Below are 104,075 nucleotides of genomic sequence, written 5' to 3'. Positions count from 1 at the left end.
GGGTGTCGCCGAAGTAGTACTCGACCTGGGCGCTGACGGAGTGGGTCTGCGAGTCGTCCCTGACGTAGTAGACCTTCACCACGTGCGTGGACGGGTCGGTCGCCTCGCCGGCGGCGAGCTCGTAGGAGGTCTCGCCGTCGGTGGAGTCCCACTTGTAGCCGGAGAACTTGTCCGTCTGGTTGGGCTCGACCGTCGCGGTGACGGCGTCGTTGATCCAGCCGGTCTCGGTCACGGCCTCGTCGGTGGCGTCGGCCTCGGCCTTGGCCTTGGCCTCGGCGAGGGTGTCGCCGAAGTAGTACTCGACCTGGGCGCTGACGGAGTGGGTCTGCGAGTCGTCCCTGGTCGTGGTCACCTCGACGTCATGGCTCTCGGTGACGCCGTTGATTGCGGCATAGGTGTACGTCCCGTCTGCATTCAGTTCGAAATCGACGGCCTCACCGTTGTCCGTGACACCAGTGATCGTATAGCCCTGAGCCGGAGTGAACGTCATGGCCTCGGACGTTCCTCCGTAGGCAATGTCCGCCTGGCTCTCATTAGTAACGGTGCCTCGATCGATGGAGCCGGTTACGTTGAACTGCTTGTGGAAGAAAATCGTAAGGACAAGCGAACCGTCGCCCGCGACAAGGCCTGTCAGGACGGTGCCCGGGTAATCGTCTCCAGCATATATATAGTTGTCGATCGTCTTATATTCCTGCGCGACGGTCGCAGGCGCTCCAGTTCGGCCGTGATCTTTGACGACGTCGATTACCGTGCCCGTGTCCGCATCAATACGCTTGATCGTGTACTCGGTATCGTCCTTGGGCCTCCACTGGGCAAAGAGCGTGGTGTCCTGATTTATCACGAAGGACTCTCCGGGAGCGTACGCCGTTCCATCTCCGCCAGCGCTCGTGTTCCATCCGGTAAACGTATAGCCCCTTCGCTGGGGAGTCGGCGTTGCCGCAGCCGTCGCAGTTGAGCCCTGCGTGTACTGTTTGCCATCCGGCATAGTGCCCTGTGCCCACTCTCCCGTTGGGCAGTTGGGGTCATAGGCAAGATTGACGAGTGCCTTGTTGAGCATCACTCCGTCGACGTGCCACGTGCTCTCACGCTTTACGACATACCAGAGGACATACTGGGTCTCTGGGTCATAGGTGATGCCGCTGTGACTGCACATCGTTACGATCTGGTCGTCGGACGGAAGCGCATTGAGAAGATCGGCGATTCCGATTGAGCTGTCGGTCGCAAAGTGCGAAAAATTGAAATTGTTCTTCAGCGTAACGCCCTCTGTGTACTCAGTCATCGGATGGCCACTGGGTTCCGTGGGAATAACGCCATCAAGACGGACGAAGAACGTCGTGTCCACGGCCTTCTCTGCAGCCCAGGTACCATAAAGCGTCTTGTTGCCCAAAACCGTATACGTGCTGCCGACCGGATAAACGGGAGCCGAGTAGTTGCTGGCCCCCGACCCCTGAGCGGTCTGGCTGGTGGACCAACCTATGAATTTATATCCAGGCCTTGTGACACCGGGGTCCGGCAGAACAATCGTCTCGCCGTCAAGTGCGGAGATGCTGGCAGGGTTCGCCCCGGCAACTCCGTTCAGCCTGAAGGAAACGGTGCTTTCCCTTACCCACGTGGCATACAGCTTGGTGTTGCCGTCGATGGTAATAGTCTGGCCGGGAGCATACGCGACGCCCGTCCCATCTGCCTTAGTGTTCCAGGACAAGAAGTAGTAATTGTAGGTCGACGTTGTAGTGGTGTGCGCCACAGGGGTGACATCGGGGATGGTCACGACACCGTTCTTGTCCGACTTGACGTTCCCGGGCATCTCGGCGCGGACATTATCGTTGTTCTTTACGAAGCTCAGGGTTCCGGCGGCCTTCGTCTCGCCAGGCCCCTTGGCGGCGTTGACATTAGCATCGGCGTCGGCATCGTCGGAGCCAAGCAGTGCGTCAATCAGATCGCCGATCAGCCCCATGGCGCCAAGCTTTGCGCTCTTGCTTTCAGCAACCAGTTCCTTCTGGGCCTCGGCGCCATTCGGCTCAACGGGATCAGTCACCGCAGTCGCCGTGTTCTCTGCCTGAACCTCAACTTGAGACTCCGGCTCTCCCGCCTTCCGCTGAGTGGAGATGGTGATGCGGGCACCATCCACCGCCGATGCGGCGGGGACAGTGTAGTTACCATTCGCGTCAGCGGGAAGAGCCGAAACCGTCCCGTTCACGCAAAGGGAGACCTGGGTTATCTCGTAGTCATGGTCGGCAGTGACGTGAAACGCAAAGTCCTTGCCCGCAGGGACCGTGATGCTCGAGGCGGGGGAGGCGATGGTCTGCCCAAAGCAGGTGATGCTCGAATTGCCAAGATCGATGGCTATTCTCGCGTCTGCAGCCTGCGCGGGAGCGCCCTCCTGCTCCTGGGCGGCGGGCTCCGCGGCAGGCGCCGCGGGCTGCGCAGTGGGAGCAGGCTCACCCTGCGCCGCCGAAGCCTCTTGCTTCTCCTGCGTTGAAGATTGTTCCTGCGCAATGGGCGCAGCGCCTACCTGCGGGGTCGCCTGGGCGGGCGTGGACTCTTCTGTAGAGGACTGCCCGACGGGTTGCGAGGACACCTCCTCACCCGCCGCTTCGTCACGCGCCTCTGCGATGGCAGTCGCAGGCACGCAAGTCGTTACCATCGCAAACGACAGAAATATTGACAGTACTCTATTGGCCATGCTGCCACGGCAAAGCACCTGTGGTTTCCTGTACTTTCTCATGATCAATCCTCCCCGCCAGAATCATTTAGATCGATGGTTCCAACGTCACGCCGGCGCAAAGGCCAATTACCCCGCCGCGTGTCAACATCCAACAGAACGTCCGGTCACGGCAAAAGCCTTCGCATAGTGCTCTCTATGACGAGAGAGTTACGAAATTCCTGACTCGTCAAAGTGTCGCATTATAACGAAGGTTTTCGAGAGTTCCTATGTAGATTTTACCAACCGGCAGCCTTTTCCATACACCACAAGCCAACTATTTCCACCAATGGAGCGCAGGTAGGGCGGTATTTTTTTGTAATGGAAAGCCATAACAAGAGATACTATTCAAATACTGATTATTTCTTCCTACTGGCATTTAGTATCCGTTTACAAATCTCAGTTTCCGTAAGAGAGTATGAAGCTTTATCGGAAAGATAAAAAATATTTGATTATTGAACTGCCAAATAGTCGCTACCTTACGACAATACGTTTAGTTTTTGATTAGGTAGTAGCAACGCATCATATACATGCCATAAAAACAATAGCTTGTATCAAAAAGAAAAGACCAGCCGCACAAGCGACTGGCCTTGACTAATCATGGTCGGGTTGACTGGATTTGAACCAGCGACCTCTCGGTCCCGAACCGAGCGCTCTACCAAGCTGAGCCACAACCCGTTAGCGTAGATACTTTAGCAGAACTCCTTGTGCAAACCAACGAGATCAAGAAAAGACAAATCTTTCCTCTTACAGCAGCCCCCTTCGCACTGCCACCAAACAAGCACCCCCGCCGCCCAAAAGCCATCGGCTCGCAGCACGCTAATCGTTCGCGTTCGGTACGTAGCTGGCGACCAACTCGAGGTCCCCCTCATAATCCAGACGTCCGCAAGCGTAGGGCGCGAGAAAGTGATCGCCCTTGCGAAGCTCATAGCGCCTGGGCTCCGGGGACGCGCGCTTCTCGGCCGAAGATGTGGGCGAAACCGTGACGGAGCCACCCTCCCCCTCCACGACCGAGAAGCACATGAAGGGGTGAGACTGCTCAAGAGAGACGGGGGCGTCGGGAGCCACGCGAACGCGGTCCACACTGAAGTACCGGCAGTCCATGAGACGCGTCACGCCGCCTTGCTCAGGCGCCGTCACAGCCCCATCGGCAAGCAGCGGCGCACCGTAGTCGATGACGTCGAGCGCCTGGGCCATGTGCAGCTCTCGCAGACTACCGTCAGCCTGGGGGCGGTCGAAGTCATATACGCGATAGGTGACGTCAGACGACTGCTGTACCTCGAGGATCAGCGCGCCCTTGACCGCGTGCACCGTGCCGGGTGTGATGCTGAAGAAATCGCCCTTGTGGATGGGGATCTCGTTGAGTAGCTCGTCCCAGCAACCAGCCTCAACCATCTTGGCGAACTCGGCGCGGTCGTGGGCCTTCTGCCCAATCATGATGCGCGCGTCCTCGTCCGCATCCAGGATGTACCAGCATTCGCTCTTTCCCAGGCTACCGTTCTCGTGCTCAGCCGCATAGGCATCGTCAGGATGGACCTGCACCGAAAGGTACTCGCTGGTATCCAGGATCTTGATCAGCAGCGGGAAGCGATCACCGGCGATGTGGCCAAAGAGTTGAGGCTCCTCGGCCCAAAGCCCCGCAAGGCCGCGCCCGTCGTAGGTGCCGCCGCGCACGGGGGACGGCCCGTTGGGATGCGCGCTTATGGCCCAGCACTCACCTATTTTACCCTCAGGAATCTCGTAGCCAAACTCCGTCTGGAGCTTGCGACCTCCCCAGATCTTGGAGAGGAAGAACGGCGAGAAGAACAAGAGCTCGTTGGTGGAAGGGGGCATTGGACATCCTAACTGCCGAGGCCTGCGGTTGCGCTAAATGCAACCCACACTTTGCGCCCTCACAGCCGAATTGGCAAGGCATTTTAACCCAATCCGAATCGGATTCCGCAGCCTCGGACCCTTACCCGCAGTCACCCGCCGGGCCATCCGTCTCGCCTTCCGCCCAGCAGTCTGGAAGACGCTCGCTTAGAGCATCTTGGTCGCAGCTGACCACCAGCCGCGAAGCCTCGCCGCACCCGCCAGGCGCCCGGCATCCTCGTGAGACCTGCAGATGGCAAACACGCAGCTACCCGAGCCACTTACCTGGGCGCCGAGCACGCCGCCGTCTGCCGCGAGCCACGCCGCGATGACGTCGTCGTCCGGCACGAGCCGCCTCGCAACCGGATCGAGATTGTTGTACAGGTGCTCCGCGACAGCTTGGACGTCGCCCGCGCGAAGGGCGGCAAGCATGGCGTCAGGCGCAACTGGAGCGGTGGGCTCCAGATCAAATGCTCCGTATGCCACCGCAGTCGAGACGCCATCCGAAGGGCGGACGAGCACGACGGGCACATCGTCCAGGCGGCCAAAACTCTCTTTAAGTACGTCGCCAGCACCATCGAGGTACGAGGGCACAGGATTCAAGAAGAAGGGGACGTCCGCCCCGATGGAACGCGCGACTTGAACCGCAAGCTCTTCTCGGCGGCTTTCGCCACAAAGCTCGAGGATGGCCATGATTGTCGACGCTGCATCAGACGAAGATCCGCCAAGGCCGCTCTGCGGAATCACGCCTTTGGTGACACGAACGCAATAGTGGTGCTCGTCTCCCAAAGCCTCCTTGGCGCGGACCGCCGCAAGCCAGGCCGTGTTGCGCGCATAGTCGATTCCCACGTCTTCGCTCATGTCGAGAGCGACACCCCGCTGTGCGGCGGACTGCGGCGCGGGCGCGCATAGCCGCTCGACCGTAACGGCGTCGCCCAGATCGAGGGCGCACATGACCGAATCGGCGCGATGGTAGCCACGCTCGTCACGCCCGGGATGTATACCTAGGTGGAGGTTGACTTTGACGGGAGCCTTTTTGGTGACGCTCTGCTGCATGGGAACCCCTGGTGCTGAAGGAAAGACAAACGGCGCAAGGCGCCCAAAAGAAAGCCGGGTCGCGAGGCGGCCCGGCGGCGTTGCTACTCCTGCTCCTCGGCAGTCCCGAAGTCGAGGATGCGCTCCCCGGTGTCGGGGTCGTAAATCTCAACCGTGCTGGTGAGGACGTCGACGTACTGGTAGCTCTGGCGAGCCTTGCGACCGCGACGCTCCTCAACCTCGACGACGAAGAGGGTGGGATAGGCACCAACTAGAACGCCCGTACGCTCAACGATGCGGGAGCGACCCATGTTTGCGCGGACCCTGATGCGGTTTCCCTGCAGAGAGCTAAGCTCATCACGAATCTGGTCTACCCTGTTGACGGGCGGAACCTCAACTTCCATCTGTACCTCCGGGTTGCAGCGGACGGCGCATGGTTCCGTCCGCCAAAGTGCCATGCAACGTTCCAGTATATGGGACAAACATGATTTCCACGGAAAACACGGTAATAAGGTGGTAGAGATGGGTCAGTTTTCACCCAATAAATCACGCATCGGACACGTCATGTCGAACCTGGAGTCGATGGGCCTAACCCAGGCCCTCGTGTGCGACCCCATGTCCATCTGGTACCTCACGGGCTACTACAACCAGCCCCTTGAGCGCTTTTTCGCACTGCACCTTTCGGCTGACGGCAAGGGCGGCGCGACCTCCACGCTCTTCTGCAACAAGCTGTTCCCCGATGCCACAGGCGCGGCCAACGCTATCGTGACCTTTGACGACACCGAGAATCCCATCCCTCTGATCGCCGCCGTCACGAAGTCGGACAAGCCCCTGGGAGTCGACCGCAAGCTGGTTGCGCACTGGCTGCTGCCCATGATGGACGCCCAAATCGCAAGCGACTTCCGCCTGGCGTCGAACGCCGTAGACGACGCCCGCGCGATTAAGGACGACGCCGAGAAGGACCTCATGCGCGAGGCCAGCCGCATCAACGACGAGGCGATGTCCTGGCTCGCGGCCCAGGTCCACGAGGGCGTCACGGAGCGCAAAATTGCCTCCGGCCTGTTGGCCGAGTACCGCCGCCTGGGTGCCGGGGACCACAGCTTCTCGCCCATCGTGAGCTTCGGCGCAAACGCCGCCGACCCACACCACGAGCCCGACGGAACCACCCTCGGCAAGGGCGACATGGTCCTGTTCGACGTGGGATGCAAGCGCCAGGGCTACTGCTCCGACATGACGCGCACCTTCTTCACGGCAGAGCCCACCGATCGCCAGTTGGAGGTCTACAACACCGTCCGCCGCGCCAACGAGGCGGCCGAAGCCATCATCAAGCCCGGCGTCACCTTTGCGGAGATCGACCTGACCGCGCGCCACGTTATAGAGGACGCAGGCTTCGGACCCTACTTTACGCATCGCCTGGGCCACCAGATCGGCCTCGAGGACCACGAGCCCGGCGACGTTTCGTGCACGCACGACGAGCCGGTCAAGGCAGGCATGATCTTCTCGATCGAGCCCGGTATCTACCTGCCCGGCGAGATTGGCGTGCGCATCGAGGACCTCGTCATCGTGACCGAAGACGGCTGCGAGGTCCTGAACCACTACAGTCACGAGCCGCAGGTGCTCAAGGCATAAACAGCCGCACGCGCACCGGCTGCGCGCAAGGCAAATGCAAGGGCCCGGAGAGAAGCGCTTCTCTCCGGGCCCTTTTTTCATTCTTGTCCGACAGCTTTTTGGCCGCCTTTAGCCAACGTCCGGCCTGTCGCCTACTCCTGCGGGCACCTGGAAAGGGCCGCCTCGTCGGCAATGACGACGCAGTTGGTGTGCAGCTGCAGGATAGACGCGGGACAGTCGGGGTCAACCGGACCGTAGCACATGCGATAGACGGCGTCGGCCTTAGCCTCGCCGCTTGCGATGACCAGAATCATGCGCGCGTACATGATCGTCTGCACGCCCATGGTGTACGCCTGGCGGGGGACGTCCTCCTCACGCTCAAACAGGCGGGAGTTTGCCTTGATGGTGCTCTCGGTGAGGTTCACGCAGTGGGTGCCCTTCGAGAAGCAGCTGTCAGGCTCGTTGAAGCCGATGTGACCGTTGTTGCCGATACCCAGCAGCTGCAGGTCAGGGTAGCCGGCCTCCCTCACCATGCGGTCGTACTCGGAGCAAGCGGCCTCGGCGTCGGGGTTGGAGCCGTCGGGCACATGCGTGCGAGCCAGGTCAATGTTGACCTTGTCGAAGAGGTTCTGGCGCATGAAGTAGTGATAGCTCTGCGGATCGTCGTTGGTGAGACCACGATACTCGTCCAAATTGTAGGTACTGACGTTGCTGAAGTCCACGTCGCCCTTGTCGCACCACTCGACGAGCTGGCTGTAGGCGCCCAGCGGCGTCGTGCCGGTCGCCAGACCCAGCACGCAGTCGGGCTTCATAATTACCTGTGCAGAGATGACGTTGGCCGCCTTGCGGCTCATATCCTTATAGTCAGTGGTACGAACGATGCGCATGCTTCCTACCTTCCCCTAGACGTGCGTCTACAGCAAAAAAATGCCAAGGGCGTCCGCGTGCCCGACGCCCGATTGCCCCACAAAACGCAGGCCGTGCATCCCTTCTCAAGGGATTGCGCAAGGCCCGCGCCCGCATCGCACGAGCGACGAACCTAAAGCTTTGCCTTCAGGTCCTCAAGCGCGTGGAAGCGGTGAGAAATCGCGTTCTTCTCCTCCGGCTCAAGCTCTGCCATGGTCTTACCCGGCGTGTCTTGTGGAAGGAAGAGCGGGTCGTAACCAAACCCGTTGTCGCCGCGGCCCACGAAGCCGATCATGCCCTCACAGTCGCCGTCGCCGCGCAGAATGCCCTCGCCGTCCTCGTCGGACTCGACCAGCACCACGCTCGAGTGGAAGCGCGCGGTGCGCTTGGCCTCGGGAACGTCCGTCAGCTCGCGAAGAAGCTTCTGGTTGTTGGCTGCGTCGTCGCCATGGCCGCCGGCAAAGCGTGCCGAAAAGATCCCTGGCGCGCCGTCGAGGGCGTCGACGCACAGGCCGGAATCGTCCGCAATCGCAAAGCGCAGGCCCGTCTCGACCAAAGCCGCACGGGCCTTGATGAGGGCATTCTCGTAGAACGACTTGCCGTCCTCGATGGGATCGGGGAACGACCCGAGCTCGCCAAGGGCGACAAAGCGCGTGCCCGGCATGCCGGGAGACAGAATCGCCTCGATTTCGGTCACCTTGTGCGCATTGCCCGTCGCAACAACAACAGTATGGCGAGGATCAAGCGTGTTGATATCTACCTTTTGCATTGGAACTCCTATCGTTGGGACTCGCTGCCCCGAAAGCGCCGCGTGTGGCGCATGGCGTTTCGCGACAGGCTAGCTGCGAAAGCCCGTCACCTGGTTCTGAAGGTCGACAAGCTTCGCAATGGCATCCTGCCCCATGTCGAGCAGCTGGTTGAGCTGACCGCGGTCAATCGTCGAGCGCTCGCCCGTGCCCTGGACCTCAACGATGCCGCCGGCGTCGGTGCCCACGAGGTTAAGGTCGACCTGAGCATGGCTGTCCTCGGGATAGTCAAGGTCAAGCAGAAGCTCGCCATGAACCAGCCCCATGGATATTGCCGCAACCTGCCCCGTTAGGGGGAGCCGGTTGATCAGACCCTTCTCGACCATGGACATGAGGGCATTGTGAAGCGCCACCCATGCACCTGTGATGGACGCCGTCCTGGTACCGCCGTCGGCCTGGATGACGTCGCAGTCGCAAGTGATGGTGTACTCGCCCAGGCGATTCATGTCGACCACGGCACGCAGGCTGCGACCGACCAGACGCTCGATCTCCATCGAGCGACCTTTGCGCTTGCCGTACTCACGCTTGGAGCGACGGTTGGTGGAGGCGGGAAGCATCGCGTATTCGGCCGTGACCCAGCCGGCACGCGAGCCCTTGCGCCAAGCAGGGACGCCCTCCTCGACGGTGGCGGTGCAGAGCACGCGCGTGTTTCCAAACTCGGCCATGCAGGACCCGTCAGCGTTCATCATCACGTCACGCGTGAGCTTGACGGGACGCATCTGATCTGCGGCTCGCCCAAAGCTACGTTCTGACTGGCTGGATTCTGCGGACATGAAACCTCCTGTCCCACGGCACTCTCTATTCAATAGGGACAGACTATCACGGACCCCCTGACACACGCAGGTCAAAGCGCGCACCACGCACCGCGCGAACACAATGCAGGACAGAAACAACACGCTCGAAAAGAGTCCAGAACAAGGTTGCAAAAACCGGAAAAGCAGGGCCCGAGCAAAGAGAAGGTCACGGGGACGTTCCCCGTGACCTTCTTGAGATCAATGGTGGGCGATGAGGGATTCGAACCCCCGATCTTGTGCTTGTAAGGCACCTGCGCTAGCCGCTGCGCCAATCGCCCATTGCGGAGTGATTCTATCACAGCACCTGCGTGGACACGCAACCTGCCCCGCTGGTTTTATACTAGGCACCATGAATATGACACTAGAACAGATTGCCCGGCTGCTCGAGGAGGAGGGCCTGCTCGCGCAGGACGCTCCGAGCCTAGCCGCCGCAGGCACCACCGCCATCACGGGCGTCGACTGCGACTCTCGCTTTGCTGCGCCCAACCACCTCTTCGTCTGCAAGGGGGCCGCGTTCAAGCCGGCCTACCTGACAGGCGCGCTCGCCGCAGGCTGTGTCGCGTACCTATGCGACGAGTCGCACGGCGCCGAGCTTGCCGCGACGGCCCCCGACGCGCCCGCGCTGGTCGTGCGCGACGACGGGCTTCGCCGCGCGATGGCAGTCACCAGCGCCGAGGCATGGGGGCATCCCGACAGGCAGCTTGACGTCATCGGCATCACGGGCACCAAGGGCAAGTCGACCGTCGCCTACATGATGCGCGCCATTCTGGACGCAGGCGAGCCCAAGTCCCACTGCGCAATCATGGGTTCCATCGACACGTTCGACGGCGTCGAGGACGCGGAGAGCGTCAACACCACGCCCGAGCCGCCCGATCTGTGGCGCCACATCGACAACGCCGCGCGCTCCGGCCTGGGCCACATGGTCATGGAGGTCTCGAGCCAGGCACTCAAGTACGACCGCGTGGTCGGCCTGACGTTGGACGTCTCGTGCTTCCTCAACATCGGGCGCGACCACATTTCGCCGCGCGAGCACCCCAGCTTCGAGGACTACTTCGAGAGCAAGCTGCGCATCTTCGACCAGGCATCCTCTGCCGTCGTCAACCTCGAGTCCGAACAGGCAGGCGTCGTCCTGGAGCACGCCCGTCGCACCGGCAGGGTCATGACCTTCTCGTCCGCTTCTGACGCAGCCGAGAAGGGCGCAGACGTCTGGTGCGAAGAGGTCACCTCCCACGGCGGCATTCAGGCCTTCACGGCACACACCCCGTCGTGGGAGGGCGAGGTCACGCTCTCGATGGCCGGCCTCTTCAATGTTGACAACGCCCTGGCGGCCATTGCGATGTGCGAGCTTCTGGACGTCCCCCAGCTGCAGGTGCGTCAGGGCCTGGCACACGTTCGCGTGCCCGGGCGCATGGAGCTCCTCCCCACGGCCGACCCCAAGGTCACCGGTATCGTCGACTACGCGCACAACAAGCTCTCGTACCAGAAGTTCTTCCACTCCGTCGCCCACGAGTTCGCGGATCGCAAGATCATCGCCGTGCTGGGCGCGCCAGGTGGCAAGGCGTACGAGCGCAGGCAGGAGCTTCCTCAGGAGGCCGCCAAATGGGCCGACCATCTGATCTTTACCGAGGAGGACCCCGCGCACGACTCCGTTGCAGAGATCTGCCGTCAGATGGCCGAAGCCACTCCGGCAGGCTGCGCGCACGAGTCTATCGTCGAGCGCCCCCTGGCCATCCGCCGCGCAGTTCAGCTTGGCTTCGCCGCACCCAATGGCGCCGTCATCTGCCTGCTAGCCAAGGGCGACGAGACCGTGCAGCACGTCGGAGACCGCTTCGTGCCCATGGAGACCGACGGCTCCGTGTTCGAGCGCGAGGTGGCGGCCGCCCTTCTGGCGGGCGCCGACGGAAACGCCCCAGACGACGCTCGTTCCAGCAGATAGTTCGCTTGTCCAAGCACCCGGTCGCCTCGTGGTGCCGGGTGCTCTCACAAAGAAAGGCACCGCATGCCCTCGCTCTCGCTTCCGACCTTCCCCTCCGACGCCTCGACCCTCCCCGGCGACCTCGCCGACCGACTCTCGCGCATCAAGTACGTGATCACCGACACCGACAACACCATGGTCAGCCACGGCCAGGCGCTCGCCTCGGCCGACGGCACGCCCTCCATCGAGCTGGCCCAGACCCTAGTGGACATGAGGCGTGCGGGCATGAGCGTCGTCCCCTGCACCGGACGCAACCGCGCCATGATCCGCGAGGACGTTCGCATGCTCGGCCTCCCGGGCTGGATAGGCGAGATGGGTGGCATCCTCTGTCTGCACGAGGGCACGGAGGCAGACTGGCGCTACTTCACCGCGGACATGCCATACGACCCCAGCTGCGGCCTGACCCCGCACGACGTGATCTACAAGACGGGCGTGATCGACCGCATGCTCAGGCGCTGGTACGACTGCCTCGAGGCATATAACGACAACAACATTGGCTACCAGTACCGCGAGGTCACCTTCGCGCTACGCGGAGCCGTCATCGAGGACGAGGCGCAGGCGATGCTGGACGAGACGGGCCTGCCCCTGTACCTGGCGGACAACGGCTTCGTGAGTCGCATCACCGGAAACACCATCCTCCCGCACTTCCCCGACGGCAAGGTGCGTGACGTCCACACCTACCACGTGACGCCACGCGGCCTCGACAAGGGATCTGCCACCAAGCGCTACATCGAGCTGATGGGCTGGGACCCCAGGGAGGTCATCGCCTGCGGAGACTCGCCCGCGGACTGCGACATGGCCCCGCACGTCGGAACGTTCCTGCTCATGCGCAACGGCATCAACAACCCGAAGACCCAGGCCGCCCTGGCCGATGCGGGCAACGCCTTCGTCTCGGCGGCAAACAGCACCGACGGCTTCTGCATGGCCATGCGCACGCTGCTGGCGCTCAAATCCTAGCAATCCCGCCGCCGCGAGGGGCGCCACGCGGCGGCGGCTCAATACCTGACGCGAAACGAGTCCTCGGCAACCACGGGGATGTCATTCTCGTCCACGAGCGTCGCCTTGATCCACGTGTCGGCGCTCGCCGAGGCCGCCGCAACCTCCTTTTTGAATTCATCAACCTGCCCGGGCAAGCCCTGGACCTCGACGAGTACGTCACCGTCGTCGAGGTTCTCGACCCAACCGGCGACCTCGACGCGCCGCGCGATCTGCTGGGCGGTAAAGCGAAAGCCAACCGCCTGGACCTCTCCCGCATAACGCAGACGGCGGCGCACCGCACCCTCGGAAACCGGGCGAGAAGTTCTCTGCCTCTTCCATGGCCAGGTAAAGCCCATCGCGTCTTCCCCCTCATGACGGCGAGCCACGTAACGAGAAAGGGTGCGGCCACGACGTGACCGCACCCTCATGATACGTGCCTGCGAGTCAGAAGCACCCGAGGCTTGTCTGGTACTTCCGGCAACGGGTGACGTGCCTACTCCTCGACGTAGGGCTTCTTCCAGAAGGAAAGAATCAGCGCGCCGACGACAGAGCCGATGAGACCCGCGAGCAGCCACATGGCAGGGTTGCCGATGACCGCAACGACCCAGGCGCCACCGTGGGGCGCGGGACTGGTGCAGCCAAAGAAGGCCGAGAGAGCACCCGCGACGGCAGAGCCGATGATGCAGGAGGGAAGCACGTGGCCGGGGTCAGCCGCGGCAAACGGAATGGCGCCCTCGGAGATGAAGGAGAGGCCCATGATGTAGTTCACCAGGCCCGCGGAGCGGTCGGCCTTGGACCACTTGTTCTTGAAGAACGTGGTGGAGAGGGCAATGACCAGGGGCGGAACCATGCCGCCAATCATAACGGACGCCATGACGACCTGACCGGACGCGGTGCCAGCGGCAAGGGCGCCGGTGCCGAAGACGTAGGCAGCCTTGTTGAAGGGGCCGCCCATGTCGATGGACATCATGCCGCCGACGACAGCACCGAGCAGGACGATGTTCGTGGTGCCCATGCCGTTAAGCCAGTTGTTGAGGGCCGTGTTGATGGACCCGAAGATCGGGTTGAGGACGAACATGGCAGCACCAATGGCAAGGGTGCCCAGCAGCGGGTAGATGAGCATCGGCTTGATGCCCTCAAGGGAGTCAGGCAGCTTCTCGCAGGCCTTCTCGAGCCAGAGGACCATGTAGCCCGCGGCGAAGCCAGCAAACAGCGCTGCAATAAAGCCGCCGGAGACGCAGGCCGCTGCAGCCGCATCGGGGTCGCTCATCATGAGGTTGACGTAAGCCAGGCTGTAGCCCGCCTTGGCGAACAGGCCGCCGACGAAGCCAGGCGCGAGGCCGGGACGGTCAGCAATGGACATGGCGATGAAGCCCGCGAGGACCGGGAGCATCAGGCCGAAGGCCTCGCCACCAATGGTCTTAAAGAACGCGGCGGCGGGAATGGAGGAGCCATATGCCGCGGTACCCAGACCAGGCTGGTCGACCAGGAAGGCGATTGCGGTCAGGATTCCACCGCCGATAACGAACGGAAGCATGTGACTGACGCCGTTCATCAGGTGCTTGTAGATGATGCTCCAGCCAGACTCCCCCTTAGTCTCGGCAGCAGCCGCGGGGGCGGAACCCTCCTGGACCGGGGCCTCGTTGTTGAGAATGGTATCGATAAGCCTCTCGGGCTCCTTGATGCCAGCGGAGACGTTAGTGGAGAGAACCTGCTTGCCCGCGAAGCGAGAGCGCTCGACGTTCTTGTCGGCCGCGATGATGACGCCCTTGGCGGCAGCAATCTCCTCGGCGGTCAGGACGTTCTTGGCGCCGGCAGAGCCCTGGGTCTCGACCTTGATGGTGACGCCCATCTCCGTGGCCTTCTTCTCGAGGTTCTCGGCGGCCATGTAGGTGTGGGCGATGCCCGTGGGGCACGCGGTGATGGCGACGATGTCGGGAAGGGCGCACTTACTCTCGGCGGAGTCGGAGGCCTCGGTCGCGGCCTCAGCACGCTCCTCCGCGGCCTTCTCGGCCTGGGCATCATCGATAACCTTGAGGAACTCCTCGGGGGTCTTGGCCGCACGCAGGGCGTCGGCGAAGTCCTGGTGCATCAGGAGCCTGGAGAGCTGCGCCAGAATAGCGAGGTGGGTGTTGGCCTCTCCCTCAGGTGCGGCGATCATGAAGGCCAGGTCGCTCGCGCCGCCATCCGGTGCGCCCCAGTCGACGCCGTCGGCGATGGTCATGGCCGCAAGTCCCGGCTGCTTGACCGCGCTGGTCTTGGCGTGTGGGATGGCGATTCCGTCGCCAACGGCCGTGCTGAACTCGGCTTCGCGTGCCATGATCGCCTCTTTGTAGGCGGTCTCGTCCGCGATGTTGCCAGATGCCACCTGGAGGGCGACAAGCTGGTCGATGGCGTCGTCACGACTCGAGGCGGTGACCCCGATCCTGACGCCCTCGGGCTTCAGCAAATCCGTAATCTTCACGTGTGCTCCCTTCGCGTATACACGTTCCATAATGCAGCCCGCTCCCCTACAGGGATGCGAGCAGATTCTCTACCTCGGGACGGGTGGCCAGGTCAGGCGAGAAGGCGCTCGCCGAGCCCGTGCAGACACCCATCTTGAATGCGGTAGCGTAGTTGCCGTCGCTCTCCAGGTACCCCGCGATGAAGCCGGCAACCATGGAGTCGCCCGCGCCGACGGAGTTGACAACGGTTCCCTTGGGAGCCTCGCTCATGACGACCTCGCCGGTCTCCGAGACGAAGACCGCACCCTCGCCGGCCATCGAGACGAGCACGTTGCGCGCGCCCTTCTCCTGCAGCTTCTTGGCGTAGGGGACGACCTCCTCGCGCTTGTTGAGCTCCACGCCGAATATGGCGCCCAGCTCATGGTTGTTGGGCTTGATGACAAACGGGTGATACTGCAGGACGTTGACAAGCAGGTCGCGCTCGGCATCCACGGCAATGTCGACGCCGCGGCCCTCGAGCCTGCCCATGATGCGCTGGTACATGTCACCCGGAAGCATCGAGGGGACACTGCCCGCGATGACCAGGATGTCGCCCTTTCCGAGCTTGTCGAGCTTCTGGTAGAGGGCGTCGATGTCGTCCGGGGTGATCTTGGGACCCATGCCGTTGATCTCGGTCTCGTCCTCGGCCTTGAGCTTCATGTTGATGCGGCTCATTCCCTCGGCGACCGTGACGAAGTCGCAGTCGACGCCATAACCGACAGTGCGCTCGACGATCTCGCGGCCCGTGAAGTCGGCGACGAAGCCCAGAGCGGTCGACTTGTGACCCAGGTTGTTGAGAACGATCGAGACGTTGATGCCCTTGCCACCAGGAAGGACGTTCTCGTAGTTGACGCGGTTGACCGCGCCCAGCTTCAGCGAGTCGAGCCTCACGATGTAATCGAGAGACGGGTTAAACGTGACCGTATAGATCATGGCTATCCTTTCACCTCGACGAAGTTGTCATACTGCCGGTATTCGGGATCACACGGCATTGCATCCGTGATGATTGTCGCGTCCTCAAAGGCGCCGAAGCCCACAGGCGAGACGCGATCGAACTTGCTCGAGTCACACAGGACGTACGCGTGCTGCGTCTGACGCAGGGCCGCCTCCTTGACGGTGGCCTCCTCAAGCTCGGGAGTGGTAAACCCCGCCTCGGGAGTGACCCCATTCGCCCCGAAGAAGCCAACCGTAAAGTGCATGCGGCTGATTGCCTCGACCGTGGCTGCGCCCACGACGACCTCCGTTAGCGGCTTCAGGGTTCCGCCAAGGAGAATAACGTGGCATCCGCGGCCGAGGAGCCTCTGCGCAACGGGAAGCGAATCGGTCACGAAGGTTGCACTGGTCTGGCCCATCATCTCGGCCATGGTGATGGTCGTGGTGCCACCGTCGATGTAGACGAAGTCGTCGGGCTCGACCAGCCCCACGGCAACGCGCGCGATGGCCTCCTTCGCAGAAGCGTTCAGGCGCGACCTGCTTGCCGACGCCTCGTCGTGAAGCTGCGAGTTGGCGCGAATCTTAGTTGCGCCGCCATGGACGCGAGCAACCAGACGCCGGCGGCTCAAGACCGAGAGGTCACGTCGGATGGTGGACTCCGAGGCATCGAAGGCGCTCATGAGCTCCATGGTAGAGACCGAGCCCTTGCGCTGGACATACTCGGCGATCTGCGCCTGTCTCTCCTCAGCAAGCATGCTCGTCCTCCTCGGGTGACCGATCCCCTACCGGAAAAATGATAAATCCGTCACTTTCGTTCATTATCGATCATTTCCAATCACAGTATACCTAACGGGCGAGTGGTATGCATCGAGCATTACGCGGCGTTTTGGCCAAGAAGTACACACCGTCTAAGTCAATGAATTGACACTTCCGAATTTCCGTTACCGTTACGTGACTGGTTTTGAACGGTTCTTCGGCCCCAGTCACGCGCCCCTGCCCCCCAGACGCACGAAGGGAGCCCGTCGGCCTGGCCGGCGGGCTCCCTTCCCTATTGTTCGCATTTATGTGGCGACGCCCTTAGAAGTTGACGGGAGTGTCGTTGTAGACGCACTCGAGCAGCTTCTCCATCTCCTCCTGCGTGGGCTGGCGCGGGTTGGAGCCGGTGCAGGCGTCGAGCAGCGCGTTGGCCGCGACGTCGTGCTTCTTCGCCTCAAACTCCTCGTAGTCGATGACGGAGGCGTCGGCCTTCACGCCGCCGGCACCATAGTTCTTGATGCCCTGCGGAATATCGATCTGGTCGTTGATGTCGCGAATCTTCTGGACCAGCGCCTCGACGAGCCCGTCCTCGGTAGTGCCCTCAAGATGCAGGATCTCCTTGGCAATGTAGGCATAGCGGCTCTTGGCGCGGGCATCCTTGGCGTTGAACTGGATGACCTTGCCCAGGTACATGGCGTTTGCGCAGCCGTGGATGATGTGGTCGCCGGTAAACGCGGCGCCAGTCTTGTGGGCCATGGAGTGGACGATGCCCAGCAGACCCGAGGAGAACGCGATGCCGGCGATGCACTGTGCGTCATGCATGTGCTTGCGGGCCTCGTGGTCGCCCGTGTAGGACTTGGGCAGCCACTCGACGATCTCGCGGATGGCGTGGAGCGCGTTAGCGTCGGTGTACATGGAGGCCGCAGTGGAGACGTAGGCCTCGATAGCGTGGGTAAGTGCGTCCATGCCGGTGTGCGCGCAGAGCTTTGCGGGCATGGTGTACGTCAGCTCGGGGTCGACGATGGCGACGTCCGGGGTGATCTCGAAATCTGCGATGGGGAACTTGATGCCCTTGGAGTAGTCGGTGATGATCGAGAATGCGGTGACCTCGGTCGCGGTGCCCGAGGTAGAGGAAATCGCGCAGAAGTGCGCCTTGGTGCGGAGCTTCGGCAGGCCAAAGACCTTACACATGTCCTCAAACGTGGTCTCGGGGTACTCGTACTTGATCCACATGGCCTTGGCGGCGTCGATGGGAGAGCCGCCACCGATGGCGACGATCCAGTCGGGCTGGAACTCCTGCATGACGGCGGCACCGCTCATGACCGTCTCGACGGAGGGGTCGGACTCGACGCCCTCGATCAGCTTGACCTCCATGCCAGCGGACTCGAGGTCAGCCTGAACATCCTGGAGGAAGCCACCGCGCTTCATGGAGCCGCCGCCACAGACGATGACAGCCTTCGAGCCCTGGAAGTTCTTGACCTCATGACGAGCGCCCTCGCCGAAGTACAGGTCACGCGGATTGGTAAAACGTCCCATAACACTCTCCTTTTTGTGGGGCCGCCAGCATTGGACGGCCAATGCACGAAGAGAAGGACTTTCGTCCTTCAGACCTACCAAATCGAGCCAGTCAGGGTCCTTCCTCACCCAACCAAGGCACAGCATACCCGTGCCAACTTTTGACTTTCTTCTAAATCCGCATACCTTTTTATCAGGCCATTTACTGATTCGAAACAGTGTTTGCATTGACGTTTTCTAATGTCCACAAGAGTATGTACATTTGCTTTGTGTCGACCGCCACCGCCCCAAATCCCCAAGGCGGCGCATGGCCTATATTTGGGTATGTATATGCCACGCCCTGCACGCCGGGGCCGCAACCGCCTACCACCAGGAGCCTGCGTGTCGTTCGATCCAAACAAAGAAGACTACCAGCGGCTAGGCCTCCGCTTTGCCGCATCGCTCGACGGGCAGGACCCCCAGAACGTTGCGCGGAGCTTTGCGAGCTTTGGGCGAACCTTCGCCCGCGACCGCGACAGCCTGCCCCAAACGGACCAGGACCGAGCCTTTCACCTTGTTGCCGTCGCCGCGACGACCATCGACTACGAGCTGCCCTTCGCCGACGACGTACGCGCGAAGCAGCTCATCCGGAAGGGTCACCAGCTCTTGGACGAGGCCCTTCAGCTGGACCCCACAAACGTAGACGCGCAGCGCATGAAGGCCGCGGCGGACATCCCCTCGTTCGAGGGATACTACGACTTCCTGCTCGACGGGGTCGACTCCGCGCGCGAAAAGTCGTTCAAGGCCGCAGGCCAGGCCGCCGAGGCCGAGCCCCACGGAGAACGCGCGAGGCTCGCCCGAGAGCTCGCCCTTCGCCCCTACCTACGCTGGCTTTCGACCCTGGCAAGCAAGGCCATCATCTGCGGTCACAACCGCCAGGCGCTCGCCACCTGTCAGAAGGTCTTCGAGCTCGACCCTCAGGACCAGGCCGACGCGCGCTTCACCGCCGCCATCGCTTACGCCAAGCTCGAGGACGAACAGGGGCTCGAGGGGCTTCGCCGCTTCGGGCGGAAGCAGACCGGGCTTCGCTCGCATGACGGCGACGACGCCTGGCTGCAGATTGCCCGCATCTCCATCGCTTACAAGAGACACGACCTGAGCACCGCAGAGTCGCAGCTGCGCGCGCTCCTGGGCAGCTACCCCTTTGCAGCCGAGGCGATCGTTTCTCAGCGAGAGCTCCCCGACGGCGTGTTTGCCCGGCTGGCCGTACCCGCCTTCAGCGAAGACGAGCTCATTCTTGCCATCTCGGAGTGCACCGTCCTAATACAGGAGGGCCGCGACAGGGCCGGCCGCGGCGCGCTGGGCTCCTGGCTCATCCAGGCCGCCCACCGCATCGACCCCGCCGGAGCCAGCCGTGGCCTCGAGCAGGATTCCGCCGACAACCCCAAGGGAGGCCTGAGCCGATGAACGCACGAGACGAGTTCGTACTCAGGCTTGCGACAAAGCGCGGCGCCAAGCTGAGACTTTCGGACAGCGGCTACGCAGAGTTGCTCCTGGCCGTGCAAGAGGACCCCACGAAGTTCATGGAGGACGCCTCGGACGAGGCCTTCCTCTGCATTGCGCAAGCACTTCGCCGCTACAACGAATCCCGGAGCAAGGACGAGTTCCTCGACGACGCCGACTTCATGCGCGAGCGCAAGCGCCGTCTCGAGCGCATGCGCCAGGATTGCGCGCAGGCCCTCGAGCTTGATCCCGGCTGCACGGACGCCCTCCTCCTGGAGGCAATAGCCCAGGACAGCGACCTCGACGCACTTCTCGACCGCCTCTTGGAGGTTGAGCGTGAGGCGAGCGAGAAGGACGGGCCCCTTCAGGCTGCGGGGTCGGGCGACGCCTGGGATGACGTCATGGTCCGCCCGCGCCTACGCGTTCAGGCGACCATCTCGCGCACCTGCCTCGACACGGGACGCTTTCGCATGGCGGACGCCGTCGGCCAGTCGCTCATCGCTCTTTCCCACAGCGACCACCTGGGCGCCCGGCACACCTGCGCGCTGGCGCTCGCCCGACTAGAGGATGAGGAGGCCTTCGACGCGCTTGACGCGAAGTTCTCGAGACGAGGGGACTGCTGGCTCCAGCTCTCACGCGTGATCCTTCTGTTTAAACTCGGGCGCATGGCAGCCGCCCGTCGCGCGCTGCGCGGCTTCAGGGGCCTGTGCGAGGGCGGCATCTACGCGCTCCTGAGACCCGTTATGGTCGACACTTACATGCCTGACCGGCCACAGTGCGATCCCTACAGCTTTGAGGAGGCTACGGTCGCCATCCACGAGGCCGACCCCATCATCGTTGACGTTCCCGACCTTCCGCAATGGGTCGAGAATCAGCCTGACATGCGCGAGGCGGCGATGTCGTTTGCGCAGAGGATGGGTTTTGACTGGTAGCAAGGGTCCCGTCTGGTATACTGCAGCGTGCGTCCCCATCGTCTAGTGGTTAGGACATCGCCCTTTCAAGGCGGCGACACGGGTTCGAATCCCGTTGGGGGCACCACGTTACTTCAGCTCTCTATCTCCAGAGAGCTTTTTTGTTAGGACAACGTCCCAGGGAGTCGAACCGCAAGGTCGCAAGGCGCCAGTGGCGCCTTGCGGGGTGAGCGCGAAGCGCGAACCCTCAGAGCCTTGCCCGAAGGGCAACGCGGGACTCCCGCTGGGGGCACCACGTGAGATTAGCCCTCCTATCTCTAGGAGGGTTTATTGTTAGGTCAACGCCGCAGGGAGTCGAACCCGTGAGCGCGTGCGTTGGCACGATATATCTGCCGAGTGCGCAATGCATTTTTTACAGTGATGGCATAAGTAACTGTCGGTATATAGATTCAAGAAGCAATGGGCTTAGCTGCCCACAGGGAGAAGGAGCACGTCAATGGAAAAGGTAGAGCGTTTGCTGGCGGAGCTGAAGGAGCATGCCTAAGCACAGGAACTCTTGAAGGAGCGCGACACGATCGAGACCATGTCGGACTTTGCCGAGGTAATCCTGTCCTCCGCGCAGAGGCTGGGGGTCGAAACGGATGTTGATGCCCCCGAGCTTGCTGGGTACCTGGAATCCATGGAGGCCTTCCAGAGAGACTCTACGGAGCAGGCGGCCGATGCGTTACTCGAGCTCGAAGATAGTGATCTGGAGAATGTTGCAGGCGGCAAAGGCCATTCGTGCGGTCAGTCTATGGGTGAGGCATTCGACCATGCGTTTGAATGCTGGAGCAACGACAAGTGCGCCACGTTCCTCTGGAACTAATCGGAGATGAAGTACATCCTAAACCGACAGATACATCTCGTTCTTCATGTCGTAGATGATGCGCTCGCTGATCCACGAGTTGATGTAGTTCTCCAGCACGCCCACCAGCTGGCTCGCGAGCATGGCGCCAAGGGCGGTAAACAGCAGCCTGACCAGCAGAGTCAGGTCATCGCCTACCAAGGCCTGGTCGACGATGCGTCCCGTGATGATGGGGGGGGCAGCAGGCCCACAACGCTCGAAACAAGGATGGCCACGAAGACGGCAATGAACTGAAGCCAGTAGGGCGCAAGATAGCTGAGGATTCTCTTGAGCAGCTGTGGCGTCACCTTGGGCGCATTGGCCTTCTCTTCCTCGGTCAGAAACTGCTGTCGTCTATATCCACCCGGTGCTGGCATGGCTACTCCTCAGGTGGTGGGTTTTGCCCATAGTACCAGCGGATTGTTACCACTTTGCAGCGCGTGTTCGTCCCCGACGGGCGAGCCGGCGTTAGATTTCGCGAATCTCGCGGATGCGCCATTCGCGCGGCGTGAGGCCCGTGGCGTGCTTGAAGGCCGTCTGCAGGTGGCTCTGTGATGAGAAGCCGGTCTGGTAGGCAATCTGTGCAATGTCGTAGTCAGTGGTGTCAAGCAGGCGTCGCGCACGCTCGACGCGCACGCGCCTCACGTAGGCCGCAAAGGTCTCGCCCGTCTCGTTCTTAAAGCGTGTGCAAAGCGTCTTGCGGCTCACGCCCAGGGCGTTTGCCACCGAGTCTCCGTCGAGGCGCTGCGAGAGGTGGCTGCGTACGTAGTTCATTGCCTGATGCGAAAGCGGGTGCGTACGCGCTTTGCCCTCTTTGCGAACAGCCTTGGTCAGCTCCAACATCATGGGAAGCACCAAGTAATGGGCCACTTCCTCGTTGCTCGTCTCGTTGGCGAGGTTCATATAGTGCTGTGTGATGGCAAACGAGCGGATGGCGGGCAATCCGCCCTTGCGGGCGGCCTCAATACAGGTGCTGGAAAGGAAGGCCACGGCAGAGCGTCCCTGTAACAGCGGATCGTCTGAGGTCTTGGGCTCCATAAGCGGCATGTCGGTGCGGATGAAGCGCAGCAGACCATCGGTGTCGCCCAAGGCTATATAAGAAGCAAAGCCTTCGTACTGCTCGGCGATCTCGCGAGCAGACACGTCGGTGCTCACTGCTATGAACTGCATGTTCTTTGAGTAGGTCACGATCTCGGACATCTCGTCCTCGACGCTGGCCTTGTTGACAAAACTGACGGCGTCAATGATTTCCTGCTCGGTAAGAAGGGTGGGCATGACCAGCTCAAGATCTACGGCACTCATGAACCCTCCAATTGTGTGTGCACTACCACAAATCTAAAAAAAGGCGTAACACAGCTTGTATCTCAAACGATTTGCCATCTTCATACTTTACACACACAGTTACAGTTTGGCGCGACAAATTCAGAGGGTCGTACGAAAGCCCTCGGTTGTCATGCAAAACAGAAAGGCCGCGCTCTTTGGTCATAAAACTGAAAGGCCAAAAGGCGGTCGCGGAGAAGAGGGGAAAATCACCACATGCGTTACCTGCTTCTGGTCAGTCACGGCACAATGGCACCCGGCGTGCATAGCGTCATCCGCATGCTCCTGGGCGATCGTGAGAACGTGCTCAGCTGCTCGATGGAGGATGGCGTGTCGGCTGACACGTTTGTCGAGAAGCTTCGTGAGGTCATCGCTCCCATTACCGCTGACGACTCTGTCGTAGTCCTCGGCGACATCGTGGGCGGCTCGCCTCTCACCAATACCCTGAACACCCTCACCGAGGCTGGGCTGCTCGCCAAGACGATCGCGTTCGGCGGCCTTTCCCTGCCCATGGCTATCAGCGCCCTCATGGCCATCGAGGACGACCTCGATGACTCTGCCCTTGTTGAGAACGTCGTTTCCGAGGCAAGGGAGGGGGCTCGTCAGGTCGAGCTCGCCTTCGAGGACGAAGACGAAGACGACCTGTAAGGAACGACCCGCTTAGAAGGAAAGAAGGGAAGGCAACTATGATTTCGTTCGTCCGTATTGATGACCGTATGATTCACGGCCAGACCGTCACCCGCTGGAGCATTGAGTATCCCTGCGACGGCATCATCGCAGTCAATGACGTTGCGGCAAGCAACCCGGTCCTGAAGGCTGCCTACAAGGGTGCCGCTCCCGACAAGAAGATCTTTGTCTGGACCATGGACCACTTTAAGGAGAGCGCCGAGAAGGTGCTGGCCAGCAAGACCAAGTACTTCCTCATCACCAAGAACCCGCTTGACATGAAGGAGATCCTTGTTGACTTCGGCTTCAAGCCGTCCGACGTCAAGCGCGTCATCGTCGGCCCCTGCAACGACCGCCCCGGCACCGTCAAGCTCGGCAACAACCAGTCGATCACCGCTGAAGAGGCTCAGGCCTTTGAGGACATGACCAAGGCTGGCTACACCGTCGAGTTCGCACTGGTCAAGGAGACCTCGATTGGCGAGTGGCCCAAGTTCCGCGACCAGTTTGACGTTAAGTAGTTCCCTAGGCACCAACACCCATGGGCCCAGCTGGCAGGCGTACCCATGGGTGAGGCAAAAATGCCCATAAGGGCAATCTGTAAGTAGTGTAAACGGTTAGGAGGAGTTCATGGGAATCTCCATGTTCCAGGCCATCTTGCTTGGCCTGTTCGCCTGCTTGGCATCACTGCCGGGCATGGGCGGCACCACGGTCGGTAACTACACGCTCGGACGCCCGCTGGTGGGCGGCCTGATTGTCGGCCTCATCATGGGCGACATTCAGACCGGCATCATCGTCGGCGCAGCCATCCAGCTCGTCTACATCGCACTGGTCACCCCCGGTGGCACCGTCTCCGCAGACGTTCGTGCCGTCACCTACATCGGCATCCCTCTGGCCATCCTGGCCATCCATGCCCAGGGCCTGGATCCCAGCTCTGAGGCCGCCTCTGGTCTTGCCGCTTCCCTCGGCGCCGCCGTTGGTACCCTTGGTACCGTTCTGTTCTATGGCACCGCTACCCTCAACCTCGTGTGGCAGGGCATCGGCTGGAAGGCCATGGACGGTGGCAACTGGAAAACCATCAAGAAGACCATCCCCATGGTCGACTTTGTGTTCCCGTGGATCAGCCACATCGCATTCTCCTTCATCCCCACCGTGGTCATCTGCCTCGCCGGTGAGTCGATGGTCGGCCTGATGAAGGACTACCTGCCCATGGACGGCGTCGCCATGAAGACCCTCTTCACGGTCGGCTCGCTGCTTCCCGCCGTCGGTATCGCAATTCTGTGCAAGCAGGTCATCCAGAAGCCGCTCGACTGGGTCACCTTTGCCTTTGGCTTCATTCTGGCCGCAGTCATGGGCTGCAACCTCATCTGCTCGGCTGTCATCGCCGTCTTCTTCGCTCTGATCAACTTCAAGGTCGAACAGATCAAGCTTGCCCGTCCCGCCGTCGCTGCCGCTGGCGCAGCCTTCGACGATGAGGAAGAGGAGGACATCTAATCATGGCTGACCTCAAGAAAGTTTCCGCTGGCGCGCGCAAGAGCGCGTTCCTCCGCTGGATTTATGGCAACCTCACCTGCTTCTCGCAGGAGCACATGCAGACCTTTGGTTACCTTGCCGCCATGCTGCCCGTCGTGGACGAGCTGTATGACAACGACGAGGACAAGGTCAAGTACCTCAGCACCTATCGCACGTTCTTCAACACCGAGCCTCAGATCGGCACCATGGTTGTCGGCCTGACCGTCGGTCTTGAAGAGGCCCGCGCCAACGGTGAGCCCCTTGACGACGACACCATCAACGGCATCCGCGCCGGTCTGATGGGCCCGCTCGCCGGCCTCGGCGACTCCATCATCGTCGGCACCTTCATCCCCATCCTGCTCGGCATCGCCCTTGGTCTCTCCACTGGCGGCAGCGTGCTTGGCCCGCTGTTCTACATCATCGTGTGGAACCTCGCCATGTACTTTGGCATGAAGTTCGCCTTCGATCAGGGCTATGAGCTCGGTGGCTCCGCCGTTGAGGCTCTCGTCGGTCCGCAGTCCGCAGCTCTCCGTGACTCCATCGTCATGGTCGGCACCATGGTCATCGGCGCCGTTGCCGCAACCTGGATCAACATCACCACTGCCCTGAGCTTCCAGTTCTCCGCCGACAGCGGCCTGGTCCTTCAGGACACCCTCGACTCGATCTTCCCCAAGTTCCTCAACATCTTCTTCGTATGGCTGTGCTGGTACCTCATGACCAAGCGCAAGATGTCCCCGACCGTCGTCATGGGCCTGCTTGTGGTCGTCGCTCTCGTGGGCGTTCTGCTCGGCTTCTTCGACCCGGGTCTGTCCTACTAGTCATCAACGGAACGGAGTGGGCAAGATGGGACTTCGTGTGGCGTTTCGCGGAAAGGATGGAGAGCCCTCCCTCTATCGCCGCGCCTGGAAAGAGACCGACAACCCGCTGGTTGCCGAAGCTCGCGCCCAGACCCTCGCGATCCAGAAGCTTCAGCTTTGGTTGCGTCTTGCCTACTCCGCTCTAGCCCTGGCTGTGCTCTTGGGCTATTGGGGCTTTCAAGAAGGTGGAGGGCTCGTAGCAGGGATTGCGGGTGTCGTTATAGGTGTCCTCGCGCTCGTGTGCGTATTGGTGCTCAGAGCGGGCATTAACAACGGGCGTAAGAACGTCAACGCCATGCTCGAATCGCTGCAACCAAATAAGGAGCCGCACGCTTCTGTCTCAGGTGAATAGAAACGTGACTACCTCCCTTCCTTTTTCCTTTGCCCCGCATGGACCCTCCTCCATGCGGGGCGCCCTTGTAACGGCCTGAGCTGCGTGCGATTTGCCGCAGCGCACTGAGAGGAGCTGACGTGACCGATCAGCCGCAAGTGGGAATCGTCTTTACCGACGTGGACGGTACCCTTGTCGACAACGAGCATCATCCCATGGCCGCAAGTGCCCCCACCATCAGCGTCGTTGCGAAGCTGATGCCGTTCTGCCTGGTGTCGGCCCGCTCTCCCGAGGGGCTCTACCCCATTCAGGAGCAGCTGGGCTTTACGGGGCCGCTTGCCTGTTTCTCGGGTGCGTATGTGCTCGACCACGAGGGCAACGAGCTCTTTAGCACCGTCATTCCCACCGAGCATGCCCTGCGCATCAAGCGCTACCTCGAAGAGGAGCTGCCCGATGTGGTTGCCGGTACCTATGGTTTTCACGATTGGATCGTGGACGACCGCTCGGACCCGCGCGTAGTAAAGGAAGAGTACTTCGTGCAGGCCGAAAGCCGTGAGAGTCGCGATCTTGCCGGAACCTTTGGTGACCGAGGCGTGCACAAGTTTCTTCTGATGGGCGAGCCCGAATCGATCTTGGCCGCCCAGAGCAGGGTGGCGCAGGAGTTTCCCGAGCTGACGGTAGTGCGCTCCAACGCCACGCTCTGCGAGATCATGAGCGGAGGGGCAAGCAAGAGCCACGCTATCGAGGTGCTCTGCAACCACTACGGGGTTAGCCCTGCCGAGGCTGTGGCCTTTGGCGATGGCCCCAATGACATTGACATGCTTGCCGCAGTGACGCAATCGTACGCTATGGCCAACGCCGAGGAAGAGGTCAAACGCGCGGCGGCACACACGATTTCCTGGAGCAACGTGGAGAGCGGCGTGGCACGCGCGTTGGCCCAGCTTGTGCTTGACACCGATTCCCTCTGATCTGAGGCGGGCATATCTGAGCCTGGTTCGTTTCTGCTGACAACATGAGCCATGCCTGCAGACAAGAACAGGGGGCTGTATCAAAAGCCTCTGAATAGAACGGGTGGGTTCCGCGAGGGGCCCACCCGTTCTCGTGCTCCGGGATGCCGCCTCACTGCCTCGCACATTGCCCGACTACCTAAACTACCTGCGGTTTTGCCGTCAATCCAGGTATAATGGAAGGAGAGCGAGAGGAGATGGGGATGTCGGAGCCCAGGTTCAAGCCCTGCATGCAGGACCTACTACCGCAGCTCTGCAGCGGCCTGTGTCGCTGCATCAATCGAGCAGCAACGGAGGCAAGCCCACGAATACGCAGAGAAACATGGCTATGAGATCGTGAGGGAGTACCAAGACTCCCCATGCCTGTCTGGGCGCGATAGCTTTCACGGTCTGCAACAGATGCTTGCCGAGGTCTCGGAGATACGCCCCACCATCCTCATCGAATGGAGCGCGGATCGCATCTCACGTGACCCCTCGACGGTGGAGGTCACCAAGAAGTCCCTCCGTGACGCAGGATGCGGAGTCGAGTACATCGCTGGGGGCAGTCGAGAGGACACGCCCGAGGGCCGACTCATCGAGAGCTTTTTCGACGGCCTTGAGGGTGCTGCCTCGGCCCAATAGGGGCATGGAGGCCAGACTATGTCCAAGAAGAAGTTCATCCGTAACGACAACGATCTGGCAATCGCCTAATACCGCTACAGCAGCTCAGCGCAGAACGAGGCGAGCATCGAGCAGCAACGCGAGCAGGCGCACGCATACGCCGAGGCACACGGCTACACGATCATCAAGGAGTACGTGGATCCGGCGCGATCAGGACGAGACGAGAACCGTCCCGGGTTTCAGCTGATGCTCGACGAGGTGCCGAAGATCAAGCCAACCGTCCTCATTCTCTGGAAGACGGACCGCCTCGCCCGTGACCAAGCGATGGCAGCGATTGCCAAGCGCGCCATCCGCAACGCCGGCTGCGCGATCGAGTTCGTTGCGGAGACCACCCCTGACGACACCCCGGAAGGTAAGCTCATCGAGAGCTTTTTCGACTCACTTGCCGAATTCTATTCTGCGCAGCTGAGCGTCAACACGACCCGTGGCATGCGCTACAACGCGGAGGCGGCGAAGTTCAACGGCCACCGCGTCTTCGGTTATCGCAAGAGCGAGGACGGTCGTTACGAAATCAATCCCGACACAGCTCCCATAGTGAGACGGATCTTCAACATGTATGCCGACGAAAAGTCGATGTCCGAGATCATCGAGTACCTGGATGCCCAAGGCATCCGAAGCGTCAACGGAAACAGGATGACCATCAACAGCCTGCGTCACATACTGCACAATGACCGTTACCTCGGCATATATCGTTATGCCGACATAGAGATCCCCGGAGGAATGCCCCCGATTGTCGACCAGGTGCTGTTCGACATAGTTCAGCAGCGATTCAAGGAGAACCAGCGAAAGGGACCCCATTTCGCGAACGAGGCTGACGAATCGGACGTGCCGCGTTACTGGCTGACCGGCAAGTTGTATTGTGGGAAGTGTCGCGAGAGCATGCACGGTTTGTGCGGCACCGGCAAACATGGGGAGCGACATTACTATTACGCCTGCAAGAATCATCGTAAGCGCCGGTGCTCGAAGCGCAACGTGCGCAAGAGTCTCATCGAGGCGAGGGTCATCGAGATCCTGCGGAACATCCTTGCAGACACCGAGAACAGGGCAACCCTAGCAGTTGACATATCCAGCTACTATCGAGAGCATTACTTGGACACGCACTGCCTCGACGGCCTCAAAGGCGAGCTCTCCTCAGTGAACAAGGCGCTCAACAACCTCGTCAAGGCGATAGAGAAGGGGCTACCCTTTACCGATTCGATTGCGGACAGGCTTGCCGAACACGAGGAGCGTAAGCGCGCCCTCTCTGAAGCCATCGAGGCCGAGGAGGCGCGAGCCAGAGTCGCCCAAGACGAGGCGAGCATCAGGGCGTACTTCGAGAAGTACTCGAGCGCTGACTTCGATGACGAAGAGACTCGAGATTCCATCCTCAACTACTTCGTCGACAAGATATATCTCTATGATGACGGCCGCCTCGTCATCACGGGATGGTACTCGGACCTACACCACGAGTTGATGTTTGAGGATTTGTGCGGCGATGATGATGACTACGGTTTCGTCTACGACCAAAGCCTTGGCACAGGGTTCGCCTACCCCGCGGACGGGGGCACCAGCTTTTCAAGGAGCCGGGCTTGCGCTAGCTAACGCGCAGTCGCTCGGAGAACGAGCGGAGCAGGGTCTACGGACCCTGCTCCGCTTTTTTACAGACGCTCGCGTGCAGAGCCGCTGGAACCGTCGGCAGCATAGGCGCGGCGCAGGTCGCACGCAGGGGCAGCTCAGGTGCTATGATGGGCCCATGCGAGCCCAAGACCCACCGTCCACACGACAAGAAGGCGGTCGACCATGACGAAGGGCACCGAGGCCGGTCAGGCGGAAAGGCGCAATCGCACAATCGTCAGGACCAGCGTCGTCGGAATATTGGCGAACGTGTTTCTCGCCACCTTCAAGGCGGCCGTGGGACTCACCGCCAACTCAGTCGCCATCGTGATGGACGCAGTCAACAACCTGTCAGACGCAGCGAGCTCCGTCATCACCATCGTCGGCACGAAGCTCGCCGGAAGGGAACCGGACCAGAAGCACCCCTTTGGGTACGGGCGAGTCGAGTACCTGAGCGCCATGGTAATCTCGCTTCTGGTTCTGTATGCGGGCGTGACCGCGCTTGCCGAGTCCGTCAAGCGCATCCTCGTGCCCGAAGAGCCCGACTACGGCGCAACGTCACTGGTCATCATAGCCGTAGCCGTCGTGGTGAAGATTGTACTTGGCCGATACGTCAAGAGCGTCGGGGAGCGGGTCGGTTCCGGCTCGCTCGTCAACTCCGGCGAGGACGCCATGCTCGACTCCGCGATCTCCGCCTCGACTCTGGTGGCGGCAAGCGTGTTCCTGTTCTTCCACGTCTCGCTGGAGGCCTGGCTCGGCGCAATCATCGCGCTCGTAATCATAAAGTCAGGCCTCGAGATGCTGCAGGAGACGCTTTCCAGCATCCTTGGGCAGCGCGCGGACGCGGGGCTGGCACGCGAGATCAAGGCGACCGTCACCAGCTACCCCGAGGTCACCGGCGCCTACGATCTGGTGCTGCACGACTACGGCCCCAACGCCTACAACGGGTCCGTCCACATCGAGGTCCCTGACACACTTTCGGCAGACGAGCTGGACAAGCTGATTCGCGCGATCACGGTCGACGTCGCCCAGAGGCACAACGTCATTCTGACCGCCATCGGCGTCTACTCGGTCAACACGAAGGACCCGGAGGCGGTGGTGGCCAGAAAGAAAGTCGCCGAGATCGTACGCGACCACCCCGACGTCATCCAGATGCATGGCTTCTACCTAGACAAAGACGAGAAGACCCTGCGCTTCGACATCGTGGTCGACTTTGCCGCCAAGGACCGCAACCAGGTCTACAGGGACATTCACGAGAAGGCGCAACGGGAGTTTCCGGGATACTCGCTCCAGATCACGCTGGACACGGACTTCAGCTGATAGGACCCTACCGCAGAGCCGAGCAGATGGTAGGGGCAGTGGGGCTCGAACCCACAAGGCCGAAGCCGGCGGATTTTAAGTCCGCTGCGTTTGCCAATTTCGCCATACCCCCAAGGGCCCAAGCGCGACTTGCGTCGCAGGGTTGTTCTACCTTAGCACGACGAGCCCCGGCTTCCAGCCGAAGGGCGCCGGAACGCCCTCCACGGCGGCGGCCGCGCAGATGGCGAGGCCAAACAGAAGGTCGCTTTCGCTCACGGTCATGGCAGTCGCCCCCGTTGCCTCGAGCAGCGCAGATATGACCGCGATGCCGCCAAGTATGACGGGCGCGCGCTTGGATTGAATCCCCTTCAGCTTCGCGCGCTCCGGCACGCTCAGGGGCGCGAGGCGCTCCAGCAGGGCGTCGACGCTCCGGGTGGGAAGGCTCTTGAGGTGCACGAAGCGAGAGTCGTACGGGTCAAGCCCGGCATCAAGGGCGACGAGCGTGGTCGCCGTTCCGCCTGTCACCACCAGGGTGTCGGGAACGTCCACGTCGCCGCGCTCGGCCAGCGCGCGGGAGAACTCCTCACGTGCCCATTCGCGCGCGGCCGCGACAGTATCGGCCGGCGTCGGAGCCTTTGCCAGGTAGCGCTCGGTCGCGCGGCGTGCACCGACGTCAACCGAGCGGACCCAGGCGAGGCTGAGGCCGTAAGAGCCAGGAGCCTTCTCGTCTGCGGTCAGACGGCCGATGGCCAGCTCCGTCGACCCGCCTCCGCTGTCTGCCACGAGCAGGCTCTTCTGCCCAAAGTCCTGCGCGACGCCCAGGAACGTGAGCGAGCCCTCGATGGAGCCCGCGATAACCTCGGGCCTCAGGCCGCGCTTGGCAAGGTCGGTCAGCAGCTCGTCAGAATTGTGCGCGTCGCGGGCGGCAGAGGTCAGTGTGCAGCAGGCGACAGGCGCGCCCGCCTGGAAGGCCATGCTCAGGTAGCTGTCCACGCACCGCACGACGCGGCTGCGCGCGGCGTCGCTGATGCGACCCGATGCGTCGAGCCCCTCTCCTAGATTGCAGATGGTTGACTGCTTGAGCATGCGCTGCACGCGACCGCCCTCGACGTCGGCCACGGCAAGGCGAGCGGTCACCGTCCCAATGTCGATGCAGGCGACGCGCGTCATTCGTATACCTCCGTGGGGTCGTAGCCAAAGACGAAGTCGAGGACCTTGGTCTTCTGGTCGCGCTTGTCCTGATAGCTGACCTTCTGGGTCGGATCAAGCTCGTCGTCCTCGAGACCCTCGACCGTGGCGCTTGTCTCGCCCTCGTACACCCACCCGCGCTCGCGGGCAGCGTCCTCCACGCCCTCGCGCGACTGGAGGCGCGAGACGTCGTCCTGCAGCGCATCGTTGCGCTGGCCCTCTAGGGTTAGGAGCGTTTGCAGGTCCTCGTTCTTGCGCGTGCTGACGTAGGCGTCGCGAGCGGGACCGTACAGTGACGCGGCGACGAGCAGCACGACGCCCAGCACGATAAAGGGAATGCGATGTCCGCGCACGAAGGAGGCGGCGGAAGTCACCACCTCGCGCGGGCTGCGGCGAGACTTCGACGCCTCATGGCCGTGCGCTTCTCCCCTTCCGCGCGAGGCGGCGTCGGCCTCGCGCGAGACGCGGTCAACGCGGCGGGAGCGGACCGAGTCATGCGGCACGTGGGTGTCTGGACGTGCCGCACGGCGATGGCCATGGGCGCGCTCGCGCGAATCGCCGCGCGGAGTCGGTGACTGTCTCATGGGGCGTCCCTCCGTACGAAGCATCATGCCTTGACGGGACGCAGGCACAAGCGCGCCCGCGTTTCTATCGTAATGGTTAGTCATGTCGCCGTTTCTTCGTTTGAGCCGTGTTTCTGGCGAGCGTGAGACGCTCTCTAGTCCTAGTTATAGCAGAGCCCCGCGACGACCTTGGGTCGTCGCGGGGCAATAAGCGTCAAACCTCCCCCAGGGAGTGCCATCTTGATGGACCGTCGCAAGACCAGCTAGGCCCGCCTCTCGCGGAGCTTCGCCTCACGCCACAGGCCGTTGAGCCCCTCGGTCGAAAGGTCGCGAAGCTCGACACCGCGCTCCGCCGCCATGTCCTCCATAGCCGACCAGCGGCGGCGAAACTTGCGGTTGCTCGCCTCAAGAGCGGCCTCCGCGTCGATGCCCTCGCGCCGCGCCACGTTCACGAGCGAGAAGAGCATGTCGCCAAACTCCTCTGCCGCCTCCGGGCTGCCCGAGGCCTCCGCCTCGAACTCGCGACGCTCGCTCTGGAACTGATCCCACACGTCGGCAACCGTATCCCACTCGAACCCGACCTTTGCGGCACGCTTCGAGATCTTCTGGCACTGCATGAGCGCGGGGAGCGACGCGGGAACGGAGTCCAACAATCCGGCGGGACGGCCGGCGTCCCTGGCATCCTGTCGCTCGGCCTTCTTCACGTCATCCCAGATGTCGACCACTGCCGCCGCATCGGCCGCCTTGCCGCCCGTTCCGAAGACGTGGGGGTGGCGCCGAACCAGCTTCCGGTTGAGCTCGCGGCATACGTCGTCGACGTCGAAGTCGCCCTCGTCATCGGCTATCTGAGAGTGAAGGAGCACCTGCTCGAGCACGTCCCCAAGCTCTTCTCGAAGGTGGATCACGTCTCCTTGGGCGATGGCGTCAACCGCCTCGTAGGCCTCGCCAATGAGGTCGCGTTGGATGGACTCGTGCGTCTGGACCTTGTCCCACGGGCACCCGTCGCCCTGGCGCAGGCGCCAGATGGTCCTCACCAGGCGGTCGAACTCGGGGTGCATCTGGGGAGACCCATCTCGCTCCAGGCTCTCGGCGTCGACCCGCTCGACCGCCTCAATCAAGGCGTCGTCCCTCTCGTCCATATGGCTCCTCCTATGACAGGCTCAACTGGTAGCGTCCGCCCACGAAGGCATCGCGGCTGATGGCGATGGGAGCGCCCTGCCCGTCAAGATAATAGGTCTCGCTGTAGAGCATAGGGTCGCCGGCGGAGATTCCCAGCAGCGCCGCCTGCTCGGTCGTCGCGCGCACGGCGTTCACGTTCCATCGGCTGGTCGCCTTGGGGCGACGGCCGCAGAGCCCCTCGATCGCGTCGAAGATCGACCCGTCCTCGAGGTCTGCGTTCAGAAGGGGCGCGCCCCACTCGTAGGGAACGACAACGCTCTCGTCCGCGACGGGCAAACCGTCTGCGCTGCGCGTGCGCCTGACCAGTACCATGAGCGCATCGTCGGCCAAGTCGAAGAAGTCGAGCTCATCATGGCGCGCGGGGACAATCTGGCGCTCGACTATATGCGCGCCGGGCACCGCGTTTATCTGTGCGCAGAGTTGCGAGAAGCTGCTTGTGTCGCTCGTGCGCAAAAGCTTGCTGTTCAGGCGGCGCGACTCCACGAAGGTTCCCCTTCCCTGCATCTTCGTAAGGTAGCCGTCGGAGCAGAGATCCTCGATGGCTCGACGCACGGTGATGCGGCTGACCTCATACCGATCGCTCAGCTCGGACTCCGAGGGAATCTTGTCGCCCTGGACATAGGTGCCATCTTTGATGGCCGCCCGGAGGTCATCGTAGATCTTCTGATATAGAGGGATGGTCGATGCCATGCTCATTACCCCCTCCTCGGCGAGAAGGACCAACGTCCGACGCCGTTACCGTCACTGACAATAGGTCATATACATACTACATGTTACTGCCGTGCCGTCGGCAAGCTCTTTGCGAGGTCCACGACATCGATGAGCTCGTCGACAACCACGTCGGCGCGAGACTGGTCCAACGCCACCCCCGCAGGCGGGCGCAAGGCGCACACCAGCGCGCCAGAGGCCTTGCCCGCCTCGATCCCGATGGGCGAGTCCTCGACCACGAGCGACTCGGAGGGAACGACCCCCAAATGCTCCATCGCGCGCAGGTAGATCTCGGGCGAGGGCTTGAAAGCCGAACAGTCGTGGCCGCTGATCGCAAGGTCGACCGCATCTGCCAGGTCAAGCTGCTCCAGGAAGTCGTCAATCAGGTCTCGGCTCGACGACGAGCAGATCGCAATCCTGATGCCGTTGCGGCGCAGCCGCCACATGGTGCACCTGACGAACGGGTTCGCCACCTTGCGCCAGGGAGTCGGGTGCTCCGCCGAATACTCCCGATAGCCCCGGTGGAGAAGCTCGCGCCGTCGCGGGTCGTCAGGAACCAGCTCTTTCCAGATGGCCTCGTCGTTGGACCCGGAGAAGTCGGGAGGAGCGTCTAGGTCAAAGCCGTGCCGTATGAGGTAGTTTGCACGCCTCTGGTTGTAGAACTGCTCGGTAAACGCCAGCACGCCGTCCATATCGAATAAGACCGCCCTTGCCATTTCCACCTCCAAAGAAAGAGCGGGCCGCAGCTTGACTGCGACCCGCCAGCCACGGACTCTTTGCAGCCGCGCTAGTACTCGAGCTTCCACATGTAGCGACGGACAGTCAGGGGGTGTTGACGCGCCTCCGCAATCTGCTCGGCAAAGACGCGCATGACGGCCGTGTGGACGAACGGGTTGAAGTAAGTGGCGACCTTGGAGCCCACGACACCGGACAGCCCATAGTCCTTGGCGTCGATGAGGGCAACCTTGGCGCCGAACCTCTGCATGAACGTGAGGGCGCGGGCGTCCATGGCACGCGTGGCCCCGTCCGCCATGAACAGCAGGTAGGGCTTGTCCTTCTCCGTCAGCTCAAAGGGACCGTGGAAGTACTCGCCAGTGTGGTAGGAACCGGAATCGAGCCACTGCATCTCGGAGAAGAGGAACATCGAGGTTGAGTAGGCGACCTTGGCGCTGGCGCCAGAGCCCAGCACGTAGATGCCAGTGTCGTCCTTGAAGCTCTGGGCAAACTCGTAGGCGGCCTTTGCGGATTGGCGCGCAGCGCTCTCGCAAAGCTCATAGATCTTGCCGAGGCCGTCAATCATGGGCTCGTAGAGGTCAGTGCCCTCGACCTGCCGCAGGATCTCGACGGCAAGTGCGACGGCATAGCCCATCTTCTCGACCTTTGCGGCGTAGTTCGCCTCGAATCCGTGAACGATGACGTGGTCGGCGCCCTCGGTCAGAGCCGAGCCCGCGACGTGCGTGATGGCGGTGACGGGCGCACCGAGCGCCTTGGCCGTCTTGTTCGCAGCAACGGTCTCGGGGGTGGAGCCGCCAAGCGAGCAGGTGATCACGAAGGTGCTCGGTCCAACCCAGGCAGGCGTGTCATAGTTGAACTCGTTGGCCGTGAAGAGCTGGACGTTGAGAGTCTTGGTGTTGTTGGCCAGGAAGTACTTCGCGGGGTAGAGCTCGGACATCGATGCGCCGCAGCCGACAAAGGCGACCGAGTCGATGCCGTGATTGGACAAAACGTCCGCGACAATCTGCTTGGGCTGGTTGAGGTCGATTTCGTACATGATGCACTTCTCCTTTTGGAACTATTCTTCGAGTCCGCCCTTCGGACCCGATGACGACAAGGCGGCCGAGCGCGCTACGCGAGGACTCCCAACGCGGAGAGCGCGACGCCTCCGATGATTGCGATCAGCAGAAGGGGGCCGCTCTTGACGTTCTTCTTGATGAGGCAGTAGAAGGCCATCGTCAGCGCGAGGGAAATCATCTGTGGCATGATGCTGTCGAGGACGTCCTGCAGGACGAGGGCCCCGTCGGCGAAGGTCGCGGGCGTCGTCGCGCCGATGAGCGTCGCGATCATGCTGCCCACTGCCATGAGGCCGACGATGCCACAGGCGTACATGACCTTCTCCATGGCTCCGCCCTGGAGCCTATCGAGGTACTTCGCGCCGCCCTCGTAGCCAAGCTTTGCGGCGAACCAGGTGACGAGCACCGACGGGACGATGGAGAGGACCATCGCAAGCACCGGGCCGAGGAACGAGCCTTGCTGTGCAAGCGACACGCCCAAGCCGAACGCGATGACGCGGATGGTGCCCTGGAAGAACGAGTCACCGATTCCGGAAAGGGGGCCCATGAGCGCCGTCTTCATCGCGTTGATGCCGTCAGGGTCAATGGCGCTGGGGTCCCTTGCGTACTCCTCCTCCATCGAGGCGGAGAGGCCCAGCACGAAGGCGCTCGTCTGCGGCGTGCAGTTATAGAAGGCCATGTGGCGTTTGTAGGCCTCCTTCTTGCGCGCCATCTGCTCCGAGTCGCTGTCGGCATCCGGGTAGCAGCGGTCGATCGTCGGCGCGATGCCGTAGAGGAAGCCCATGTTCATCTGTCGCTCGTAGTTCCAGGAGTCCTGAATCGCCCAGGAGCGCCAGAAGAACTGGCCGAGCTTCTTGCCCTCGGAAACCTCGGTGATCGCATCCTGAGAAGTCTTGATGTCAGTCATGTCTAGTCCTTCCTACTCGTCGTCTTCGAGCGGATCGTAGTCAGGGTCAGCTGGCGCCGTCGCCACACGGGCGTCGCCGTCGTGATACTTAACGCCCAGCAAAACGACAGCCAGGCACACCGCAATGAGGGAAACCGCGGTGACGGAGAGCTCGAGGTACGAGGAAAGCAGGAAGCCCAGGAACAGAAAGGCGGCCATCTTTTTGTTGAGCATGAGACTGAGGAGAAGGGCAAGGCCATATGCCGTGAGAAGCATGGCAGAGACGTTCAGCCCCGTGGACAGCCACTCGGGAATGAGGTTGACGACGGCCTGCACGGCGTCGGTCCCCAGGAGGACGGCAAAGAAGACAGGCAGGAAGTACATGAGCGAGTAGAGGATGGTTCCCACGACGATGTGCATGTTGGTCGCGGTCTTGAACTTACCCTGCGCGATGGCCGCATCGGCACGATGCGTGAGCACGGCGATGACGGACCTGAAAACGATGCCGAGCAACTGCCCCAACACCGCAATGGGAATGGCGATGGTCATGGCGGTCTCGACGCTTGCGTCGGTAAGGCAGGCGAAGGCAGCAGCCACAATGCCACCCAGGACCATGTCGGGTGGGACGGCAGCTCCGACGGAGACGAGGCCCATGCTGACGAGCTCCGTCGCTGCGCCGACGGCGAGGCCCGTGCCAGGATCGCCTAGGGCGAAGCCCACGAGGGTGGCGCCGACGAGCGGCTGCTCGAAGTTCATGCGGCCGAGCAGGCGCGAGTCGAGCATGCAGAACACTGCAACAAGTCCAACAAGAATCGCGCTGACGAGCGAGTTCATATAGCTCTCCTTTCACTGTTTCCAACAATCAAGCCCCCGCCGAATCGAAAGACGGCACCACATCGATGCGGTGCAGGGGTCTGTACCGCTTACAGGCTTTCGAGTTCGACGCGCTTGTAGGTGGGCGTCTGCTGGACGAAGATCTTGGTTCCCAGGCCCAGAAGCTCCTTGGTGTCCGCCTGCTCGGAGGCGTCGAGGAATACCGAGCCGTCCTTTCCGCCGTACTGGACGGCGCCATCCTTGTTGGCCGTCGCGCCATAGTTGACCTCGGGAAAGGCATGGCGCTCGGAGAACTCCAGCAGCTCATGGGTGTTCCCGAAGATGAACATGACCTTCTCGCCCAGCATCTCGAGCTTCTTCATCTTGGAGAGGGCGCATTCGACGTCGAACACGTTGAGTCGGACGTTAGCCGGCTTCGCGAGCTTGAGGGCACGCTTCTTCACCTCGTCGTGCGCCGAGGCCCCGTCGACGACGATGATGTGGTTGGCCCCGGTCTTGCCCACCCACGAGAAGACGACCTGCCCGTGGAGGAGGCGATAGTCAAGTCGAACGAGCGCAATCTGGGAGCGCTTGCCCGTGGTCGGGACGGGAGCGGCAGGGGTCGTCGTTGGGACGGGCTCGCAAGCGTCGCCGGGGCTCGTGCAGTCGACAATCGCCGAGCGGGCGTCAGCCAGCGTCGCCCTCAGCTTCCCGGCAGAAAGCGGCTTGGAGCTCAAGACGAGCGCGAGAACGAGCGGCATGTTCATTCCCGCGATGACCGTCAGCCCGGAACGCGTCGCCGCATACTCCACCATCGCGTTGTTGACGCTCGAGCCCAGCATGTCCGTAAGGACGTAGACCGTATCGCCCTGGTCAAAGGTGGCTATGAGTCGCTTGACCTTTGCGGTGATCGGCTCCCTATCGTCACGCTCGAGCGTGACGGCATGGGCATTGGAGACCTCGCCCACGACCATGCGCACGGTGTCGAGCGCACCCTCTGCCAAGCCACCGTGCGACGCAAGGATGATCTGGTTCATGTATTACAACCTCCATATTCTTAGACAGTCCTAACGCCTCGGTCATCATATATGACTTATATATATCGTAATACACGTATATAACGTTTTATAACAAGCGGTAACCATCTGAAGACGAGCGGTTAATAGTCGCCCGGGGGCGGGCACGCCGCAATAGTCGGATGGGGACGGCCCGAACGCGACGTGCCCTGGAGGGGCGTACCTAGTATTCGACCTTCCACATGTAGCGGCGGGTCATGTAGTCCTTCGAGGTCGCCTTGGAAAGCGCCCTCATGTACACGTTGTTCAGGATGGGCGAGAAGAGAATGTGGTTGAAGTACTCCGAGACGGAGTCGGGAAGGTCGTTCAGACCAATCTCCTTGCCGTCCAGAACGTAGACGTTGCATCCGCCATAGCGCTCAAGGAACGCCAGTGCACGCTCGTCGGCCTTGCGACAGCGGCCCACGCTCATGAGCAGGAACACCGGCTTCGACTTGTCGAGCACCTCGAAGGGACCGTGGAAGAACTCGCAGCAGTTGATAGTGGGCGAGTCTATCTGCAGCATCTCCTCGATATTGCAGATCGAGAAAATGTAGGCCGAACCGTAGGCGGGGCCAGAACCCATGACATAGATGGTCTTCTCGCCCGCCATCTGTTCGGCCCAACAATGCGCCAGGGGGCGCGCGTATGCGACGGCCTTGCGATACACCGCATCGACGACGTCGAAGGCCGCCATCGCCGTCTCGTACTCCGCATAACCCTCGAGCTGATTGACCAGCGCCATCGCGATTTGGAGCGCAATGCTGGAGTTCACGCGCTCAACGCGGGACTCGTCCAGCGCAATGGACTCGTAGGCAATCTTTTGGTCGCAGACTGCCGTCAGGTCGGACTGCTCGACATACAGTGCGATGGTCGCCGCGCCAAGCTCCTTTGCGGTCCTGGCCGCCTCGCAGGTCTCCTTGGTGCCTCTCATCGAGCAGATGACCGCAAGAGTGTGCTCGTCAACGTAGGCCGGAGGGGCCAGGACGAACTCGTTGCTCGTAAATGTCGACGAGAAGATCGCCTTCGACTCGCGCTCCATGAAGTAGTTGGCCGCATGGAAGCCGCCAAACGAGCCACCTGCAGCAACCCAGACAACATGTGTGATGTCATGAGACTCGAGTACGCGTCCGACAATTGCTGAGACCTCTTGCTGAATAGACACTCCCATCACTCCCATCACTCCCCTTTCGGATTCAGTCATTAGCCGACTGTGGTTCTGAGCATCATATTATCATAGTCGTTATAGACGTTTCATACTAATTTTAATCGTCCTTTTTCGCCTGGAGTCAGAAGCTCCTGTCAAACAGGGGACGGGGGCAAGGGCACCTTTGCCCTCGCCCCCGCCTACGCGAAAGTCAATCTATATAGCCAAAGGGTCGTACGCCCAGTCAGACGCCCCTACTCCTCGCCCTCGTCGTCGCCGCCGACCTCCTCGAGGACGCCCAGCGCTGCGGGAAGGAGCTCCTCCTTGCCCGTGCGGAACGGATAGTTCATCTTCTTGGTCTTGGGGTAGATGATCGCCCTGCGCTCCTTGAGCTTGAGTGCGGTGTCACGCGGGACCTCGATGTTGGCATACGTCAGGCGACCGTTTGCGAGCGACACCGACGTCACGCCCATGCGCTGGGCGCGGATGCGTATGCGCGCGCGGTCGAAGAGATTCTTACCCGCAAGCGGCAGTGCTCCGTACTTCTCTTCCAGCTCAGCCTGGAGCGCGTCGACGTCCGACAGCTCCGTCGCGGCGGCCAGTTTGCGATACGCCAAGACGCGCTTGTCTACGTCGGGCAGGTACTCGTCGGCCAGATAGAAGTCGGCCGGCAGGTTAATCGTAACCTCGGGCAGCTCGACCTCGCCGGTCTCACCGCGGGCCTCGCTCACGGCCTGGCCCAGCATCTGCGTGAAGAGGTCAAAGCCGACGCTCGAGAGATTGCCGTGCTGCTCCGCGCCGACCAGCGAGCCGGCACCGCGAATCTCGAGGTCACGCATGGCGATGCGCATGCCGCTGCCCAGGTCCTGGTTCTCGTTGATCGCGATCAGGCGGTCGGTCGCCTCTTCGGTCAGGGGAATCTCGCCCGGGAACATGAAGTAGGCGTATGCCTGGGTGCGCCCACGGCCGACGCGGCCTTTGAGCTGATACAGCTGGGCCAGGCCCAGGCGCTGGGCATCCTCGATGATGAGCGTGTTGGTGTGCGGGTTGTCGATGCCACTCTCGATGATGGTCGTCGCAACCAGGACGTCGATCTCGTGCTCCTGGAACTGGAGCATGACGTCCTCAACCTGCGCCGCGCTCATCTTTCCGTGGGCCACGCCGACGCGCGCCTCTGGCGCGGCCTCCTGCACTCGGTCGACGGCGTCCTGGATGGTAGTCACGCGGTTGCTCACGTAATACACCTGGCCCTCGCGCGACAGCTCGGTACGGATGGCGGTGGACACCACGTCGGGATCCCACTCGCCCACTGTCACCTTGACGGGCAAGCGCCCGGGCGGCGGAGTCAGGATGAGGCTCATGTCGCGCACACCGCTCATGGCCATCTGCATGGTGCGCGGGATGGGCGTGGCGGAGAGCGTCAGCACGTCAACCTGCTCGCGCATGTTCTTGAGCTGCTCCTTGTGCTGGACGCCGAAGCGCTGCTCCTCGTCGATGATGACGAGACCCAAATCATGCGGGTTTACGTCGGCAGACAGCAAGCGATGCGTGCCGATGAGCACGTCGACGTCACCCGAGGCAAAGCCTTCGAGCGCCTTGCGCTGCTGGGCCGGCGTGACGAAGCGTGAGAGCACCTTGACCGTCAGGTCAAAGGGCGTGAAGCGCGAGAAGAACGTCTCGTAATGCTGCTGGGCAAGAATGGTCGTGGGACAGAGCACCATGACCTGCTTGCAGTCCTGGCAGCACTTGAAGGCGGCACGCAGCGCAACCTCGGTCTTGCCAAAGCCGACGTCCCCGCACAGAAGGCGGTCCATGGGCTTGGAGGACTCCATGTCGGCCTTGATGTCCGCGATGGCCCCCTCCTGATCCGGGGTGACGGTGTACGGGAAGCTCGCCTCCATGTCCAGCTGGGCCGGGGTATCGAGGGCAAAGGCATGGCCGCTGACGGCGGAGCGCCTCGTGTAGAGGTCAACGAGGTCGAATGCGAGCTTCTTGGCAGACTTTCTGGCCTTGCCCGTAGCACGCGACCAGTCGGCGGTGTTCAGGCGAGTCAGGCGCGGGCTCGACCCGTCGGGGCCAACATAGCGCGTGATTCGGTCGACCTGCTCGAGCGGCACGAACAGCTTGTCGCCGCCCGCGTACTCAAGCAGGAAGTAGTCCCTCTGACGCCCGCCGACCTCCTGGCGTACGATCTGCGAGAACAGGGCGATGCCATGCGTCGCGTGCACGACGTAGTCGCCCGGCTTGAAGGGGAAAGTCACGCTGGTGGGATCGATCTTGCGCACACGGTGCTTGTGCTTCGCCATTCGCGCAGTCAGGTCCGAGACCGAAAACACCCCAAGGTGCGCCGAGGGGATCACGATGCCTGCGGGCACGGGAGCGTCGAAGAACGTCACCATGCCCCGGTCCAGGGGAACGGGAGTGCGGTTGGCCTCGGCGTCGGTCACGGGCTGTCGGTTCTCGACCGCCGCGGCAAGCGACTCCTTGATGGGAATGTTCTCGTCGGTGAAGGTAAGCTCAAGCGCTTCGCGGGCACCGCGATCGGGAACGGCAAACACCACCGAATCGTTCACGTTCACCAGTTGGCGCATTCTTCCCAGTAGCTTGCTGTCGGAGCCGGCAACGGCAGGCTGGCGAACCTCGATCTGCGCGGTCGTCGAGGACCCCGTGCGCTGGAGTGACGAGAAGGACAGGCGCTGCTGCTTGCCAAAGTCGAGCTCCCGAGGACTGGTAAACAGCCCTTCGGGGCGCACGTGATTGTTGCGCGCCATGGCCTGGATCTCGTCCGTAGCACGCATGCAGTCGTCAAACAGCGAGCGCGGCTCCGAGAGGACCACCAGGGCGTCCTTCGAGATGTGGTCAACGGGACTGGCGGAAGACCCGTAGAGCTCGACCAGGTACTTCTCGAGCGTGGGGTCGTCGGCCTGGGCCTCGATGAGCTCGAGGTCGGCAGCCACCTTCGAGTTATCCTGCGCGCGGTTGTAGAGCGCCTTGCGCGCGTTGGCCACCGTCTCAGAAGTCAGCGCGAGCTCGCGGCAGGGCAGAATGGTGACCGACTGTAGCTCACCGATGGTCTGCCCCGTCGAGGGCAGCATGCGACGAACACGGTCGACCTCGTCGCCAAAGAATTCGATGCGCACAGGCGCCGTCGCCTGGGCGGAAAACACGTCCACGGCGTCGCCGTGCGCGCAGAACGCGCCGGGTTCGTCGACCTCGCCGGCGCCGCCACGGTCGCTATAGCCCATGTTCACCAGGATGCGCGGGAGGTCGTCGGGTTCCATCTGGTCGCCCACGGCCACCGAGCAGGAGTCATAGTAGCCCGAGCCCACGGGTGGGACGCAACGGAGAAGGGCACGCGCACTCGAGACCACCAGGCACTTCTCGCCCGCGGCAAGACGCGACATGGCGTGGACGCGCGCGCCGACGACCGCGTCGTCGGCCTTGGTCGCGGACCAGGGCCAGTCGCGACGCTCGGGGTAGCGACATACGACGTCCATGCCTAGCCATGCCGCAAGGGCGCGGGCCGTGCGGTCAGCCGCCTCTTCTCCGGCGACGATGTAGAGACAGGCCCTGGGGTCTTCCGCCCAAAGGGAGGCGAGCATGAGGGGCCGCGCGCTCTGAGCAATGCCCAGGGTCGCATCAGCGCCCGCACTCAGCTCGGCACGAAGCGGCTTGAGCTCCGGGGCGGACAGGAGCTGCTTGGAAACACGATTAATAAACATGGCCCCATTGTACAGGCGTGGCCCCACCCCTCTGAGGCAGACGAGGCCACGCCTCTAATTGACCATGCTCGCGCGAGTGGCGGCCGCTATAGATCGCGATAGGTGATCAGCCTAAGATCGTCCTGCGACTCGAGCCACTCCCCAATCTCAGGGTCGATGAGTGCGTCAACGTCCTTGGTCCTGTTGGCGGCCAGCCTGACCCACGCCACGGGCAAGCGCGACCGCCTGCCGGCCCTTTCCGTCCTCGCGCAGCGCCGCGTTGTTGTTGGTCCTCCTAATCGCCCGCACTTCGCCACCTGCCGCTCTCCCGCGCCAGTTCGTCCAGCATGTTAGTCGAAGCCGCCACGTCGTCATAGTCGGCACGCCAGCTCCAGTTGCCCTCGGCGACGCCGGGCACGTTCATGCGCGCCTCGTCGCCCAGCATGAGAACGTCCTGCAGCGCGAGCATCACGACGTCCGCTTCAGAGGCAAGGCAGCTGCGCGCAATCTTGGTCGCAAGGTCACGGGCTAGAAGGGCGGTCTCTCCATCGTCGGAGAAGAGGCCGAAGCGCTCGCGCGCCCACCCCAGCAGGGTTTGGGTGTCATGCGTAGAGGTGTAGACCAGCTTGTCAGGCTTGGGCTCATAGCCCTCGCGGACGTCGCCGTCGAAGAACTGGACAACGTCCATGCCGGGGAAGCCCGTCGTCGAGACGAGGGCGCGGACCGCCGGCGTAATGGTGCCCAAGTCCTCCGCGATGACCGGAAGAGGGCCGAACTTCTTGTACGCGCGCTGGAACAGATCGAGGCCGGGACCGAAGAACCAGGCCCCCTCCTTTGCGCTCGCGCCACCCGGAATCCTGTAGTACGACGAGAAGCCCAGGAAGTGGTCAAGGCGCACGTAGTCGTACAGCGAGAACGCACGCTCGAGGCGGCGCATCCACCACTGGTAGCCCGTCTCCTTCATGTGGCGCCAGTTGTAGGTGGGATTGCCCCACAGCTGCCCCTCCTGCGCGAAGGAGTCGGGCGGGCATCCCGCCACCTCGGCGGGATAGCCGTTCTGGTCAAGATAGAACAGCTCTGGATGCGCCCAGACGTCCGCCGAATCGGCCGAGACGTACATGGGCATGTCGCCGATGATCTTGACGCCGCGCTCGCGCGCGTACCCGCGCATCTCGTTCCACTGCTGCATGAACATGTACTGGAGCTCGACCTCGCGATTCACGGCATGAGAAAGCTCGGGGTCCCGCGCCAGCGCCGAGTCGTAGGTTCGGTACTCCTCTGGCCATTCCTGCCAGGGCTTTTCACCCAGCTTGCTCTTAATGGAGCGAAACACGGCGTAGGGAATGAGCCAGTCCTCGTTGTCCTCGACGAAGCGTCGGAGCTCTGGCGTTCCCTCGAACTTGGTGGAGAGGGTCGCATTGCCTTGCTCTAGACCCCACATGAGGTCCGTGTTGCCCGCAAAGGCGGAAAGGCCGGCATAGGGCGACCCGTACTCGTCCGTTGGGTTGACGGGCAGCATCTGCCAGTACGTCTGCCCGCCGCGATACAGGTAGTCAATGAACTTTCGCGCCGGCTCGCCCAGGGTACCGGGCTTTCCAGGGTTGTCCAGGTTGGGAATCGAGGTGATGTGCGCCAGCACGCCCATGCCACGCTGCATGGGGGCCTGCAGACGCTCCGGCTCGTGAAAGTAGAGCACCGAGGTGCCGAGCGGCCACAGGAATACTTCGACCTCGCCGTCCGCCACGCGGGGCGGCCTGCCGGAAACGATGTCGTCCACCCGCGTGGTAACCTGGGGTACGCGCACGTTGTACTGGTTCGCGAGGCTTGCGTTCGCGAGCACGCACACCTTGACGTCGCCCTTGCGGCGCCAGAAGCCAAACACATCGTCGTTGATGCTGAAGGGTTCGAAGTCACCGTCAACGAACACGGGTAGTGACTTCCTGACCGCGATGGCGTTACGGTAGGTCGCCAGACAGTCACGGTTCTCGTGGCCCCAGGGGAAGCTCGCGCGGCAATACGGATCGGCATAGCCCTCGAGCCCGGCCTCATCGCCATAGTAGACGCAGGGCACGCCCGGCATGGTCATCTGGATCAGGGCAGCAACCCATAGCCTGCTGATTGCGAGCCCACGGTGGCTGTCGTCCAGACGGTAATGGTAGCACTGCTCGTCGGTCATGTCCCCGGGCAGGGGCGCTCCACCCAGAACCGTGAACAGGCGCATCCGGTCGTGGCTGCCCAAAAGGTTAAGCTCGCTGTAGAAGGCCTCAGGCGGATAGTTCTCGTACAGAGACTCAAGCTCCTCGGCAAGGTCGGCGGCGGTACTCCGGTTGGTCAGGAAGAACTCCAAGGCATGGCGCAGGGGGTAGTTCATCGTGCCGTCAAGCTCACGCCCCAGGAAGTATTCCCTAAGCTTGCCATACGCTCGCTTGTTGCTCGCGTCCTCCCAGACCTCTCCGATTACGACCGCATCGCTTTTCTCGGCCAGTGCCGACGCCTTGATGTCGACGATGAACTCGTCGGTGAGCTCGTCAGCCACATCTAGACGCCAGCCGCGCGCGCCCAAGCGCAGCCACTTGCGCACAACGCCATCGCGCGCACATATGAGGTCTTGGAACTCGGGGCTGTCCTCGTTGGTCTCAGGCAGATCGTCCACGCCCCACCAGCTGGCATAGCTCCCGTCATCGCGGAAGTGGAACCAACTGCGATAGGGCGAGTGCTCGTTGCCCATGGCGCCGATGCCGCCGTAGTTGCCATACTTGTCGAAGTAGAGCGAGTCCGAGCCCACGTGGTTGAAGACGCCGTCGAGGATAATCGATATGCCGTGCCTGGCCGCCTCGTCGCACAGGCGGCTGAAGGCCTTTTCGTCGCCAAGCATAGGGTCGATCCGAAGGTAGTCGGCCGTGTCGTAGCGGTGGTTGGACGCCGCCTCGAAGATGGGGTTCAGGTAGACGGCAGTCACGCCCAGGCTCTCAAGGTATGGGAGCTTCTGGCGCACGCCGTCCAGCGAGCCTCCGTAGAAGTCCCATGCGGCGATGCGGCCCTCGGCCGTGCGCTCGTAGTGTGGATAGGTCGCCCAGTCGTCCACAAGGCGGCGCGCAGGACCCTTGCGCGGCTTCTCGAGCGCAGTCCGTGCACGGTCTTCCCAGTTGTCATCGCGAGCAAACCTGTCGGGAAATACCTGGTAGACAATGCCGTTCTTGTACCACTCCGGAAGGACCTCTCGCGTGTGCTCGTAAACGGTCAGCTGGAACGAAGGCGGCTCCCCAAAGGCAAACTCGCCCTCGCCGCACGAATGGTCCGCAGCGGCACCATAGCGCCAGACCGAACCGTCCGACGCGATGATCTGGAAGCTGTACCACACGATCTCGGGCTTCGAGGGAGAGAAGCTCGCCTCAAAGCGCATGGGCGTATCGGGACCTGCATCTTCCCCCTGCCCGACGAACGCCATGTCGAGCAGTTCCTCGCCCCTACCATCAACCCAAAGACGCAGCTTGACCTGCACGTTCGGGTCATCCCAGACGTCGATGCGAATCAAAACGGCGCCGCCCACCTGGACGGCGCCAAAAGGATCCCTGTACTGACGGTCTGAGGTAACGTGCTTTGCTCTCACGTCGCACCTCTTTGTCCTATCGAGCGAGCTCCGGGTGAAGCCCGTAGTACATGTCCAGGTAGTCGTCGGCCGCACGACTCCAGCTGAAGTCGGTCTCCATGGCCTGCTTCTGAATCCTCTTCCAGGCTTTCTTGTCAGTCCAGAAGACCTCGCAGGCATCCAGGAGGACGTTGGCCATCTCGTCGGCATTCATGTTCGCGAAGCGGAAGCCCGTGCCCTCGCCGGTGTACTGGTTGTACGGGATGACGCTGTCCTGCAGGCCACCCGTCTCACGAACGACCGGAAGGGTACCGTAGCGCATTGCAATCATCTGCGACAGGCCGCACGGTTCGAACTCGGACGGCATCAGCAGGATGTCGCCGCCCGCATACATGCGATGCGAAAGCGCGTTGTCGAAGGCGATCTTCGCGCACATCTGGTCGCCGTATGCCCAGTCGAAGTACTTGAAGGCGTCCTCCTGGTCCTTGTCGCCCGTGCCCAGAACGGCAATCTGGACGCCACGCTCCATCAGGCGGTTCATTGCGTAGCGAACCAGGCCAAGTCCCTTCTGGTTGGTCAGGCGGCCAATCATGACGACCAGGGGCTTCTCGGCATCAACAGCCAGGCCGAGCTCCCTCTGGAGGGCCTCCTTGCACTTGGCCTTGTTCTTCATCTTCCCCGGCTCGTAGTTGGCTTCGATCATCGAATCGGTCGCAGGATTCCACGCGTCGACATCGATGCCGTTGAGAATGCCGCGCAGGCTCGAGCTCCTACGACGGAAGATACCGTCCATTCCCTCGCCGTAGAAGGGCATCTGCAACTCGCTGGCATAGCTCGGGCTGACGGTCGAGATGGCGTCCGAATAGAGAAGGGCACCCTGCATGTAGTTGACGGACGTCGCGTCACAGTACAGCTGCCCGGCAGCCGTCGGGTTGTCCGCAAGGCCCAAGATGTCGTTGAGGACCTTATCGCCGAACTGTCCCTGGAATTTCACGTTGTGCACGGTAAAGATGGTCTTCACGTTGCGGCATGCCGCGGAGCCCTGGTAGAACTCGCGCAGGAACACCGGAGCCATGGCGCACTGCCAGTCGTTGCATTCCAGCACGTCCACCTGAAGCTCAGGCAGATACTGGATTGCCTCGCAGATTGCCTTCGAAAAGAACGCGTAGCGTTCACCGTCATCGAAGTAGCCGTATACGCCGTCGCGCTTGAAGTATCCCTCGTTGTCGACAAAGTAGAAGTTGACGCCTTGGTAGGTGAGCTTCTCGATTCCACAGTAGACGCTCCTCCAGGCGAGGGGAACGTAGAACTCTGCAACGTGCTTCATCTGCTCCTGGTACTCCTGAGGGATGATGGAGTACTTGGGCATGATCACCGAGACGTCCGCCCCCTCATGGTTGAGCGCACGGGGGAGCGAGCCCGCAACGTCGCCCAAGCCACCCGTCTTCACGAACGGGACGGCCTCGGCCGAAGCGAAGAGTACTTTGATCTTTCTGCCTTGGACTGCCATAGTTCTATCCCTACTCCGTAGGCTTCTCCTTGACGTACGGGGCCTCAGACGTGCCCTTGATCTCGGTGCCGGCAGGCACCTCGTTGTTGCGGTCAACGATGGCGTTCTCGACACGGGCGCCGCTCCTCACGATGCAGGATTGCATCACAATGGAGTTGTTCACGACGGCACCCGGCTCGATCACGACGCCACGACCAAGGATGGAGTTGGTGACGGTGCCGTAGATGCGGCAGCTACCGGAGATGCGGGAGTTGGCGACGTGCGAGCCAAGCTCGAACTTCGCGGGGGCGTTGTCGTGATTCTTGGTCCTGATCGCGCGACCCTCGGGAAAAACCTTGGAAGCGACCGCCGGATCGAGCAGGTCCATGTTGGACTTGAAATAGGTGTCCTTGTTGAAGATGCCCTCGGCGTAGCCGTCGAAGTCGCAGGTCCTGACATCGACGCGATCGTAGTCGGCGGCCATGGCCTCGAACAGGTCGAGGTAGTCGGTCTGCTGGTACCAATCGAGCAGCTGGAGCAGGAACTCGCGGCCCATGACGAAGCAGTCGAGGAAGCCCGTGTCGCCAGGCTCCACACCGTGTTTCACGCCCTTCACGCGGTCGCCCTCGCACGTAAAGCCCGTGATGTCGACGTCCTTGCGCGTAGCCTGCTGCGTGAGGACCGTAATGTCGGCACCGGTTGCACGATGAGCGGCGATCAGGTCGTCGTAGTCCATGTTGTAGACGAAGTTCGCAGACGAAAGCAGCACCAGGTCACAGGTACCGCGCTCAAGGAAGACCCTGTTGTGCTCAAGGTCGCGCAGGAGGAAGCGCGAACCCGTACGCGAGGTTCCGAATGCGGAGCCGGGCAGGATGAACAGGCCGCCCTGCTTGCGGCTCAGGTCCCAGTCACGACCAGAGCCAATGTGGTCGATGAGCGAGCGGTAGTTGTACGGCATGACCATCCCGATGGTATGAATGCCGCAGTTCACCATATTCGAGAGTGCAAGGTCGACAAGGCGATAGCGTCCCATGAACGGCACAGATGCCGCGGGACGTGACTCGGAGAGTGCGCTCGGATACTTAGTGGAATAGTTGGCAGTGATGATCCCCAGGAGCTTATCCATGGCTACTCCCCCTTCCCGACAACGACGTCATTGCCAATGACCGCCGTGTCCTTCGTCTGGTCGATGCTTCCGAGAACGACGTCGTCCTCGACCGTGGAGTTCTCACCCAGGATGGCGCGAACAACGTGCGCGCCCGCCTTGACGGTCGCTCCGGGGAGAAGGACGGAGTCCTCTACGACAGCACCCTCACCGACAAAGGCAGAGGTGGAGATGATGGAGTGAACGGCACGACCGTAGATGCTGCTTCCGTTTCCGACGAGGCAGTCCTCAACCGAACCGTTGGGACCGACGTACGCGGGAGGGTTAGTGTTCGCGTTGCTCATGATAGGAGCGCCAGTGTCGTACAGGTCAAAGTCGGGATTGGCGCCAAGCAGGTCCATGCTGGTCTGGTGGTAGGAGGCAATGGTGCCCACGTCGCGCCAGAAGCCGTTGTACTCGTACGTGTACAGGCGTTTGCCGTCAGCAAGCAGCTTGGGAATGACGTCGTTGCCAAAGTCATGCTCGGAGGTCTGATCGATGGCGTCAGCCTTCAGGGTCTCAACCAGAAGCTTCGCATCAAAGATGTAGATGCCCATGGAGGCAAGGTTAGAGTCGGGCTTGTTGGGCTTCTCGGTGAACTTCACGATGCGTTCGTCGTCATCCTGCGTAATGATGCCGAAGCGCGAAGCCTCCTCCCAAGGCACCGGCATGACGGCGACGGTCAGGTCGGCCTTGTGACGCTTGTGGTTTGCAAGCATCTTCTGGTAGTCCATGTTGTAGAGCTGGTCGCCCGAAAGGATCAGCACGTACTCAGGGTCGAACTGCTCAATGTAGCCAATGTTCTGCGTAACCGCGTCCGCCGTGCCCTCATACCAGACGCCGCCGGTCTGCGTCGCATACGGCGGAAGGATCGAGACGCCTCCGTCGCTCTGGTCCATGTTCCACGCGGCGCCCGTTCCGATGTACGAGTGAAGAAGGTACGGACGATACTGCGTCAGGACGCCAACGGTGTCGATTCCCGAGTTGGCGCAGTTGGACAATGCAAAGTCAACGATGCGGTACTTGCCGCCGAAGGATACGGCAGGCTTCGCGACCTCCTTGGTAAGGACGCCAAGTCTGCTGCCCTGGCCACCGGCAAGAAGCATCGCGATGCACTCCTTCTTGCTCATGTATAACTCCCCCTTATCTCTTCTATCCCCTAGGCATCAATGTGCCAAATATCACGAGCGTATTCGCGGATCGTCCTGTCGCTCGAGAAGTAACCCGAGCGAGCCGTGTTGTGAATCGCGGCCTTGTTCCAAGCACGACGATCGCCATATGCCTGAGCCAGCTCGTCCCAGGCATCGACGTACGAGTAAAAGTCCTTCAGAACGAGGTCGTGGTCGTTGCTGATGGACAGCTCGTCGCGAATGCTCTCGAAATTACCCGAAAGGTGCGCCAACGTTCCGTCGGTCAGTTCATCGATGATGCGACCCAGACGGATGCGGTCGTTGTTGTAAAGGTCCCACGCCCAGTAGTTGCCGGCAGCCCTCAGGGCGTCGACCTCCTCTGTGCGTAGGCCGAAGATTTTAATGTTGTCCTGACCCACGAGATCGCAGATTTCCACGTTAGCACCATCGTAGGTGCCAAGCGTTATCGCGCCGTTCATCATGAGCTTCATGTTGGACGTGCCAGAGGCCTCAGACCCCGCCCAGGAAATCTGCTCCGAAATGTCCGTGGCGGGGTAAATCAGCTGCGCACTCGAGACGGCGAAGTTGGGAACGAAGGCAACGCGAATCTTGTCGTTCACGCGAGGGTCGCCGTTGACGACCTCGGCAACGGAATTGATGAGGCGGATGACCTCCTTGGCAAAGGTATAGCTCTGGGCCGCCTTGCCCGAGAAGATGAAGGCCGTCGGACGGGGGCTGAAGCTCGAGTCGCTCAGAATGCGATTGTACAGGTCCAGAATCTTGAAGACGTTCAGCAACTGGCGCTTGTATGCGTGGAAGCGCTTCACCTGAACGTCGAAGACCATGCTCGTGTCGAGCTGCGTGCCGGTGGCCTCGAAGATGTACTTGGCCAGGCGCTCCTTGCTCCAGCGCCGCGCCTTCTCGAACTCCTCTTGGAACGAGGGGTCGTCCTCGTACTTCTCGAGCTGGCTAAGCTGGTTTGCGTCTGCAAGCCACCCCTCACCGATAGCGTCGCAGATGAGCTTCGCGTACTTGGGGTTCGCGTTGCCCAGGAAGCGACGGTGAGAAATGCCGTTTGTCTTATTGTTGAACAGATCGGGACGAAGCTCGTAGAACTCGTGAAGCGTGCTTGCCTTCAGAATGCCCGTGTGGAGCTCCGACACTCCGTTGACGGAGTGGGCGAAGATGACCGAGAGGTTTGCCATGCGCACCTGGCCGTCCCAGAGGATGGCCGTCTTCGAGAGCACGTTTGCCCAACCCTCGACGTCGTGGGGGAGCGTGTCGCGATAGCGACGGTCAATCTCCTCGATGAACATGTACAGGCGCGGCAGCAGGTGGCGGAAGACCTCGATAGGCCACTTCTCCAGAGCCTCGGGCATTACGGTGTGATTGGTGTACGAAATCGTCTTGCGTGCGACGTTGAACGCGGTGTCGAAGTCGACGCGCTTCTCGTCCACGAGGATGCGCATGAGCTCGGGGCCACACATGGCAGGGTGAGTGTCATTGGTGTGAACGCTCACGTGATCGCCCAGGTGCTCCCAGAGCTTCTCACCGTAGCGCTTGCCGAACTTCTTCTCGTACGTGCGAAGGATTGTCTGGAGGCCCGCAGAGACAAACAGGTACTCCTGCTTGAGACGCAGAACACGACCGTGCTCGCCCGCGTCGTTGGGATACAGGATCTGCGAGATTGCCTCGACGTCGGAGCGGAACTTCATGGCCTTGGCGTAGTCGCCGGAGTTGAACGCATCGAGGTCGAAGTCCTCCGTCGCAGGCTCGGCACTCCACAGGCGAAGCGTGTTCACTTTCTTGGCACCGTAACCCAAGATGGGCACGTCGTAGGGAACGGCCTTTACCTTCTCGCCGCCCTCCTGGGTGAACCAGAAGCGCTCGCCGTCCTGGTGTCTAACGACCTGGCCGCCAAACTGAACGACTACGGCGCTCTCGTTCTTGCGCGTCTCCCAGGGGAAGCCGTGCTCGAGCCAATTGTCCACCATCTCGACCTGGCGTCCGCCCTCGATCTCCTGCCTGAACAGGCCGTAGCGATAGCGCATGCCGTTGCCGTTGCCGTTGATGCCCAAAGCTGCCATGGAATCCATGAAGCAGGCGGCGAGGCGACCGAGGCCTCCGTTGCCCAGACCGGGGTCGGCCTCGCAGGCGACGAGCTCCTCAAGCGGCGTCCCAAGCTGCTCGCAGCCCGCCTTGACGATGTCCCTGACGCCAAAGTTCAGAAGGTAGTTGTCCAGCAGCGGGCCGATGAGGAACTCAAGCGAGAAGTAGTAAACCTGCTTCTCGTCATTCTCGCCGTCTACCTTGGCGTTTCTTGCCTTTCCCGCAATTAGGCTCGCAAGAGCGTAGTATCGCTCGAAGTCGTTCAGCTCGTCATACGTCTTTGAGAAGATGCTTTCGCACTCCTCGCAAAACTGTGTCTTGAAATCCGTTGCATCCTTGAAGACCTGGGGCTTGTTGTCCGTGTTCATTTCAATCCTCATTCATTCCCCGCGCCTTGCAGCGTGCGGCGTCTGTTCGCCGTGTCCTAGCCCTTCTTGTCCGCCTTTACCGAGGAGCCCTTTCTTCCGGTCGTCTTGGCCTTGGGCGCCGTCTTTCGCGCGTCCTTCTTCGCGGCCTGCTTGGCGACGGTCGGCTTCTTGTTCGTCGTCTTCTTTGCGTCCGGCTTCTCGGGCACCGTCTTTTTGACTGGAGCCTTCTGCGTCGAGGCCTTCTTGGCCGTCGACTTCTTGGTCGCAGTCGCCTTCGCGGCCGTCGCCTTGGTCGGAGCCTTATTCGCGGGCGCCTTTGCCGCGGCGTGCTTTGCGGGCTTCTTCGGCGGAAGCGAGCCGGCGTACTTCAGGACAACGCCGCCTAGAGGCGGAATGCGTAGTTTGATCGACTGGCTTCGCATGTTCCAAGGCTCGTCTTCGGTCGCGAACTTGACGCCCTTGTTGGTGACGCCGGAGCCGCCGAACATCGTGCTGTCAGAGTTGAACTCCTCGACCCAATATCCCTCGCGCGGCATGCCAACCCTGAAGTCCTCGTGCGGGTTGACCTCGAAGTTGATGATGACCACAAGGTCGTCGTCGGGATTGTCCCCGTGACGGGCAAAGGAGATGAGGCACTGGTCGCTGTTGTCTGCGTCAATCCACTCGAAGCCCTCGGGGACGTAGCCGCGCTGCCACAGGGCAGGATGCGCCTTGTAGAAACGGTTCAGCGCGCCGACGTAGGCCTGCTGGTGCGCATGGCTCTCGTACTCGTCCGAAAGGAAGTACTGGATACCCTCGTAGTAGCGCCACTCGATAAACTGGGCAATCTCGTTGCCCATGAAGTTCAGCTTGCCGCCCGCATGGGTCATCTGGTACAGCGCAAGCGAGCGCATGCCCGCGAACTGCCTCCAGTAGTCACCCGGCTGGCGCGTGATGAGTGAGCACTTTCCGTGGACGACCTCGTCATGCGAGAGCGGGAGCACGAAGTTCTCGTTGAACTGGTACATGGTCGAGAAGGTCAGCAGCTTGTGGTTGCCGGGACGATACGGGAAGTCAGTCTGCATGTAGTGCAGGGTGTCGTTCATCCAACCCATGTCCCACTTGAAGTGGAAGCCAAGGCCGCCGTCGGAGATGGGATAGGTAACGAGGGGCCACGCGGTGGACTCCTCGGCAATCATCATGACGTCGGGGTCGTACTTGCCGACGGTCTCGTTGCACCTCTGGATGAACTTGATGGAGACGAAGTCCTCCTCGCCGCCCTTCTCGTTGAACTTCTTGAGGCGCGGGTCGTCGATGCCGAAGTTCAGGTACAGCATCGAGGTGACGCCGTCGACGCGAATGCCGTCGGCGTGGTACTCCTCGATCCAGTACAGGAGGTTCGAAATCAGGAAGGTCTGAACTTCTCCCCTACCAAGGTCGAACTTGAACGTGCCCCAGTTCGGGTGCTCCTCTTTCTCGTACAGCTTGTCACCGTTGAAGTGAACCAGGCCGTGCTCGTCGCGGCAGAATCCACCGGGAACCCAGTCGAGGATGATTCCGATCCCCGCCTGGTGGCAGGAGTCGACAAAGTGCTTGAACTGCCTGGGGTTGCCATAGCGAGAGGTGGGCGCATAGTAGCCCGTCACCTGGTAGCCCCAAGAGCCGTCGAAGGGATGCTCCATGACCGGCATGAGCTCGATGTGCGAGTAGCCCATCTTCTTGACGTAGTCGACAAGCTCGTCGGAAAGCTCGTCGTAGCTGAGGTACGAACCGCTGTGCTCGTCGGTGTCGGAGCTGCCGTCACCGGCAAGGCCGTCGTCGTGGCGCTTCCAGCTGCCCAGGTGAACCTCGAAGATGTTGAGGGGGCTCTTCATGAAGTCGCTCTTGGCGCGGTTGGCCAGGTAGTCCTTGTCCTGCCACTCGTAGCTCGAGATGTCAACGGTGCGCGACGCGGTTCCCGGTGGGCACTCCGCGTAGAAGGCGTACGGGTCTGCCTTGTACAGCAGGTCGCCGTGCCTGGTCTCGATCAGGTACTTGTACAGCGCGCCCTCTTCGACACCGGCGACGAAGCCGTGCCAGACGCCACCGTCCTTGGTGCACTCGAGGTAGTTCTCATCGGGGTTCCAGTCGTTGAAGTCGCCGAGGACGCGGACGCTCCTAGCATCCGGCACCCAGACTGCAAAGTTGTAGCCTGTGACGCCACCTTGACTGGCAGGGTGAGCTCCCATTTTCTCGTAGCTTCGGTACCAGTTTCCCCCCGCCATCATGTACAGGTCATCGCTGGTAAGAGTCAAATCCGAAATGGGAACGCTCATAATCTCCCCCGACGTTATGGGCTAGGTGTCTGTTTACATTCAACGATAGATGTCAGTTGATGTACGGAACATTCTATTTCATTGTTTCGATATATTTGGAAAAACGGAGTTCCAAAATGGCAACTAATCTTTTATCGGTCTAAAAAATTCCTGCTACGGCACTACAAAATGCAGTCTGCGGGTACCCTTGCAATAGCGGGAAACGTGTTGATGCATCAAGCATTTGGAGGCATTCGGATGGCTCGCGAGACCAAAGCGCTCAAGCGCGAGCGGGGGCGGGAGGCATGCCGCCGACTCGACGGCATCTACCATGCGGCAGAGAGCGCACTGGACTACAGCAACCCGTTCACGCTCGTAATCTGCGTCCTTCTCTCCGCGCAAACGACCGACGCCGCGGTCAATCGCGTCACGCCCGAGCTGTTCCGGCGATGGCCCACACCGGCAGACATGGCCCAGGCAAATCCGCAGGAGCTCGGCGAGGTCATCCGCACCATCGGGTTCTGGCGCGCCAAGGCGGGACACTGCATCGCGACCGCCCAGATGATCGTCGCCGACTACGGCGGAGAGGTTCCTCGCACCATGGAGGAGCTCACCCGCCTACCGGGCGTGGGTCGCAAGACCGCAAACATCGTGCTCAACAAGGCATACGGAGTCGTGGAAGGCATCGCGGTGGACACCCACGTCTTCCGCATCGCCAAACGTCTGAGACTCACCAGTGCCCAGACGCCAGCGGCCGCCGAGAAGGACCTTCTGTCGCTGCTGCCGCACGAGCTCTGGCGCGACGTCAACGAGCAGTGGATACACTTTGGCCGCGAGACCTGCAGCGCGCAGCGGCCCTCGTGCGATGCATGCCCACTTGCGGACATCTGCCCGTCTTTCGGCCAGCCGAACCGCTGGTTCAAGGGTAAGAAGTAGGCCGGCCACATCCAACGACAGTCGAGGGGAGACGTCATGACTGACCCTGGAAGGCACTTCTGCACCTGCAAGGACCTCGCATGCCCCTGTAACCCCAACAACCCAAAGAACCTCGCAAAGGGCGGGCTCGGCTGCGACGCCTGCATACGAAAGAACCTCGCTCGCGGCGAGGTTCCCTCGTGCATGTTCATCAGCCTCGGCGACACCAGCGAATGGGACGACTGGTCTGTCGAGGGCTTCGCGCGCTTCGTGTCGCTGCACCCACGCAGCGAAGAGGGGGGAAGGTCGTCTGCCGAGCACTCGGCCGCCTTCGAGGCCGCACGCAAGAATTAGCGCCCTGGCTTACGCCCTGCTGATTGCCTGGTCCAGATCGGCGATGATGTCGTCGACGTTCTCGATGCCCACCGAGAGGCGAACCAGGTCCTCTGAAAGGTGCGCGGCCTCGAGCTGCTCGGCGGTCAGCTGCGAATGCGTGGTTGACGCGGGATGGATGATGAGGGACTTCGCGTCGCCCACGTTCGCCAGGTGGGTGAAGAGCTTGACACCGCTGACCACGTTCAGACCCGCGTCACGACCGCCTTTGAGGCCAAAGACGACCACACCGCCGAATCCGTTGTGTAGGATGCGCGAGGCGACCTCGTGGCTCGGGTCATCCTCGAGGCCGGAGTAGCGGACCCAGGCGACCTTGGGGTTCTCCTTGAGCCATCGGGCGACCGCTAGCGCATTGTCGCTGTGGCGCTGAACGCGAAAGGAGAGCGTCTCGATGCCGATGCCGATGAGCTGGGCCGCGTAGGGAGAGAGCGTCGGGCCGAAGTCCCTCAGCTTGTTCGCAAGAACGCGCGTCGAGAAGGGTGCGGCGGGCGCGGCGTCGGCAAATACCGCCCCGTGGTAGGATGGGTCGGGCTTGGCGATGGTCGGGAACTTGTCGGCCTGGGCCTTCCAGTCGTACACGCCGGTGTCGACGACGGCACCGCCCAGCGTCGCGCCGTGGCCACCGATCCACTTGGTGAGCGACTCGATGACGACGGCGGCACCGTCCTCGGCGGGACGATACAGGTACGGCGTGGCGAAGGTGTTGTCCACGAACACGGGAACGGGAGACGGGAGCGAATTGGCCGCCTGGACCAAGGCGGGGACGTCAGCCACGTCTACAAGCGGGTTGCCGATGGTCTCGACGTACCAGAGCTTTGTGTTCTCCTTGGTCGCCGCGACGAACGCGTCGATGTCGTTATTCCCGACAAACGTGGTCTCGACTCCTAGGTCGCCCAGCGTATGCAAAAGGATGTTCCACGTCCCGCCGTACAGAGAGTCCGAGGCGACGATGTGGTCGCCCGCACCAACCAGGTTGGTGATCGCGAGGACTTCGGCCGCGTGTCCAGAGGCGACGGCCACCGCGCCTGCCGCACCCTCGAGGGTCGCGATGCGTGTCGCGACGGAGTCGGTGGTCGTGTTGGTCAGGCGTCCGTACACGTTGCCAGGCTTGGCGAGCGCGAACTTCGCGGCACCGTCTGCGGCGTCGTCGAACTGAAAGGCGGCCGACGCGTAGATGGGGAGCGCCGCGGCGCCGGTCGTGGGGTCCGGCGCAAGGCCGGCATGAACCTGGAGCGTGTCGAAGTGGGCGCTGGGATCCTGGGCAAAGGTGGTGTCGAGTTCGAATGCCATGTTTTTCTCCTTCTGTATTATTAGCTTTCGTTATAGCGACTATAGGAGTATTGACTCATCTATTGAATACCTACGCTGAACATCTCTATCAATTACAACGTATTCCCAGCTAGATAGCTATTACCTGCTTCCCATTACGTGTTATCGCAATTATCGATAACCATACAGGATACTATCGACGCAAAAAGGGACCCAGCCAAAGCTGGGTCCCAAGTCGCTGTCACAGGCTCGCGAGGTGCGCGAGGCAGACCTAGTAGTTGATGACCTGCTCCTCGAAGTAGGACTGCGGGTGGTTGCACACAGGGCAAACCTTGGGGGCCTTGGGGCCGACGTGCAGGTGGCCGCAGTTGATGCACTTCCAGACCTTGACGCCCTCGCGCTCGAAGACCTCGCCCTTCTCGACACGCTCGACGAGCTTGAGATAGCGCTCCTCGTGGGCCTTCTCGATGTCGCCCACCATCTTGAACTTGGCCGCGATCTCGTCGAACCCCTCCTCCTTTGCCTTGGCGGCGAAGGTGGGGTACATGTCGGTCCACTCGCCGTTCTCGCCCGCCGCGGCATCCTTGAGGTTGGTCAGGGTGTCGGGGACGTCGCCGTCGTGAAGGTACTTGAACCACAGCTTCGCGTGCTCGCGCTCGTTGCCCGAGGTCTCCGCAAAGATGTTCGAGATCTGGACGTACCCCTCCTTCTTGGCCTTGCTCGCATAGTAGGCGTACTTGTTGGTCGCCTGGCTCTCACCCGCAAAGGCCGCCTCGAGGTTCTTCTTGGTCTCCGAATTCTCAAAATCCACTGCCATGTATGCTCCTCTCACCTTTTGCACTTGGGCGCTCTGAAACGAGCGGCAAGGCCCATGGTAGCGCTACGCGCTCCAAATGTCACCAATGCAATGGCAAAAACCTTCGCCCTCAAGCTCGCCCAATAGTTCCCTGACGTAATCGGGGGACAAGGCATTTCTACCCGCCTTGCGCTCGAGTTCGCTCAACTCGTCGGCGGCCGTGTCGAAATTCACGCCACCGTCAATGCGATGGTCAAGCAGGATGCGCACGAGGGCCGCGCGCTTCTGGCGGTGCGACCCCTCGAAGCGCGACTGGCGTGTGTGCGACGAGGAGCGCCTGCTGGGGTTGGGCATCGTCCTCTTGAGGTAGTTGCCGTAGTCCAAAAGAGCGTAGTACCAGCTTCGCGGGTCATCGGCTGGGTTCGAGTCGTCTGGCGGGCAGCAAGCCTCGACCAGAGGCGTCAGGACCTTATCGCTCACGCTGTCCTCACCCGGAAAGAGCTCGTGGATGAAGACCGAGCGCACGTTGGTCTCAAGGTACACGCCCGGCTGGTTGTAGGCGAACGCTCGTATGCCCGCGGCCGTCGCCGGCCCGATGCCCGGCAGGGCGAGAAGGTCCTCGAACTCGGTCGGCATCTCTCCCCCGGCCTCGGAGACCATGGTCGCAGCCTTCAGGAGCGACAGCGCACGGCGATTGTAGCCCATGCCCTGCCACTCCTCCAATACGTCCGCAGAAGACGCCGCAGCAAGGGCGTCCGGGGTCGGAAAGCGGTTGATCCACCTCTGCCAGCGACCGTCGACGCGAGAGACCTGCGTCTGCTGAAGCATGACCTCGGATATCCAGATGGCATACGGATCGCGCGTGCGGCGCCAGGGCAGGTCGCGATAGAGCTCCGCGCCCCTCGCCAAGACCGTGGAGTGGAGGCTGGCAAGAAGCGCGGGGGCGATGGGCGTGGCCTTTTGCTCTGCGTTACTCGACAATGGCTATCCCTTTGTTGTTGCAGCGGGAACTAACGGGCACTGGGGACGTCGGGCTTGGGGTGCTCGGGACCCACGAGGATGAACTGGTTTCCCTGCGAGAGGATGGGGTGCTTCTTGTCGACGACGACATCGTAGAGCGTCGCCATAGAGAAGTACGCGTCGAGCATGCGCTCGGCCTCGCACCAGACGGGATTGAAGTGGCACTCAGGCCTGAAGGGGCAGGGGCCTCCATCCTCGGCGCAGGTAGCGCACGTCGCAACGTAGATGGGCCCCTGGACGGCCTCGATGATCTCCTTGATGGTGGTCGTCTTGGGGTCGACGGCAAGCCTCATGCCGCCGTGGGAGCCGCGCGTGCTCTCGATGATGCCAGCACGAACCAAGTCATGTTGAATGGAGCGCGCAAAGGAGTACGGCACCTCGTTCTGCTCGGCGGCCGCGCGGACGGAGACAACCCCTCCGTCACTCCTGACGAGTTCCGCGAGCATGCGGAGCGAATAATCCGTCTTTCTTGAGATGTCCACGCGACCACCCTTTCTATCCCAAGGCAAATGGCTTGCCGTAATCTCTCGCTTTCAAACTTGCCAAGGCGCCCTGACGCGCCTTACTTCCAATTAAGAATCGCCCAGTCCCTTCGCCGGGCAGTGCGCCTAAGAGTGCGGCCAGGCGTAACCGCAAAGGGCTGGACGGCAGCCCCCAGGAGGTCCCTGTCGCTGTAGTGGTCGCCGTAGGCGTAGGCGACGGTCCAGGCGCCAGCGCCAATGTGCTCGTCAGCCCACCGGACGACGGCGCTCTTCTTCTCGGGTCCGGCGACGACCTCGCCCTCGACCTCTCCGGTGTAGTTGCCCTGGGCGTCGCGCTCCATATCGGTTGCGATGAACCCATCGAATCCAAGGTCATGGGCGCAACGTTCGGCAATCTCCTGGAAGGTAGCCGAGACCAGAAGGGTAATGCAGCCCTCGTCGTGGCGGCGGCGGACCTCATCCACGGCATGCGATCTGTAGCGCGGGGCCAAGACCTTCTCGTAGAAGTCTCCCATGAGCCGAGCAATCTCGTCGGCACCACGTTCGTTCAGGGCCGCGAAGATAATCTCTCTAGACTCGGCCTGACGCTTGGGCAAATGCAGGGCGTAGCGAATGCCCCACCACGAGAGCCTAAAGGTCTTTGCGGGCGAGAAGTAGCCGCGCGAGAAGAGATACCTCGCAAGAAGAGACCCCGACTGGCCAGAAATGATAGTGCCGTCGAAATCAAATACGGCAAGACGTGCAGGGTGCTTGTCGCTATAGCTCTGACTGAAGCTCAAGCCGATTCACCTTCTGGACAGAACAATGTGCCAAGTGCTCTCGAGTGCGCAAATGCGCACCTCATAAATTGTACCTCAGTGGTGACAATTATAGGACCCACGACGCTCGATTAATAAAGCCGTTAACAAGGCGGTGTCTCGAGACATAAAAAAGGGCTTGGATTTCTCCAAGCCCTAGAACCATCAATGGCGGGATATGCGGGACTTGAACCCGCGACCTCCGACGTGACAGGCCGGCGCTCTAACCAGCTGAGCTAATACCCCGTGCATCAGTGCGGGAGTTAATATACACGGAATCGGTGCCTCTTGTCTAGCGATTTTTAAAAAGTACTCTCGTTCACAAGTTGACCACAACCATGCTCGCAACAAAGCCATTCGCCAAGACGCCAGCAGGAGTCCGCTAGACAAGCGCGACGTTGGTCGTCTTGCCTGACGAGTCGGTAACCACAAGGTTGGGATCAGAAAGCTTCACGGAGTCAATCGAGCCCTCTCCGGTTACGGGACTGTCGTCGGGACCCATAACCTGGGTAGGCAGGGCGCCCGCGCCGATGGTGTAGCTCAGGACGTCCCAGCTGCCGTCAAGGTTCTCGGGAATGATAAGGGCCCCGTTGTAGAGTACCAGCTGCACCGGCGTGCCGTCGAACTCGAAGTAAGACGTGCCGTCGTCCGAGCCCTCGGGGTAGCCCATAAGAGCGTACTTCCCGTTGGACTGCTTCTCGACCTTGTACGTGACTCCCCTGTAGGCGATCGACTGGCTCGCGTCAGTCTGCGTCTGCTCCACGACGCCACCGCCGTCAGGCTGCTTGAGCGAGCTCAGGACGCCCCCCATGACGAAGAGCGTGATTGCGACGACCACGATGGCCGCGATGGCGATACCCGCGAACAGACGCGTGTTGGTCTTCACCTTCGGCTCGCGACTGCTCACCCTGGGGCGGTTGCGCCCCTGAAGGCGGCTGTCGGCGATGCGCGATGGCCTCATGCCCACCACTCCGGAGGACGCGAGCCTCGACACGTTATCGCGGGTCTCGACCCTGGCGCCCATGCTGGGATCGATGCGCTTGAAGGAACCCGTCGCCGAGGGGTCAAGGACGGGCCTCGGAGCCTCCTGCTCGCCCATGCCGTCCGAGTCAAACAGAGCAGAGCTCGACCGAGGCTTGTAGGAAGGAGAAGAGGGCGAGAAGTGCGTGCCTCCCGCGCCGCGAGCGCCTGCAGGACGGCGAGACGGACGTGCTCCGCCCGCCGCATGCCGCGCGTGACGCGGTGCGTCGTTGTTGCTGTACTGACCCATGTCAGACCTCCTGTCTGGCGTTGGTGCGTTTATGCTACAGGGTCCTGCGGGCCTCGATCGCGCGACCGAGCGTTACCTCGTCAGCATACTCCAGGTCCCCTCCCACGGGCAGGCCGCTCGCCAGGCGCGAGACGTCGATGCCCAGGGGTCGGATGACCCTGGAAAGATACGTTGCCGTCGTCTCTCCCTCGACGTCAGGATTCGTGGCCAGAATGACCTCGCTGACATCGTTGTCGGCAAGACGGGACAACAGTTCCTTCACGTGAAGCTGCTCGGGACCGATCTTGTCCATGGGAGAGATGACGCCCCCGAGCACGTGGTAGAGGCCGTGGTACGAACCCGTGCGCTCGATGGCGCTCACGTCACGCGGCTCGGACACGACGCAGATGACGCTGCGGTCGCGTGACACGTCGTCGCACACGTCGCAGTGCTCGCGCGTGGCATAGTTGAAGCAGATGGGACAGAAGTGCACCTGCTGCTTGACCTCAATGATCGCGTTTGAGAGACGACGTGCGGTCTCGATGTCCGCCTCGAGGAGGAAGTATGCAATTCTCTGCGCGGACTTCGGGCCGATGCCCGGAAGGCGTCCCAGCTCATCGAGCAGGCGCTGCAGCGCGCGGTCGTCCCTATAGTCGCTCACCCTAGAACAGCCCCGGGATGTTCATGCCGCCGGTAATGGCGCCAAGCTGCTGATTCGCGGCATTCTGGGCGCTGGCGAGGCAGTCGTTGACCGCGGCGAGGATGGTATCCTGCAGGATGTCGACATCCTCGGGGTCAAGCGCCTCGGGGTCGATGGTGATGGACGTGATGCTCATGTCGGCGGTGCCGGTGACCTTCACCATGCCACCGCCCGCAGAGGCAGAGACCTCGATGTCTCCCAGCTTGTCCTGTGCATCGGCAAGCTGCTTCTGCATCTTCTGGGCCTGCTTCATCATCTGCTGCATGTTCATGTGCGCTACTCCTATCGGGAGAATCTTATATTCGAGAAGGGCACGGGCGCGCGCTCGTGACACAACCTAGGAATGATACGGCTCTCTTACCGCACGGACGTCGGCGCAAGGCTTGAGCGCGGCGAAATCATAGGCCTTAAAACCTACTTCTTCTCGACGCTCACGGTGACCCCGTCGCCAAAGACATCGGTGAGCATTGCCATGATGTCCTTCGCCTCGGGAGGGACCTCGGCGGGCGCCGCCGGAGCCGCAGGCGCAGCCGGCGCAGCCGTCACGGGCGACGGCTTGGGGGCCGCGGGTATGGCCGGCTTGGACGATGGCGCAGGAGCCGGCTTCCGCGCGGGTGTCGGTTCCGACTCCGGCGCGGGTGCCGGCGCGGCAATGTCGGGAACGCCATTCACCTGTGCGTCCTCGTCGTAGGACATGGCTGCGGCGTCATCATAGGGAACGGGCTCGTAAGCCGGCACGTCGTCCCAGGGCATTGGCTGCGAAGGCGCGGCTGATACGGGCGCCGGGGCGGGCGCAGGAGCCGGTGCCGGCACGGGCCTAGGTGCCGGAGCCGGCGCGGCGGCGCGCTGGTTGCGGGCGATGTTCGCCCCCTGCAGGCTCGCCTCGGCGTAAACGATGGACCTGCGGCCGAAGATCGACTCGACCACGGGATCGACGATGGAGCGCACGTCGGAGCGGTCGAGCATCTTGACTGCGAAGCCCGAGCCCTTGGGAAGGTTGACCAGAAGGCGGTTTCCGTCATCGGAGAGGATGCTGGAGGTGAGCAGAAGCGACCCGCGCGAGGGGTTGGTCCTCACCAACGCGTCAACGGCCTGCTTCCACTTGCGCTGGAGCTCACCGGCGTCGGTGACGGCAGGGGTCACGGGCGCGGACGGCGCCGGGGCGGGCGACGGAGCCTGCTTGGCGGGTGCCGGCGCGGACTTGGGCGCAGGAACGGCCTGGGACACCCTCTGCGGCGCCGGAGCGACTTGCTGGACCGGAGGCTGCGACGCAGGTGCAGGAGAGGGCGCGGGGGCGGAAGCCGGTTTCGATGCAGGTGCGGGCGCGGCGACAGGCGCAGCCGAGTTCGCGGGCTGGACCACCGCATTTGCAGAGAGCTGCGCGACCTGGCGCTCAAGCTGGCTCACGCGGTCGGCAAGGGAGTCGAGCGTCATGTCGCTCTTGGGGCGAGCGAGGCGCGTCAGGGCAATCTCGAGCACCAGGCGCTGGTTGGTCGCGGTGCGCATCTCGTTGCCGGCATCGTTGATGACGGCAAGCGCGCGAGAAATGCGATCGACCGAGCCGAAGGCAAGGGCCTCGTCCTTAAGGTTCTGCAGCTCGTCCTCGGTCGCGTCCACGACTCCGGGCTTCGCGCCCACGGCGGACACGACGTACACGTCGCGCAGATGCCCCGCGAGCTCACGCGAGAACTGCAGGAGGTCGCGGCCAGACGTCACCAGTCCCGAGACGGCGTCAAACAGGGTGGGCACGTTCCTCTCGGCAATTGCGCAGGCGACACTCACCAGCATAGACCCCGAGACCTCACCCAGGAGGTCCTGCGCGGAGTCAATCGAGATGTTTCCGTCGCCAAATACCGAGAGCTTCTCGAGCGTGGAGAGCGCGTCGCGCATGCCACCACGGGCGTGGCGGACGATCAGGCTCAGGGCGCTCTTGTCAAAGGCAAAGCCCTCCTGCGCGCAGATGTCCTCAAGGTGGGCCTCGATGTCCTCGGAGCCAATCGCCCTGAAGTCGAAGCGCTGCACACGCGAGAGGATGGTGTCGGGGATCTTCTGGGGGTCGGTGGTGCACAGCACGAACACTACGTGCGACGGCGGCTCCTCAAGCGTCTTGAGCAGCGCGTTGAAGGCCGCCGTGGTGAGCATGTGGACCTCGTCGATGATATAAATCTTATAGTTCGCACGAACCGGGGCGTAACCGACGCTGTTGATGATCTCCTCGCGCACGTTGTCCACGCCCGTGCGCGAGGCCGCGTCGAGCTCGTAGACGTCGGGATGCTCGCCGCGCGCGATGAGCTGGCACTGCTCGCAGGTGCCGTCAGGCAGGTTGCCCGGCCCCTTCTCGCACATGAGCGCCTTGGCCAGAAGGCGCGCCATGGTGGTCTTGCCCGTTCCGCGCGGTCCGCAGAAGAGGTAGGCGTGGCTGGTCTTGCCCTCAAGAACGGCGTGCTCGAGCGTCGAGACGACGTGCTGCTGGCCGACGACGTCGGCAAAGGTCTGCGGGCGGTACTTTCTGTAGAGCGATTCCATGGCGCCTCCGATAGGTCCCCGCAAGGGACGGTGTTTGCTAGGTTCCAAGTATACCCGCGGGCACGGTAGGGACAGCTGCAGGCAGGGCAGGCGCTTCTCGGCGAGAAGGGCCTGACGCCTTGGCCGTTACGCCTCCTGGTCCGGATTCCCCTTGGCGAACTTCGCCTTGAGGGCCCCGGCGAGCGCCGGAATGACCGACACCAGGATGATGCCCACGATCACGAGCTCGAAATGAGCCTGAACCGCAGGGATGCCGCCGAAGAAGAAGCCCAGGAGCGTGAAGAGGGTCGACCAGGTGATGCCGCCCAGAACGTTGAAGGCGACGAAGTTGCGCCAGTGCATGCCACCCATGCCCGCGAGGAAGGGGACGAAGGTGCGGATGAAGGGAAAGAACCTGCCCAGGAAGATGGCCAGGTGACCCCACTTGTCCAGAAACGCCTCGGTCTTCTGGACGCGCTCGGGAGTCATGGCCTTGACCCTGCCGGACTCGATGATCTTCCTGCCAAAGAAGTGGCCGATCATGAAGTTGCACTGGTCGCCCAAGATGGCTGCGCACCAGGCAACCCCCAGCAGCATGAAGATGTTGAAGCCGCCACCCTGGGCGAAGAAGCCCGAGGCGAAGAGCAGGGAGTCTCCCGGTAGGAACGGGAAGAAGACGACGCCCGTCTCGACGAAGATGATGACGAAGATGAAGCCGTATGCGGCAATGGGACCGGCTGCGATCATGCTGGCGATGGCCGCGCGGGGGTCCTTAAGAAGCTCGGCAATAAACTGTACGAATCCCATGGATAACCTCGTGAATCGCGGGGGTGCCTCGGCCTCGCGAAGACTGGGTGGGCCACCCCCAAGCTTACAAAAACGCCCCTCGGCCGCGGGTCTCGCAGTCTGGGGGCGCATACAAAGTGAGCTCGATGGGAACGGGCGCCCGTCAGAGGCTCCTTATGGCTGCTGCCTCCCGGCCCTGACCAGGTTCGGAACATGACGTCGCCCGAACCCATCGAGCTCACTCACAACAGTAGACTATACCAGAGAACCCACAGGTAGGTGGTGAACCACAATAAAGTCACCCCGAGGCGCAAGGGGTGTCATGGCGGAAGTTCGCTCCGTCACCCGAGACTCTGTTCCGCAGGACAAATCGGCATCGCCAAGCGCATCCGTTCCACGGCCTTTTGCGCTACGCTAGCGTGAAAATGAACATGCAACCGACGGAGGCGTCCGATGCTCAACAAGTTCTGCAAGAAGCCGCTCTGGGAATGCAACGAAGACCTCGTCCGCGTCGCCCGAGGTGATGAGTTCGCAGACCTCGTGATCAGGCACGCCGATGTCGTCAGCGTGGCAACGCAAGAGATTCTGCCCGACAGCGACATCGCCATCAAGGATGGTCGCATCGCCTACCTCGGCATGGACAGCCACACCGCCGAGCACTGCATCGGACCCGACACGCGAGTCATAGACGCCACGGGCCTCGTGGCCACGCCCGGTCTCATGGACAGCCACATCCACGTCGAGAGCTCGATGACCAGCGTGTCAGAATACGCCCGCGCCGTAGTCCCCCATGGCACGACGGCCATCCTCACCGACCCCCACGAGGTCGGCAACGTCCGCGGCCTCGAGGGTGTCAAGAGCATGTTCGAAGATGCCAAGAACGCGCCGCTCAAGTCCATGATGACGCCACCCTCCTGCGTCCCCGCGGTGCTTGGCGTCGAGGACACCGGCGCCAGTATCACCGACAAGGACATCGCCGAGACCATGACCTGGGACAACGTCGTCGCACTGGGTGAGATGATGAACTTCCCCGGCATTCTTTCTGGCGAGAAGAACGCGCTCGGCGAGGTCCGGGCAACGCTTCGCGCTGATCGCGTCGTCACCGGGCACTTCCCCTCGCCCGACGTCGACCGCGACCTCAACGCCTACATTGCCTCCGGTGTCAGCTCCGACCACGAATGCGGCAGCTGGGAGTCGGTTCTCGCCAAGCTGCGCCTAGGCCAGTACGTCCAGCTTCGCTACGGGTCGGCCTGGCTCAACCTTCCCGGCTACCTTCCCCAGCTTATCGAGAGCGGCGTATGCACCGCCCACTGTCTGCTGTGCACCGACGACTGCCACCCCAACACGCTCGTGAGTGACGGTCACATGGACCGCGTGCTGCGCGAGGCGGTGCGCCTGGGGCTCGACCCCATCGTGGGCATCCAAATGTGCACGGTTAACGCAGCACACTACCTCGGCCTGACGGACATGGGCGTCATTGCGCCCGGCAAGTGCGCTGACATCGTCCTCTTTAAGGACCTCAGCGACTTCGATGCCAAGATGGTCTTCATCGACGGCGAACTTGTCGCACAGGACGGCGTCGCAAAGTTCCCCCGCGCCGACCACCAGTGGCCCGACTGGATGACACACACGATGAGCCTGGGCTTCGAGGTGACGCCGCAGACCTTCGAAATCCCCGCGCTGCGAACCAGCAAGCTCGGCGTCGCCGTTCCCAACGGAGCGACTGTCGCCGAGGGCCTCGGCGACGATGCATGCGCGCCCGTGCCCGATGGCACCGTGACGGTGCGTGCCATCGGCATCACGCCCGGAGACACGATCACGCGCGACGAGTTCGTCGAGGTTCCCGTCAAGAACGGCCTGCTGGTAGCAGACCATGATCATGACGTACTCAAGGCCTGCGTGTTCGATCGTCACCACGGCGCCGATGGCGTCCACAGCTTCGGATTCGTCACGGGTTTCGGCATCCACGGCGCACTCGCTCAGACCGTCAGCCACGATGCTCACAACCTCCTCGTCATGGGCGACAACGACGAGGACATGGCACTTGCGGCGCAGACGCTTGTCGAGTGCGGGGGAGGCGAGACAGCGGTCGTAGACGGCAAGATTCTCGCACTTGTCGAACTCCCCGTCTGCGGCCTGATGAGCGCGGGCAGCGTCGATGACGTGGCCGCGCAGGTAGCCAAGGCCGAGGAGGCGTGGAAACAGATGGGCTGCACCATGCCCTCCCCCTTCATGACCATGGGCGTCATGTCGCTCGCCTGCGTCCCCGTGCTGCGTCTCACCAACCGCGGGTACGTCAACTGCGTCACCTTCCAGATGGAGCCCCTGATGGAAGAGAAGTAGCCCAGTACCGCCCGAATCGCAAGCACTTCAACCATTAGGGGAGCAGGATGTCCAAGAAAACGAAGGGTTCTCGCAGGGCCGGCGCAAGGAAGAGAAGTCAGCCGTCGGACGAGGCCGCGGAGCAGAACGAGACGCACGCAAAGCGCGATGCCGAGAGGTACGGAGACGTGCTCTTCTCGGCGACGTACGACATCACCGAGAAGCTTGCCAAGCAGGCAGCCGTCCTCTACGGGGCGCCCCGCCTTTCCGACGCCGCGATCGTCATGCTCGTCGTCGGCCTGGTTGGCCTCGTGGTCACGCTCGCGACGCCCTATCACGACGTGTTTGTCATGCTCGTCTCGCTGATCTTCGCAGTTACTGGGTCCACGGCCACGCGCAACTGGCCGAACATCCAGGCCTGGGCTCTCATGGGGACCAACATCGGCGAGTCTCAGACCGACGTGCACCGCCATGTCGTGGTCACTTCCGATGAGGTGGTAGTTGAGGGACCGGGTGCTGAGGTCGCCCGGTACCCCCTCTTGCAGCTCAAGCGGGCGCGGCACGACGAGAACGGCTGCCTTGCAAGCTTCGGCAGGGGGCGCGTCGCTTATTTTCCCGCGCGCGTGATGAGCGCCTCTAAGCTGCGCGAACTCGTTCAGATGTTTGAGGGGACATGCTAGCCGCCGTCCATTCCGCAGCAAACGCACGCCATATAACAGAAAAGGTCAGCGCCCTCAGGCGCTGACCTTGAACTTTCTGGTGACCCCGATTGGATTCGAACCAACGACACCAGGTTTAGGAAACCTGTGCTCTATCCCCTGAGCTACGGGGCCGTGCTCATGTATTCTAGCATCACTTTCGTCTTGCGCGAAGCAGATTGTGCAGGCGAGCGACAGAAGCCCTCAGCCGACTACTTGTGCTGCTCGTGCCTGCCGCTCTCAACGGAACGCCTGGCAGCCTTGGCCCTGTCCTTCTGGGACTGCTCCTTGGCCGCCTCGCGTGCGTCTTCCTTGAGCACCTGGCTCATTTTCTTGACCGACATCGACTGGGCGGCAACCTCGGCGGCCTTGCGCATGGGGCGCACGATACGCCAGTCGTAGATGAACGCCGCGATGATCACGGCATACGCAAGCACCATAAGGACAATCATCAGGATCCCCATGGGAGAGCTGGTGCCCTCCATGACGCCGGGCACGAACTGTCCGATTGCCCAGCTGGCAACCGTCGAGGCCAGGCCGATGCCAAGAAGGGTCCACCACACGCGCTGGGAGCGCCTGTAACCCTTGGTATTGGTCAGGAGGACATGAGTCGCGGACATGCGGAGGTCGTCCTTCTCGCGCTGAGCGGCACGCGCGGCCTTCTTCTCTTCCTTGGACATCTCGCTCATGGCCTTGCCAGAGGAGACAACCTTGCCGCCACTCGTCTTTACGACGCGCACGCCGTCAGCGGCCTCGCGAGCAGGCTTGGCCTTGGCAACAGACTTCTTGGAGAAGCCCTGCTTGGCCTCCTTGTTCTCCGTCGCGTTCTTCTCGGAGTCGGCACTCAGGGGGCTGTTTCCCTCGGCCTCCTTCTTGGCAGCGTTGATCGTATCGATGAGCGACATAAGACTAGTTCTCCTTCATGGGCGTGAACTTGGTACCAGTAATGATCTCGAAGGCCTCCTGGTAACGCTTGGAAGTGCCCTCGATGACCTCCTGGGGCAGGTGCGGCGCGTCGCCGGTCATGTCCCAGTTGGCCTTAAGCCAATCGCGGACGTACTGCTTGTCGTAGCTGGGCTGAACCTTGCCGGCCTCGTAGCCATCTGCGGGCCAGAAGCGGCTGGAGTCCGGGGTGAGGCACTCATCGATCAGGGTAAGCTCGCCCTCGATGAAGCCAAACTCGAACTTGGTGTCAGCGATGATGATGCCACGGGTCGCAGCATAGTCTGCAGCAGCATTGTAAATCTTAAGAGCCGCGCTGCGAAGCTGCTGGGCAACGTCGTCGCCGATGAGCTCCTCGCAGCGATCGAACGAGATGTTCTCGTCGTGATCACCGAGCTCGGCCTTGGTGGAGGGCGTAAAGATGGCCTCCGGAATCTTAGAGGCCTCGTGCAGACCCTCGGGCAGGTGGATGCCGCAGACGGTGCCGTCCTGGTCGTAGGTCTTCTTGCCCGAGCCAGTCAGGTAGCCGCGAACGATGGCCTCGACGGGAATGGTGTTGGCCTTCTTGACCAGCATGGAGCGCCCCGTCAGGTAGTCCGCATACTTCTGGAACTCCTCCGGGTAGTCCTTCACGTCCATAGAGATCAGGTGGTTGGGCATGAGGTCGGCGAACTTGTGGAACCAGAACGCCGAGATTCGCGTGAGGATCTCGCCCTTGTACGGGATCTCGTCAGGCAGGATGTAGTCAAACGCACTGATTCGGTCGCTCGCAACCATCAACAGGCTGTCGCCGCAATCATAGATGTCGCGTACCTTGCCGTGAGAATCCGGACGAATCTCCATGGCTCCCATGTTTTTGGCTCCCCTCAAGAGACTAATACAGTGACTACGCCTGGCCAACAGACGCAGCATGTTCGATTGTAGTAGATGCCACAGGAGATTTCGCAGGCACAAGCGCGCTGTCACGCAATGACAACGCTAGCCAATCAGCTCTTCGCCCGAGGGGTTCGGCTTGTAGCTGCGGTCGCGATCGATGGGGATGCGGAGCGTGAACGTCGTTCCCTTGCCAAGCTCCGACTCGACCCCAATGCTCCCGTTGTGCTTGTCGATAATCTCCTTGGTGAGCGCAAGGCCAACGCCCAGGCCACCCGAAACCCTCTCGCGACTGGCGTCAGAGCGCCAGAAGCGCGAGAAAACGCGTGGGATGTCCTCCTTGGCGATGCCGATGCCCGTGTCGCGCACCGAGATGAGCATCTCGTTCTTGAAGCGGTCGCGGTCAATCGCAACGACGACCCAGCCGCCCTCGGGCGTGTACCTCATGGCATTGGACATGATGTTGGTCACGGCCTCGCGAATGAGGTCGGGATTCACGTCGGCATAAAGCTCGTGCGTCGGGATCTTATCGTCAAAGCGCAGGCGGAGGCCGCGGTCGTTAAAGAGCTGCTCCTGCATCGAGACGAGACTTTTGACGACGTAGACCATCTCGGTTCGCTCGGTTTTAAAGTCGGTGTTGTTCTCAACACGGGACAGGTGCAGCATCGCATCGACCAGCCGAGAAAGGCGTCGTACTTCTCCCGCGACAACCTCGAAGTGCTCGTTGTCCGAGGGCAGCACGCCGTCTTGCATTGCCTCGACCGTCGCGAGCATTGCCATGAGGGGCGTGCGCAACTCGTGGGCAACGTCCGAGGTCAGTCGGTGCTCGAACTTGATGTCGCGCTCGAGCTCGGTGGCCATGCTGTCGAAGGTCTCGCCCAGGCGTCCAATCTCATCGTCGCCCTTGAGGTTGGTCCGCGCAGTCAGGTCGCCGTTTCTGATCGCGCGCGCCGTCGAGGTGATCTTCACCACCGGGCGCGTCAGCGTTCGCGAAGAGCAGTAGCCGATGACACCGGCCAGCGCGATTGCGATGACGCCGGCAAGCGCCATACCGTAGTACGAGTTCATTTTGAACGCGGCGTCCGACTTAGTGGTGACGGCCTCGGCGTCAAAGGCCCAGAGCCTGACCGTGCCGAGTTTGATGCCCGACCTGTCCAGAACGTCGGCCGACACGATGGAATCGACGTTGTCCTGATCATTGATGTCATTGGGAGAGGCGCCCTCGTCAGATGACGACTTGCGATTGACCGTGGTGTCGTCGTACAGGACGTTTCCCGAGGCATCGAGCACCTGCATTCCCAGGTCGGGATAGGCGGCCGTGATCGCGGGGGCATAGCCCACCACGTCGGGGGTCCAGCCGCCCGATTCCTCATACTGGCTGGAGAGCGCGTCGGCCGTCTGCTGGGCAAGCCTTTGCATGTTGTCCCGCGCATAGCCCTGGAACTGCTGCTCCCACACTGTTGCCAGAACGACGGTGAAGATGGCGACGCACATGACAGCGGTCATGACGAAGTAGAACGCCATCCTGCCGGTAAAGGTCTTCGCCGGGCGCGTCGGCCTCGCATCACGCTTGAGCGTGCTGAAGTAGGCCTTGGACGACTCCGACATGTCCATGTTCAGGACCTCATCGTAGTAGCGGGCAATGTCCTCGGAGTAGAGGTCTTCTTTCGGCATATCGTCACTTTCACCCATCTGTCGACACCTCACTCAGAAAAAAGGGCGCCAAGCGATCTGCCTGGCGCCCATTGCTAACGTTGCATGCGCAATCCAACCGCGAGGCTACTTTGCCTCGTCCGCCGCACCGTCCTTGTTGGCAGACTCGAAGCGATAGCCAACGCCGTGGACAGTATAAAGCCAGCGGGGATTACGAGGATCGTCGCCCAGCTTGGCACGGAGGTTCTTGACGTGCGAGTCGATGGTGCGCTCGTAGCCCTCGAAGTCGTAGCCCAGGACTTTCTCGACCAGTTCCATGCGCGTGTAGACGCGGCCCGGGTAGCGAGCGAGGGTGGTCAGCAGCTTGAACTCGGACGCGGTAAGATCGACTTCCTTGTTCTCGACCATGACCTTGTGGCCCGAGATGTCGATGACGAGGTCGCCGAAGTCCAGAACCTCAAGCTGGGGCTCGCTCTCGGTATGGGCACGGCGGAGCAGCGCACGCACGCGGGCGACGAGCTCACGCGGCGAGAAGGGCTTGATCAGGTAGTCGTCGGCGCCAAGCTCCAGGCCAATGATGCGGTCCTCGACCTCGCCCTTTGCGGTCAGCATGATGATGGGCACATTGGAGGTCTCGCGAACGGCGCGGCAGACGCGCTCACCCGAGAGCTTGGGAAGCATGAGGTCGAGAATGATGAGGTCGAAGGAGTGCTTCTCGAACTCTTCGAGGGCGCTCTGCCCGTCACCCACGCCGCGGACGACGTAGCCCTCGCGCTCGAGATAAGCGGCAACCGCATCGCGGATCGTCTTCTCATCCTCAACAAGGAGGATTCTCTTCTCCTCTGAAGCCATCTGGCTGCTCCTTACTTTTCGTACCTGGACGCGCGGGCGGAAAACCGGAGGCGCAACATCGTTTCAAACGGTGCCATTCAAAAATGGCATAGGCTAAGTGACAGATTAATGGTCATAAGCGTTTGCTATTTTAACGCAGCTTACAAATTATCGCTTGTGACTCATTACGAAACGGCCTAAGTGTCACTCTTTACAGGTCAAACGCACGCACCACGACGGTGGACGGATAACCGGTATCCTCCGCCTTAACGGTGCAGAAGGTCACGAAACGCGACGTGGTGCCCACGCTTGAGGGGTACTCGCCGTAGTCGAGCGACCGATTGGTCGCGGCGAGAATCGAATACGAGCGCTTGTCGGTATCGACCACGAAGTACGACGACGAGCTCTTGATGAAGTATCGGCTACCCTTTCCAGCAATCTGGGCGGAGGGCTCACGCGAAAGAGCCACGAAGGGACCATCCGCGCTGCCGATGTAACTGCCCATGTTACCCAGCAGGCCGCCGGAGGCATAGTTGGCCTCGATGGAGAAGGCGAACTTATCGCCCATGCGCACCGCACTGAGAGGCTTGACCGACGCCGGAAGGATGAGCTGGTCAAGCTGCTTGCAACCATCACTCAGGTCATACGCCGTGATGCCATAGTAGGTTCCCTTATCGCCCTTCACGCGCGGGACCAGAGTCAGAACGTCATCCGAGACGGCAAGGGGCGCTCCAAACCTGCCGGCGGACTCGACGATTGCGTCGGCACTGCTTCCGCCCGCCTTCCAGGCGTAGCAGAACGAGTGCTCGGTAGACTTGCCGCCCGTGGCGTTCGGCATGACCAACCAGAACACGCGCGAGTCGGAACAGGCAATCTGGGGCGGGTCGTAGTCGGCGGAGGCCTCCCAAAGCGTGGAGATGTCCCCCGTCAGGGCGCCGTCCGAGAAGCGGGCGGCATACAGGTGCCAGCCGCGGTCAAGCAAGTTGATTTCGACCCAGGCGTAGACGCTGTCGCTGCAGCAAGCCTCGTAGATCACGACGTTGTCGGCATCCTTGGTGTGCGGCTCCGAGACCACTTCCACCAGCTTGCCGGTGGTGATGGCAAGTGCCGACGCCTTGACCGGCGGGTTTGCGGAAGAGCCCGCCGTAGTGACGGGAATCCAGGTGTCCCCACCGCCGGGGCGAAGTACGCTGCCCAAGGCGATGTTCCAAGTGTGCGTCGGCGAGAGGGACGACTCGTCGTACGAGAACTTGTTCTCGTTCGTGTTGGGATCGATCACGTAGTCGGCGGATTCGGAATCCACGACGACCGGGTCGCCGCTGCCGTTGCTCGCGTTCTTGCAGCCGTCGAGCGAAGCCGCGACGACGGCGACGGCCGTAGTGGCACCGATGCCCTTGAACAGGCCGCGGCGCGTGATGGCCCGACGTCCGTCCCCATTGCCAGCGAATGGCGCGCCCTCCCGCGTGTTCCTGAAGAGCGCCAAGCTAGGCCTCCGTCTGGATTCCGGCCGACTTGCGAGCCTCAAGCAGACCAAGGGTGAGCTGGTCGGCACACGAGGTCTTGCGCGGGCCACAGGTGTTGCCGGCAAGGGTCTCGACGACCTCGTCGACCGAGCGACCCTCAATGAGCTTGCCAATGGCCTTCAGATTGCCGTTACAACCACCCTCGAACGCGACGCCCTGAATGGTCTTGCCCTGATCGTCGAGCTCGATGTGGATGACGCGCGAGCAGACGCCCCGGGACCTGAAGTCGTAGTGGATCATGTCCTCCCCTTCCGTTTTTCCTCCCTCAGTATACCCACCACCTCGCAAAAGCAAGTCGCCCGCACGACCATGCGCACGGGCGACCACAGAACAGGTATGCGGTTGCGAATCAGGGCTGCTTGCTCAGGAGGGCCCGCGTACTTCTCTCCTGGCGCAAGCCGGGCTAGTCGAAGTCGAGCTGCTCGAGGCGGTCGAACACCGTTTCGATGCGACCGAGGAAGCTCCAGGGGTCGAAGATCTTGTCGAGCTGCTCCGCTGTGAGCTTGCAGGCGGGATCGGCCTCGAGCTTGGAGCGGAAGGTGGTGCCGTTCGGATCGCACTGCTGCACCTCATGCCAGGTTGCCATGGCGTTCGACTGGACGATCTTGTAGGCATCCTCGCGCGTGATGCCCGTGTCGACCAGGGCAAGCAAGACCTTGGAGGAGTAGATGAGGCCGCGGGTCTTGTTGAGGTTAGCCAGCATCTGGGCGGGATACAGAATCAGGCCGTCGACGATGCGGTTGAGGCAGGTGAACATGTGGTCCAGGGCGATGAAGCTGTCTGCCTGGGCGACGCGCTCGGCGGAGGAGTGGCTGATATCACGCTCGTGCCAAAGAGCGACGTTGTCAAACGCGACCTGCGCGTTCGCCTTGACGACGCGAGAGAGACCGCAGACCTTCTCGAGCGTGATGGGGTTGCGCTTGTGCGGCATGGCACTGGAGCCCTTCTGGCCCTTGCGGAACGGCTCCTCGGCCTCGAGGGTGTCAGTACGCTGGAGGTTGCGGATCTCGGTCGCGATGCGCTCGCAGGTCGCGGCGGTCGTGGCAAGAACGCCGGCGAGGTAGGCGTGGTGGTCGCGGCTGATGACCTGTGTCGACAGGGGGTCGTGAACCAGGCCCAGGCGCTCGCAGACGTACTCCTCGACGCGCGGGTCGATGCTGGAGTAGGTTCCGACGGCACCCGAGATGGCGCCGAAAGCGACGTTGTTGCGGGCGTCCTGCAGGCGATCGAGGTCGCGCTTGAGCTCCCAGGCCCAGCTGCCGAACTTCATGCCAAAGGTCATCGGCTCGGCGTGGATGCCGTGGGTACGGCCAACGCAGAGGGTCTCGCGCTCCTCGAACGCGCGACGCTTGCAGATCTTGCCGAGCTTGCGGCAATCCTCGATCAGGATGTCGGTCGCCTGGACCAGCTGGTAGCACAGCGCGGTGTCGCCAAGGTCCGAGCTGGTCATGCCATAGTGGACCCAACGGCTGGGCCTGGGCTTGCCCTCGGGGACGTCAGCGTCAATGTAGCTGCCCATGTTGGTCAAAAACGCGATGACGTCGTGGTTGGTGACAGCCTCAATCTCGTCGACCTCTGCCTTGTTGAACTTGGCGTGATCGCGAATCCACTGCGCCTCTTCCTTGGTGATGCCGTTCAGCCCAAGCTCGGCATGGGCCTCGCAAGCCAGGACCTCGATCTCCTGCCAGATGGCGTACTTGTTCTCGAGCGAGAAGATCTTGCCCATCTCGGGACGGGTGTAGCGATCGATCATGTGGCGTCCTTTCATAAGGAGAAGTGCATGCAATCACGCACAGACAAATGAGCCGCACAAGATTCTACCGCGGCGCCGCACGACGAGGAGACTGCGCAACCAGAGCGCAAACTACCCCCATCGACTCAGGACGTGTGCGCTTCTTTCTTGAAAGGTCGGACCAAGGCGGAGGTCGAATCAGATGTCGGCCACGACGTATCGGCCGGGCTAGACGGCCTTGGCGGCAAGCGACTTTGCCGCAAGTTGGTCGCGACCGAGCGTGTCGTGCGCCTCGCTAATCTGGACGCGAACGGCCTCATGGCCTGTCCCGCCATAAGTGTTGCGCGCACCGGCGATGCCAGCGGGATCAAGGTCCCGTGCGATGTCGTCCTCGAAGAGCGAACTCGCCTTCTTGAAGTCCTCGAGCGTGAGGTCCTCGAGCCCCATGTGGTGCTTCTCGCAGTAAAGGACCAGCTCGCCCACGACCTCGTGCGCGCGACGGAACGGCAGGCCGTGCTTGGCCAGGTAGTCGGCGACGTCGGTCGCGGCAGTGAAGCCCTGTCCAGCCTCGTCCAGCATACGCTGCTCGTGGACCTCCCAGGTTCTCACCATGCCCTCGACGCAGGTCATGCAGTCGTGAAGTGTCTCGGCCGCATCGATCGCGCCCTCCTTGCACTCCTGAAGGTCCTTGTTGTACGCCAGCGGCAGTCCCTTCATAGTCGTGAGAAGCGTCATCAGGTCGCCGTAGACGCGGCCCGTCTTGCCGCGCGTGAGCTCAGCGAAGTCTGGGTTCTTTTTCTGCGGCATGATAGAGGATCCGGTGGAGTACGAGTCGCTTAGCGTGATGAAGCCAAACTCGGTGGTGGACCAGGTGATGATCTCCTCGCACAGGCGCGAGAGGTGCATCATGCTCACGCTGCAGGCGTACTCGAGATCGAGCAGGTAGTCGCGGTCGGACACCGCGTCCATCGAGTTGGGAATGGGGTGGTCAAAGCCCAGGAGCTCCGTAGTGTAGTGACGGTCGAGCGGATAGGTAGTTCCCGCAAGGGCGGCCGAGCCAAGAGGGTTGGCGTCAGCCGCATGATAGGCCGAGGCGAGGCGGCCGAAGTCACGCGTGAGCATCCAGAAGTAGGCAAGCAGGTGGTGCGAGAAGAGCACGGGCTGCGCGTGCTGCATGTGCGTATAGCCTGGCATGACCACGCCGAAGTACTTCTCCGCGCCTTCGAGAAGAGCGTCGCGCAAAGAGCAGTTGGCCTGAATCAGCCCAAGCAGGAGGTCCTTCGCGAGCAGCCGGATGTCAGTTGCAACCTGATCGTTTCTGGACCTTCCGGTGTGCAGGCGGGCACCAGCGTCGCCAATGTCTGCAGTCAGCGCACCCTCGACGGCCATGTGGATGTCCTCGTCGTTGACGTCCCACTCGAAGGAGCCCGATTCGATCTTCTCCTTGATCGCGCGAAGGCCGGCCTCAATCTTCCGGACGTCCTCCTCAGAAAGGACGCCCTGCTTCGCGAGCATCTTGGCATGCGCAATGGATCCGGCGATGTCCTGCCGGTACATCTTCTTGTCCACCTCGAGCGAAGCGCCAAAGCGCTGGGTAAACTCATCGACGCCCTGCTCGAACCTGCCGGACCATAGTGCCATGTGCTTCTCCCCCATCTTGCTAAAAACCTATGCGCAAACGACGTGAACCTTGGCCTTCTCGGTAGGAACCTGCGGAACAGGCGTCGCCGTGTTGCCAATCTGGAACTGCTTGACCTCATGCTCCGACAGCGACTGGACGTGCTTGGGGCCCTGCTGCTTGGACCAGGTCTGCGTGGGCAGCGAGTGGAGGCTGATCCAGCCGGCCGACTTGGAGCGATCGAAGAGGTCGCCGTCGCCGTAGGTGGCCAGGCCCTCCTGATACAGAGAGTAATCGGACTTGCGGCCGGTGACGACGAAGGTGCCCTTGTAGAACTTGGCCCTCACCTCACCGGTCACATACTGCTGGGTGCTCGCGATGAACGCATCGAGGGAGTTCTTGAGCGGCGAGAACCAGAGGCCGTCGTAGATGAGCGTGGCCCACTTCTGATCAACCGACGCCTTGTAGTGAAGCGTGTCGTGGTCGAGGCACATGGACTCGAGGGCCTTGTGGGCGTTGATGAGTGCGAGAGAAGCGGGGCACTCGTAGCACTCGCGGCTCTTGATGCCGATGACGCGGTCCTCGATCATGTCGATGCGGCCATAGGCGTTGGCGCCGGCAATCTTGTTGAGCTTCACGATGAGGTCGAGCATGGACATCTTCTTGCCGTCCAGGGAGACGGGAACTCCGGCCTCGAAGCCAATGACGACCTCGGTCGGCGTGTCGGGAGCCTCCTCAGGGCTGACCGTCATCGTCCAGATGTCCGCAGGCGGCTCGTTCCAGGCGTTTTCGAGCACGCCGCACTCGATGGCCCTGCCGAACAGGTTGTCATCGATGGAGTAGGGCTTGGCCGCCGTGGTGGGAACGGGCACGTCGTGTGCGGCGGCCCACTCCATCTCCTGCTCGCGGGTCAGGAGGTCCCACTCGCGAACGGGAGCGATGACGTTGAGCGAGGGATCGATGGCGTGGATGGAGGTCTCGAAGCGCACCTGGTCGTTACCCTTGCCGGTACAGCCATGGGCAATGTAGGTGGCACCGTACTGGTGCGCAGCCTCGACCATGTAGGCCGAGATCATCGGGCGGGAGAGGGCCGAGAGCAGTGGGTAGGTTCCCTCGTATAGGCCGTTTGCGGCCACGGCCTTGGTCAGGACCTGCTCGGCGTACTCGTTGCGCATGTCAACCGACTCAGCGGCAATGGCACCCATGTCGAGAGCCTTCTGCTTGACCCAATTGAGGTCCTGAGACTCCTGGCCCACGTTGCAGCAAATGGCAACGACGTCGAGGTTCTTCTCGACCTGAAGCCACTTGACCATAACGGAGGTGTCAAGGCCACCGGAATACGCGAGGACTACCCTCTCCTTGTTTGCCGTCTCTACCATCTGTATCACTCCCATGTTTGTTGGCGTGCTCGCCACTTGCTTCCGTCAGTTTCCATGACTATTAGCTACGCTGCATAAGAAAAATGGCACCCGGGCGCGATGCCTGGGTGCCATTTGGTCTCTGTATTTCGAGGTGTATCCCTCTTAGAAGACACAAGTCAGCACGCGCTGGCATCGCAGCGTGATTCGTCGGTTCTGGCGTCGGAGGGAGCTCACTGCGGTCATGTTATGCTGCATATTGGCTTTCCCCCTTCGTAAACCAGCAGCTCGTTGCTGCGCGAGACTTGTTGGGTTGGTACTTTAGCGTGCTAGACGGCGATTGCCAACGATTTCCGCCGTAGGTAATTTTCTTGAAACAAAAGGCTAACATTTCTGCGCGCTCACGTAACAATGCAGCACGTTTGTCGACAAACGCCCCACAAATCCGCAGGTACTCTGCGTATGCGGTCATATGCATATAATATTGCAAGCGTCGTATATGCCACAATGGTCTGACTTTTACGCGCGTTCGTCAAACCCAGATACGAAGACGGGGCCGGAACGTCAGCCCCGACCCCGTTCGCGCAAATTTTCTACCAAAACTTTGCGCAGCTCTACTTGACTCGCACACCCTTCATCATCGCGCCGCCGGCAGTCAGGAGGCCGGCGGCGACCAAGATCAGCGGCGCCACGTCAACCGCAAGGTCGCCCGTCTTGGGAAGCCCGGCGTATGCGGCCTTCGAGCGGGCCTGATGCGAAGGCGCGGAGGTTGCGGCGTAGATGGAGGAAGAATCGTCGCTCGCCTCGGATGCGTTTTGGGCCGCCTTGGCAACGGCAAACGCAGTCGAGAGGTCAAACTCACCCTCACCGTAGTCATAGGCGAGCGCCAGAGCGTGCTTGCCCGCGGAGAGCGCGTCGAGGAAGCTCGACGAGAGCGCCAGAACGGTCGAGCCAGGAAGAACCTCGTAGTCTCCCTCGCTCACAGCAACGCCATCAACGAGCACCTTTACCAGTTTGTCATGACGAGCGTTGGTCTCGAAGACGAGGCCTCTCTCGGAGCCCGCGACATACGTCGCATTTCCGCCATTGGTGAACTGGTAGTCATACGAAAGGCCGAAGCCGCGCTTGTACAGCGTCGGCGAGGGGTCAAACGTGTAGGAGCCGTCATCCTTCTTGGTCATGCTCGGGATGTTGACCGGAAGCTCGCCCGTAGGGTTCCGCGCGTCGAACATCGCCTCGACGGCCGCGATGATATTCGCGTTGTAGGCACCGGCGTTTCCGGAACCACGGTCGGTGGGGTCCATGTTGGTGCCAGAGGCCATGTATGCGAGCACGATTGCGTCGGCGTTCTGATAGCGAGCGACGTCGTAGGGCAGGTTAGCGCTCAAGAGCACGAACTTTCCACCGGCGGCGTGAGTCTGGTCGATGGCCTTCTGAATGCCCTGGTGGTAAGGAGAGTCATCCTGCAAGCCCGAAACGTTGTACATCTTGCTCAGGGCAATCGTCACGTCAGCGTGCGCGAGGGCGTCGATGAGGTCCTGACTATAGAGGGCGGTGCCGGTTGGTGCGTCATAATAGAGGGCGATGACGATCTTCATGGCGGAGGAGTCCGAGCCGCGGGTCGCGCCCGACACCAGGTTGGTAACCTTGGCATCGGCAGCAATGATGCCCTTCTCCTGAAGGTCCTTGATTGCGTGGTCGAGGACGACCTCGTCGCCCTGCTGGCGGCCAAGGACCACAACGGCTCCCTTGTGGCCGGAGACGGGAAGCGTAATGCTGTCGTTCTTGATGACCGTGACCACCTGCTGGGCAACGTCCATCTCGGTCGCATGGTTCTCGTCGCTGCCCACGACCTGCTTCGCGTTGGCAACGGCCTGATCGAGGTTGATCGCGGAAACGTCAAGGTCGAGAATGCCGTACTTCTTCTTTAGCTCGAGGATGCGCCTGACGCTCTCATTGATGCGGTCCACGGGGATGGAGCCGTCGTTCACCTTCGCGATGAGCGCCGCGATGTACTGGTCGTAGAATGCCGCGGCTTCCTCGCTCTTCAAATCAGTGGGAATGAGGAGCATGTCGGCACCGGCATTGATGACCTTCTCGGCAACGTTCGTGCAGTACTCAACGGACCCCTTTCTGCCAGGAACCAGACCGCCGTCATACACGGCGCCCATCTCGAGGGCGTCGGTAACGATGACGCCGTCGTAACCGAGTTCGCGGCGAAGAAGATTGGTCAGAATCTTGTGGGACATCGTTGCGGGATAGTAGCCCGTGGTTCCGTCGGCGAAGATGACGGGATCGTCGAACTGGGGCAGCGTGATGTGTGCCGTCATGATAATATCGGCGCCGCCCTCGACAACGAACTTGAATGGAACGAGCTCGGTCTTGCGGAGCTCGTCACCAGTCTTGTTGACCGACGCTCCGCCCGTGTGCGTGTCGGTCGCCGTGTCGCCATGGCCCGGGAAGTGCTTGAAGGTCGCGGCAACGTTGCTCTTCTTAAGGCCGCGCATGAACGCCATGGCAAGCTTTGCGACGGTCTTGGGGTCATCCGAGAAGGACCTCACGCCAATCACGGGGTTGAGCGGATTGTTGTTGACATCGGCATCAGGCGCAAAGTCCACGTTGAAGCCAAGGGCCGCAAGCTCCTTGCCAATCACTTCTCCGGTCTTCTCCGCATTGGCCTCGGCCTGCTCGCCCGTCGCGCCGGTCGCCATGCTGCCCGTCATGCGGGTGCCCATAGAGAGGCGTGTCACAACGCCACCCTCCTCATCGATCGGCATGAGGTACGGAATCTTGCTTGTCGCGCCAATCTGACCGTTGTTGGCCTGAAGGTCATACACGAGACGGAACGTCTGCTCTACACCCTTTACGTTCTGGCCAAACAGAATGATGCCGCCATACTGGTGCTTGCGCAGCGCAGCAGCCAGCTCGGGCACCGCGGAAAGGTCAACGACCTCTTGGCCATTCCAAGTACGGATGGCAGGAATGATCATCTGGGCGATCTTCTCGTCGATGGTCATGTGAACGATGATCTGATCGACGTCGCTGTCGGACTGCACGGCAATCTTTGGTGCCGCCGTAGTCGGAGTGGCGCTCGCGGGCAGATGACCGGCATCCGCAGGCACAACCCGCGATGCGGCGGATTCCTGCGCAGTCACAGGAAAAGCGGGTGCGCCCGTCGCGGGCTCGGGGGCTGCGGGGGCAGCGGTTGCCTCGGATACCTCGGCAGAAGCCTGATACACCTGGGCTGACTCATCCTTCGCTTCCAGGACCTCACCAGGTCTCTTGGTAGGAGCCATACTCGCTTCTGGCGAAGGTTCCTCAGCCTTTGCGTCGCCCTGGGCGGCGACCGAGTTTGACGTTACGACGTCTTGCGCGTCTTCGTCTGCCCAGGCAACCCGTGAAAGCGCCGTGGCGGCACCAAAGACCAATGCCGTCGAGAGGAACGCTCGCAACAGGATTGCGACAGGGCGTCTGCCACAACACTTTTGAGCCATTTTTGCCTTCTCTCGTAACCGTAGCCTATGCGCCCACTCGAATGTAGCACCTGAATTGTGACAAGACGTTTCATATAGTTGAGCGGTTTCTTATTGAACCTTTGCGTCAATATCAATATGAACAGTGGTTACAACACCGTGGTACCAGACGAGAAGGTCATGGCATCCGGAGTGGGTGCATGCCGGTTGCCCGACGTGCTACATAAGAAAACGGGCCAGAGGCTAAGCCCCTAACCCGTTGCGTTCTTTGGTGGGTCGTGTGGGTCTCGAACCCACGACCTTGGGATTAAAAGTCCCCTGCTCTACCAACTGAGCTAACGACCCTTTTGCAGGTGAATCATACCACGACGAGTGACCCTCGAACTAGACGACCCACACGGATGAGATTACTGGTTCTCCCAGGCCCACTGCCCCTCGACGAAGACGGGAACCTGGTCGCCGTCCTGCGTAATGCCCCAGATGTTGATGTCATCCGAGCCAATCATGAAGTCCACGTGGACGGCAGACTGGTTGACCCCGTGGGCGATGAGCTCCTCCTTGTTCATCTCAAGGCCGCCGGCGAGGCACTCGGGGAAGCCCATGCCCAGTGCAAGGTGACAAGAGGCGTTCTCGTCGTAGAGCGTGTCATAGAACAGAATCTCGCTCTGCCGGATAGGGGTGTTCTTGGAGATAAGTGCGCACTCCCCCAGTCGACAGGAGTTCTCGTCCGTCTCGATGATGTGGCGCAGGACCTCCTTGCCGCGCTTGGCGCCAAAGTCAATCACACGGCCGCCCTCAAACCTGAGCCAGAACCCATCGATGATCTGACCCGCATGGACAAGCGGCATGGCGGAGTACACGATGCCGTCGGCACGCATGCGGTCGGGCGAGGTAAACACCTCTTCGGTCGGGATGTTGGGGAAGTACGAGACTCCACCGACGGTCGTTCCGGCACCACCATCCCACAGTGAGCCCTTGTTAAGGCCGACGGTGAGGTTGGTGCCGTTCTTGGCCTCGTAGCGAAGCGCGTCGAAGGCAGCCTCATTCAGACGGCGCTTGTTCTTTTCGAACGCCGCATTGTGCGTCTCCCAGTCGCTTTGGGGATCGGCACCGTCCGCTCGGGCGGCCGAAAGGATGGCGAGCCACATCTTATAGATGGGCTCGACCCCGTCAGTCTCAGGAAAGACCTTCTTGGCCCAAGCCTCGACGGGAACGCCGGCGATGCACCAGGCGTTGCGACCGAAATCCATGCCATCACGAAAGGCCATGCACTCGGTGTTGCGCGCAAAACGTGCGGCCGCAGGCTTCTTAGGATCGATTCCGTCGAAAATGGAGGGGTCGGAACCTTCAAGGAACAGGAAGCATGCACCGTCTTCGGCGAGGCCGTTGAGCTGTTCGCGCTTCCACGCGGGCACATGCTTGAAGTAGTCGATGTCAACGTTCTGATACTCCAGACGACTCATCTGGTCGTCAGCCCAGATTACGGTAACGTGCCCGGCACCAGCCTCATATGCCTTCTTGACAACGACGCGGGCGAAGTCCGCGCGCTCGACCGGAGAGTTAACGACAACCTCCTGCCCTTTCTGAACCGCAATGCCCTTGCGGACAATCAGCTCGGCGTAGGCTTCAATCTGGGGAGCCAGCCCCTCGAGAGCGCGCCTGGCCTCTTGCTCGGTCATGGTCTCGACCATGTAGTATCCCTTCGTTCTCCCAAAAAAATGGGATGGGCCCCAAGGACCCCGATTCAATTAAAAGCGCAAGGGGGATTTTAAACCATCCATCCGCATGCAAGGTGTAGGTATCAGAAGTATCCGCATCCAACGTGTGACCCGTTCACGCACGCCCGGCCCCGGAAGCGACACGCGCCGAAATTGGCCGCTCGGATAGGCGTCGGTTGCGACAAGTGTGCTACTATTCATCCGTACGCGGGCGTCGCCAAGTGGTAAGGCAATGGCTTCCCAAGCCATCATCCGCGGGTTCGAGTCCCGTCGCCCGCTCCAGTGACTTGACAGGGACCCTTCCGTCGGAAGGGTCCCCTTTTTATGCGCCAACAACGCAATCCTCCGGGCAGAAATCGACAACAGGCAAGCCTACCGCAGCTCAAGTCCGTGGTCAGATTCGTGCTACGCCCAAGGTCTACCCTTCTCTCACAAGCCCGCAAAAGAACAATCTCGGCTCGGGAGGGTTCCACATGAAACGTCCGTCACCAGACATAAGGCCAGTCCTTTGGGAAGCAAACACGCACATTCAGCCCCTTAGCCAGGGGCCCAGCAAGAAGCGCCTGCCTCTCGCTCGCGTGCCCGTTCTGGCTACGGAGTCCCCAGCCCTCTTGACACGCAACGCCTTCGGGTACGGCCATGCCGGGGCGCGACGGCTCAACCTTTTGTAACAAGCGCAGCGAAAAAGCAGGGGTTCCAGCCGTTACGTGGGTAATATCTAATCGTCCGCAAAACGAAGGAGGTACCATGGCTGAAGAAAAGGAACTGGTTCTGTACTACAAGCCCACTTGTCCGTTCTGCGCTAAGGTGCTCGACTTTATGGAAGAGGACGGCATCGAGCTTCCGCTGCGCAACATCCTCACGGATGACGCCGCGCTCAAGACGCTTATCGAGGTCGGTGGCAAGAAGCAGGTCCCCTGCCTCTTTATCGACGGCGAGCCGTTGTACGAATCCAACGACATCATCGATTATCTGCGAGCCAACTGCTCCTAAAGCAAGGCGAGCGCTATTCTTGCCCATATCATAGCGACCGGACACACAAGGAGGCCCACCTCGTCGAGGCGGGCCTCCTGCTCTTCTTGATACGAGACTATGCGCGGCGGATGAGCTCGGCAACGAGTTCAGTGACCGTTGCGACCTGCGCTCGATCGATGTTGGGCGCAACGTCCTCAGCCGTATGCGACAGCGCCGGAACACCGGAAGGCGCCGTTCCCATGATGGTGGTCGCGCGCATGTTCGCCTTCATGGCGGGCGTAGCATCAGTCGTCGCCCAGTTGTACTTCCTGTGGCCCAGGGCAACGTGCATGTCCCTTGCGATGTTGAGGAGTAGGCGACCCATCCTCCTGTCCGCGCGACGGATCTCGGCGGAGCCCTCGTGGCTCAGGATGGTAAGGTCGCCGGCGCCGACGGAGTCCAGGTTGACGACGAAGGCGCCACGAACGTCGCGGCGATACTCCGCTAGGAAGTTCTTGATGCCAGCATGATCGAGCGAGGAAGCTCCAACGGCGACGAACCAGATGTCGTGTGCGAGAAGCTCGTCGTCGTTCATTCCCAGGATGGCCTCGCGGACGTCCTCGTCGTTCGGCTCCCCACCAGACTCAGCAAGCGGCTCGGAGTAGCCGTCATCGTAGGGCGCAGCAGCATCCTCGGGCGAATGCGTTTGCTTACCATACTCGTACTGGACTTCGCCAGCACCCTCAGGACCCGAAGAGAGCTCGTATCCCACGGCGCCCTCGGGCTCAACGTTCTGCTCGCCCTCAACGACGCGGAACCCAGAGCGGGTGGTGCCGCCACCCTTCCAGTTGCCGCGGCCCTTCTCGGACTCGTCCTTGAAGTTGTCCCAGTTACCAATCTTGCGGCCGTTCTTCTTGGCGTCATAGTCCTGCTCGACGCCAAGCCAGTCGCTCATCGATTCCGGCTCTTCTGCCTTCTTGTGTCCGAACAGTGAGAAGTGCTTCTTCTGACGCTTCTCGGCAGCCTGGACAGACTGGCGCAGGGGCGCGTCAGCACTGCTGACGAATCCGATGGCCTGGCGCTCTCCATGGCGTGTGCCCTCGTCGGTCGCTTCGGCGCGGTGCTCGGGAGCAACGGACTCAATCGGCTTGACCGGAGCGTTGTCGAGCGTGCTCGGCGTGGGCGACGTGGAGTCTGGGTCGCTCACGAACGGATCGGACGGGGTGACGGACGGGTCGGGAAGGTCGAACAGGACCGCGCGGCGGGCGATGTTGGGCTGGGGCATCGGGCGAAACGAGCTTGTCCCCCATGACGGATCCTCGATAGGTGCGGGGTTGGGCTTCTCCTCCGAGACACCCTTGATGCCCAGGCCGTCGACGGACAGGGCGTCGAGGCCGCTGACGTCCTTGGTTGCGAGCTCCTCCTCCGGAACGTCCTGCTCGGACGAGAAGGTCATTGCGCTTACGGCGATGGTCGCCTGCGGATCGATGTCCTGCTTGGGCATCGGCGCGGGCTGCATGGTCTGGATGTCCTGGCCGAGCCTTTCCGAACGAGGGGAGGGCTCGTGGGTCGTCTCAGGAAGGGGCTCGAAGCCAACCGTCTGGGTTGCCTCGGACTCGTCAGCACCGGAGGCTGCCTTCGCGGAGGGTGCTGGCTCGAATGCCGTCGTCTCGCCCGAGCCTGCCTCCTCGGCGCTCGGCTCGGCAATCGTCGGAGTCTCCACTGCGAAGTCGCCGCTCTCATCGGCGACGGCCTCGGCGGCGGTGTCGGCGACCTCGGTCACGTCAGAGTCAGCGGGCGCCGCGGCGTCAGCGGCACGCTCGACCTGCTCACGACCCTCAGCCGAAGCAGCGGGGCTCCTGAAACGCTCGACCAGTCGGCCCCAAGCCGTCTTGAGGTTGTCCAGAAGCGCAGGCGCGGCCCCGGCCGAAGCCTCGCCCCCATCGGAGACGGTCTCGAACTCCGCATCCTCGTAAAGGGGCTCGACTTGGGCAGCAACTTCCGGATGCACAACCGGTGCGGCCGCGTCATCGGCGGTGCCGACCTCTACGGGAGCACCCTCCGCCGCGTCCGCAACGGGAGCGAAAGAGGTGGTCTCCTGAGCATCAAATCCAGCCGGCGTCTCCTGCTCCGCGCCATCAGCGTCCATCAGGGGAAGTTCGGGCACGATAGGCTCATACTCAGCCGGCACCCCGGCATACAGAGGCTCGTCGGCGGCGGAATCGCCGTCCGCGCTGGCGGCAGCGCCATCGGGCTCGTCGGGCACGGCGGCTTCGTCGGAGGACTGGAACGCATTCGCGACCGCATTTAGCTCGTCGGTCTCGGGGACCTCGGGAACTATCGACGCAATGGGCTCGAAGCTCGGGACGTCCTCGAGCGAGCTCTCGTGCTCGGACTCCGTCCGGGTTCCGAGGTCCTGTGTCGAAGCAACAAAGGACTGCTCCGCATCAGGCAAGAAGGACGTGGTCTCGGAAAGCTCGGTCCTCTCGGTGACTTCGGCAAAGCCGTCCTCTTCCGTACCCTCGATGGGCTCGTCGGCAGCGGCGGCATGAGGGGTGGGCTCGCCTACCGCAGAGTGCTCCTCGAAGGCGCCCGTCGACGCAACCTGGACAGGCTCCGGCTGGACAAGCTCATAGTGGGCGAAGGGGTACTGCTCTTCGTACGTGACGTAGTGGAGAAGGCCGTCCTCGTCGTACTCCGGGTACTCGTAGTACTCGGGAATCTCATGGTCGTACTCGACGAATCCAGACGGCTGGGGTGACGCGGCATTCTGGTCGGCAAGGCCCTCGGCGGCAAGCGCCGCATCCTCCTCGGCGTAGAGGCTCGAGAAGTCCGGAATCTCGGGGATCTCGGGAAGGTCGGAAAGGTCGATCTGCGGAGCGGGCGGCTCCTTATAGATGATCTGGCAATCCTCGGGAAGGATGTTCAGGCTCTGCATGAATTCGGCGCCGCGGCGGACCCTGCCCGCAAGGAGCTCCTTGTAGCTCGGCACGCTCAGCTCGTCCGCCTCGACATCGACGGCGACGGAGTGGTCGTCGGACTCCTCCTTGGCAAGCACTTCTCCACCGAAGGCCTCTGCCTGGGGAGAAGCGATCTCCTGGTAGTCGTCAGCCGGAGCTGGCCCGAAGGTCGACGCGCCATAGACCTCGTCCTGAGGCCGTTCGACGTATGCAGGATAGTCGGCAGGCTCGGGCTCGGCGACAGGCTCGTCATCGTAGCCGCGCGGCACGTAATGATTGACGGCAACGTCGTCATCGCCAGGGTACTCGGGCTCGTCGAAGGCCCCCTCGGGCTCGGGAGCGGGAACCGCCTCGATGTGCGGGTGCAGGGCCATATAGCGCTTAGCCTCGTCGTCGGAGGGGTGCACCTTATCCATCACGCCGAGCATGGCCGCAACGGACGCCTTGTTGTCGTTCGCTCCCTCGGTGCAGGGGGCAAAGCGCCCGTAGATCGCCGCAACGCCGACCAGCAGCGAGGGCAACGAAGCCAGGATGCCCACAATCCAGAGGAGGTGTCGGAACGACTCGGGCAGGAAGCCCATGATTTGAATGAGCGCGCACACGGCAACCACGTTGGTGCAGACGAACGTCGAACGACGGATGAGCGGCTGAAAGACCGAGAACTGTTCGCGGTACAGAAGGCCCTCGTTGGGAGTGTCGTAGTGGGCGACGATCACGATGGGTCGGTTGCCCTTCACCACGAGGGGACCGGAGGCGCGATGCACGCCGATAACGTTCTGGCTGCGCGCCTTGGGCCCAAGGTTGGCCAGAACGTTCCTTCCACTGTACTCAAGAACAAGGAGCGCAAACGGAACGCCCACCAGAAGCAGGCCCACGAGCGCGACAGCCGAACCCAGGAAGCCGACGAGCAACATGCCCAGGAACATGATTACGTACATGACGTTGCGCGGCAGGTCGCCGGCGGCAGGCGTATCGAAATCCTGCATCTGAACCTCGAGCCCGTGCTCCTGCATGAGCGAGCCCAACAGTTCCGCAGCGTCAAGCTCTTCCTGGCTGTTCGCGGGAGAGATGTCTATCTTCTCGTTGAGGTAATCAAGATACGTGCGAGTTTCTGACATGCTTTATCGTCCTTTGCCGGGGCAATGAAATTCAATAGCGATATACAGCTTTCGAGTATACGTCTAATGCTCCGAGAATTCGGATGGAGCAAGCAGCAATTACGGTGACGTACACGATAAATTGCCTTGATGGGTGCCATTTGGAAACCACAGTCGCTCGCTTCAGACGGTCCTTAAGACAGAAGAACGTATAGTCTTGCTAGAGAGACGATAGGGAGAAGAACACATGACCAGTGCCCACGAAGCCCCCACGAACAAGGACGTCAGAATCTCGAAGGACGACGAGCAGGCGATGCGCCTGGTCAACCTACTCGTAGGCTTTTCCAACGCGCATCACCCCCTGACAAGCGCCGAGGTAAAGGCCAATTGGTACGCAGTGGGCGAAAAATGCAAGATATCCGACGACAGTTTCTCAAAAGCTTTCTCTCGTGACCGCAAGCAGCTGGCCCGCCTGGGCGTCATCATCGAGCAGGCAGGCTCGCGAGACAGCCTCAAGCTGTGGCAGCTCAACGGCACCGAGTCCTTCGTCGACCATAGTCAGGAGCTCTCGGAAATCGAAAGCATGCAGCTGGTTGTCGCACTCAGCCCGCTGCGTGACGACCCAGCCTTTCCGTTTCGCTCGGAGCTCAGTCGCGCCCTCAGCAAGATAAACACGTCCTTCTCCATTGCACCGCAAGGCGTGAGTGTGGGTCGAGAGGAAGCACGCAACCCCATAGAGAATCACCTGAGCGACGCGCTGCTGTCGCAGCACTTCGTCAGGGCTGACTATCAGAAGGCTGACGGCAAGCGCGCACGCTACCGCCTGGCGCTGCTCGGAACCTTTGGCAACTGGTACCACAGCTACTACGTCGCGGCGAAGGTCGACGAGAAGGGCGAGTTCGATGTGGATGCGGCGCGCGTCTTTCGGCTGGACCGCTTTGTGCGCGTCTCGGTCGAGGAGCGTTCTCACTACGAAATCCCTCTCGACTTCAACGCCGAGAGCTACCACGTTCTCCCCTTCCAGATTGGAGAGCCTACGGAGAGCTTGACGTTTTTGGTTGCGCCAACACCCAGCGACGAGGTGCAAAACGCCTGCGTACGCTCGGGGTCTGTCCAACGAGACGAGTCCGGATCCATGCGTTGGGCCGTCAGTGCGGCAGACGTTAGCCTCGCAGCGCGTTGGGCCGTCGCCGAGGGCATCACTCCCCTGTCCCCCCGGACGCTGGTCGACGCATACAACACGATTGTGAAAGAGGCGGCCGACACGCATGCCAAGGCTAACGTCGTCAGCCGACTCCAAGGCTCTGGCGGCAAGCAGAGTCAGAGCGTCACGAAGCGATCAAAGGGACGCCCTGGCGGCATCGAACGAGCCAGGGATCTCTTTGCCCTCATCGGCGCGCTGCAGAACGACGCGGACTCGCTTTCCGTCGAGGCCGTGGCGAAGCGACTCAACTGCAGCACCGATCACGCACGAAGGCTCACGGACCTGCTCATCCAATCCACCGCCGAAGGCGAGGGCACACACCTCCCCCTCACCTACGACGAGGCCACCGGCGAGGTCGGGCTCAGCTCATCCACTCCCTCGAGAGCACACGGACGACCGGTTCGACTGCTTCCCAGCGAGGCATACGCCCTGCTCAAGGGTATGGCGGCAACCGGAATCTCTTTGGGTGGCCCCCATGGCCGGAAGCTAGTTCGCACGCTTGCCGAGCGCGTTGCCGAAGGAACGCGCCTCCGGGCGTTTCCGTCCGTGTCGCCCACGCCTCGGACGGAAACGCCCGCACAGTCAAACAACGACGGAAAGAAGATCCTCACCTGCTCCCAGGCACTCAATGCGCAGAAGAACGTGCGCTTTGACTATCAGTCGGCAGGCTTCAAGTCATCCAGAACGGTGAGGCCGCTTGGCCTTGTCTACCAAGAGGGTCACAGCTACCTGAGCGCCTACGACCTTGGACGACAATCAGAGCGCCTGTTCAGGACCGACAGGATGAGCAACGTAAGCGCCACGGACTCGAGCCAGGCAAGCGATCGGCTGCCGGAGAGTTCTGAACCCAGGCCGATCGTCTTCGAGGTGCTCGACCGCAAGACCGTCATGTCCTTCAACTGGCCCAACACGCACTTCTTCACCGCAGACGGCAGAGCCATGGGACAGACCGACTACTATGGCGGAATGTGGCTCGTCCGCAGGTTCGCCGCCCTTTCGAGAGCCGTCGCACTTGGCGACGAGGGGCTCTGCCTGTCCGTAGGAGACTACGCGCGCGAGCTCCTCCACATGCCGATGTAGCGCCGGACGTTAGCGCGTTCAAGCAGAGTCGCGTCGCTCTTGGGGAGCGAAGCGATGAACTGTCGGCCGTAGCGCTTGGTGACCAGGCGCGAGTCGGCCAACACCAGCACGCCGCTGTCCGTCGCGGTCCTGATGAGGCGACCGGCAGCCTGCTTGACCTCGATGACCGCCTCGGGAAGGGAGTGGTTGAACCAGGCTCGCTCCTCGCGCAAATCGCGCTCGCGAACCAGTGGGTCACGCGGACTTGCAAACGGCAGTTTCGGAATGACCACGCAGCGCAGCGTCTCGCCCGTGGCGTCGAAGCCCTCCCAGAACGACTTGAGCGCGAGTAGCGAGGTAGTCTTGTTCTGAAGGAACTTCTGCCTGAGCGTGCGGGCGGAGGTACCACGATCCTGACTCAGCAGGTCAAGCCCAACCTGCGAGAGCCTGGGCGCAAGCCCCTCGTACACGCGCTCCATATCGCGACGATTCGTGAACAGGGTCAGAACCGAACCACCCATGGCGCTGTGAATATCAAACAGCAGGTCCTCGAGGGCATCCAGGTATTGTGGGTCGTTCGGCTGAGGCATATCCCGGGTAACGATGACCGACATGTTGTTCTCGTAGTCAAAGCTTGACGAGAGCTGCACGTCCTTGTACATGGAGCGATCGAGCAGGTCAAGTCCGACCGCATGATCGAAGTGGTCGAACTTGTCTGCAACCGTCATCGTCGCCGAGGTGTATACGACGCTCATCATCTCGGGAAGCCAGCGGCTTCCCAGGTCGGCGCCGATGTCGAGCTTTTCCGCCACCAGCTTCTCGCTGCCAATGTCCTTCTTGCGCCGAGACAGGTACGCAGAGTACACGTAGCTCTTGTCTTCGCCCTCGATAATCAGGCGCAGGTTGTCAAGAAGCTCGAACAGGAATCTGCTTGACTCACCCAAGTCACCTGCCATCTCGGGAGAGATTTGGGCCAGAACTTCCACGGTCTCCCTAGCGCTTTTGGTTGCCTCTTCCAGCCGCTCGATGGCCTGGTGTGCGCACTCCGAAAGCGCAGCCCACTCCGGCGTCGATCGAGCCTCCTCGTCAATCCAGAGGGTCAGGCTGTCGTAGCCTCCCCCGCCTCGTACGATGCGGGACAGCTCGTGAAGTCGGAAGAACATATCGCTCGTCGAGATAGACGCCCTCGACGCAGCGGCAGCCACCTTGGTAAGGAGCCTCGTCACAAGCGTTGTCTCTTCGAGATTCGAAGACTGCGTCATGAGGGCGTGGATTGCCCCGCTCTTCGTACCGCCGAGCATCTCAAATCCCTCTCGGACGGAGTCACCCGAGACTTCACGCGCCCATTGGCGGCGAGCCTCAGCCTCAAAGCCGTGCGCCTCGTCGATAACCCAGTGCCTCACGGGCGGCAGAATCTTGCCGTCCATGTCGATGTCTCGAAGCAGCAACGAATGATTGGTCACCACAACGTCGCTCGAGGCCGCTCTGCGGCGTGCACCGTGGACCAGGCACTCGTTGGGATAGTACGGGCACTTGCTTCGCAGGCACTCCGCGGGCGAGGTGGTAAGCATTTCTCGGGGAACAAAGCGCCACCTGATTCCCAGGGCATCAAGGTCTCCCTCGGGCGACTGGCATGAGAACGCATAGACGACCGCAAGCGCCGTCAGGACGTCGGCCTCGACCGAGGCGAGCGACTTTTGCCCCTTGTCCAAGAGGATTCCCGAAAAGTCGTTTATCGCGGCCTTGTCGACGCGATGCAGGCAGGGGTAGTGGTCATACCCCTTCAGGCTGGTAAAGCTCACTCCCCCTTTGATCGCCGCGTTGAGCGCGGGAAGCTCGTGGGAAACAAGCTGGTCAGTAAGGGCGTTGGTCTTGGTGGCAACACCCACTGTGACGTTGTTGAGCTTCGCAAACTCAATCTCAGGCACGAGATACGCAATCGACTTGCCAACGCCCGTGCCTGCCTCGACGGACCGATGGGTCGAGGTTGCGAGAGCGTTCCTCACCTCGACGGCCATCTGAACCTGGTCGGGACGCGACTCAAACGAGTCGTACATCTTCCCCACCAAGCCATCAGGCGAGAAGGACTCGCGCACGGTGTCGCGAGTCTCTACTTCAAACGGCGTGTCTCTTTCGGCTGCGTCGCAACGCGCGTGGTAGTTCTTCTGCGCAATCAGGTCATGGCGCACCTGCTTGAGGGAGAAGGGGGCGTCTGCGTCCCCCCACATGTCAGCAAGGTACGAGAAAATTGGCCTGAACTGCCACTCGACGTCTGGATGCAGCCGCGAGATATATCCCAACAGGCCCGTGGGCATATCGCTCAGGCCTAGCAGCAGAATGCGCCAGATGCCGGCGAGCGCGTCGACGTCGTCCATCGCACGGTGCGTGACGGTATCGCACCCAAAGGCGGAGGCCATGTCGGACAGCCGATGGGTCACAAGGCGCGGAAGGGCTATGCGAGAGAGCGAAAGCGTATCAATCCAGTGGTCGCTCACCTCGCGGCCGCCGGAAACCGATTCGATGAACGTGCGATCGAAGGTCGCGTTATGTGCAAGCACGGGCATGCCGCCTACGAAGTCGGCGAGGGCAGACACGGCCTCTTTTGCGGACGGCGCGTCGCTCACGTCGAGGTCGGTAATGTTGGTTAGGGCGCTGATCTCGGGGGGAATGGGACCGCTCGGGTGCACGAACGTGCGGAAGCGCTCAACCAGCTTGCCACCCGACATGCGCGCGGCGGCTATCTCGATTAGCTCGCAGTTCCTGAAGGATAGGCCCGTAGTCTCCGTATCTAAAAACACTATGTCGTCCTCGAGAACGCCAAAATCCGCCGTCTTGGCACGCTCTTCTAGGGAGGCATACGCCTCGGCCGTCTCCCTTGGGCTTCCTGGAATCAACAGCGAATCGATGGACATATACGTTCCTATCTTCTAACACCCTATAAACGCAAGAAGCCGCACGTTTGTGCGGCCCCTCAGCTACTCTGCGCTTCGCTCGGCGTACGCCTCTAGTGCCCACTCCACAAACATCTTGCAGAGCTGCGGGAACTCGATTCCGTCACGGCGTGCAGAGTCTGGCAGGAGGCTGCTCTCGGTCATACCGGGAATCGTGTTGGTCTCGAGAATGACCGGCGTGCCATCGGCCTTCACGATGAAGTCGCTTCGCGAGGCGCCGCGACAACCCAGGGCCTTGTGAGCCGCAACCGCGAGCCCCTGCGCCCTCTTGTAGGACTCCTCGGGCAGGCGGGCAGGAATGACATGATGAAGCTCAGAGGGTTCATACTTGACAGTGCTGTCGTAGAAGTCCGCACCGGTTACGACCTCGATGATGGGCAGCGCGCGCGGCGCGTCGTTGCCGATGACGGGAACCGATATCTCGGTTCCCTCGATGCAGGACTCGACTAGCACGCGATCACCCTCCGCACCAGCCTTCTTAACGGCATCGGCAATCTGATCCGCGGCGGTAACTCTCGAGACGCCGTAGCTAGAACCATTGGCGGCCGGCTTCACGAAGAGGGGAAGTCCCAGCTTCTGCACGAGCTCATTTGCCTGCTCGTCTGAAACCTCCTGGTCGCCGGGAATGTCAACGCCCTCGGGCACCGGAATGCCAGCGGAGCGATAGATCATTTTGGCGACTTCCTTCTCGGTGCCAACAGCAGAGGCGAGCACGCCCGAGAACGTATAGGGAATATGCATAATCTCAAGCAGGCCCTGAATACTTCCGTCCTCACCATAGCGGCCGTGCATCGCCACGAAACAAACGTCGTAGTCGCCGGCAACGAGCTTAGAGACAAAGTCCTTCTCGGCGACGTCAAGTATGTCAACTCGCGAGAAACCAGCCTCTTGCAGTGCTCGCGAGCACGCAGAGGCAGAGGCGAGCGAAATCTCCCGCTCGTCCGACCAGCCACCGGCCAGCACGGCTACGCTGCATTGTGTAACGTCGGTCTTCTCCATCTTTAAACTCCTAAAAACACCCCGTAGGTGCGATAGACTCTGCTCATAGCGATTACTCGGGTCATTAGGGTAACGCACGTATAAGTTCAGATACGGACGAGGATGCAAATCATGCAAGATGACAACATGGAGCGCAACGCTGCGCCCTCCCCCGTAGCCAAGCGCGACCTCCACTCGCTCACTCACGGCGAGCTTCTCGAACTGCTCGAGAAGCTCAATCAACCTAAATTTCGCGCCAAGCAGATTGAAGAGTGGGTTTGGGAGAAAAACGTTTTATCTTTTGATGAAATGACTAACCTTCCCAAAGTTCTTCGTCAAGCTCTGGCAACTAGCTGCACCCTCGGTGGCGTGCAGGTTGCGGCACGACAGGTCTCCTCGGACGGCAGCCGCAAGTATCTGCTTCGCTACGATGACGGCGTTGCCGTAGAATGCGTTGGCATGCCCAACAGGAACAAGCTTGCGGTATGTGCTTCGACCCAAGCGGGCTGCGCCATGGGCTGCGCCTTCTGCGCTACGGGCGCGGCAGGCCTCACGCGCTCTCTTACCGCCGGAGAGATTTACGAGCAGGTCATGCACGTACGCGACGACTTCAATTCCCGCGTTACCAGCGTCGTCCTCATGGGCCAAGGAGAGCCTTTCATGAACTACGACGCGGTGCTCGAGGCACTACGCCGCCTCAACTCCCCTGACGGAGCCGGCATTGGCGCGCGTCACCTGACCGTTTCCACCTGCGGGGTCATTCCGATGATCAAGCGCTTCGCCAACGAGCCAGAGCAGTTTACGCTGGCGGTTTCCCTTCACTCTGCCGTTCAGCGCACAAGGGACCTACTCATGCCCGGCGTAAAGAAGTACTCGCTCCTCCACCTCTACGACATTATGGGTGAGTACGTCGACAAGACCGGAAGACGCCCCACCTACGAATATGCCCTTATCAAGGGCGTGAACGACTCTGAAGACGAGATTGCGGCCCTGTGCGACTTCTGCCGCGATAACCTCGCTCACGTGAACCTGATCAAGCTCAACGACGTTAAGGGCTCAAAGTTCCAGCCCTCTTCCGACGCCAAGGCCCTCGAGTTTGTTAAGCGACTTGCCGCCGTTGGCGTTGAAGCAACGATTCGTAATTCCCGCGGCTCTGACATAGACGCCGCATGCGGTCAGCTTCGTCAAAACGTCGAGAAGAACTTCTAATTCGCCCTTCTCTTAGCTTACCTTCTCTTAGCTTACCAATACATTAATGGGGTCTCACGTTATGCGAGACCCCATTTTCTTATACATGTTGTTATTGGATTTCTCTAGAAGCCTATGTGCTCCCACTCTTCGTTTACCTGCTTTAACCTATCTTCTGCACCTTCGTCAACGTACTGCCCAACATCATCATTAGTTTTATCTTTTATTTTCTGAAGATTGTTCGCTACGCCAGAGGTCATATTTCTCAGAGAGACTTGAGCTTCTTTGGTTAGCAGTAGTTTATAGGCTAAATATACGCTCGCGGTTGTGAGGCAAGCCAAAACTGCCAAATTTTTGAGTCGCTTCATTATTCCCCCAGATCAACGCCCGTATCACTTAGCGCGTTGACAAGACGGAGTAATTCTTCCTCGCTCTTAAACTCAATCTCAATCTTATTCTTGTTTCTAACTGTCTTCACCTTGACGTTAGTATCCAAGGCAAGTCTTAGTTGTCGCGCTGCGCGCTTGAACGACTGTGGAGCCGGAATACGATGCGGTTTATCTGAAGCATCATTCGTGCCAGAAAATAACGGAGCAAGATTTTCTGTCTGTCTGACTGTAAGATTTTCGTCTACGACCTTCTGGGCAAGCTTCAGTCTCCCCTCCTCGCTATTCACAGCAAGGATTGCCCTAGCATGACCAGCGGTCAGCTTTCCTTCACTCATCATCTCCTGAACTTCTGTTGGAAGATCAAGGAGCCTCAACGTATTTGCGATTGCAGACCTAGACTTCGAAAGTACTTTACCAAGTTCCTCCTGAGTGAAGTCGTTGTCCTCCAGAAGTTTTTGGTATCCTCGTGCTTCCTCGATTGGACTAAGGTCAGATCGTTGAAGATTCTCAATTAGCGCTAGCTTAAACACATCCTCATCAGAGATGTCCTTTATGTTGACAGGAACCTCTTTGAGCCCGGCCATCTTAGCAGCCTGATATCTACGCTCACCAGCAACGATCTCGTAGCCGTTTCCCTTCTTTCGGACAAGGATTGGCTGTAATATGCCGTTTTGTGAAATAGAGTCTGCAAGCTCAGCCAACAGATCAGGATCAAAGCTCTTTCTTGGTTGAGATTTGTTAACCTTAATTTTTGAGAGCGGGACAGTTGATTCGGGAACAATTGCGCTAATTTCCGCATCAGCGCCCCCTATTAGTGATTCCAAACCCTTCCCAAGCCCCGATTTTTTAGCCACGACGCACCACTTCCTTTGCAAGCTTCATATATGCAAGAGACCCCTTGCTCACGCGTGCGTACATAGTAATAGGAAGACCGTGACTCGGTGCTTCAGAGAGTTTTACGCTACGAGGAATGACAGTCTTGAATACTTTATTGCCAAAATAGCTTCTAACTTCGTCTACAACTTGCTTAGAGAGCGTTGTTCTTGCGTCAAACATCGTCATAACGACGCCAAACACATCAAGTTCTGGGTTCAGCCTTCCCTTAACCATCTTCATTGATTCAAGGAGTTTTGTTACCCCCTCAAGAGCGTAGAACTCACACTGAATAGGAATCAACAATGAGTTTGCTGCTACAAGTGCATTAATTGTCAGAAGGCCAAGCGATGGTGGGCAATCGATAAAGACATAGTCGAATTCATCTTTGACTTTAGAAAGAATAGCTTTCAGAATGCTCTCTCGCGCCATTGCGGAAACAAGTTCGATTTCGGCTCCAGCAAGCTGAATAGTTGCAGGAACGACGAATACGTTCTGCTCAATTGTCGGACAAATTATGTCCTCTATTGGAAAATTGTTCATTAGAGCATCATAAATATCATTTTCGAGCTCTTCTTTTTCAATTCCATATCCGCTAGACGTGTTTCCTTGAGGATCCAGGTCAACGATTAGTACTTTTTTCTTATTCTCACCAAGTGCTGCTGAGAGATTTACTGCAGTTGTAGACTTTCCGACGCCACCTTTTTGATTAATAATTGCGATAACCTTTGCTGGTCTACCTGGAAAAGCTCTTTTTATATCTTTAAAACCCAATGTTCCTCCTATATGCTGCATTTCTATTTCAATTCTTCTGCTTCTTGTTGGTCTATATGACTGTTTCACGTGAAACAATACACAAGCTGTAAATTGTTTCATATGAAACAGCTACATGAAGTGACACTATGTTTCACGTGAAACATAGTAATCACTAGTTAGCGACTCTGCATAACAACCTAAATCAATCATCACCTATAACAAGATAATTCATCTTCGGCTCTTAAGAATTCTTAATATCGTAGAAAATCATTCTATAACGGTCGACGCTTTGCGTCGCCTGGCTTACGTGGAAGTTTAACTGACGGATACGATGTCTTAGTAAACACCATCAACTCGCGGTGGCCAGAATGTTTGGGCAACTCAAACGTTTCACGTGAAACAAGTTCTAGACCACAAATCTTAGAAACCCTAAGTGCATCGGATACTTCTTCGTCAGATGGATTACCCTTAGAAATGACAAGAGAACCACCCATCTTAAGAAGAGGCGCAGCATACTCAATTAATACATTGGTCTCTGCAACGGCACGCGCAGTACAAACATTAAAGTTCTGAGACCGATGTTTGGCAAGGAGCTCAGCCCTTTCCATAGAGAAGTTTACGTTACTTAAGCCAAGGGTATTAATGAACTCTTGATCGGCCCTAATCTTCTTCTGAACAGAATCGAGAAGGGTAACCCGAGAAGAAAGAGTAATGGCAAGGGGAATACCTGGAAATCCAGCACCTGTACCAATATCAAGAACATCACCATCATCAGGCTTCTCAAGACAATTTCTAACAAAGGGAAGAAATAGGAGAGAGTCAACTAGATGACGAATGATGCCATCCTCAACGTTATCAATACGAGTAAGATTGAGAACCTTATTCTTCTCGATCACCAAATCAAGATGCTTTAAAAGAAGAATAGCCTGACCATCAGTTACATCTATCAGATAGTCAGAGCAATAATTCTGTAAGAGCTCAACAGACTTCGAAAAGTCTTCTGTAGTCATTAGTCCTCCTGACAAAAACTTTCGATACGTGATTTTTTGTCATAAGAAAAGGGGAGAGGCAAATGCCTCTCCCCAAACAATATCAAAATCTATTCCCCTGCAGATTATGAGCAGAAGAAATTAGCTCCTAACGTACGTAATCACAACCCTTCTGTCAGGATCTTCACCCTCAGAATGAGTGCTCACTTCAACGTCATCGACAAGCGCAAGGTGAACAAGACGACGCTCGTAGGCGTTCATCGGAGCAAGAGTAACAGTACTCTGTTGACGCTTAGCACGAGAGGCCGCGGAACGAGCAAGGCACATGATTTTCTCCTTGCGACGACTCTTATATCCCTCGATATCGACAACCATGGGGAAGCGGAACTTAAGAAGGTTGCTCATAAAAGATGAAACTATCATCTGGAGAGCGTCAAGCGTACGACCATGTCGTCCGATTAAAACTGCAAGATTGCCACCACTGATGTCAAGAATCAGCTCGCCGTCCTCGCCGTCATACTCATCAATGGTGACCTGTTCTTCTCCAAAGTAGGAAAGCAGGTTGCGAATGTAATTGATGGCAACGTCAGCAATCGCATCAATTTCGTCGTCCGTCAGGTCAACACCAGCCTCAAAGTGCTCTCGAATGATGGCAAAACGATCCTCGTGGGCAGCAGGAACCTCTTCGGTATCAACGGCCTCTGCAAGCTCTTCTTCCATTCCAACCTCCTAAAAAAATAGCGCGGCACAATCTGAGTGCCGCGCAAAAATATATCAGACCTGACTTAGCCCTTCTTGTGAGGACGAGGCTTGCGCTCCTTGCGGACAACGTCAACCTTGACCGACTGAGCGGCCTCCTTGGCAGCCACGCCAGCCTTCACCTTGTCCATAACGCGCTGGGTGACAACTTTCTGCTGGATGACCTGCCAAACTGCAGACGTGTCGTAATACAGGAGGACGGCAGCGGGAACGCCCCAGCCGAACCAGAGCATCATAACAGCCATGACGACGCCCATGATAAGCGACTGCTGACGCTGCTCCTCGCTCGTGTTGGCGAAGTTCATGACCATCGGGATAAGGGTCAGAACACCGAAGGCAACATCAAAGAGGATGTAGATCCAAGAACCTGCAATACCAAACTGACCAAAGGCAGAGGCCGCGGAGGTAGAAAGCGAGGGAATAATGTTGAGGAAGTGAGCGTCACTGGGAACGAAGTCCCTGGCTACCGTGAACAGCGCGAAGAAGACCGGCATCTGTATGAGGATGGGGAGGCAACCACCGAGCGGGTTGAACTTGTTCTCGGAGTAGAACTTGCGCATCTCCTCAGCCTGACGCTCGGGGTCATCTGCGTAGCGCTCCTGGATTTCCTTCATCTTGGGCTGCAGCGCCTGCATGCGAGCACTAGAGGCCGTAGACTTCGTCATGAGGGGCATGACGAGGAGTCGCATGATTACCGTCAGGATGATAATCGCGACGCCCCAGTCGCCAGCGAAGTTGGCGAAGTGCTGAAGAACATTGGCTAGAAAGTTAATAAACCAATCCCACATGGTTCCTCCGGGCTATCGGGTTTAGGGAACGGGGTCGTACCCACCTTTATGAAAGGGATTGCAACGAATGATGCGGCGGAAAGCAAGCCAGGAGCCTTTAAGTGCACCGTGTTTCTCGATAGCCTCCAGAGCGTATTGCGAGCATGTGGGCTCGTAAATGCACGAAGGTGGAAACAGGGGAGAGAGGTACTTCTTGTAACCCTTTATCAATAAGAGGAGAAAAGAACGCATTATGGTTCCCATCCCCTCTTACCTAGAGCCCTGCTCGGCTTTTGATCTGTTTAACTGCGTTCGTAAGGTCTTCAACGCTGGCGTCGCGTGTGTTGCGCGTCGCAAAGAGAATGACCTTCGCTCCGTCGAGCGGCAGACCATTGGCGCGTGCTGCTTCCCTCAGAACTCGTTTGCATCTGTTGCGATACACCGCGTTGCCAAGTCTCTTAGGCGCAACGAAGGCGACTTTTCCCAAGCCGCCTTCGTCATCCTTCAAAACTGTAGCGCGGACGAGCCTGTGATTAACCCGCTTTCCGCTGGAGAAGACCTCATCAAACTCCCTTTTGGATTTGATGGTCTTCATAAGTCTCCTAGACGGTAAGACGCTTGCGGCCCTTTGCGCGACGACGAGAAAGAACGGCGCGGCCAGCCTTAGTTGCCATGCGAGCACGGAAGCCGTGGGTCTTCGCGCGCTTCCTCTTGTTGGGCTGATATGTACGCTTCATGTCTAATCCTCCATGAATTTAGGTCGAACGTAATGCTTCAAGCTCCAAGATTGTAGTGGTGTTCTGCAAGAAATGTCAATTAATCCAAAGCTAGAAAGCTCAATTCACTGTTTGTCCGCTTTTCTCCACATGCCGTTCCTTTTTCACCACCCATCCCACCATTAGAATGACTCATGAATGGATTTGAGAATACTTCCGTCTCAACTGCGGGTTTACAGCGTTTCGATGATAATATCTTTCATCTATTAGAGAAATTTATTGGCAGGTTATCAACAATGTTTGTTCATGTGTTGAAAACTTTTATTCGGCATTCATTCGGTCTGAATAGTTTTCGACAGCAGATGAACAAATGTTGAAAAGGCATAATAAAATAGAGTCGAAGGTACTGAGGAAGACGGGGAGGGGGTCAGAATGGCCCACGCGTTTTACCCATTTGTAGAGAACGAGGGCCAGAATTCCTCCATGGAAAGAAACGTTGAAAAGGCCGAGGTGAAACTGGAAGCCAAATATCCAGCACGCATCGCCGTCTATGACGACGCTGCCGCCGCACCGCGCGTGGTGGTAGTTGAGCCGAAAGACGTCCGCGACTACCTGGAAGAAATCACCAATACCGTCGTCAGGCTCGAGAAGGAGCAGGGTGGGTCTATCCCCTTCATGGTCATCAGGGAAGTCGTGGAGAACTTCATCCACGCCTACTTTATCGAGCCTACGATCAGCATTCTCGACGGGGGAGAGACCATTCGCTTCTCGGACCAGGGTCCGGGCATCAA

Annotated in this window: 87 protein-coding genes, 8 tRNA genes, 1 other RNA gene and 2 pseudogenes (1 of these 98 only partly in view); 26 read left to right on the top strand and 72 right to left on the bottom strand. The window is 60.8% G+C overall.

Annotated elements, in window-relative coordinates; all coding sequences use genetic code 11:
- From B5D13_RS05915 to B5D13_RS05895, 5 genes are all read right to left on the bottom strand, one after another.
- The coding region (locus tag B5D13_RS05915; RefSeq protein ID WP_200802613.1) for an InlB B-repeat-containing protein at positions 1 to 2,578 on the bottom strand (2,578 nt) is incomplete at its 3' end.
- Between the two features lie 724 nt (positions 2,579 to 3,302).
- Positions 3,303 to 3,379 (bottom strand) — tRNA-Pro (locus B5D13_RS05910).
- 141 nt (positions 3,380 to 3,520) lie between these two features.
- Positions 3,521 to 4,534, bottom strand: coding sequence for a type I phosphomannose isomerase catalytic subunit (locus B5D13_RS05905; protein WP_078687392.1), 1,014 nt, complete (start codon positions 4,532 to 4,534; stop codon positions 3,521 to 3,523).
- A 186-nt stretch (positions 4,535 to 4,720) separates the two neighbouring features.
- Positions 4,721 to 5,608, bottom strand: a complete 888-nt coding sequence (locus B5D13_RS05900; protein ID WP_078687391.1) for a 4-(cytidine 5'-diphospho)-2-C-methyl-D-erythritol kinase — start codon at positions 5,606 to 5,608, stop codon at positions 4,721 to 4,723.
- Positions 5,609 to 5,691: 83 nt separating this feature from the next.
- Positions 5,692 to 5,991 (bottom strand): Veg family protein, encoded by a 300-nt coding sequence (locus B5D13_RS05895; RefSeq protein WP_078687390.1) that lies wholly within the window; start codon positions 5,989 to 5,991, stop codon positions 5,692 to 5,694.
- A gap of 118 nt (positions 5,992 to 6,109) precedes the next feature.
- On the opposite strand from B5D13_RS05895, the gene B5D13_RS05890 reads away from it, so the two are divergent.
- Complete coding sequence (locus B5D13_RS05890; protein WP_078687389.1) at positions 6,110 to 7,216, top strand: M24 family metallopeptidase; 1,107 nt, start codon at positions 6,110 to 6,112, stop codon at positions 7,214 to 7,216.
- A gap of 131 nt (positions 7,217 to 7,347) precedes the next feature.
- On the opposite strand, the gene nagB is transcribed toward B5D13_RS05890, so the two are convergent.
- From nagB to B5D13_RS05870, 4 genes are all read right to left on the bottom strand, one after another.
- On the bottom strand, positions 7,348 to 8,082 hold the full coding sequence (nagB, locus tag B5D13_RS05885; RefSeq protein ID WP_078687388.1) for a glucosamine-6-phosphate deaminase: 735 nt from the start codon (positions 8,080 to 8,082) through the stop codon (positions 7,348 to 7,350).
- Positions 8,083 to 8,234: 152 nt separating this feature from the next.
- The gene (rdgB, locus tag B5D13_RS05880; protein WP_078687387.1) at positions 8,235 to 8,870 is read right to left on the bottom strand and encodes an RdgB/HAM1 family non-canonical purine NTP pyrophosphatase; all 636 of its coding nucleotides are present in this window, start codon (positions 8,868 to 8,870) and stop codon (positions 8,235 to 8,237) included.
- Positions 8,871 to 8,939: 69 nt separating this feature from the next.
- Positions 8,940 to 9,680 (bottom strand): ribonuclease PH, encoded by a 741-nt coding sequence (gene rph, locus B5D13_RS05875; RefSeq protein WP_078687386.1) that lies wholly within the window; start codon positions 9,678 to 9,680, stop codon positions 8,940 to 8,942.
- Positions 9,681 to 9,903: 223 nt separating this feature from the next.
- Positions 9,904 to 9,979: transfer RNA gene (locus B5D13_RS05870), tRNA-Val, on the bottom strand.
- Between the two features lie 77 nt (positions 9,980 to 10,056).
- Between B5D13_RS05870 and B5D13_RS05865 the strand changes: the two genes are divergently transcribed.
- Both B5D13_RS05865 and B5D13_RS05860 read left to right on the top strand, forming a co-directional pair.
- Complete coding sequence (locus tag B5D13_RS05865; protein ID WP_234970721.1) at positions 10,057 to 11,637, top strand: Mur ligase family protein; 1,581 nt, start codon at positions 10,057 to 10,059, stop codon at positions 11,635 to 11,637.
- Positions 11,638 to 11,700: 63 nt separating this feature from the next.
- The gene (locus tag B5D13_RS05860) at positions 11,701 to 12,633 is read left to right on the top strand and encodes an HAD hydrolase family protein (RefSeq protein WP_078687384.1); all 933 of its coding nucleotides are present in this window, start codon (positions 11,701 to 11,703) and stop codon (positions 12,631 to 12,633) included.
- A gap of 38 nt (positions 12,634 to 12,671) precedes the next feature.
- Here the strand turns inward: B5D13_RS05860 and B5D13_RS05855 are convergent, their stop codons facing one another.
- The 5 genes from B5D13_RS05855 to B5D13_RS05835 all read right to left on the bottom strand — a co-directional run bounded on the left by B5D13_RS05855 (position 12,672) and on the right by B5D13_RS05835 (position 18,362).
- Positions 12,672 to 13,010 carry an acylphosphatase gene (locus B5D13_RS05855; RefSeq protein ID WP_159443996.1) on the bottom strand — a complete coding sequence of 113 codons (339 nt, stop codon included), beginning with the start codon at positions 13,008 to 13,010 and terminating at the stop codon, positions 12,672 to 12,674.
- A 137-nt stretch (positions 13,011 to 13,147) separates the two neighbouring features.
- Positions 13,148 to 15,118 (bottom strand): PTS fructose transporter subunit IIABC, encoded by a 1,971-nt coding sequence (locus B5D13_RS05850; protein ID WP_078687382.1) that lies wholly within the window; start codon positions 15,116 to 15,118, stop codon positions 13,148 to 13,150.
- Positions 15,119 to 15,164: 46 nt separating this feature from the next.
- Positions 15,165 to 16,070, bottom strand: a complete 906-nt coding sequence (gene pfkB / locus B5D13_RS05845; RefSeq protein ID WP_078687381.1) for a 1-phosphofructokinase — start codon at positions 16,068 to 16,070, stop codon at positions 15,165 to 15,167.
- A 2-nt stretch (positions 16,071 to 16,072) separates the two neighbouring features.
- The gene (locus tag B5D13_RS05840) at positions 16,073 to 16,825 is read right to left on the bottom strand and encodes a DeoR/GlpR family DNA-binding transcription regulator (RefSeq protein ID WP_078687380.1); all 753 of its coding nucleotides are present in this window, start codon (positions 16,823 to 16,825) and stop codon (positions 16,073 to 16,075) included.
- Positions 16,826 to 17,147: 322 nt separating this feature from the next.
- Positions 17,148 to 18,362, bottom strand: coding sequence for an iron-containing alcohol dehydrogenase (locus B5D13_RS05835; protein ID WP_078687379.1), 1,215 nt, complete (start codon positions 18,360 to 18,362; stop codon positions 17,148 to 17,150).
- Between the two features lie 360 nt (positions 18,363 to 18,722).
- On the opposite strand from B5D13_RS05835, the gene B5D13_RS05830 reads away from it, so the two are divergent.
- The 4 genes from B5D13_RS05830 to B5D13_RS05815 all read left to right on the top strand — a co-directional run bounded on the left by B5D13_RS05830 (position 18,723) and on the right by B5D13_RS05815 (position 21,599).
- Positions 18,723 to 19,787 carry a response regulator receiver protein gene (locus B5D13_RS05830; RefSeq protein ID WP_078687378.1) on the top strand — a complete coding sequence of 355 codons (1,065 nt, stop codon included), beginning with the start codon at positions 18,723 to 18,725 and terminating at the stop codon, positions 19,785 to 19,787.
- Complete coding sequence (locus B5D13_RS05825) at positions 19,784 to 20,755, top strand: hypothetical protein (RefSeq protein WP_078687377.1); 972 nt, start codon at positions 19,784 to 19,786, stop codon at positions 20,753 to 20,755. Before B5D13_RS05830 ends, B5D13_RS05825 begins: the two co-directional genes overlap by 4 nt.
- 31 nt (positions 20,756 to 20,786) lie before the next feature.
- A tRNA-Glu gene (locus B5D13_RS05820) sits at positions 20,787 to 20,861 on the top strand.
- A gap of 429 nt (positions 20,862 to 21,290) precedes the next feature.
- On the top strand, positions 21,291 to 21,599 hold the full coding sequence (locus B5D13_RS05815; RefSeq protein WP_078687376.1) for a hypothetical protein: 309 nt from the start codon (positions 21,291 to 21,293) through the stop codon (positions 21,597 to 21,599).
- 18 nt (positions 21,600 to 21,617) lie between these two features.
- Here the strand turns inward: B5D13_RS05815 and B5D13_RS08640 are convergent, their stop codons facing one another.
- Positions 21,618 to 21,779, bottom strand: a complete 162-nt coding sequence (locus B5D13_RS08640; protein WP_143327753.1) for an ABC transporter ATP-binding protein — start codon at positions 21,777 to 21,779, stop codon at positions 21,618 to 21,620.
- Between the two features lie 306 nt (positions 21,780 to 22,085).
- The gene (locus B5D13_RS05805; RefSeq protein ID WP_078687374.1) at positions 22,086 to 22,919 is read right to left on the bottom strand and encodes a helix-turn-helix domain-containing protein; all 834 of its coding nucleotides are present in this window, start codon (positions 22,917 to 22,919) and stop codon (positions 22,086 to 22,088) included.
- Between the two features lie 234 nt (positions 22,920 to 23,153).
- On the opposite strand from B5D13_RS05805, the gene B5D13_RS05800 reads away from it, so the two are divergent.
- The 10 genes and pseudogenes from B5D13_RS05800 to B5D13_RS05760 all read left to right on the top strand — a co-directional run bounded on the left by B5D13_RS05800 (position 23,154) and on the right by B5D13_RS05760 (position 30,880).
- Positions 23,154 to 23,585, top strand: a complete 432-nt coding sequence (locus B5D13_RS05800; protein ID WP_078687373.1) for a PTS sugar transporter subunit IIA — start codon at positions 23,154 to 23,156, stop codon at positions 23,583 to 23,585.
- A 38-nt stretch (positions 23,586 to 23,623) separates the two neighbouring features.
- Positions 23,624 to 24,121, top strand: coding sequence for a PTS sugar transporter subunit IIB (locus B5D13_RS05795; protein WP_078687372.1), 498 nt, complete (start codon positions 23,624 to 23,626; stop codon positions 24,119 to 24,121).
- Between the two features lie 109 nt (positions 24,122 to 24,230).
- Entirely contained in the window at positions 24,231 to 25,094 is an 864-nt protein-coding gene (locus B5D13_RS05790) for a PTS mannose/fructose/sorbose/N-acetylgalactosamine transporter subunit IIC (RefSeq protein WP_078687371.1), read from the top strand.
- A gap of 2 nt (positions 25,095 to 25,096) precedes the next feature.
- The gene (locus B5D13_RS05785) at positions 25,097 to 25,930 is read left to right on the top strand and encodes a PTS system mannose/fructose/sorbose family transporter subunit IID (RefSeq protein WP_078687370.1); all 834 of its coding nucleotides are present in this window, start codon (positions 25,097 to 25,099) and stop codon (positions 25,928 to 25,930) included.
- Between the two features lie 16 nt (positions 25,931 to 25,946).
- Positions 25,947 to 26,321, top strand: coding sequence for a hypothetical protein (locus B5D13_RS05780; RefSeq protein WP_143786726.1), 375 nt, complete (start codon positions 25,947 to 25,949; stop codon positions 26,319 to 26,321).
- Between the two features lie 119 nt (positions 26,322 to 26,440).
- On the top strand, positions 26,441 to 27,268 hold the full coding sequence (locus B5D13_RS05775; protein ID WP_159443995.1) for a Cof-type HAD-IIB family hydrolase: 828 nt from the start codon (positions 26,441 to 26,443) through the stop codon (positions 27,266 to 27,268).
- Positions 27,269 to 27,559: 291 nt separating this feature from the next.
- Positions 27,560 to 27,928: pseudogene (locus B5D13_RS05770) on the top strand (recombinase family protein); the annotation flags it as partial.
- Between the two features lie 81 nt (positions 27,929 to 28,009).
- A pseudogene (locus B5D13_RS08835) lies at positions 28,010 to 28,405 on the top strand (recombinase family protein); the annotation flags it as partial.
- Positions 28,397 to 29,548, top strand: coding sequence for a recombinase family protein (locus B5D13_RS05765; RefSeq protein WP_255375265.1), 1,152 nt, complete (start codon positions 28,397 to 28,399; stop codon positions 29,546 to 29,548). The pseudogene B5D13_RS08835 and the gene B5D13_RS05765, both read left to right, overlap by 9 nt.
- A 198-nt stretch (positions 29,549 to 29,746) precedes the next feature.
- Positions 29,747 to 30,880: a cation diffusion facilitator family transporter gene (locus B5D13_RS05760; protein ID WP_078687366.1), complete on the top strand. Its 1,134-nt coding sequence runs from the start codon at positions 29,747 to 29,749 to the stop codon at positions 30,878 to 30,880.
- Between the two features lie 27 nt (positions 30,881 to 30,907).
- On the opposite strand, the gene B5D13_RS05755 is transcribed toward B5D13_RS05760, so the two are convergent.
- The 19 genes from B5D13_RS05755 to glgB form a co-directional block, all read right to left on the bottom strand.
- Positions 30,908 to 30,992: transfer RNA gene (locus tag B5D13_RS05755), tRNA-Leu, on the bottom strand.
- Positions 30,993 to 31,027: 35 nt separating this feature from the next.
- Positions 31,028 to 32,029, bottom strand: a complete 1,002-nt coding sequence (locus B5D13_RS05750; protein WP_078687365.1) for a Ppx/GppA phosphatase family protein — start codon at positions 32,027 to 32,029, stop codon at positions 31,028 to 31,030.
- Complete coding sequence (locus tag B5D13_RS05745; protein ID WP_090991439.1) at positions 32,026 to 32,631, bottom strand: hypothetical protein; 606 nt, start codon at positions 32,629 to 32,631, stop codon at positions 32,026 to 32,028. The genes B5D13_RS05750 and B5D13_RS05745 overlap by 4 nt, the downstream gene beginning before the upstream one ends.
- A gap of 242 nt (positions 32,632 to 32,873) precedes the next feature.
- A complete protein-coding gene (gene mazG / locus B5D13_RS05740; RefSeq protein WP_078687363.1) occupies positions 32,874 to 33,749 on the bottom strand; it encodes a nucleoside triphosphate pyrophosphohydrolase in 876 nt (291 codons plus the stop codon).
- Between the two features lie 10 nt (positions 33,750 to 33,759).
- The gene (locus B5D13_RS05735) at positions 33,760 to 34,485 is read right to left on the bottom strand and encodes a GntR family transcriptional regulator (RefSeq protein WP_078687362.1); all 726 of its coding nucleotides are present in this window, start codon (positions 34,483 to 34,485) and stop codon (positions 33,760 to 33,762) included.
- 77 nt (positions 34,486 to 34,562) lie between these two features.
- Positions 34,563 to 35,213, bottom strand: a complete 651-nt coding sequence (locus tag B5D13_RS05730; RefSeq protein ID WP_078687361.1) for an HAD family hydrolase — start codon at positions 35,211 to 35,213, stop codon at positions 34,563 to 34,565.
- Positions 35,214 to 35,284: 71 nt separating this feature from the next.
- A complete protein-coding gene (locus B5D13_RS05725) occupies positions 35,285 to 36,268 on the bottom strand; it encodes an SIS domain-containing protein (RefSeq protein WP_078687360.1) in 984 nt (327 codons plus the stop codon).
- 74 nt (positions 36,269 to 36,342) lie between these two features.
- Positions 36,343 to 37,194 carry a PTS system mannose/fructose/sorbose family transporter subunit IID gene (locus B5D13_RS05720; protein WP_078687359.1) on the bottom strand — a complete coding sequence of 284 codons (852 nt, stop codon included), beginning with the start codon at positions 37,192 to 37,194 and terminating at the stop codon, positions 36,343 to 36,345.
- A gap of 12 nt (positions 37,195 to 37,206) precedes the next feature.
- Complete coding sequence (locus tag B5D13_RS05715) at positions 37,207 to 38,007, bottom strand: PTS mannose/fructose/sorbose/N-acetylgalactosamine transporter subunit IIC (RefSeq protein ID WP_078687358.1); 801 nt, start codon at positions 38,005 to 38,007, stop codon at positions 37,207 to 37,209.
- An 89-nt stretch (positions 38,008 to 38,096) separates the two neighbouring features.
- Positions 38,097 to 39,023, bottom strand: coding sequence for a PTS sugar transporter subunit IIAB (locus tag B5D13_RS05710; protein WP_078687357.1), 927 nt, complete (start codon positions 39,021 to 39,023; stop codon positions 38,097 to 38,099).
- Positions 39,024 to 39,225: 202 nt separating this feature from the next.
- A complete protein-coding gene (locus B5D13_RS05705) occupies positions 39,226 to 40,212 on the bottom strand; it encodes an SIS domain-containing protein (RefSeq protein ID WP_234970720.1) in 987 nt (328 codons plus the stop codon).
- A 230-nt stretch (positions 40,213 to 40,442) separates the two neighbouring features.
- A complete protein-coding gene (gene mfd, locus B5D13_RS05700; protein WP_078687356.1) occupies positions 40,443 to 43,910 on the bottom strand; it encodes a transcription-repair coupling factor in 3,468 nt (1,155 codons plus the stop codon).
- An 86-nt stretch (positions 43,911 to 43,996) separates the two neighbouring features.
- Positions 43,997 to 44,125, bottom strand: coding sequence for a hypothetical protein (locus tag B5D13_RS08830; protein WP_255375263.1), 129 nt, complete (start codon positions 44,123 to 44,125; stop codon positions 43,997 to 43,999).
- Positions 44,126 to 44,184: 59 nt separating this feature from the next.
- Complete coding sequence (locus B5D13_RS05695; RefSeq protein WP_078687355.1) at positions 44,185 to 47,499, bottom strand: 4-alpha-glucanotransferase; 3,315 nt, start codon at positions 47,497 to 47,499, stop codon at positions 44,185 to 44,187.
- A gap of 16 nt (positions 47,500 to 47,515) precedes the next feature.
- Positions 47,516 to 48,988 (bottom strand): glycogen synthase GlgA, encoded by a 1,473-nt coding sequence (gene glgA, locus B5D13_RS05690; protein ID WP_078687354.1) that lies wholly within the window; start codon positions 48,986 to 48,988, stop codon positions 47,516 to 47,518.
- A gap of 10 nt (positions 48,989 to 48,998) precedes the next feature.
- Positions 48,999 to 50,093 (bottom strand): glucose-1-phosphate adenylyltransferase subunit GlgD, encoded by a 1,095-nt coding sequence (gene glgD / locus B5D13_RS05685; RefSeq protein ID WP_078687353.1) that lies wholly within the window; start codon positions 50,091 to 50,093, stop codon positions 48,999 to 49,001.
- A 2-nt stretch (positions 50,094 to 50,095) separates the two neighbouring features.
- A complete protein-coding gene (locus B5D13_RS05680) occupies positions 50,096 to 51,241 on the bottom strand; it encodes a glucose-1-phosphate adenylyltransferase (RefSeq protein ID WP_078687352.1) in 1,146 nt (381 codons plus the stop codon).
- A 29-nt stretch (positions 51,242 to 51,270) separates the two neighbouring features.
- Positions 51,271 to 53,718, bottom strand: coding sequence for a glycogen/starch/alpha-glucan phosphorylase (locus tag B5D13_RS05675; RefSeq protein WP_078687351.1), 2,448 nt, complete (start codon positions 53,716 to 53,718; stop codon positions 51,271 to 51,273).
- 56 nt (positions 53,719 to 53,774) lie between these two features.
- Positions 53,775 to 56,012: a 1,4-alpha-glucan branching protein GlgB gene (glgB, locus tag B5D13_RS05670; protein ID WP_180363877.1), complete on the bottom strand. Its 2,238-nt coding sequence runs from the start codon at positions 56,010 to 56,012 to the stop codon at positions 53,775 to 53,777.
- Between the two features lie 237 nt (positions 56,013 to 56,249).
- Between glgB and nth the strand changes: the two genes are divergently transcribed.
- Together nth and B5D13_RS05660 are read left to right on the top strand one after the other, a co-directional pair.
- Complete coding sequence (gene nth, locus B5D13_RS05665) at positions 56,250 to 56,927, top strand: endonuclease III (protein WP_078687349.1); 678 nt, start codon at positions 56,250 to 56,252, stop codon at positions 56,925 to 56,927.
- A gap of 36 nt (positions 56,928 to 56,963) precedes the next feature.
- Positions 56,964 to 57,260 (top strand): DUF6485 family protein, encoded by a 297-nt coding sequence (locus tag B5D13_RS05660; protein WP_180363878.1) that lies wholly within the window; start codon positions 56,964 to 56,966, stop codon positions 57,258 to 57,260.
- A 9-nt stretch (positions 57,261 to 57,269) separates the two neighbouring features.
- On the opposite strand, the gene B5D13_RS05655 is transcribed toward B5D13_RS05660, so the two are convergent.
- From B5D13_RS05655 to ffs, 12 genes are all read right to left on the bottom strand, one after another.
- Positions 57,270 to 58,589 (bottom strand): O-acetylhomoserine aminocarboxypropyltransferase/cysteine synthase family protein, encoded by a 1,320-nt coding sequence (locus tag B5D13_RS05655; RefSeq protein ID WP_078687348.1) that lies wholly within the window; start codon positions 58,587 to 58,589, stop codon positions 57,270 to 57,272.
- 250 nt (positions 58,590 to 58,839) lie between these two features.
- The gene (rbr, locus tag B5D13_RS05650) at positions 58,840 to 59,385 is read right to left on the bottom strand and encodes a rubrerythrin (RefSeq protein WP_180363879.1); all 546 of its coding nucleotides are present in this window, start codon (positions 59,383 to 59,385) and stop codon (positions 58,840 to 58,842) included.
- 63 nt (positions 59,386 to 59,448) lie between these two features.
- Positions 59,449 to 60,345 carry an HhH-GPD family protein gene (locus B5D13_RS05645; RefSeq protein WP_078687347.1) on the bottom strand — a complete coding sequence of 299 codons (897 nt, stop codon included), beginning with the start codon at positions 60,343 to 60,345 and terminating at the stop codon, positions 59,449 to 59,451.
- 29 nt (positions 60,346 to 60,374) lie between these two features.
- A complete protein-coding gene (locus tag B5D13_RS05640) occupies positions 60,375 to 60,866 on the bottom strand; it encodes an RrF2 family transcriptional regulator (RefSeq protein ID WP_078687346.1) in 492 nt (163 codons plus the stop codon).
- An 80-nt stretch (positions 60,867 to 60,946) separates the two neighbouring features.
- The gene (locus B5D13_RS05635) at positions 60,947 to 61,645 is read right to left on the bottom strand and encodes an HAD family hydrolase (RefSeq protein ID WP_078687345.1); all 699 of its coding nucleotides are present in this window, start codon (positions 61,643 to 61,645) and stop codon (positions 60,947 to 60,949) included.
- A 187-nt stretch (positions 61,646 to 61,832) separates the two neighbouring features.
- Positions 61,833 to 61,909: transfer RNA gene (locus B5D13_RS05630), tRNA-Asp, on the bottom strand.
- Between the two features lie 136 nt (positions 61,910 to 62,045).
- Positions 62,046 to 62,933 carry a hypothetical protein gene (locus B5D13_RS05625; protein ID WP_078687344.1) on the bottom strand — a complete coding sequence of 296 codons (888 nt, stop codon included), beginning with the start codon at positions 62,931 to 62,933 and terminating at the stop codon, positions 62,046 to 62,048.
- 34 nt (positions 62,934 to 62,967) lie between these two features.
- Entirely contained in the window at positions 62,968 to 63,573 is a 606-nt protein-coding gene (gene recR / locus B5D13_RS05620) for a recombination mediator RecR (RefSeq protein WP_078687343.1), read from the bottom strand.
- 1 nt (position 63,574) lies between these two features.
- Positions 63,575 to 63,883, bottom strand: coding sequence for a YbaB/EbfC family nucleoid-associated protein (locus tag B5D13_RS05615; protein ID WP_078687342.1), 309 nt, complete (start codon positions 63,881 to 63,883; stop codon positions 63,575 to 63,577).
- 143 nt (positions 63,884 to 64,026) lie between these two features.
- The gene (gene dnaX, locus B5D13_RS05610) at positions 64,027 to 66,138 is read right to left on the bottom strand and encodes a DNA polymerase III subunit gamma/tau (protein ID WP_078687341.1); all 2,112 of its coding nucleotides are present in this window, start codon (positions 66,136 to 66,138) and stop codon (positions 64,027 to 64,029) included.
- Between the two features lie 126 nt (positions 66,139 to 66,264).
- Positions 66,265 to 66,924 carry a VTT domain-containing protein gene (locus B5D13_RS05605; RefSeq protein ID WP_078687340.1) on the bottom strand — a complete coding sequence of 220 codons (660 nt, stop codon included), beginning with the start codon at positions 66,922 to 66,924 and terminating at the stop codon, positions 66,265 to 66,267.
- Positions 66,925 to 67,043: 119 nt separating this feature from the next.
- Positions 67,044 to 67,139: signal recognition particle sRNA small type (gene ffs / locus B5D13_RS05600), an RNA gene on the bottom strand.
- Between the two features lie 217 nt (positions 67,140 to 67,356).
- Here ffs and B5D13_RS05595 point away from each other — a divergent pair.
- Together B5D13_RS05595 and B5D13_RS05590 are read left to right on the top strand one after the other, a co-directional pair.
- On the top strand, positions 67,357 to 69,246 hold the full coding sequence (locus tag B5D13_RS05595; RefSeq protein ID WP_078687339.1) for an adenine deaminase: 1,890 nt from the start codon (positions 67,357 to 67,359) through the stop codon (positions 69,244 to 69,246).
- A 47-nt stretch (positions 69,247 to 69,293) separates the two neighbouring features.
- Positions 69,294 to 69,905 (top strand): hypothetical protein, encoded by a 612-nt coding sequence (locus B5D13_RS05590; RefSeq protein WP_078687338.1) that lies wholly within the window; start codon positions 69,294 to 69,296, stop codon positions 69,903 to 69,905.
- 77 nt (positions 69,906 to 69,982) lie between these two features.
- Here B5D13_RS05590 and B5D13_RS05585 read toward each other — a convergent pair.
- The 13 genes from B5D13_RS05585 to B5D13_RS05525 all read right to left on the bottom strand — a co-directional run bounded on the left by B5D13_RS05585 (position 69,983) and on the right by B5D13_RS05525 (position 85,617).
- Positions 69,983 to 70,058 (bottom strand) — tRNA-Arg (locus B5D13_RS05585).
- Between the two features lie 77 nt (positions 70,059 to 70,135).
- Positions 70,136 to 70,828 carry a hypothetical protein gene (locus B5D13_RS05580; RefSeq protein ID WP_078687337.1) on the bottom strand — a complete coding sequence of 231 codons (693 nt, stop codon included), beginning with the start codon at positions 70,826 to 70,828 and terminating at the stop codon, positions 70,136 to 70,138.
- A 4-nt stretch (positions 70,829 to 70,832) separates the two neighbouring features.
- Complete coding sequence (locus B5D13_RS05575) at positions 70,833 to 71,717, bottom strand: phosphoribosylaminoimidazolesuccinocarboxamide synthase (RefSeq protein ID WP_180363880.1); 885 nt, start codon at positions 71,715 to 71,717, stop codon at positions 70,833 to 70,835.
- Between the two features lie 126 nt (positions 71,718 to 71,843).
- On the bottom strand, positions 71,844 to 73,412 hold the full coding sequence (locus B5D13_RS05570) for a sensor histidine kinase (protein WP_078687336.1): 1,569 nt from the start codon (positions 73,410 to 73,412) through the stop codon (positions 71,844 to 71,846).
- A 105-nt stretch (positions 73,413 to 73,517) separates the two neighbouring features.
- Positions 73,518 to 74,243 carry a response regulator transcription factor gene (locus tag B5D13_RS05565; protein ID WP_078687335.1) on the bottom strand — a complete coding sequence of 242 codons (726 nt, stop codon included), beginning with the start codon at positions 74,241 to 74,243 and terminating at the stop codon, positions 73,518 to 73,520.
- A gap of 190 nt (positions 74,244 to 74,433) precedes the next feature.
- A complete protein-coding gene (locus B5D13_RS05560; RefSeq protein WP_090991443.1) occupies positions 74,434 to 75,705 on the bottom strand; it encodes a Tat pathway signal protein in 1,272 nt (423 codons plus the stop codon).
- Between the two features lies 1 nt (position 75,706).
- Positions 75,707 to 75,985, bottom strand: coding sequence for a TIGR03905 family TSCPD domain-containing protein (locus B5D13_RS05555; RefSeq protein WP_078687333.1), 279 nt, complete (start codon positions 75,983 to 75,985; stop codon positions 75,707 to 75,709).
- Between the two features lie 163 nt (positions 75,986 to 76,148).
- Positions 76,149 to 77,498, bottom strand: a complete 1,350-nt coding sequence (purB, locus tag B5D13_RS05550) for an adenylosuccinate lyase (RefSeq protein WP_078687332.1) — start codon at positions 77,496 to 77,498, stop codon at positions 76,149 to 76,151.
- 207 nt (positions 77,499 to 77,705) lie between these two features.
- Positions 77,706 to 79,118, bottom strand: coding sequence for an argininosuccinate lyase (argH, locus tag B5D13_RS05545; protein WP_078687331.1), 1,413 nt, complete (start codon positions 79,116 to 79,118; stop codon positions 77,706 to 77,708).
- Between the two features lie 27 nt (positions 79,119 to 79,145).
- Positions 79,146 to 80,474, bottom strand: coding sequence for an argininosuccinate synthase (locus tag B5D13_RS05540; protein ID WP_078687330.1), 1,329 nt, complete (start codon positions 80,472 to 80,474; stop codon positions 79,146 to 79,148).
- 593 nt (positions 80,475 to 81,067) lie between these two features.
- Positions 81,068 to 83,749 (bottom strand): glycoside hydrolase family 3 protein, encoded by a 2,682-nt coding sequence (locus B5D13_RS05535; protein WP_159443994.1) that lies wholly within the window; start codon positions 83,747 to 83,749, stop codon positions 81,068 to 81,070.
- Between the two features lie 446 nt (positions 83,750 to 84,195).
- Positions 84,196 to 84,271 (bottom strand) — tRNA-Lys (locus B5D13_RS05530).
- A gap of 62 nt (positions 84,272 to 84,333) precedes the next feature.
- The gene (locus B5D13_RS05525) at positions 84,334 to 85,617 is read right to left on the bottom strand and encodes an aminopeptidase (RefSeq protein ID WP_078687328.1); all 1,284 of its coding nucleotides are present in this window, start codon (positions 85,615 to 85,617) and stop codon (positions 84,334 to 84,336) included.
- Positions 85,618 to 85,851: 234 nt separating this feature from the next.
- Between B5D13_RS05525 and B5D13_RS05520 the strand changes: the two genes are divergently transcribed.
- Positions 85,852 to 85,926, top strand: a tRNA-Gly gene (locus B5D13_RS05520).
- 465 nt (positions 85,927 to 86,391) lie between these two features.
- Entirely contained in the window at positions 86,392 to 86,637 is a 246-nt protein-coding gene (locus tag B5D13_RS05515; protein ID WP_078687327.1) for a glutaredoxin family protein, read from the top strand.
- Positions 86,638 to 86,734: 97 nt separating this feature from the next.
- On the opposite strand, the gene B5D13_RS05510 is transcribed toward B5D13_RS05515, so the two are convergent.
- Positions 86,735 to 90,676, bottom strand: a complete 3,942-nt coding sequence (locus B5D13_RS05510; RefSeq protein WP_078687326.1) for a M28 family peptidase — start codon at positions 90,674 to 90,676, stop codon at positions 86,735 to 86,737.
- A gap of 226 nt (positions 90,677 to 90,902) precedes the next feature.
- Here B5D13_RS05510 and B5D13_RS05505 point away from each other — a divergent pair, with 226 nt between their 5' ends.
- Positions 90,903 to 92,939: a helix-turn-helix transcriptional regulator gene (locus B5D13_RS05505; RefSeq protein WP_078687325.1), complete on the top strand. Its 2,037-nt coding sequence runs from the start codon at positions 90,903 to 90,905 to the stop codon at positions 92,937 to 92,939.
- On the opposite strand, the gene B5D13_RS05500 is transcribed toward B5D13_RS05505, so the two are convergent.
- Positions 92,906 to 95,830: a helicase C-terminal domain-containing protein gene (locus tag B5D13_RS05500; RefSeq protein ID WP_078687324.1), complete on the bottom strand. Its 2,925-nt coding sequence runs from the start codon at positions 95,828 to 95,830 to the stop codon at positions 92,906 to 92,908. The two genes, B5D13_RS05505 and B5D13_RS05500, sit on opposite strands and share 34 nt — an antisense overlap.
- A gap of 63 nt (positions 95,831 to 95,893) precedes the next feature.
- Positions 95,894 to 96,868, bottom strand: coding sequence for a D-alanine--D-alanine ligase family protein (locus tag B5D13_RS05495; RefSeq protein ID WP_078687323.1), 975 nt, complete (start codon positions 96,866 to 96,868; stop codon positions 95,894 to 95,896).
- 111 nt (positions 96,869 to 96,979) lie between these two features.
- Between B5D13_RS05495 and rlmN the strand changes: the two genes are divergently transcribed.
- Positions 96,980 to 98,056 carry a dual-specificity RNA methyltransferase RlmN gene (gene rlmN / locus B5D13_RS05490; RefSeq protein WP_180363881.1) on the top strand — a complete coding sequence of 359 codons (1,077 nt, stop codon included), beginning with the start codon at positions 96,980 to 96,982 and terminating at the stop codon, positions 98,054 to 98,056.
- 104 nt (positions 98,057 to 98,160) lie between these two features.
- Here the strand turns inward: rlmN and B5D13_RS08635 are convergent, their stop codons facing one another.
- From B5D13_RS08635 to rpmH, 9 genes are all read right to left on the bottom strand, one after another.
- A complete protein-coding gene (locus B5D13_RS08635; RefSeq protein WP_143327752.1) occupies positions 98,161 to 98,403 on the bottom strand; it encodes a hypothetical protein in 243 nt (80 codons plus the stop codon).
- Positions 98,403 to 99,278 (bottom strand): ParB/RepB/Spo0J family partition protein, encoded by an 876-nt coding sequence (locus tag B5D13_RS05485; RefSeq protein ID WP_078687322.1) that lies wholly within the window; start codon positions 99,276 to 99,278, stop codon positions 98,403 to 98,405. Before B5D13_RS05485 ends, B5D13_RS08635 begins: the two co-directional genes overlap by 1 nt.
- Positions 99,271 to 100,071: a ParA family protein gene (locus B5D13_RS05480; RefSeq protein WP_234970719.1), complete on the bottom strand. Its 801-nt coding sequence runs from the start codon at positions 100,069 to 100,071 to the stop codon at positions 99,271 to 99,273. Before B5D13_RS05480 ends, B5D13_RS05485 begins: the two co-directional genes overlap by 8 nt.
- A gap of 254 nt (positions 100,072 to 100,325) precedes the next feature.
- On the bottom strand, positions 100,326 to 101,063 hold the full coding sequence (gene rsmG, locus B5D13_RS05475; protein WP_078687320.1) for a 16S rRNA (guanine(527)-N(7))-methyltransferase RsmG: 738 nt from the start codon (positions 101,061 to 101,063) through the stop codon (positions 100,326 to 100,328).
- A gap of 120 nt (positions 101,064 to 101,183) precedes the next feature.
- Positions 101,184 to 101,762, bottom strand: coding sequence for a Jag family protein (locus B5D13_RS05470; RefSeq protein WP_078687319.1), 579 nt, complete (start codon positions 101,760 to 101,762; stop codon positions 101,184 to 101,186).
- Between the two features lie 65 nt (positions 101,763 to 101,827).
- Positions 101,828 to 102,589: a YidC/Oxa1 family membrane protein insertase gene (locus B5D13_RS05465; RefSeq protein ID WP_078687318.1), complete on the bottom strand. Its 762-nt coding sequence runs from the start codon at positions 102,587 to 102,589 to the stop codon at positions 101,828 to 101,830.
- A 21-nt stretch (positions 102,590 to 102,610) separates the two neighbouring features.
- Positions 102,611 to 102,820 (bottom strand): membrane protein insertion efficiency factor YidD, encoded by a 210-nt coding sequence (gene yidD, locus B5D13_RS05460; RefSeq protein ID WP_078687317.1) that lies wholly within the window; start codon positions 102,818 to 102,820, stop codon positions 102,611 to 102,613.
- A gap of 22 nt (positions 102,821 to 102,842) precedes the next feature.
- The gene (rnpA, locus tag B5D13_RS05455; protein WP_078687316.1) at positions 102,843 to 103,163 is read right to left on the bottom strand and encodes a ribonuclease P protein component; all 321 of its coding nucleotides are present in this window, start codon (positions 103,161 to 103,163) and stop codon (positions 102,843 to 102,845) included.
- Between the two features lie 7 nt (positions 103,164 to 103,170).
- On the bottom strand, positions 103,171 to 103,305 hold the full coding sequence (gene rpmH, locus B5D13_RS05450) for a 50S ribosomal protein L34 (RefSeq protein ID WP_078687315.1): 135 nt from the start codon (positions 103,303 to 103,305) through the stop codon (positions 103,171 to 103,173).
- Between the two features lie 411 nt (positions 103,306 to 103,716).
- Between rpmH and B5D13_RS05445 the strand changes: the two genes are divergently transcribed.
- On the top strand, positions 103,717 to 104,075 hold the start of the coding sequence (locus B5D13_RS05445; protein WP_078687314.1) for an ATP-binding protein. 703 nt of this gene lie beyond the right edge of the window; the window shows 359 of its 1,062 coding nt (coding positions 1–359); its start codon is at positions 103,717 to 103,719; its stop codon lies off the right edge, out of view.

Origin of the sequence: Olsenella sp. KH1P3 (assembly GCF_900167315.1) — a bacterium.
GTDB lineage: Bacteria > Actinomycetota > Coriobacteriia > Coriobacteriales > Atopobiaceae > Olsenella_J > Olsenella_J umbonata_A.
Note: the sequence above shows the minus strand (reverse complement) of the source record. Positions and strands in the feature narration are given on the sequence as shown.

What these genes read in the sequence shown, in the direction of transcription:
- yidD (WP_078687317.1), bottom strand. Translation starts at nt 102,820, where the DNA reads ATGCGTTCTTTTCTCCTCTTATTGATAAAGGGTTACAAGAAGTACCTC.
- B5D13_RS05525 (WP_078687328.1), bottom strand. Translation starts at nt 85,617, where the DNA reads ATGGTCGAGACCATGACCGAGCAAGAGGCCAGGCGCGCTCTCGAGGGG.
- B5D13_RS05465 (WP_078687318.1), bottom strand. Translation starts at nt 102,589, where the DNA reads ATGTGGGATTGGTTTATTAACTTTCTAGCCAATGTTCTTCAGCACTTC.
- B5D13_RS05625 (WP_078687344.1), bottom strand. Translation starts at nt 62,933, where the DNA reads ATGGGTCAGTACAGCAACAACGACGCACCGCGTCACGCGCGGCATGCG.
- B5D13_RS05495 (WP_078687323.1), bottom strand. Translation starts at nt 96,868, where the DNA reads ATGGAGAAGACCGACGTTACACAATGCAGCGTAGCCGTGCTGGCCGGT.
- B5D13_RS05720 (WP_078687359.1), bottom strand. Translation starts at nt 37,194, where the DNA reads ATGACTGACATCAAGACTTCTCAGGATGCGATCACCGAGGTTTCCGAG.
- B5D13_RS05855 (WP_159443996.1), bottom strand. Translation starts at nt 13,010, where the DNA reads ATGGGCTTTACCTGGCCATGGAAGAGGCAGAGAACTTCTCGCCCGGTT.
- B5D13_RS05735 (WP_078687362.1), bottom strand. Translation starts at nt 34,485, where the DNA reads ATGAGCATGGCATCGACCATCCCTCTATATCAGAAGATCTACGATGAC.
- B5D13_RS05605 (WP_078687340.1), bottom strand. Translation starts at nt 66,924, where the DNA reads ATGGGATTCGTACAGTTTATTGCCGAGCTTCTTAAGGACCCCCGCGCG.
- pfkB (WP_078687381.1), bottom strand. Translation starts at nt 16,070, where the DNA reads ATGATCTATACGGTCACGTTTAACCCGTCTCTCGATTACATCGTGAGG.
- mfd (WP_078687356.1), bottom strand. Translation starts at nt 43,910, where the DNA reads ATGTTTATTAATCGTGTTTCCAAGCAGCTCCTGTCCGCCCCGGAGCTC.
- rlmN (WP_180363881.1), top strand. Translation starts at nt 96,980, where the DNA reads ATGCAAGATGACAACATGGAGCGCAACGCTGCGCCCTCCCCCGTAGCC.
- B5D13_RS05590 (WP_078687338.1), top strand. Translation starts at nt 69,294, where the DNA reads ATGTCCAAGAAAACGAAGGGTTCTCGCAGGGCCGGCGCAAGGAAGAGA.
- B5D13_RS05575 (WP_180363880.1), bottom strand. Translation starts at nt 71,717, where the DNA reads ATGGGAGCCATGGAGATTCGTCCGGATTCTCACGGCAAGGTACGCGAC.
- B5D13_RS05790 (WP_078687371.1), top strand. Translation starts at nt 24,231, where the DNA reads ATGGGAATCTCCATGTTCCAGGCCATCTTGCTTGGCCTGTTCGCCTGC.
- B5D13_RS05860 (WP_078687384.1), top strand. Translation starts at nt 11,701, where the DNA reads ATGCCCTCGCTCTCGCTTCCGACCTTCCCCTCCGACGCCTCGACCCTC.
- rdgB (WP_078687387.1), bottom strand. Translation starts at nt 8,870, where the DNA reads ATGCAAAAGGTAGATATCAACACGCTTGATCCTCGCCATACTGTTGTT.
- glgB (WP_180363877.1), bottom strand. Translation starts at nt 56,012, where the DNA reads ATGAGCGTTCCCATTTCGGATTTGACTCTTACCAGCGATGACCTGTAC.
- B5D13_RS05500 (WP_078687324.1), bottom strand. Translation starts at nt 95,830, where the DNA reads ATGTCCATCGATTCGCTGTTGATTCCAGGAAGCCCAAGGGAGACGGCC.
- nth (WP_078687349.1), top strand. Translation starts at nt 56,250, where the DNA reads ATGGCTCGCGAGACCAAAGCGCTCAAGCGCGAGCGGGGGCGGGAGGCA.
- B5D13_RS05595 (WP_078687339.1), top strand. Translation starts at nt 67,357, where the DNA reads ATGCTCAACAAGTTCTGCAAGAAGCCGCTCTGGGAATGCAACGAAGAC.
- B5D13_RS05765 (WP_255375265.1), top strand. Translation starts at nt 28,397, where the DNA reads ATGCGCTACAACGCGGAGGCGGCGAAGTTCAACGGCCACCGCGTCTTC.
- B5D13_RS05905 (WP_078687392.1), bottom strand. Translation starts at nt 4,534, where the DNA reads ATGCCCCCTTCCACCAACGAGCTCTTGTTCTTCTCGCCGTTCTTCCTC.
- B5D13_RS05890 (WP_078687389.1), top strand. Translation starts at nt 6,110, where the DNA reads ATGGGTCAGTTTTCACCCAATAAATCACGCATCGGACACGTCATGTCG.
- B5D13_RS05750 (WP_078687365.1), bottom strand. Translation starts at nt 32,029, where the DNA reads ATGACGCGCGTCGCCTGCATCGACATTGGGACGGTGACCGCTCGCCTT.
- rbr (WP_180363879.1), bottom strand. Translation starts at nt 59,385, where the DNA reads ATGGCAGTGGATTTTGAGAATTCGGAGACCAAGAAGAACCTCGAGGCG.
- B5D13_RS05580 (WP_078687337.1), bottom strand. Translation starts at nt 70,828, where the DNA reads ATGTCGCTCATCGATACGATCAACGCTGCCAAGAAGGAGGCCGAGGGA.
- B5D13_RS05840 (WP_078687380.1), bottom strand. Translation starts at nt 16,825, where the DNA reads ATGCTTGCTGAGGAGAGACAGGCGCAGATCGCCGAGTATGTCCAGCGC.
- B5D13_RS05675 (WP_078687351.1), bottom strand. Translation starts at nt 53,718, where the DNA reads ATGAACACGGACAACAAGCCCCAGGTCTTCAAGGATGCAACGGATTTC.
- B5D13_RS05895 (WP_078687390.1), bottom strand. Translation starts at nt 5,991, where the DNA reads ATGGAAGTTGAGGTTCCGCCCGTCAACAGGGTAGACCAGATTCGTGAT.
- B5D13_RS05745 (WP_090991439.1), bottom strand. Translation starts at nt 32,631, where the DNA reads ATGAGACAGTCACCGACTCCGCGCGGCGATTCGCGCGAGCGCGCCCAT.
- rsmG (WP_078687320.1), bottom strand. Translation starts at nt 101,063, where the DNA reads ATGACTACAGAAGACTTTTCGAAGTCTGTTGAGCTCTTACAGAATTAT.
- rpmH (WP_078687315.1), bottom strand. Translation starts at nt 103,305, where the DNA reads ATGAAGCGTACATATCAGCCCAACAAGAGGAAGCGCGCGAAGACCCAC.
- B5D13_RS05535 (WP_159443994.1), bottom strand. Translation starts at nt 83,749, where the DNA reads ATGGCTCCTACCAAGAGACCTGGTGAGGTCCTGGAAGCGAAGGATGAG.
- B5D13_RS05900 (WP_078687391.1), bottom strand. Translation starts at nt 5,608, where the DNA reads ATGCAGCAGAGCGTCACCAAAAAGGCTCCCGTCAAAGTCAACCTCCAC.
- B5D13_RS05785 (WP_078687370.1), top strand. Translation starts at nt 25,097, where the DNA reads ATGGCTGACCTCAAGAAAGTTTCCGCTGGCGCGCGCAAGAGCGCGTTC.
- B5D13_RS05715 (WP_078687358.1), bottom strand. Translation starts at nt 38,007, where the DNA reads ATGAACTCGCTCGTCAGCGCGATTCTTGTTGGACTTGTTGCAGTGTTC.
- B5D13_RS05795 (WP_078687372.1), top strand. Translation starts at nt 23,624, where the DNA reads ATGATTTCGTTCGTCCGTATTGATGACCGTATGATTCACGGCCAGACC.
- B5D13_RS05505 (WP_078687325.1), top strand. Translation starts at nt 90,903, where the DNA reads ATGACCAGTGCCCACGAAGCCCCCACGAACAAGGACGTCAGAATCTCG.
- B5D13_RS05615 (WP_078687342.1), bottom strand. Translation starts at nt 63,883, where the DNA reads ATGAACATGCAGCAGATGATGAAGCAGGCCCAGAAGATGCAGAAGCAG.
- B5D13_RS05865 (WP_234970721.1), top strand. Translation starts at nt 10,057, where the DNA reads ATGACACTAGAACAGATTGCCCGGCTGCTCGAGGAGGAGGGCCTGCTC.
- B5D13_RS05540 (WP_078687330.1), bottom strand. Translation starts at nt 80,474, where the DNA reads ATGGTAGAGACGGCAAACAAGGAGAGGGTAGTCCTCGCGTATTCCGGT.
- B5D13_RS05760 (WP_078687366.1), top strand. Translation starts at nt 29,747, where the DNA reads ATGACGAAGGGCACCGAGGCCGGTCAGGCGGAAAGGCGCAATCGCACA.
- B5D13_RS05705 (WP_234970720.1), bottom strand. Translation starts at nt 40,212, where the DNA reads ATGGGAGTGTCTATTCAGCAAGAGGTCTCAGCAATTGTCGGACGCGTA.
- B5D13_RS05730 (WP_078687361.1), bottom strand. Translation starts at nt 35,213, where the DNA reads ATGGCAAGGGCGGTCTTATTCGATATGGACGGCGTGCTGGCGTTTACC.
- B5D13_RS05725 (WP_078687360.1), bottom strand. Translation starts at nt 36,268, where the DNA reads ATGTACGAAATCGACCTCAACCAGCCCAAGCAGATTGTCGCGGACGTT.
- B5D13_RS05515 (WP_078687327.1), top strand. Translation starts at nt 86,392, where the DNA reads ATGGCTGAAGAAAAGGAACTGGTTCTGTACTACAAGCCCACTTGTCCG.
- glgA (WP_078687354.1), bottom strand. Translation starts at nt 48,988, where the DNA reads ATGGCAGTCCAAGGCAGAAAGATCAAAGTACTCTTCGCTTCGGCCGAG.
- B5D13_RS05800 (WP_078687373.1), top strand. Translation starts at nt 23,154, where the DNA reads ATGCGTTACCTGCTTCTGGTCAGTCACGGCACAATGGCACCCGGCGTG.
- B5D13_RS05660 (WP_180363878.1), top strand. Translation starts at nt 56,964, where the DNA reads ATGACTGACCCTGGAAGGCACTTCTGCACCTGCAAGGACCTCGCATGC.
- B5D13_RS05710 (WP_078687357.1), bottom strand. Translation starts at nt 39,023, where the DNA reads ATGAACCAGATCATCCTTGCGTCGCACGGTGGCTTGGCAGAGGGTGCG.
- nagB (WP_078687388.1), bottom strand. Translation starts at nt 8,082, where the DNA reads ATGCGCATCGTTCGTACCACTGACTATAAGGATATGAGCCGCAAGGCG.
- B5D13_RS05510 (WP_078687326.1), bottom strand. Translation starts at nt 90,676, where the DNA reads ATGTCAGAAACTCGCACGTATCTTGATTACCTCAACGAGAAGATAGAC.
- B5D13_RS05565 (WP_078687335.1), bottom strand. Translation starts at nt 74,243, where the DNA reads ATGGCTTCAGAGGAGAAGAGAATCCTCCTTGTTGAGGATGAGAAGACG.
- B5D13_RS08635 (WP_143327752.1), bottom strand. Translation starts at nt 98,403, where the DNA reads ATGAAGCGACTCAAAAATTTGGCAGTTTTGGCTTGCCTCACAACCGCG.
- B5D13_RS05805 (WP_078687374.1), bottom strand. Translation starts at nt 22,919, where the DNA reads ATGAGTGCCGTAGATCTTGAGCTGGTCATGCCCACCCTTCTTACCGAG.
- B5D13_RS05825 (WP_078687377.1), top strand. Translation starts at nt 19,784, where the DNA reads ATGAACGCACGAGACGAGTTCGTACTCAGGCTTGCGACAAAGCGCGGC.
- B5D13_RS05555 (WP_078687333.1), bottom strand. Translation starts at nt 75,985, where the DNA reads ATGATCCACTACGACTTCAGGTCCCGGGGCGTCTGCTCGCGCGTCATC.
- mazG (WP_078687363.1), bottom strand. Translation starts at nt 33,749, where the DNA reads ATGGACGAGAGGGACGACGCCTTGATTGAGGCGGTCGAGCGGGTCGAC.
- B5D13_RS05570 (WP_078687336.1), bottom strand. Translation starts at nt 73,412, where the DNA reads ATGCCGAAAGAAGACCTCTACTCCGAGGACATTGCCCGCTACTACGAT.
- B5D13_RS05835 (WP_078687379.1), bottom strand. Translation starts at nt 18,362, where the DNA reads ATGGGACGTTTTACCAATCCGCGTGACCTGTACTTCGGCGAGGGCGCT.
- B5D13_RS05655 (WP_078687348.1), bottom strand. Translation starts at nt 58,589, where the DNA reads ATGGCATTCGAACTCGACACCACCTTTGCCCAGGATCCCAGCGCCCAC.
- dnaX (WP_078687341.1), bottom strand. Translation starts at nt 66,138, where the DNA reads ATGGAATCGCTCTACAGAAAGTACCGCCCGCAGACCTTTGCCGACGTC.
- purB (WP_078687332.1), bottom strand. Translation starts at nt 77,498, where the DNA reads ATGATCGATCGCTACACCCGTCCCGAGATGGGCAAGATCTTCTCGCTC.
- B5D13_RS05470 (WP_078687319.1), bottom strand. Translation starts at nt 101,762, where the DNA reads ATGGAAGAAGAGCTTGCAGAGGCCGTTGATACCGAAGAGGTTCCTGCT.
- glgD (WP_078687353.1), bottom strand. Translation starts at nt 50,093, where the DNA reads ATGGATAAGCTCCTGGGGATCATCACTGCCAACTATTCCACTAAGTAT.
- B5D13_RS05680 (WP_078687352.1), bottom strand. Translation starts at nt 51,241, where the DNA reads ATGAGCAAGAAGGAGTGCATCGCGATGCTTCTTGCCGGTGGCCAGGGC.
- rnpA (WP_078687316.1), bottom strand. Translation starts at nt 103,163, where the DNA reads ATGAAGACCATCAAATCCAAAAGGGAGTTTGATGAGGTCTTCTCCAGC.
- rph (WP_078687386.1), bottom strand. Translation starts at nt 9,680, where the DNA reads ATGTCCGCAGAATCCAGCCAGTCAGAACGTAGCTTTGGGCGAGCCGCA.
- argH (WP_078687331.1), bottom strand. Translation starts at nt 79,118, where the DNA reads ATGGCACTATGGTCCGGCAGGTTCGAGCAGGGCGTCGATGAGTTTACC.